At 66.0% G+C, this 82,230-nt stretch carries 70 protein-coding genes and 4 pseudogenes (1 of these 74 only partly in view); 49 read left to right on the forward strand and 25 right to left on the reverse strand.

Features of this window, described 5'->3' with window-relative positions; genetic code table 11:
- The 8 genes from AAHH99_RS04170 to dnaB all read left to right on the forward strand — a co-directional run.
- Window positions 1–1,473 carry the 3' portion of a transglycosylase domain-containing protein gene (locus AAHH99_RS04170; protein ID WP_418767599.1) on the forward strand. 948 nt of this gene lie to the left of the window's left edge, so the window shows 1,473 of its 2,421 coding nt (coding positions 949–2,421); its start codon lies beyond the left edge, outside the window; it ends in the stop codon at window positions 1,471–1,473.
- 53 nt (window positions 1,474–1,526) lie between these two features.
- Window positions 1,527–3,179, forward strand: a complete 1,653-nt coding sequence (locus tag AAHH99_RS04175; protein ID WP_418767600.1) for a glycosyltransferase family 87 protein — start codon at window positions 1,527–1,529, stop codon at window positions 3,177–3,179.
- A 60-nt stretch (window positions 3,180–3,239) separates the two neighbouring features.
- Window positions 3,240–4,151 carry an alpha/beta hydrolase gene (locus tag AAHH99_RS04180; protein WP_418767493.1) on the forward strand — a complete coding sequence of 304 codons (912 nt, stop codon included), beginning with the start codon at window positions 3,240–3,242 and terminating at the stop codon, window positions 4,149–4,151.
- Window positions 4,152–4,270: 119 nt separating this feature from the next.
- Entirely contained in the window at window positions 4,271–4,561 is a 291-nt protein-coding gene (rpsF, locus tag AAHH99_RS04185) for a 30S ribosomal protein S6 (protein WP_064395157.1), read from the forward strand.
- A gap of 91 nt (window positions 4,562–4,652) precedes the next feature.
- Window positions 4,653–5,156, forward strand: a complete 504-nt coding sequence (locus AAHH99_RS04190) for a single-stranded DNA-binding protein (RefSeq protein WP_064346102.1) — start codon at window positions 4,653–4,655, stop codon at window positions 5,154–5,156.
- A gap of 41 nt (window positions 5,157–5,197) precedes the next feature.
- A complete protein-coding gene (rpsR, locus tag AAHH99_RS04195; protein WP_064395138.1) occupies window positions 5,198–5,452 on the forward strand; it encodes a 30S ribosomal protein S18 in 255 nt (84 codons plus the stop codon).
- A 13-nt stretch (window positions 5,453–5,465) separates the two neighbouring features.
- Window positions 5,466–5,924 (forward strand): 50S ribosomal protein L9, encoded by a 459-nt coding sequence (rplI, locus tag AAHH99_RS04200; protein WP_066843307.1) that lies wholly within the window; start codon window positions 5,466–5,468, stop codon window positions 5,922–5,924.
- A gap of 481 nt (window positions 5,925–6,405) precedes the next feature.
- Window positions 6,406–7,788, forward strand: a complete 1,383-nt coding sequence (gene dnaB, locus AAHH99_RS04205) for a replicative DNA helicase (RefSeq protein WP_418767494.1) — start codon at window positions 6,406–6,408, stop codon at window positions 7,786–7,788.
- A 188-nt stretch (window positions 7,789–7,976) separates the two neighbouring features.
- Here dnaB and AAHH99_RS04210 read toward each other — a convergent pair whose 3' ends face one another.
- Complete coding sequence (locus AAHH99_RS04210; RefSeq protein ID WP_418767495.1) at window positions 7,977–8,990, reverse strand: LLM class flavin-dependent oxidoreductase; 1,014 nt, start codon at window positions 8,988–8,990, stop codon at window positions 7,977–7,979.
- A 55-nt stretch (window positions 8,991–9,045) separates the two neighbouring features.
- Window positions 9,046–9,663, reverse strand: a complete 618-nt coding sequence (locus AAHH99_RS04215) for a TetR/AcrR family transcriptional regulator (RefSeq protein ID WP_418767496.1) — start codon at window positions 9,661–9,663, stop codon at window positions 9,046–9,048.
- A 120-nt stretch (window positions 9,664–9,783) separates the two neighbouring features.
- Between AAHH99_RS04215 and AAHH99_RS04220 the strand changes: the two genes are divergently transcribed.
- Window positions 9,784–10,740, forward strand: coding sequence for an MOSC domain-containing protein (locus AAHH99_RS04220; protein ID WP_418767497.1), 957 nt, complete (start codon window positions 9,784–9,786; stop codon window positions 10,738–10,740).
- 50 nt (window positions 10,741–10,790) lie between these two features.
- Window positions 10,791–11,588, forward strand: a complete 798-nt coding sequence (locus AAHH99_RS04225) for an alpha/beta fold hydrolase (RefSeq protein WP_418767498.1) — start codon at window positions 10,791–10,793, stop codon at window positions 11,586–11,588.
- Window positions 11,589–11,754: 166 nt separating this feature from the next.
- On the opposite strand, the gene AAHH99_RS04230 is transcribed toward AAHH99_RS04225, so the two are convergent.
- Entirely contained in the window at window positions 11,755–11,937 is a 183-nt protein-coding gene (locus AAHH99_RS04230) for a hypothetical protein (RefSeq protein WP_418767499.1), read from the reverse strand.
- Between the two features lie 51 nt (window positions 11,938–11,988).
- Between AAHH99_RS04230 and AAHH99_RS04235 the strand changes: the two genes are divergently transcribed.
- Window positions 11,989–12,111 (forward strand): hypothetical protein, encoded by a 123-nt coding sequence (locus tag AAHH99_RS04235; protein ID WP_418767500.1) that lies wholly within the window; start codon window positions 11,989–11,991, stop codon window positions 12,109–12,111.
- Window positions 12,112–12,272: 161 nt separating this feature from the next.
- Here the strand turns inward: AAHH99_RS04235 and AAHH99_RS04240 are convergent.
- From AAHH99_RS04240 to AAHH99_RS04250, 3 genes and pseudogenes are all read right to left on the reverse strand, one after another.
- A pseudogene (locus AAHH99_RS04240) lies at window positions 12,273–12,678 on the reverse strand (cytochrome P450); the annotation flags it as partial.
- Window positions 12,675–13,484, reverse strand: a complete 810-nt coding sequence (locus AAHH99_RS04245) for an SDR family NAD(P)-dependent oxidoreductase (RefSeq protein ID WP_418767501.1) — start codon at window positions 13,482–13,484, stop codon at window positions 12,675–12,677. The pseudogene AAHH99_RS04240 and the gene AAHH99_RS04245, both read right to left, overlap by 4 nt.
- Window positions 13,481–14,167 carry a hypothetical protein gene (locus AAHH99_RS04250; RefSeq protein WP_418767502.1) on the reverse strand — a complete coding sequence of 229 codons (687 nt, stop codon included), beginning with the start codon at window positions 14,165–14,167 and terminating at the stop codon, window positions 13,481–13,483. The genes AAHH99_RS04245 and AAHH99_RS04250 overlap by 4 nt, the downstream gene beginning before the upstream one ends.
- Before the next feature lie 126 nt (window positions 14,168–14,293).
- On the opposite strand from AAHH99_RS04250, the gene AAHH99_RS04255 reads away from it, so the two are divergent.
- The gene (locus AAHH99_RS04255) at window positions 14,294–14,962 is read left to right on the forward strand and encodes a TetR/AcrR family transcriptional regulator (protein ID WP_418767503.1); all 669 of its coding nucleotides are present in this window, start codon (window positions 14,294–14,296) and stop codon (window positions 14,960–14,962) included.
- Window positions 14,963–16,123: 1,161 nt separating this feature from the next.
- Here the strand turns inward: AAHH99_RS04255 and AAHH99_RS04260 are convergent.
- Window positions 16,124–16,729, reverse strand: coding sequence for a dihydrofolate reductase family protein (locus AAHH99_RS04260; protein WP_418767504.1), 606 nt, complete (start codon window positions 16,727–16,729; stop codon window positions 16,124–16,126).
- Window positions 16,730–17,135: 406 nt separating this feature from the next.
- Between AAHH99_RS04260 and AAHH99_RS04265 the strand changes: the two genes are divergently transcribed.
- The 5 genes and pseudogenes from AAHH99_RS04265 to AAHH99_RS04285 all read left to right on the forward strand — a co-directional run bounded on the left by AAHH99_RS04265 (window position 17,136) and on the right by AAHH99_RS04285 (window position 23,255).
- Window positions 17,136–18,602, forward strand: a complete 1,467-nt coding sequence (locus AAHH99_RS04265) for an APC family permease (RefSeq protein WP_418767505.1) — start codon at window positions 17,136–17,138, stop codon at window positions 18,600–18,602.
- A gap of 527 nt (window positions 18,603–19,129) precedes the next feature.
- Window positions 19,130–20,533, forward strand: coding sequence for an alanine/glycine:cation symporter family protein (locus AAHH99_RS04270; protein WP_418767601.1), 1,404 nt, complete (start codon window positions 19,130–19,132; stop codon window positions 20,531–20,533).
- A gap of 7 nt (window positions 20,534–20,540) precedes the next feature.
- Window positions 20,541–20,695: pseudogene (locus tag AAHH99_RS04275) on the forward strand (IS3 family transposase); the annotation flags it as partial.
- Between the two features lie 427 nt (window positions 20,696–21,122).
- Window positions 21,123–21,509 carry a DUF6394 family protein gene (locus AAHH99_RS04280; protein WP_418767506.1) on the forward strand — a complete coding sequence of 129 codons (387 nt, stop codon included), beginning with the start codon at window positions 21,123–21,125 and terminating at the stop codon, window positions 21,507–21,509.
- 3 nt (window positions 21,510–21,512) lie between these two features.
- Window positions 21,513–23,255 (forward strand): NAD-binding protein, encoded by a 1,743-nt coding sequence (locus AAHH99_RS04285; protein WP_418767507.1) that lies wholly within the window; start codon window positions 21,513–21,515, stop codon window positions 23,253–23,255.
- 51 nt (window positions 23,256–23,306) lie between these two features.
- Here AAHH99_RS04285 and AAHH99_RS04290 read toward each other — a convergent pair whose 3' ends face one another.
- Complete coding sequence (locus AAHH99_RS04290) at window positions 23,307–24,395, reverse strand: methyltransferase (protein WP_418767508.1); 1,089 nt, start codon at window positions 24,393–24,395, stop codon at window positions 23,307–23,309.
- A gap of 306 nt (window positions 24,396–24,701) precedes the next feature.
- Here AAHH99_RS04290 and arr point away from each other — a divergent pair, with 306 nt between their 5' ends.
- Complete coding sequence (gene arr / locus AAHH99_RS04295; RefSeq protein WP_418767509.1) at window positions 24,702–25,163, forward strand: NAD(+)--rifampin ADP-ribosyltransferase; 462 nt, start codon at window positions 24,702–24,704, stop codon at window positions 25,161–25,163.
- A gap of 105 nt (window positions 25,164–25,268) precedes the next feature.
- Here arr and AAHH99_RS04300 read toward each other — a convergent pair whose 3' ends face one another.
- Complete coding sequence (locus tag AAHH99_RS04300; protein WP_418767510.1) at window positions 25,269–25,736, reverse strand: DUF4262 domain-containing protein; 468 nt, start codon at window positions 25,734–25,736, stop codon at window positions 25,269–25,271.
- 319 nt (window positions 25,737–26,055) lie between these two features.
- Here AAHH99_RS04300 and AAHH99_RS04305 point away from each other — a divergent pair, with 319 nt between their 5' ends.
- Together AAHH99_RS04305 and AAHH99_RS04310 are read left to right on the forward strand one after the other, a co-directional pair.
- The gene (locus AAHH99_RS04305; RefSeq protein WP_418767602.1) at window positions 26,056–26,979 is read left to right on the forward strand and encodes an alpha/beta fold hydrolase; all 924 of its coding nucleotides are present in this window, start codon (window positions 26,056–26,058) and stop codon (window positions 26,977–26,979) included.
- A gap of 66 nt (window positions 26,980–27,045) precedes the next feature.
- A complete protein-coding gene (locus tag AAHH99_RS04310; protein ID WP_418767511.1) occupies window positions 27,046–27,819 on the forward strand; it encodes a cyclase family protein in 774 nt (257 codons plus the stop codon).
- Window positions 27,820–27,868: 49 nt separating this feature from the next.
- Here AAHH99_RS04310 and AAHH99_RS04315 read toward each other — a convergent pair whose 3' ends face one another.
- A complete protein-coding gene (locus AAHH99_RS04315) occupies window positions 27,869–28,357 on the reverse strand; it encodes a hypothetical protein (protein ID WP_418767512.1) in 489 nt (162 codons plus the stop codon).
- A 523-nt stretch (window positions 28,358–28,880) separates the two neighbouring features.
- Here AAHH99_RS04315 and AAHH99_RS04320 point away from each other — a divergent pair.
- Window positions 28,881–30,005, forward strand: a complete 1,125-nt coding sequence (locus tag AAHH99_RS04320; RefSeq protein WP_418767603.1) for a coiled-coil domain-containing protein — start codon at window positions 28,881–28,883, stop codon at window positions 30,003–30,005.
- Window positions 30,006–30,017: 12 nt separating this feature from the next.
- Here AAHH99_RS04320 and AAHH99_RS04325 read toward each other — a convergent pair whose 3' ends face one another.
- The 3 genes from AAHH99_RS04325 to AAHH99_RS04335 form a co-directional block, all read right to left on the reverse strand.
- Complete coding sequence (locus AAHH99_RS04325) at window positions 30,018–30,788, reverse strand: DUF1906 domain-containing protein (protein ID WP_418767513.1); 771 nt, start codon at window positions 30,786–30,788, stop codon at window positions 30,018–30,020.
- A gap of 189 nt (window positions 30,789–30,977) precedes the next feature.
- Entirely contained in the window at window positions 30,978–33,116 is a 2,139-nt protein-coding gene (locus AAHH99_RS04330) for a DNA gyrase subunit A (RefSeq protein ID WP_418767514.1), read from the reverse strand.
- A 16-nt stretch (window positions 33,117–33,132) separates the two neighbouring features.
- Entirely contained in the window at window positions 33,133–35,166 is a 2,034-nt protein-coding gene (locus tag AAHH99_RS04335; RefSeq protein WP_418767515.1) for a toprim domain-containing protein, read from the reverse strand.
- A gap of 246 nt (window positions 35,167–35,412) precedes the next feature.
- Here AAHH99_RS04335 and AAHH99_RS04340 point away from each other — a divergent pair.
- Window positions 35,413–36,800, forward strand: a pseudogene (locus tag AAHH99_RS04340) (oxygenase MpaB family protein).
- On the opposite strand, the gene AAHH99_RS04345 reads toward AAHH99_RS04340, so the two are convergent.
- Window positions 36,790–37,929: a MalY/PatB family protein gene (locus tag AAHH99_RS04345; RefSeq protein ID WP_418767604.1), complete on the reverse strand. Its 1,140-nt coding sequence runs from the start codon at window positions 37,927–37,929 to the stop codon at window positions 36,790–36,792. The pseudogene AAHH99_RS04340 and the gene AAHH99_RS04345 overlap by 11 nt on opposite strands.
- Window positions 37,930–38,075: 146 nt before the next feature.
- On the opposite strand from AAHH99_RS04345, the gene AAHH99_RS04350 reads away from it, so the two are divergent.
- Together AAHH99_RS04350 and AAHH99_RS04355 are read left to right on the forward strand one after the other, a co-directional pair.
- A complete protein-coding gene (locus tag AAHH99_RS04350; protein ID WP_066843336.1) occupies window positions 38,076–38,405 on the forward strand; it encodes an ArsR/SmtB family transcription factor in 330 nt (109 codons plus the stop codon).
- 2 nt (window positions 38,406–38,407) lie between these two features.
- Window positions 38,408–38,896, forward strand: a complete 489-nt coding sequence (locus AAHH99_RS04355; RefSeq protein ID WP_418767516.1) for an SRPBCC family protein — start codon at window positions 38,408–38,410, stop codon at window positions 38,894–38,896.
- A 77-nt stretch (window positions 38,897–38,973) separates the two neighbouring features.
- Here the strand turns inward: AAHH99_RS04355 and AAHH99_RS04360 are convergent, their stop codons facing one another.
- Window positions 38,974–40,125 carry an MFS transporter gene (locus AAHH99_RS04360; protein WP_418767517.1) on the reverse strand — a complete coding sequence of 384 codons (1,152 nt, stop codon included), beginning with the start codon at window positions 40,123–40,125 and terminating at the stop codon, window positions 38,974–38,976.
- A 163-nt stretch (window positions 40,126–40,288) separates the two neighbouring features.
- Here AAHH99_RS04360 and AAHH99_RS04365 point away from each other — a divergent pair, with 163 nt between their 5' ends.
- Together AAHH99_RS04365 and AAHH99_RS04370 are read left to right on the forward strand one after the other, a co-directional pair.
- A complete protein-coding gene (locus AAHH99_RS04365) occupies window positions 40,289–40,726 on the forward strand; it encodes a hypothetical protein (protein ID WP_418767605.1) in 438 nt (145 codons plus the stop codon).
- 109 nt (window positions 40,727–40,835) lie between these two features.
- Window positions 40,836–41,444 (forward strand): SDR family NAD(P)-dependent oxidoreductase, encoded by a 609-nt coding sequence (locus AAHH99_RS04370; RefSeq protein ID WP_418767518.1) that lies wholly within the window; start codon window positions 40,836–40,838, stop codon window positions 41,442–41,444.
- Between the two features lie 67 nt (window positions 41,445–41,511).
- On the opposite strand, the gene AAHH99_RS04375 is transcribed toward AAHH99_RS04370, so the two are convergent.
- On the reverse strand, window positions 41,512–41,934 hold the full coding sequence (locus AAHH99_RS04375; RefSeq protein ID WP_418767519.1) for a PPOX class F420-dependent oxidoreductase: 423 nt from the start codon (window positions 41,932–41,934) through the stop codon (window positions 41,512–41,514).
- Window positions 41,935–42,117: 183 nt separating this feature from the next.
- Between AAHH99_RS04375 and AAHH99_RS04380 the strand changes: the two genes are divergently transcribed.
- From AAHH99_RS04380 to AAHH99_RS04405, 6 genes are all read left to right on the forward strand, one after another.
- Window positions 42,118–43,173 (forward strand): AI-2E family transporter, encoded by a 1,056-nt coding sequence (locus AAHH99_RS04380; protein ID WP_418767606.1) that lies wholly within the window; start codon window positions 42,118–42,120, stop codon window positions 43,171–43,173.
- 244 nt (window positions 43,174–43,417) lie between these two features.
- Window positions 43,418–44,725, forward strand: coding sequence for a cation:proton antiporter (locus AAHH99_RS04385; protein ID WP_418767520.1), 1,308 nt, complete (start codon window positions 43,418–43,420; stop codon window positions 44,723–44,725).
- Window positions 44,726–44,730: 5 nt separating this feature from the next.
- Window positions 44,731–46,485, forward strand: a complete 1,755-nt coding sequence (locus AAHH99_RS04390; RefSeq protein WP_418767521.1) for an NAD(P)/FAD-dependent oxidoreductase — start codon at window positions 44,731–44,733, stop codon at window positions 46,483–46,485.
- Window positions 46,482–52,001 (forward strand): type I polyketide synthase, encoded by a 5,520-nt coding sequence (locus tag AAHH99_RS04395; protein WP_418767522.1) that lies wholly within the window; start codon window positions 46,482–46,484, stop codon window positions 51,999–52,001. Before AAHH99_RS04390 ends, AAHH99_RS04395 begins: the two co-directional genes overlap by 4 nt.
- Window positions 51,998–52,846 (forward strand): ABC transporter ATP-binding protein, encoded by an 849-nt coding sequence (locus AAHH99_RS04400; RefSeq protein ID WP_418767523.1) that lies wholly within the window; start codon window positions 51,998–52,000, stop codon window positions 52,844–52,846. Before AAHH99_RS04395 ends, AAHH99_RS04400 begins: the two co-directional genes overlap by 4 nt.
- Window positions 52,843–53,700, forward strand: coding sequence for an ABC transporter permease (locus AAHH99_RS04405; protein WP_064395112.1), 858 nt, complete (start codon window positions 52,843–52,845; stop codon window positions 53,698–53,700). The genes AAHH99_RS04400 and AAHH99_RS04405 overlap by 4 nt, the downstream gene beginning before the upstream one ends.
- Before the next feature lie 10 nt (window positions 53,701–53,710).
- On the opposite strand, the gene surE is transcribed toward AAHH99_RS04405, so the two are convergent.
- The gene (gene surE, locus AAHH99_RS04410) at window positions 53,711–54,484 is read right to left on the reverse strand and encodes a 5'/3'-nucleotidase SurE (RefSeq protein ID WP_418767524.1); all 774 of its coding nucleotides are present in this window, start codon (window positions 54,482–54,484) and stop codon (window positions 53,711–53,713) included.
- 28 nt (window positions 54,485–54,512) lie between these two features.
- Window positions 54,513–55,484 carry a PfkB family carbohydrate kinase gene (locus AAHH99_RS04415; protein WP_418767525.1) on the reverse strand — a complete coding sequence of 324 codons (972 nt, stop codon included), beginning with the start codon at window positions 55,482–55,484 and terminating at the stop codon, window positions 54,513–54,515.
- A gap of 100 nt (window positions 55,485–55,584) precedes the next feature.
- On the opposite strand from AAHH99_RS04415, the gene AAHH99_RS04420 reads away from it, so the two are divergent.
- A complete protein-coding gene (locus tag AAHH99_RS04420) occupies window positions 55,585–56,211 on the forward strand; it encodes a TenA family protein (protein ID WP_418767526.1) in 627 nt (208 codons plus the stop codon).
- On the opposite strand, the gene AAHH99_RS04425 is transcribed toward AAHH99_RS04420, so the two are convergent.
- Window positions 56,202–57,407 (reverse strand): CynX/NimT family MFS transporter, encoded by a 1,206-nt coding sequence (locus tag AAHH99_RS04425; protein WP_418767607.1) that lies wholly within the window; start codon window positions 57,405–57,407, stop codon window positions 56,202–56,204. The genes AAHH99_RS04420 and AAHH99_RS04425 overlap by 10 nt on opposite strands.
- Before the next feature lie 101 nt (window positions 57,408–57,508).
- Between AAHH99_RS04425 and AAHH99_RS04430 the strand changes: the two genes are divergently transcribed.
- Entirely contained in the window at window positions 57,509–58,183 is a 675-nt protein-coding gene (locus AAHH99_RS04430) for a FadR/GntR family transcriptional regulator (RefSeq protein WP_418767527.1), read from the forward strand.
- A 10-nt stretch (window positions 58,184–58,193) separates the two neighbouring features.
- On the opposite strand, the gene AAHH99_RS04435 is transcribed toward AAHH99_RS04430, so the two are convergent.
- The gene (locus tag AAHH99_RS04435) at window positions 58,194–59,516 is read right to left on the reverse strand and encodes an MFS transporter (protein WP_418767528.1); all 1,323 of its coding nucleotides are present in this window, start codon (window positions 59,514–59,516) and stop codon (window positions 58,194–58,196) included.
- 264 nt (window positions 59,517–59,780) lie between these two features.
- Here AAHH99_RS04435 and AAHH99_RS04440 point away from each other — a divergent pair, with 264 nt between their 5' ends.
- From AAHH99_RS04440 to AAHH99_RS04450, 3 genes are all read left to right on the forward strand, one after another.
- On the forward strand, window positions 59,781–62,051 hold the full coding sequence (locus AAHH99_RS04440) for a catalase (protein ID WP_418767529.1): 2,271 nt from the start codon (window positions 59,781–59,783) through the stop codon (window positions 62,049–62,051).
- Window positions 62,052–62,177: 126 nt separating this feature from the next.
- A complete protein-coding gene (locus AAHH99_RS04445) occupies window positions 62,178–62,936 on the forward strand; it encodes a response regulator (protein WP_418767530.1) in 759 nt (252 codons plus the stop codon).
- 20 nt (window positions 62,937–62,956) lie between these two features.
- A complete protein-coding gene (locus AAHH99_RS04450; protein WP_418767608.1) occupies window positions 62,957–64,090 on the forward strand; it encodes an ATP-binding protein in 1,134 nt (377 codons plus the stop codon).
- Window positions 64,091–64,147: 57 nt separating this feature from the next.
- Here the strand turns inward: AAHH99_RS04450 and AAHH99_RS04455 are convergent, their stop codons facing one another.
- Window positions 64,148–64,867, reverse strand: a complete 720-nt coding sequence (locus AAHH99_RS04455; RefSeq protein WP_418767609.1) for a DUF305 domain-containing protein — start codon at window positions 64,865–64,867, stop codon at window positions 64,148–64,150.
- A gap of 301 nt (window positions 64,868–65,168) precedes the next feature.
- On the opposite strand from AAHH99_RS04455, the gene AAHH99_RS04460 reads away from it, so the two are divergent.
- From AAHH99_RS04460 to AAHH99_RS04470, 3 genes are all read left to right on the forward strand, one after another.
- The gene (locus AAHH99_RS04460) at window positions 65,169–65,582 is read left to right on the forward strand and encodes a hypothetical protein (RefSeq protein ID WP_418767531.1); all 414 of its coding nucleotides are present in this window, start codon (window positions 65,169–65,171) and stop codon (window positions 65,580–65,582) included.
- Window positions 65,583–65,692: 110 nt separating this feature from the next.
- Entirely contained in the window at window positions 65,693–66,802 is a 1,110-nt protein-coding gene (locus AAHH99_RS04465) for a PLP-dependent cysteine synthase family protein (protein ID WP_418767533.1), read from the forward strand.
- Window positions 66,803–66,852: 50 nt separating this feature from the next.
- Window positions 66,853–68,061 carry an MDR family MFS transporter gene (locus tag AAHH99_RS04470; RefSeq protein ID WP_418767610.1) on the forward strand — a complete coding sequence of 403 codons (1,209 nt, stop codon included), beginning with the start codon at window positions 66,853–66,855 and terminating at the stop codon, window positions 68,059–68,061.
- Window positions 68,062–68,085: 24 nt separating this feature from the next.
- Here AAHH99_RS04470 and AAHH99_RS04475 read toward each other — a convergent pair whose 3' ends face one another.
- On the reverse strand, window positions 68,086–68,547 hold the full coding sequence (locus AAHH99_RS04475) for a rhodanese-like domain-containing protein (RefSeq protein WP_418767534.1): 462 nt from the start codon (window positions 68,545–68,547) through the stop codon (window positions 68,086–68,088).
- A gap of 213 nt (window positions 68,548–68,760) precedes the next feature.
- Here AAHH99_RS04475 and AAHH99_RS04480 point away from each other — a divergent pair, with 213 nt between their 5' ends.
- Window positions 68,761–69,036: a hypothetical protein gene (locus AAHH99_RS04480; RefSeq protein WP_418767535.1), complete on the forward strand. Its 276-nt coding sequence runs from the start codon at window positions 68,761–68,763 to the stop codon at window positions 69,034–69,036.
- A gap of 18 nt (window positions 69,037–69,054) precedes the next feature.
- Here the strand turns inward: AAHH99_RS04480 and AAHH99_RS04485 are convergent, their stop codons facing one another.
- Window positions 69,055–69,909: an SDR family NAD(P)-dependent oxidoreductase gene (locus AAHH99_RS04485; RefSeq protein ID WP_418767536.1), complete on the reverse strand. Its 855-nt coding sequence runs from the start codon at window positions 69,907–69,909 to the stop codon at window positions 69,055–69,057.
- Window positions 69,910–70,034: 125 nt separating this feature from the next.
- Between AAHH99_RS04485 and AAHH99_RS04490 the strand changes: the two genes are divergently transcribed.
- Complete coding sequence (locus tag AAHH99_RS04490) at window positions 70,035–70,607, forward strand: TetR/AcrR family transcriptional regulator (protein WP_418767537.1); 573 nt, start codon at window positions 70,035–70,037, stop codon at window positions 70,605–70,607.
- Between the two features lie 17 nt (window positions 70,608–70,624).
- Here the strand turns inward: AAHH99_RS04490 and AAHH99_RS04495 are convergent, their stop codons facing one another.
- Window positions 70,625–71,653, reverse strand: coding sequence for a fused (3R)-hydroxyacyl-ACP dehydratase subunits HadA/HadB (locus tag AAHH99_RS04495; protein ID WP_418767538.1), 1,029 nt, complete (start codon window positions 71,651–71,653; stop codon window positions 70,625–70,627).
- A 161-nt stretch (window positions 71,654–71,814) separates the two neighbouring features.
- Here AAHH99_RS04495 and AAHH99_RS04500 point away from each other — a divergent pair, with 161 nt between their 5' ends.
- The 7 genes and pseudogenes from AAHH99_RS04500 to AAHH99_RS04530 all read left to right on the forward strand — a co-directional run.
- A complete protein-coding gene (locus AAHH99_RS04500; RefSeq protein ID WP_418767539.1) occupies window positions 71,815–72,813 on the forward strand; it encodes a glycoside hydrolase family 6 protein in 999 nt (332 codons plus the stop codon).
- A gap of 38 nt (window positions 72,814–72,851) precedes the next feature.
- Window positions 72,852–73,424, forward strand: a complete 573-nt coding sequence (locus tag AAHH99_RS04505; protein ID WP_418767540.1) for a hypothetical protein — start codon at window positions 72,852–72,854, stop codon at window positions 73,422–73,424.
- Window positions 73,425–73,481: 57 nt separating this feature from the next.
- On the forward strand, window positions 73,482–74,312 hold the full coding sequence (locus AAHH99_RS04510) for an LLM class F420-dependent oxidoreductase (protein WP_418767611.1): 831 nt from the start codon (window positions 73,482–73,484) through the stop codon (window positions 74,310–74,312).
- A gap of 146 nt (window positions 74,313–74,458) precedes the next feature.
- The gene (locus tag AAHH99_RS04515; protein ID WP_418767541.1) at window positions 74,459–75,652 is read left to right on the forward strand and encodes an acyl-CoA dehydrogenase family protein; all 1,194 of its coding nucleotides are present in this window, start codon (window positions 74,459–74,461) and stop codon (window positions 75,650–75,652) included.
- Complete coding sequence (locus AAHH99_RS04520; protein ID WP_418767542.1) at window positions 75,645–76,820, forward strand: acyl-CoA dehydrogenase family protein; 1,176 nt, start codon at window positions 75,645–75,647, stop codon at window positions 76,818–76,820. Before AAHH99_RS04515 ends, AAHH99_RS04520 begins: the two co-directional genes overlap by 8 nt.
- Window positions 76,821–76,935: 115 nt before the next feature.
- Entirely contained in the window at window positions 76,936–78,075 is a 1,140-nt protein-coding gene (locus AAHH99_RS04525) for a 1,4-beta-xylanase (protein ID WP_418767543.1), read from the forward strand.
- 134 nt (window positions 78,076–78,209) lie between these two features.
- A pseudogene (locus tag AAHH99_RS04530) lies at window positions 78,210–78,974 on the forward strand (DUF222 domain-containing protein); the annotation flags it as partial.
- Here AAHH99_RS04530 and AAHH99_RS04535 read toward each other — a convergent pair.
- A partial coding sequence (locus AAHH99_RS04535) for an amino acid adenylation domain-containing protein (RefSeq protein WP_418767544.1) occupies window positions 78,895–82,230 on the reverse strand: 3,336 nt, incomplete at its 5' end. The pseudogene AAHH99_RS04530 and the gene AAHH99_RS04535 overlap by 80 nt on opposite strands.

Genomic DNA, 82,230 nt, shown 5'->3' on the forward strand with positions numbered 1-82,230 from the left:
CAGGTGTTCCCGGCGACGGTGCCGCCCGACCTGGCGCGCTCGCAGAACCAGACCACGGGGCCGAACGGCCTGATCGAACGGCAGGTGCAGAAGGAACTGCTCGAGCTGTTCGACATCAACGAGCAGACGCTGAACACCGAGGGCCTGCAGATCACCACGACCATCGACCCGAACGCGCAGCGGGCGGCGGAGGAGGCCGCCTCGGAGTACCTCGAGGGTCAGGACCCCGACATGCGCACCGCGATCGTGTCGATCGACCCCCGCACCGGCGGGGTGAAGGCGTACTACGGCGGCACCGACGCCAACGGTTTCGACTTCGCCCAGGCCGGTCTGCCGACGGGGTCGTCGTTCAAGGTGTTCGCGTTGGTCGCGGCGCTGCAGCAGGGCATGGGCCTGGGCACCCAGGTCGACAGTTCGCCGCTGGAAGTCAACGGCATCAAGATCACCAACGTCGAGGGCGGCGGTTGCGGCACGTGCAACATCGCCGAGGCGCTGAAGCGTTCACTGAACACCAGCTATTACCGGCTCATGCTCAAGCTGAAGAACGGTCCGCAGGACGTCGCCGACGCCGCGCACCAGGCCGGCATCGCCGAGAGCTTCCCCGGCGTCGAGCACACGCTGTCCGAGGACGGGCAGGGTGGTCCGCCGAACAACGGAATCGTGTTGGGCCAGTACCAGTCCCGCGTGATTGACATGGCGTCGGCGTACGCCACGCTGGCCGCCTCCGGGGTGTACCACAAACCGCACTTCGTGCAGAAGGTGGTCAACTCCGAGGGCGAGGTGCTGTTCGACGCGTCGCAGCAGGACAACTCGGGTGAGCAGCGGATCGAGAAGAAGGTCGCCGACAACGTGACCTCGGCGATGCAACCGATCGCGGCCTACTCCAACGGTCATGCGCTGGCCGGGGGTCGCCCGTCGGCGGCCAAGACGGGCACCAACCAGCTGGGTGACACCGACAGCAACCGCGACGCGTGGATGGTCGGCTACACGCCGTCGCTGTCCACTGCGGTGTGGGTCGGCACCACCGATGGCACCAAGCCGCTGGAGAACCAGTGGGGCTCACCGATTTACGGGTCCGGTCTGCCATCGGACATCTGGAAGGCGACGATGGACGGCGCGCTGGAGGACACCGAGAGCGAGTCGTTCCCCAAGCCCGAGGAGATCGGCGGTTATGCCGGTGTTCCGCAGGCGCCGCCGCCACCGTCGACGACGGCTCCCCCGACCGAGGTCACTCCACCGTCGCAGACCGTCATCCAGCCGACGATCGAAGTGGCGCCCGGCATCACGATTCCGTGGGGTCCGCCGACGACGGTCCCGGTCGCTCCGCCGCCGGGCGGCACCGTACCCGGCGGCCCGGTACCGGGTGGTCCCGCTCCCGGCGTTCCCGCGCCTGCACCGGCACCCGTCGGAGCACCGCCGCCCGCACCCGTCGGAGCACCCCCGGCGCCAGGCGCGCCGCTACCGCCTCCGTGACCGCGGTGGGGGGCGAGGAAACCGGCGAGCCGTCGACGACCTCGCCGCAGACCGTGTCGCCTGCGCGGTTGGCCGAAGTGGTATCGCCGGCTCCGCCGACGGCCGACACCAGAAGTTTCGACGAGCGCGATCTCCCGAGCCGCACGGACGTCATCGGCGCCGCGCTCTCCGATGTCATCGGCGGTCCGGTCGGCAGGCATGCGCTGATCGGCAGGCAACGGTTCCTGACCCCGCTGCGCGTCATGCTGATCATCGCGCTGGTGTTCCTGGCGCTCGGCTATTCGACGAAGGCGGCGTGCCTGCAGACCACCGGGACGGGAACCGCCGATCAGCGGGTGGCCGACTGGAGTAACCAACGGGCCTACTTCCAACTCTGCTATTCCGACACGGTCCCGCTTTACACCGCCGAACTGCTGAACCTCGGCAAGTTCCCGTACAAGTCGAGCTGGATCGAGAAGGACGCCACCGGCCAGCCGCACATTCAGTACGACGGCCACATCGCGGTGCGCTACATGGAGTATCCGGTGCTGACCGGCATCTACCAGTACGTGGCGATGTCGTTGGCCAAGACCTACACCGCGCTGACGAAGCTGGTGTCGGTGCCGGTGATCGCCGAGGTGGTGATGTTCTTCAACATCGCCGCGCTGGGGCTGGCGTTGGCGTGGCTGGCCACGGTATGGGCGACGTCGCGATTGGCCGGCCCGCGGCGGGTCTGGGACGCGGCGTTGGTGGCGGCGTCACCGCTGGTGATCTTCCAGATCTTCACGAACTTTGACGCGCTGGCAACGGCTTTCGCGACGGGTGCGCTGCTCGCGTGGGCGCGACGAAAACCGGTGCTGGCCGGCGCGCTGATCGGTCTTGGTGTGGCGGCGAAGTTGTATCCGCTCTTGTTGTTGGCGCCGCTGGCGGTGCTGGCGGTGCGAACCGGCAAGCTGCGGGAGGTCGGCAAGACGGCCGCGGCGGCGGTGGCGGCATGGCTGGTGGTGAACCTGCCGATCATGGTGCTCTTCCCGCGGGGGTGGTCGGAGTTCTTCCGCCTCAACACCCGTCGCGGCGACGACATGGATTCGATCTACAACGTCATCAAGTCGTTCACCGGCTGGCGCGGGTTCGACCCCGATCTGGGCTTCTGGCAACCACCGACGGTGACCAACACCGTCTCGGCCCTGCTGTTCGTGTCCTGTTGTATCGCAATTGCTTACATCGCCCTTACGGCGAGGCGACGTCCGCGGGTGGCGCAGATCGCGTTCCTGGTGGTCGCGGCGTTCCTGTTGACCAACAAGGTGTGGAGCCCGCAGTTCTCGTTATGGCTGGTGCCGCTGGCCGTGTTGGCGTTGCCGCACCGACGGATCCTGTTGGCGTGGATGACGATCGACGCGCTGGTGTGGGTGCCGCGGATGTTGTACCTCTACGGTGAGGCGAACAGGGGGTTGCCGGAGCAGCCGTTCACCATCACCGTACTGCTGCGCGATATCGCCGTGGTGGCGTTGTGTGCGTTGGTGATTCGCCAGATCTACCGCCCCGAACTAGACCTGGTCCGTGCCCGCGATGCGGTCGACGACCCGGCGGGCGGGGTGTTCGATCGTGCGCAGGACGCGCCGCCGCGGTGGCTGCCCGACTGGTTGCGGCCCGACGCGGCGCGAACCAAGGTGAACCCGGCGCCGCTGAAGCCGGACGATCGACTTGTGCACAGCGGGGAGCGCTGACCGCTCCGAAAGGTGCACAAGTCGCGCCGCCGGAAGCCTCAGACGCCCTAGCCTGAGTCAATGAAGGTCGGTCTGCCGCCCGCAGCGCTGCGTCCCGGAACCCGCGCCCTGTCGCGCTGGATCTTCTCGCCGACCGCGTCGTGGCCAACGGTCCGCAGACGCATGAACTTCGCACTCGCCTACCCACCGCCCAAGGGAACGACGGTGACGCCGACGACGATCGGCGCCGTTGCGGCAGAGGACGTTCGGCCCGCCCGGATCGATGAATCGCGCGTCCTGTTGTACGCGCACGGCGGCGGCTACGCGGTCGGCAGCGCGCGCGCATGTCGTGCACTTGTCGCGCGGCTCGGTGCCGCCGCAGATGCGCGCGTGATCGCGCTCGACTACCGGATGGGTCCGGAGCATCCGTACCCCGCCGCCGTGGACGACGGGCTCGCCGCCTACCGCGCGCTTGTCGCGCACGGCGTCGACCCGAGCCGCATCGCGTTCGCCGGCGATTCCGCCGGCGGGGGACTCGCGCTCGCAGTCGCACTGCGATTGCGCGAGGCCGGTGAACCGCTGCCCGCCGTGCTCGGGCTCATCTGCCCCTGGCCCGACCTCACTCCCGGCGCCCACGCGCGACGGGGCCCCGCACCGCTGGAGCCGACACTCAGCGCCGACCTGCTGATCCGGTTCGCCGACGCCTACCTGCCGTCCGGCCAGGACCCGACCGAGCCCACGGTCTCACCGCTGTTCGCCGACCTCGCCGGACTTCCGCCGGTGGTCATGCATTCGGGCGCCGACGACATTCTCGCGTCCGACGCCCGGGAGCTCGAGAAGCGGGCGCGCGCCGCAGGCGTGGACATCGAGCACCGCGTCTACGACGGTCTGTGGCACGACTTCCATTTGATGGCGCATTTCCTGGCGGGGCCGGGCGGCGACGCGCCACGGGAGCTCGGGCAGGCGCTCGGCCGCCGGCTCGGTCGCCTCTGAGCCCACGATTTCGCAGATCAGCGCGGTTTCCTGTAGCCTGGGCCGGTTGCCGACGCAGGCGACCCTCCTGCCGCGGATAGTCCGTGGCCGATCAGACCGTAGGAGGTGATGAGGTCTTCATGCGTCCATACGAAATCATGGTCATTCTCGACCCCACCCTTGACGAGCGCACCGTAGCTCCGTCGCTGGAAACGTTCCTCAACGTCATCCGCAAGGACGGCGGCAGTGTCGACAAGGTCGACATCTGGGGTCGGCGCCGGCTGGCATACGAGATCGCCAAGCACGCCGAGGGCATCTACGCCGTCATCGATGTGAAGGCAGAACCCGCCACGGTGACCGAGCTGGACCGTCAGCTCAACCTGAACGAGTCCGTGCTGCGGACCAAGGTCATGCGGACGGACAAGCACTAGTCCCGAAGAACAGGCTGTAAGCGTCGGAGCGCTTCCGTAGGCTCGCCTGCGACCGCTCCCAGACTTACACCGCCAATCCCAGGAGGACATCGTGGCTGGTGACACCATCATCACCGTCGTCGGAAACCTGACCGCCGATCCCGAACTGCGCTTCACGCCGTCGGGCGCGGCCGTCGCCAACTTCACCGTGGCGTCGACACCGCGCATCTACGACCGCCAGAGCGGGGAGTGGAAGGACGGCGAGGCGCTGTTCCTGCGCTGCAACATCTGGCGGGAGGCCGCCGAGAATGTGGCCGAAAGCCTCACTCGCGGTTCGCGGGTGATCGTGCAGGGCCGGCTCAAGCAGCGTTCGTTCGAGACCCGCGAGGGTGAGAAGCGCACCGTGGTCGAACTCGAGGTCGATGAGATCGGCCCGTCGCTGCGGTACGCGACCGCCAAGGTGAACAAAGCTAGCCGCAGCGGCGGCGGTGGCGGCGGCTTCGGCGGCGGAGGCGGCGGAGGTTCGCGCCCAGCCGAGCAGCCGAAGGACGACCCGTGGGGCAGCGCCCCGGCGTCGGGTTCGTTCTCCGGTGCCGACGACGAGCCACCCTTCTGATCCATAACTGATCAACAAAGAAGCAAGAAAGAGATAGACACATGGCCAAGGCCACCAAGCGTCGGCCGGCTCCCGAGAAGCCGGTCAAGACCCGCAAGTGCGTGTTCTGCTCCAAGAAGGGGCAGGACATCGATTACAAGGACACCGCGCTGCTGCGCACGTACATCAGCGAGCGCGGCAAGATCCGCGCCCGCCGCGTCACCGGCAACTGCGTTCAGCATCAGCGTGACATCGCGATCGCCGTGAAGAACGCGCGCGAGGTCGCGCTGCTGCCGTTCACCTCGTCGACGCGATAGGCAGGACAAGAAGATGAAACTGATTCTCACCGCCGACGTCGAACATCTCGGCGTCCAGGGCGACATCGTCGAGGTCAAGGACGGCTACGGCCGCAACTATCTGGTGCCCCGCCGGCTCGCGGTCGTCGCGTCGCGCGGCGCCGAGCGCCAGGCCGAAGAGATTCGTCGGGCCCGCGAGCAGAAGGCCATTCAGGGCCGCGAGCACGCTGTTGAGCTGAAGGCCGCGATCGAGAACCTCGGTCCGGTGCAGCTGCAGGTGAAGGCGGCACCCGACAGTGGCAAGCTGTTCGGCTCGGTGACCACGGCCGACGTGGTCGCCGCGATCAAGAACGCTGGCGGCCCCAATCTGGACAAGCGCACCGTGCAGTTGCCCAAGGCGCACATCAAGACGACCGGCACGCATCCGATCGCGGTTCGGCTCCATCCGGAGATCGCCGCGACGGTTTCGCTGGAAGTCGTCGCCGGGCAGTAACCACAGCGACAGATACGGCCGGGTGGAGACGGGATCGATCTTCACCCGGCCGTTGCTGTGCGCGCTGGCGAACTTCGCGTGGCGGATAGCCGTAGCGAAGATAACCCGCTGTTAACCTGGGCGGTGCCTGGCGGCAATACAACACGCCCGAGTTGGCAACCCGGCACGACACGCCGAGGCATTTCCCATCCACAAGATCGCACTCGGCTTATGGTGCGGCTATCTGCGCAGATGCAGTGAGCGAAGTGGTTGATTAACAGGTTCTCCCCAACGACTCAACATGGTTGTCCAGACCTATCCACACCCCATCCACAGGTCTATGAACAGGGTCGGGTTGCGCCCCCGCCAGCAACGTCTAGCGTAAGCCGTCGGCGGGGCGGAACCGGAGCCGCGAAGGCGGCTTGTCGGATGTCTGGCTTACAGTCGCGATTAGCGGGTATCGAACCTACGTTCGATAGTGAATAAAGGGGGTGACGCGCTTTTGGCCGTCGTGGACGACCTGGGCCATCCGGGCATGGATTCGTCGCCGCCGAGCGAGGATTTCGGGCGTCAGCCTCCTCAGGACCAGGCGGCCGAGCAGGCCGTCCTCGGCGGGATGCTGCTGAGCAAGGACGCCATCGCCGACGTGCTCGAGAAGCTGCGCCCGGGTGACTTCTACCGTCCTGCGCACCAGAACGTCTACGACGCGATCCTCGACCTCTACGGCCGCGGCGAGCCCGCCGACGCGGTGACGGTGGCCGCCGAGCTCGATCGGCGCGGGCTGCTGCGCCGCATCGGCGGGGCGCCGTATCTGCACACGTTGATCTCGACGGTGCCCACGGCGGCGAATGCGGGGTTCTATGCGGGCATCGTCGCGGAGAAGGCGCTGCTGCGGCGTCTGGTCGAGGCGGGCACGCGGGTCGTGCAGTACGGCTACGCGGGCGCAGAAGGCGCCGACGTCAACGAGATCGTGGATCGGGCGCAGTCGGAGATCTACGACGTCACCGAACGGCGCACGGCCGAGGACTTCGTAATCCTGGAGGAGATCCTTCAGCCGACGATGGACGAGATCGACGCGATCGCATCGCAGGGTGGCGTCTCTCGCGGCGTGCCGACGGGGTTCGTGGAGCTCGACGACCTCACCAACGGCTTGCATCCCGGACAGATGATCGTCATCGCGGCGAGACCGGGTATGGGCAAATCGACCCTAGGACTGGATTTCTTGAGGTCGTGCTCGATCAAGCACCACATGTCGAGCGTCATCTTCTCGCTCGAGATGAGCAAGTCCGAGATTGTCATGCGCCTGCTGTCGGCCGAGGCAAAGATCAAGCTCGCCGACATGCGGTCAGGTCGGATGAATGATGACGACTGGACCCGGCTGGCGAGACGCATGAGTGAAATCAGCGAAGCGCCTTTGTATATCGACGACTCGCCCAACCTCACGATGATGGAGATCCGGGCGAAAGCAAGGCGGCTCAAGCAAAAGTCAGACCTCCGTCTGATCGTCCTCGATTACTTGCAGCTGATGACATCAGGTAAGAAGGTCGAGTCAAGGCAGCAAGAAGTATCCGAATTCTCCCGTCAGATCAAGCTTTTAGCCAAAGAGCTTGAAGTCCCAGTAGTCGCGATGAGTCAGTTGAACCGCGGGCCCGAACAACGCACCGACAAGAAGCCAATGTTAGCTGATCTACGTGAATCCGGTGCGATCGAACAGGATAGCGACATGGTGATTTTGCTGCATCGCCCTGATGCCTTCGAACGCGACGACCCTCGAGGCGGTGAAGCCGACCTCATCATCGCGAAACATCGTAACGGCCCAACAAAGACGATTACCGTAGCGCACCAACTACACCTGTCACGCTTCGCGAATATGGCCAAGCAATAGTCACTGGAAGTGTGACCTCTCATACTTCATGACCAAATCCCATCTGAAATGACCACTAAATGGCCAATTCATCACGAATGTGAGGCAATTTCTTGGCAAACCTGAGACTTCGCGCCAACGCTGCTGAACAGGGATCTCCGATTGGACGCGAATTATGAGAAGCCACAGCACGAAATCCAGGCGACGAGTTAGTCGTTGAGGAACGGCACGACCTTGCGCGCCATGAGTTCCAAGTGAGTCATCGCTCGCTCGTGGCCGATGTGGGGGATGCGGTACCAGAACACGATCTGGTGATAAGGCGCCCGCGCGCGAATGTCTTTAAGACGTCGGACGATGTTCGCCGGTGTGTCGACCAGCATGGTTTCGCGTTGCCAGGGTGTGTCGGAGTCGGTGTGCACGCCGACCTGTGAGCGGTCCCCGGCCCAACTCGCATACTGGTTGAACTGGTACTCGATGGCGTCTTTGTAGAAGACGTTCCAATCACGCTCGGGATCCTCAGTCGCCCACAGTGGAACGCAGATGGTGAAGCGGAAGTCATCGAGCGATCGACCGTGGCGCGCCAAGGCGGGCGCAAGCCCGCTATCCCACAGGTTCGCGAATTCGGTGTCGGGGGCGAAGAAGTCGACCGGAATCACCCCGTCGGCGAGCCGAACTGCTCGATCAAGCACCTTGGGGGCACCGCCGCCGAGGTAGATCGGGATGGTGTCCTGAACGGGTCGGGGCGACACCGCGATGTTCGTTCCGCCGGGGCCGTCGGGCAGCGATCCGTCGCGCAGACCCTGCCGGATGAACGCAAGTCCGCGTTCCATCAATTCGCCGCGCTTGTGGAATTCGGCGCCGAACAGGTCGAACTCCCGCGCGTACCCACCGGCGGCGACGCCGAGTTCCAGCCGTCCGCCCGACAGGAGATCGGCCACGATCGCTTGCTCGACGACCTGGCGCCACGGATGCAGCGGCAATAGCAAGGCGTTGGTCATGAACCGGATTCGCTCTGTGGCCACCCCGAGTCCTGCGATCAGCGGAAGCTGCGCGGGCAGGTAGCCGTCGGTGACGCCGTGCTGTTCGGTCGTGGCGAACGCATGAAACGAAAGGGCGTCGGCGAGGCGCGCCTCGTCGAGGAGTTCGCCGTAGCGCCGTTCGGCACGGGCTTCGCCTGGCTCGGGCCGAACGTCGGTCCATACGCTGACCGCGGGTGCTGGCATCGCCGTTGCGTGGTTGTCTTCTGTCACTGGGCTAACGACGATTCGAGGGGGCCGGCTATTCCACATCACTGGCGCCATGCGAGTTGAAGCCCATCAAATCGGCCAGGCCCGCGGCGTACGACGCGGGGGTCAGATCCTCGAAGACCAGTCGCTGCACCATGAAGCCCGGAATCAGTCCGATCAATGTGTGAGCGATCCGCACCGGTTCAGCGCCGCTCGGTAGGTGCCCAACGGCGATCGCGCGCTCGACATAGGTGGCCCACGCCGCCCGGCCGCGGCCGCCCTCACGCCGGTAGATCGCCATGATTTCGGGGGAACGAGCGGCCTCGGCCCAGGCCTGCAGCGCCACTCGGTGGAGTTCGATCCCGCGCTCCTCGCCCAATGCGACGACCCGCTCCAACACCGCCGTGAGCACCCGATGCGGCGGCGGGACTTCGGCGGCGCGGTCCAGCACGACTGACAGGCCCGCGCCGGCGACGGTCTCCGCGATCGCCCGGATTAGGTCGTCCTTGTTCTTGAAGTAGAGATACACCAAGCCCGCGGACAGGCCTGACTCGGCGACTACGGCCGCCATGGTGGTCTTGTGAAAGCCATCGCGAGCGACGCACCGCAGCATGGCGTCGATGATCTGCTCGCGGCGTGCAGCCCGATGCTCTTCGCTGACCTTGGGCACGGCCACAGGATGCCACAAAATGAACGTCCGTTCTTGACACGGCCTGGGCAACGTTGCACCATCGCCATAATGAATGCTTGTTCGTTTTTAGCAGACCTGACGCGTGGATTGGGTGGCTCGATGACACAACGGATAACAGGCGCGCACGTGGGCCGGCTCTGGCATCACCCCGTCAAGTCGATGATGGGCGAGGAAGTCGGGGAAGTCTGGATCGGCCCGGGCGGCGTGATCGGTGACCGCGCCTACGGGTTCCTCGACGTGGAGACCGGCAAGGTTGCCAGCGCCAAGCGACCCAAGCGCTACGGCGCGCTGATGGCGTGTCGCGCGCGATTCCTGTCGCCGCCGGGGCCCGACACGCCAGCTCCTCCGATAGAGGTCACCTTTCCCGACGGCGCGGTGGTGCGCGATGACCCGTCCGAGCTGACTCGCCGCGTGTCGGCGCTGCTGGGGCGCAACGTGCACCTGCTGACCGGCGCGCCGGAGGGCGCCGCCTCGGAGCTGGCCATGCCGGGAATCGACGATGTAGAGCCAGGCCCACTGCGGTCCCTGTTCCGCGACGAGGACGGCGAGCAGGTTAGAGACTTCAACGTCGGAATGGCAGCACCCGGAACCATGGTGGACATCGGTGCACTGCACGTCGTGGCGACGGCCACGCTACGCGGGTTGGCGGTCGAATACCCGGCCGGGGATTGGGATCCGCGGCGGTTGCGGCCCAATATCCTCATCGACGACGGCGGCGAACTGGGCGAGGAAGGCAACTGGCTGGGTTGTGATCTTCACATCGGCGCAGAGGTGATTGTCCGTGTGTTCATGCCCGTGCCGCGGTGCGTGACGACGACGCTCGCACAACCTGGACTGCCCAGGGACCTGGCTGTGCTGAAGACGATTGCTCGAGTCGGCCGCAAGCAAATCGGTTCATTGGGGCAAGTCGCCTGCGCCGGAAGCTATGCGAACGTGATCAGGCCTGGCGTGGTACGCACCGGCGATCCGGTCGTCCTCCAACATGCCGAGCCTCGCGAGGACGCGCTCGCGGCGATGATCGAGAACACATCTGCAGGTAGGGCCGATCAACCGTAGAGCGTTGTGCGCCAGTGGTTCTCACACCAACAGGCCGACCGGGAGCGGAGATGCCGACAATCGATGTCAATCAGACAAAGCTTCACTACGAGATCAGGGGAGCCGGTCCGCCCGTCCTGCTGATCATGGGTGCGACCGGAGACGGCGGACATTTCGACGCGCTCGCCGAGGAGTTGGCCGATGAGTTCATGGTGATCAGTTATGACCGGCGCGGCAATGGACGCAGCCCTGTTCCCGACAATTGGCAGACGACATCGCCGGAGGAACAGGCCGACGACGCCGCAGCGCTGTTGACCGCACTGGGGACCGGTCCTGTGGCGGTGTTCGGTACGAGCGGTGGCGGGACCTTCGCGCTCTGTCTGATGGTCCGTCATCCCGGCTCGGTGCGCGGCGCAATCCTGCATGAGCCGATGTTGTACGCCTTGGTCGACACCGTAGACGCGGTTCCGGCCCCTGTGAGGGCGTCGATCCAGAAGGCGATGGAAGTCGGTGGACCGCCTGCTGCGGTGAAGCGGTTCTGGTGCTACGTCGCCGGGGACGATGGCTGGGCCCGGCTCGCACCTCCGCTCCGAAAGCGGCTGCGCGACACCGCAAGCACCCTGTTCGGGATCGAGCTTGGGACCTACGAGTTGTACATGCCCGACGACGAGACGCTGGCCGCCAGCACCATTCCGGTGCGCCTGCTCGTCAGCGACGACAGTCCTCCTGTCTTTGCGCAGATGGCCGACCGTATCGCCGAGATTCTTGGTGCCGATGTCGACACCGTCCCAGGCACGCATGCGACGTACCACGAGCACCCGCACGAACTCGCGGAAGCCATGCGCCCGCTCCTTCGCCGATCCTTCTGAGATCGAGCGGCTCAGCCCAGCATTGCGGTTCTTCGGCGCGCAGGCGCCGGAGACCGCGCAATTTGCTTGACCCGCCCGATTGATCGCCACGTGGTTCGTGCGGTGTCGCTTTCATCGGCAGTCGGCTGGCCCACAACTCGATCGAGTTGAGCGACTGAGCCAAACCCTAGCGATCGAGCACCGCGGCGGTGGACTCGATCTCGGCGAGCTGATCGTCGTAACCGAGGACGGTCACCCCAACCAATGTGCTTGGCGCGTCATGCTCGCCGAACGCATCACGGACGACCTCCCACGCGGCGACCAGGTCCTGCAGCTCGTTGGAGGCGACGAGCACGCGGGTGTAGATCACGTCGTGTCGGCGGCTCTGGGATAGCTGGGAACAACTGACATTGCTAATCGAATGGGGACGTGTGGACCTGAGCTGCGGATCACCCATCGGCTCCCGCTGACCGAGGCGGATCAGGCCATCGAACTTCTCTCCGGCGAGGCCAACAAGATCCTCTTCCTGTCCTCCATGTCGTGATAACCGCGTCGGGTCACGCCGACTTCAAGACCGCAGACCAGGACGGTTGAGTGTGGTGTCTCAACAGTCGAGTCGGCGCATCGCCACGGGCAGCCCGTCGGCGGGGGTCGGTCCCGGTCCTCATGTCATCCGAGGCCGGTACCCCCTTAGGCCTGAGCGCGGTGCTCCTCGAAGTCCAGCAGCATGATTCCGCGGTGGAAGAACGGACCGATCACCGGCGCCCATCCGCGTGCTGGAGAACGCCTTGTCCTTGTTGATCCAGACCGTCTCCAGTGCCTCGGGCCCCATGAGCTGCACGATGCGGAAACCCACCCCGCCCGCCCAGGACACCGGCCCGTAGCGCTCGTAGCGCCGACGCGCGAACTCCAGCGGCTCGACGATCGAACTCAGTACGTGCCCGATGAGCGGAAAGCCGTAGTTGCCCACGACCGGTTCCAGTCCGGATCCTTTGGGCGGCGAGGCCAACGGCTGTTCGTGGCTCGGGTAGCGAGATGTCGCCGCGGCCGCGGCGGCCTGCAGGCGTAGCTTCGCCGAGGCCAGGGTGTCGGCCGGCAACAGCGTCGTCATTGCCCGATCCGGTCCAGGTAGCGGCGCCGTGCGCCGGGGTCGTAGTCCCCGGGTGGCCGTCGGAAGGTCGCCAACCTTTTGAGCAGCTGCAGCACCGGCTCCGGGGTGGCCTCCTCGATGGTGCCCATCGGTGCCAGCCAACGCGGCACCGTGATCTCGCGGCGGGGACGAGCGGCGCTGTCGGCGATGGCCGTGGCGATGTCTTCGGGTTGCCGGGTGGGCAGCAGTTCCAAGGCCACCCCGGCGGTCAGCTCGGTGTGCACCGCAGTCGGCATGACGGTGCTGAGCGTGACTGCCGTGGAGGCGATCTCTGCGCGGATCGAGCGCGAGAACGCCGCGACCGCGTACTTCGTGGCGCAGTACACCGAGATGCCCGGCGTGGTGACCTTGGCGGCCATCGACGCCACGTTGACGATATGGCCGCGATCGCGCGCCAGCATGCCTGGGAGGAACGCATGCACACCGTTGATCGGACCGATCAAGTTGACCGCCACCTCGCGGTGGTAGAGCTCCAGGCGCGTATCCACGAACGCACCCATGTACTGGATGCCGGCATTGTTCACCAGCATGGCCGGCGGACCGTCGACGCCGGCCGCGTCGCGAAAGGCGATCACACTCGCCGGATCGGTCACATCCAGATGAACTGCGCGCGCGCCGATCTCGGCGGCGGTCTCCTCGGCCTCGGCGACATCCAAATCACCGATCCACACCTTGGCGCCCCGTTGCGCCAGCTCGGTAGCCGTCGCCTTCCCGATGCCCCGCGCCCCGCCGGTGATACAGCAGACCGCCCCGTCGAGGGAGATCATGCCCGGGCAGCCTTCTCGTCACTGAATTCCCGCAGGCCGAAATAGGCGATCAGTCGGACCTCACCGCTGGGCAGGGTGAGCAGCGCACGCCCCAGGTACAGGCCCGGCGTCAGCTCTACCACTTCGTCGCGGGTGCGTTTGATCGGGAAGGTTCGCACGCTCGGGTTGCGGTACTCAGCGACGCCGTAGTCCAGCGCGCGCACCTGGATGTGCGGCGCGATGGCGGCGGTGTCGATGCGGTGCCGAAACTTGAATCCGATCGTCTCGTTACCGACTCGGCGCAGGCCGGTGTACAGCGGCGCGACCGCGCGCAACGAGAACCGCCCGAGTGGGGAGAGCCGGTTGAAGCCGGTGCCCGAGGCGACGTCGAAGGTCTTGCCGCGCCACGTGGGGTCGATCTTCATGAGCGGGTTCGCCAGGTAGGCCTCCGGGATGCCGAACAGCTTGCCGACGATCAGACCCTCCATCGCGCCGTGGGGCCTATCGGGTGCCAGGCCATTTGCGAAGAGCTCGCCCAGCTGGTCTAACCGCCCCGCGCCGCCGAGCTCACGCAGGTAGTCCCAGCCCAGCCGACGCGCCAGCGCCGGGGTGGTCTGGGCGGTAAGCCGCAGTTCATCGAGCACCGACCCGCTGCACTCAACGGTCTTGCTCGTCTGCTTCGCAGCCATGGACGAGGTGGTCATGGATTCTCCTCACAATCAGGAACGAGTTCGTACCACATAAGCTCTGGTACCGAACCGTGCCAGAATGGTCCTGTGGTGTCAACGCTCCCTTACCGAAGGGGTCGCGCAAAGTGGGACGATCTCGGGATGTCCGAGACCCCGCGGCGCAGCTATGGCGGCCAGAGCGCCGACGCCCGCCGTCTGCAACGGCGTGCCCGGCTGCTTGACGCGGCCATGGATGCGATGGTCGATAACGCCTGGCGCACCATCACGGTCGACAAATTGTGCGCCGCCGCCGGACTGAACAAGCGGTACTTCTACGAGAACTTCACCGATCTCGACGATGTCGCCACCTCGGCCGTCGATGACATCGCCGCCGAGCTTCGCGACGCCACGCTGACGGCAGTCGCTGCTGCCCTCGCAGAATCGCTCGAACGGCAGGCACACGTCGCCGTCGACACCGTTGTGCGCACCCTGACCGCTGACCCGCGCCGGGCCCGCGTGTTGTTGGGGTCGGTGTCGAGTACAGCTGCGGTGCAACAACACCGCGACAGCGTGTTGGGCGGGTTGACCGCCGTCCTGGTCGGTCACGCCCGGATGGTGCACGACGTCGAACTCGAATCCGATCCGCTGGCCCGCGTCGCGCCGGCATTCATCGTCGGCGGCACCGCCGATGCGATTCTGGCGTACGTCAACGGCACGACCAAGGTCAGCGTTGAGGACCTAGTCGAGAGCCTGGCCACCCTTTGGCTCGTCACTGGTAACGGTGCGGCCGAGGTCGCCCGTGCGCGTCGCGACCAGGCGTCGCCCTGCTAGTCCGACGTGGCCACCCGACCAGCGACTGACTCAAACAATTGGCTGACGCAGTCGCGCAGGTAGTTCCGCGGCGGTAGCCGGCAGCACGATCCCCACGGCCAGGACCACAACGCATCATCGATCATCGGTTCGCCCAAAGCGTGGGCAAGCGCGCGAACTGGCGTGTGAACCGTCCTGGCCTGGATGGAGACCTCGATTAGGTCACCTCGGGTATGGAAGTGACGGTGTGAGGTAGCGGTTTTCGTTTCGATCGCTTGGAGATATCCGATCGAGGAGTGCAGCTGGGCCGCCCGCGGGTTGGCACACTGTTCGCACGGTTGGTAGAAGTCAACGGTGGCGCCGCGACGGTCGCTGATCGGCTGGGCGTCAACCTGAAACACCCCAACGCGTTGCTCAATTGAAGCCACTTGCGTCTCACATGAGCCGGGCAGGACAAACCATCTGTCACGAGTGTCGCGACTCCGAAGCTTTGGCGAACAATGATCTGCCGCGAGCTGATGAATTCGCTCAGCGATGTGTCGGCTGCGCAGTGTGAGTGTTTCACCGATGCCTACATAGCGCGGCGAAGCAGACCGCCGCTGAGCTGCGCGTTTGCAACGAAGATCAACAAGCCTTCGCGACACCCGAGTCTTGTCCCCGGATGGACCCGCTACAGCACCGACCAGTGAGCGACCCGAGTCTTCGCGACACCCTGCATCACGGCCAGCTATCCCAGGGAAAGTCGCGACGGATCTGGCTCGGCCCCCCGCCGAGCCCGTTCACACTCGTCGAGACCGCTCCCCGAGCAGGTCCGAGTTGTGCTCGAATCGCTGCACGTGACACCTGGAACGCCACCACAAGGCCATGCGGCACGAATGGGGCCGCGATCTTCGTGTACGGAATGTTCAGCTGGGCAACCGATCCCATACAGGGATCCGCTACGCGGCGCCCGCTCTTTGATGAGAAGCCACTCCTCCTAGTGGACCGACGGCGGTGTAGTCGACGTGAGACGGTCTCGGGAATGACAGCTCGGCTGAGCTGGCCGAGGAAGCCGAAGATGAGAACCTCGGGCGTGTCCCTGGGCTATTGCAGGACTTCAGTCAGCGCGTCGATCGCAGGCTGCGGGAGACATTGCCGACCTTGACATTTCGGGATCTGTTTAGACCGGCGGGCGAAGACACATCACGCAGGCGCACCGAGCGGCGGGTGCTCGAGCACGCTGGGCTTGTACTCGACGAGTTGGATGCGGCCGTCGAAGGTGCGGCTCTCGATCATCATCAGGGCGACGTCTGGATATCCGTCGTAGATGCGTTCGGCACCCGTGGCCCCGGTGATCACCGGGAACATCACGACCCGGAAGCGGTCGACGAGTCCGGCTCGTAACAGGGACCGGCACAGGCTGAGGCTGCCGATCGTGCTGAGGAGCCCCGAGTTGCTCGCCTTCATGGCGCGGACCACCTCGACGGCGTTGTCGCGGACGAGCGTGGAGTTGGCCCACGTCAGTGGTTCCTCGAGTGAGGTGGAGAACACCACCTTGGACGCTTGTGTGAGCTCGTCGACGGACGCTTCTTCTTCGGGCCTGAATTCGTCTTGGTTGTTCGGGACCTCGCCCGCGGCGAAGCCCGACATCTGACGGTAGGTGTTGGCCCCCATGAGGTAGGTGGCCTGGGGCTGCTCGCTGAGCCATGCGAGGTACTCGGGGCCCTCGAGGCCCCAGAACCCTGGCCATCCCTCTCCTGATGCGTGACCGTCGAGGGAAGTGATGAAATCGACGAGAAGCTCCGACATCGGGTTGTCCTTTCCGGGGGTGACTGTGGTGTCACGAGCTTCGACCGGCCGCAAGCCGCAAACTAATCGGGTGGGCTGCGGGTAACCATGAACTCGTGACGCGGCAGCCGATCCCATGGGCCGACGAGTGGGAGGCAGATGCGCGGCGCACGTCCTGAGCGTGTGGTCGGCGGACCCACATTCGTCACAAATTTAGAAAGTGCGTCCGAGGACAACACCTCGACACTGCGGTACTGAGCATGGACGCACCATCCGGCGGCGAAACAAACAACCAAGGCGCCGAACCACCGAAGGCGCTCGTCGTCCGGCGCCGTGCGCGGTTCAGCGAACCGACGGCGACCGCAGCGGTTAGCTTGAGACCATCCCTCGCGGTAGCCGGTTCAAGAACCAGGAAGGCGCATCTCGCATGGACAGAAGAACCATCGATAAGCCTGATGAGGCGTCCTTACTGAAGGTCCTCGGCAACTGGGATGTACTGGCCCTCGGTTTCGGGGCGATGATCGGCTTCGGCTGGGTGGTGCTCACAGGGGGCTGGATCGGCTCGGCAGGCACCCTCGGAGCCGTGCTGGCGATGACCGCTGGTGGCGTGATCATGGCGATGGTTGGTCTGACGTACGCCGAACTCACGGCAGCCATGCCCAGGGCAGGCGGAGAGCACAACTTCCTGCTACGCGGCATGGGGCCGCGGTGGTCGTTCATCGGTTCCTGGGGAATTGTCGGCGGTTACGTCACCATCGTGGCCTTCGAGGCCGTGGCCCTGCCCAGGACCGCGTTATACCTATTCCCAGGCCTCAACCAGGTTCGGTTGTGGGAGGTCGCCGGGAGCGAGGTGTATCTCACCTGGGCTTTGGTCGGCGCGATCGCTGCGGTCGTGATCACCACCATCAACATCCTCGGCGTCAAATTGGCCAGTGTGGCACAGACATTCGTCGTCGTGTTGCTGTTGGTCATGGCGCTGATGCTGATCTTGGGCGCCTTCACCGGCGGGTCAATCGACAACATGCAACCGCTCTACGCTGGCGGCGCGGCGGGATTCTTCGCGGTCCTCGTCGTGGTTCCGTTCCTCTTCGTCGGATTCGACGTCATCCCACAGTCCGCGGAAGAGGTGAACATTCCCGCCCGTCAGGTCGGACGTCTGGTTGTCATCGCGGTGATCCTCGCGACCATTTTCTACCTCATCACGATCATGACCACCTCGTCGGCGATGCCCGCTGGCGAACTGGCAGAAGTGGACATCGCCACCGCAGATGCGTTCGGAGTGCTGTTCGGCAGCGACTTCATGGCCAAGGTGTTGATTGCCGGAGGTATCGCGGGAATCCTCACGTCGTGGAACTCCTTACTTCTCGGTGCATCGCGGCTGATGTATTCGATGGCGCGCTCCGGGATGTTGCCGGAATGGTTCGGCAAGCTCCACCCCAGGTTCCGCACTCCGATCAACGCGTTGCTGTTCATTGGCGGATTGTCCTTCCTCGCTTCGTTCCTGGGTGAGGCGATGCTCGTGTGGCTCGTCGACTCCGGGTCACCGAGCATCGTCATCGCTTATCTGCTGGTGTCCATCGTCTTCTTGATTCTGCGCCGACGCGAGCCGCAGATGGACCGGCCCCTTCGGGTCGGTGGAAACGGCAAGGGCGGCTTGGTGATCGGCGGCGCAGCCGTCGTGCTCTGCATGGGATTGTTGAGTCTTTACCTGCCGGGTATGCCGGCGTTCCTCGACGTGCAGCCGTGGATCTTGTTCGGCGCTTGGTGGTTGCTCGGCGCGTTCTTCTTGCTCCGCGTCCCGACCGGGATCGAGCCGGGCGATGATGCCGAACATCGATTGCTGAACGCGTTGAGGCGGCGGCGGGCGTCGGGGGGCGACGACCTGCGCGCCTAACCGGCCGATCACCGATGAGTCAGCGTGCAACCGCACCGGCAATCGCCTCGCGGGGTGCTGTCGAATCGGACCTGCCAACAGGTGTTCTTCAAGTGCGAGAACCTCTAGCCCACAGGGTCGTTCAAAACGCCTGCGAGTAGTAGCCGAATCGCCAATCTATTTGGTGACGAGCGAGCTGACAGGTTTTCACTTCCAGCGCTGGCGATCTCGAGCAGGGAGTCAGGCGGGCTGCGCCAGAGCCGGGAACTCGGGTGTCACCTCTATCTTCGTGCCCACGGAGGCGGATTGCTTCCGGAATGACTTCGGCGTCCTCGGTCTGCGCCCGAGGCTCGGGTGACCGGGGTGCAGGTCGCTAATGCTGCGGCTTGGCCGAGTTCGTTGGCCGCTGAACATCGTGCGTGGTCCGCGCCACTTATCCGCCGAACGATACTGCGCGGTGCGCTCACGTAGGCGGTTCTTCACCCGTGCTGGTGCTGTGGTGCATTACGGTTTCAGGAGTCCCAAGGCGTTTGCGATACGGCGGTATGATGGCGATTCTCGATGATCTCTTGAGCGATGCCAGCGGCTTCATCTGGGGTCCATGGCTTTTGATCCCGCTGCTCCTCCTGTCCGGCCTGTATCTGACGGTGCTGTTGCGCGGGATACAGGTGCGCCGCCTCGCGCTCGCATTCTGGCTGGCGTTCGTCAAGCGCAAGGATCTGGGCGCCGAAGGCGATATCTCGCATTATCAGGCGCTGTCCACGGCGCTCGCGGCTACGGTCGGCGTCGGCAACATCGCCGGCGTCGCCACCGCGATCGCTCTCGGTGGTCCCGGCGCCGTGTTCTGGATGTGGTGCACGGGCCTGGTGGGGATGGCGACCAAGTACTGCGAGGCCTTCCTCGGTGTCCGGTTTCGCCGCACCGACGCGGCCGGTGAGCAATCCGGTGGTCCGATGTACTACCTGCGAAGGGGCATCAAGGGTCCGCTGGGAATCTTCCTCGGCGGGTTCTTCGCCGTTGCGGGAGTGTTCGCGTCGTTCGGTATCGGCAACATGACCCAGGCGAACACCGTTGCAGCCAACGTCAACGAAGAGTGGGGCGTTGCTGAGCCGACTACCGCCATTGCTGTGGTGGTGCTGGCAGCTGCGGTGATCATAGGCGGCATCAAGAGCATCGGCCGAGTGACCAGCCTCCTTGTCCCGATCATGATTGTTGTGTACATCCTTGGCGCTACCGCGGTGCTCGCCCGCAATCTCGACCAAGTGCCGGGGGCGTTTGGCGTCATCTTCACCGACGCCTTCACCGGCACCGCCGCCACCGGGGGCTTCGCAGGAGCAGCCGTGGCGGCCGCGATTCGGTATGGCGTCGCACGCGGAATCTTCTCCAACGAGTCGGGTTTGGGCACCGGAGGCATTGCCGCCGCGGCGGCGAAGACCACGCACCCGGTGCGCCAAGCGTTGGTTTCGATGACCCAGACCTTCATCGACACTCTCGTCGTGGTGAGCTTCACCGCGTTGACCATCGTCGTCACAGGCGTGTGGAAGGACGCCGGACCCGAGGAGGCGGCCAGCTTCACCGCACGCGCGTTCGCAGAGGGCCTCCCCGGCGGATGGGGCAGCGTCATCGTCACGCTTAGCGTGATGTTCTTCGCGTTCTCGACGCTGCTCGGTTGGTCCTATTACGGCGAGCGGTGTATGGAATACCTGTTCGGACGAAAAGCGGTGGTCCCCTACCGGATTGTGTTCATCGTCGTGATCTACGTCGGAGCCACCACGGCCCTCACGACTGTGTGGACCTTCTCTGACGTCATGAACGGCCTAATGGCACTACCTAACCTCATCGGTCTGCTCATCCTGTCGCCACTGATTTATCGAGAAACCCGTGCCTACTTTAGTGAGGAACACCCAGAGGACTTCCGCGCGCGAGAACGTCTAAGACGACGCGCGCGCTGACGTATAGCGACCCGCGCCACCGCCGCGGACCGCCGCGATTTGCGAGTTCATCGCCGCTCATCGGGATCGTTTCGGGGCCGCTCCGATCTGTCGCGGGCTCGGCGAGCACGGGTGCATATCGCTCCGAGAACGTTCTACGCCTGGGCGGGCAGGGCTTTGTCGGCGAACCCCTCCCAGTACCGCGATCATCTCGGTGGCCCACCTTCGGGTAGACGACGGAAGCCGGGTTTCAATGCACGGCCGGCTTTGGTGCAATTCTCGCCGTCCGCCGTTCGGCCGGTAATTGTCATAGGCCTTTCAAAGGGCTGCCGGGTGAATTCATAGTCGCTATTGATCTTGGTGCAGTACTTGGCGTGATCGCGTTGCACCGGCTTGGCCTCCGCCATGCCGGCACCGAGGCCGGCGAGCGCGTGCCTTCGATCTCGGGCTCGAGCTACTCGGACTCGACGTGGCAGAAGCCGCAACCCCAGAATCGCCCACGCTGGTCGCCCGCCGCGGCGCAGCGATGCCGGTCGAAAGGGCAGTGGTTCGGAAACATCCCAGCGCGCTTCGTCCGTAGCCGGCGGAATTCCTCGATAGGCTGCTCAGCGTGAACCTGGAGAAAGTGGTGTTCGGCTTCTTCGTGGTGCTGGCAGCAACTTTGAACTTCGGCTTTTTCGTCGGCGACATCTCCGACCCCCGGGTGCACAACGTCTACGAACTATTCGCGGCCGTGATCGTCAACCTGATCGCCACCGTGCTGAAATTCGGAGACCGGACTCAAATCGGTGCGGTGCACCTAGCGACCAGCCTGGTCGCGGTGCTGCAACTGATAGCCGCGGCTGCGGTGTGGGTTTGGGCCACCCAGGTATCCGCGGACGGCCTGAACGCCGCACACACCGCCAGCATGGTTTCGCTTTCCGGCGGAGCCCTGTTGGCCAACCTGGTGTCTGTAGTCCTGCTGCTTGTCGAGACATCCTCCTTCCGGCGTCGTTGACCCATGGGCCACCCGATCCACCTGCTGAACTTGCGGCCACGGCAGGTCCAGCCGCGCACGCGCAAGCCGGTGAAGGTACCGACCGGTGTGGAGACGACCGGCGCACTGTTCCTCGTGCTGCGCCGAATGCGAGCGCCGTTCATCTTCGTGATCGTGACGTTCAGCTTCAACGTCGCCGGAATGATGTTGATGCCCGGACCCGTAGTCGACGGAGTCCCTCAGCGGCTGACGCTGTTCGATTCGTTCTATCAGATGGCGATCACACTGACGACGGTCGGCTACAGCGAGGTTCCATACCCGTTCAGCTATGCGCAGCGCATGTGGCTCACGTTGTCCATCTTCATGCTGGTGATCGCCTGGGCTTACGCGATCGGTGTGCTTTTGGCGGCATTGCGGGACAGGGCATTTCAAGACGCTCTGTCGAGCGAGCGGTTCCGGCGGCAGGTCCGCAGACTCAAAGAGCCGTTCCTACTGGTCCTGGGGTACGGCCAAACCGGACGTATGGTGGCTTTGGAGTTGGACCAGCAGCGCCGGCGCATCGTGGTAGTCGAAATCCAACAACGCCGGGTGGATTCCATCGTCACGGACGCGTTGACCGCCGATGTGCCTGCGCTGGAGGGGGATTGTCAGAATCCGGCCGTCCTCGGGCTGGCCGGACTCGGCCGGGACAACTGTGCAGGGGTGTTGGCGCTCACCGACGACGAGGACGCGAACTTGGCCGCCGTGATGACGGTCGCCTTATTGCGCCCTGATGTGCCGGTGATCGCCCGTTGCTTCGATCCCGCGGTGCAGCAACGGATGGAGGACTTCGCCCCGGCTGCGGTGATCAACCCGCATGACCGATACGGTGGCTATTTGGCGCTGCTGTTACACCGACCGGTGCTCTACCAATTACTGATGTGGTTGATGGATAACGATCAGCACCAGTTGCCGGGTCTGCGTACCGGTTTGGTCGAGGGGCGCTGGGTGGTGTGCGGTGCCGGCGAATTCGCCGAGCAGGTCATCGCGGACCTGCGTGCCTCGGGACTGGAGGTCGACCAGATCGCCCCCACCGACGACCGACCGGAGTTGGACGATGCGGTGGGCTTCGTCGCCGGTACAGACAATGACATGCTGAACATCGCGCTCGCCGAAGGCGCTCGGTTGGCCAACCCGGACGCCTTCGTCTCGGTCCGCCAGCAAGACAGCATGCATCGGTCGTTGATGATGGCGCTGGACGTTGATTCGGTATTCATCCCAACTGAACTGGTGGCCCGCGAGGTACTGGCGCGGATCGTCCACCCGAACTTCTGGCGGTTCATCGAGGAAGCCGTGCAGCAGGATGAGGCGTGGGCGGTGCGGACGCGCGATCGGCTGGTGGAGCGCTGCGGCACGCAGGTTCCTCAGCGCGACGTCATCACGCTGTCCGTTGACGAGGCACCCGCAGTGACGCAATGGCTGGAGAGCCACGAGCTGACGATAGGCGACCTGTTGCGCGACCCCGATGACCGTTGCCGACCGTTACCGCTGGTGACGCTGCTGATGGTGCGTAATACGGAGCTGATCATGACGCCAGACGACGATACGCAGCTATGCGTCGGGGATCAGTTGTTGCTCGCCGGCAAGAACGACGGATTGGTGGAGCTGTCCGCCGCGCTGTTCTATCCCACGACCCTGGAATACGTTGCGACCGCACGTGTCGCACCGTCGACCTGGGTATGGCGTGTCATGACCCAGCGCAGGCGGGCGGGCACCTCAGTCGGGTGAAATATCCCGCGATCTCGTCCGGACGCGAGCAGTTGTCGATGCGCCCCGCGGTCAGAGCTTCTCGGCTTCGACGAGGTCGTGCGGTACGACCGAGAACATGCGGCCGGTCGGTCGTAGGCCGGCACCGGTGAGTAGCGCCGTGAGTTCGTCGACCGAACGCAGACGCCCGCCGTCTCGTTGGGTCAGCGTGTGGAGGTCGAGTAGCGGTGAGAACGGGTTCGGGCGATTGGGTTCCTGCAGATATTCGACGATGACGAGCTTGCTACCCCTTGGCATACTCGCCGCCACCGCGGCGAGAATCCTTCCGCAGCGTTCGTCGTCCCAGTCGTGCAGCACGTCCTTGAGCACATACACGTCGGCGGTTGCGTTGATGGCCCGAAAGATGTCGCCATCGACACAATCGATGCGATCAGTCAGACCACGGTCGGCGAGGAATCCTTCGGCTTCAGCGATCATCCCCGCACTGTCCACCAGAATCCCACGCAGATCCGCGCGCGCCTCGGCCACGATCACCGACAGCAGCGTGCCAATGCCGCCGGCCACATCGCACACCACAGCACCGTCCGGCCACGGGTAGACCCGAGCAATCGCGCGGGCGGCGATCTCGGTGGCCTGGCGCATTGTCGAGGCGAAGATACGTTGCTCGTCGGGATGCGCGGCGAACCACTCCCACACCGACATCCCGTGCACGAGCTCGAAAGCGCCTCGGCCGCTGCGCACGCTGGCGGCCAGTCCGCCCCAGGCGTCCACGGTCGACCGCATCCCCTTGTAGCGCATCCAGGCCCGAAGCGAAGCGGGATGGTCACTGCGCAACACCGCTCCGGTACGGGTCAGCTTCACCGCACCCGTTCGCCGATTCATTGTGCAGAGACCGCATCCGACCGCGCCGCGCATCAGGCGATGGGTGGTGTCTTCATCGCAGTCGATTCGCGCGGCGATCTGCGGCGCGGTCATCGGCCCGTCGGCGAGCACGTCGGCAATTCCGAGTTCGGCGATGGCCGCGGCGATCTGGACCCCGCCGACACCCTCGCCGAGATCCAGCATTGCGATCTGAGGCGGCACTAAACGGTCTGCCAGCTGCTTGAGGCGCCGTCGAAGGGCGAGCGTGGCCAGCACTACGGGAAGAGGCGTCGACGGCATCTGTGCAGGTTAGCCGCCCAGGCACATTCTCAATCCCGCTTTATGGGGGCGTCACCACGAAGAGGGATTTCGACATCGAGCCCAGCGCCGACGCCGCGCACCGGGTGGTGGCGGCACCAGACTCGTACTCGCACGGTTACGAAACATGTTGCTCTAGAGGGAGATTCAGCAGCCACAGATGGCTGTAAACATTTCGGTGTGGTCATTCGGCGGAATGAGGCCCGGCATACGGAACCCGCGGAAGCTGCTCTCACATCCAGGATAAGACCTGACAGGGGGCTTGCGGCAAGGGCCGGGTAGTGCTGCATGCTGGGGCGTCTCAGCAGTGCGTCCGAAGGATTTAAGGTGTCCGAATCAAGTGATGAAGGCCCGTTCTTTCACGGCACGACCGCGAAGTTGAGTGTGGGCGAGTTCCTCAACGCGGGCCATAGGTCGAACTACCGTCCCGAGATTGTGATGAACCACATCTACTTCACCGCTTTTGTTGATGGCGCTGGCCTTGCGGCGGAGATCGCCGCCGAACTCGCCGGGGGTCAGGCACTTCCGAGGGTGTACAAAGTAGAGCCGACCGGGGAGTACGAGAGTGACCCGAATGTGACGGACAAGAAGTTCCCCGGCAACCCCACTCGGTCGTACCGCAGCACGGCCCCTTTGCGGATCGTCGGCGAGATCACCGAGTGGTCGCGACTGACACCTGAACAGCTGCAGTCGTGGCGAGAGCGATTATCTGCGCTTCTCTCAGATGAAGGTGCGGAGATCCTCAACTGAGAAACTCGACGTCATCACCGGCTATGACTAACTGGTCGCGTAAGCCGATTCGTGGGATATGAGCCGGCCAGAACTCGGCTGCGACGGCCACGATTCCGCACGCCGCTAAGGTTGCGGACCGCGAACGCCGAGCACCGGTTGTCGGCAGCCGCCTTTGTTGAAGTCCGGGCACCAGGCCGAATGTCCGTCTTCGTCTCGCCACACGAGCTGCAGCGCGCGCACCTCGGGGCCGTACAACTCCACAGCTAGCGTCAAATGCGCGTCCGGCTGCGCGACCGCGACGAACTCGGCCTGCCAGCCGTCCGGTAGTTGCATCGTGTCGCCGGGAGCCGGGACCCGCTCGCGGATCAGGTAGTTGGCAACGGTGTTGAGGAGCCTCACCGCCCATTCGGGTGAAACACCGGTCACCAGCAGTTCGGGCAGACCGGCTGGATGCAGTCCTACGGTGTAGGCGAACGGGTTCCGGTTGCTCTCGACAAACTGCACGGCCCAGCCGTGCTCAAGAATCGTCCGCCGGAGTACATCGTGATAGTCGGCCCGGGTGGCCTCGGGGTGGTCGCACTGCCAGCACACGGCAGAACTCCTTTCGCTGATGGCGCTAACTGTTGTTGGTTCAGCGTCCTCCAAGGGTCTGACAGGTCGGTCAGCCGCGAGCCTGAGCCGAGCAATCTGTCTCACCGGGCATCGGTGGTCAAGCTGTCGGGCATCGCCCAACGGGTTTCTCGTCGCCGCGCGACCACGCCGTTGGACAAGGAGATGTCGCCTGGCTGCATCGTCTCGCTAACCTCGACGTGTGCCGGACCCGAACAACCGCCCGCCCGCTCGCCGAGGTCGAGCTACTTCTGACGACTGTGGTAGTGCCACGCACATCGCTGCACCCAAGGCGAACACCATTGCTTCAGGTGGCGGCGGTTCTCCAAGCCCAACCGTTCTCGATGTGAAAGGTTCCGGTGTGCAACCCCCGGTCGCCACCTGGGTGCGCCGGATGTTCTGGCTGCTGGAGCGAGTCGCGCCCGCAGTCGGGGCGCGGTGGGCGACGGAGTTGTGGTGCACGCCGCCGGTCATCGAGTCCAGTCTGCGTATGCCCCCCGGTGTCCCGCCCGGTCAACCATTGGAAGCACACTGGAGCGGACACCGGATCGTGGGCGAGGCCTGGGGCGATGGGCCACCGGTTTATCTTGTGCACGGCTGGGGCGGGCGCCGCCACCATCTCGGCATGTTTGTCAAACCTCTCGTCGAGTCCGGACATCGTGTCATCGCATTCGACCTGCCCAGCCACAACGAGTCCGATGCGGGCGCGCTCGCACCTGGTCGCACCACCGCCATTGAGTGCGCCGAAGCGGTTGCAGCCATGATCCGCACCCACGGACCGGCCCGCGCGGTTGTCGCCCACTCCCTCGGGGCCAACGCGACCGCATTGGCGGCGGCGTGGGGCTCGACGGTCGGGCGGTTGGTGTTTCTCGCGCCGATGGGCGAGTTCCCGATCTATCTGGATCTGTTCGCCGCGCGCCACGGCTTCGGCCGACGGATACGCGCCGGCCTGCATCGACGTCTCGAACGCCGGATCGGGATGCCGCTGGAGGACACCAACATGGTCCGGATTGCCGGCCGAACCGACTATCCGCCGATGCTGCTCATCCACGACCCCGATGACCCCGAGACTCCCTACGTGACAAGCGAAAAGATCGTCGCGGCATGGCCGGGTGCACGCTTGCTGACCACCAAGGGACTCGGCCGGCTGGCGCATTTCCGAATCTTGAGGCACCGTCCTGCGATTCGCGCCGGTGTCGAGTTCATCGGCACCGCACCGGATTGAAAATTATCGCCGAAGCAACGTCGCGTGACAGACAGCGATCGACAGAAGTGATTGGGAGAGAACCAGATGCGTAGATTCGTGGACATCTCGGTGCCACTACAGGCGGGGATCGCATCAGATCCGCCGGGACATCTTCCGGAGATCGACTATTACAGCCACGCCGACACGGCGGCTGAAGTCGTCGCGTTCTTCCCTGGCGCGACGGTCGAAGACCTACCCGATCGCGAGGGCTGGGCGATCGAGCGTGTCCGGATCACCACCCACAACGGCACCCATCTCGATGCTCCCTACCACTACGCGTCAACGATGGACGGTGGCGCGCCGGCAATCACCATTGACCAGGTTCCGCTCGAATGGTGTTTGCAACCAGCGGTAAAGCTTGACTTCCGGCATTTCGAAGCGGGCTACGTGGTCACCGCCGCTGACGTAGCAAACGAACTCGATCGCATCGGCCACCAGCTACAGCCTCTCGACATCGTTGTCGTCAACACGGCGGCCGGAGCCCGCTACGGCGAGGCGGATTACGTCTCGTCCGGCTGCGGCATGGGTCGTGAGGCGACGTTGTGGATGTTGGAGCGAGGTGTGCGACTGACGGGCACCGACGCCTGGAGCTGGGACGCGCCGTTTGTCTATACCGCACAACGGTATTCCCGCGAGCAGGATCCCTCGATCATCTGGGAGGGGCACCGCGCGGGACGCGAGATCGGGTACTGCCATCTGGAGAAGCTCCACAATCTGGAATCGCTCCCGGACAGCGGATTTCAGATCAGCTGTTTTCCGGTGAAGGTGCACGCTGCGTCGGCCGGGTGGACAAGGGCCGTCGCGATACTCGACGATTGAGCGATTCACCGTCCTGATCGCACCGACATCCTGTTCCCAGAAGCCCGGCTTACTCCGGGTAGCCCAGACTCCAGCCCCGGTAGGTCCAGTCGCTTGCCACATTCGGGCTGGGCAGGATTTGGATGTTGTGCCCGTCGCCGTATCCCGGTGAGAGACCCTGAACGCCGCCGGATATGTAGGTCCCGTCCCCGCGCGCGATGTCGATATGGGGGCCGATGGATCCCACGCTGAAGACGAGTGCCCCACGCGGGGGGTTCATGTCGGTGTGGATTTTCCCCTGCTCGAGAAGCGTTTGGTACATGGTCTCAGAAGCGCCGTCCCAACCGTATCGCTCTTGCGGCACCCCGAATGCGTAGGCCACCAGAGCTTCACACCCGTACTGACCGAATTGGTCTGTCCCGAGCAGGCTTTCGGCCTTGGCGATGGCGGCATCGGCTCCGGGGATCATCGGCCGTGGTACTGCTGCGGCACCCGGTGCCAAGAGGAGCGTGGCGGCCAGGCAGGTGGCTACAAGAAGCAGAATCTTTCGGACGTTCATCTCGTGTGCTCCGGTCTTCGGGCCTGCATGGTCGGCTTCTAGCTAGCAGGGTCGGTGACACCCGGTGCCATCGGGCACCGGGTGTCACGGAATCCTGCCCTCGAGCACATCAGGCGTTCTCCAGGTGTCGTTCAGAGAGCCATCGCCGGACGTTGAGTCGAGGCGTGACTCATGGTGAACCCCATGCCCCCTCCCACGCTGAATAAACACGATTAGCAAAGTCGAGGCATCTCCACACCTGCGGCATCCACTCTGCGGTGGAGGTGCGCTCAGCGGGCTGCTCACGACGGCATACCGGGGGACGATCCGGCCGAGGGAGGCATCCCGCTCGGGCGATGGCGCCCCACACCGACGGATCGATGAGACCCCCGGGGAATCCCAGTCGCGAGGCGGAAGCCGGCGGGAGGAAGAGCTCACACTGACGGACGAGTAGACATTGTCGACGCCAGTTCCTAACCTGTCCGAGACACACGTGGCCGGACCAAGTGTTGGTCCCTGCAATAAAAGGATCGTGACAATCCGCGTGACCGGCATGCGCCACTCACTCCGACGAACGGTGTGCGGTGCTGCAACCGCAGTTCTCGTGCTGGTCGCCTCGATCGGCTCTGTCAATGCGGACCCGGCGGACGACGCGCTGGCCAAGCTCAACGAGTTGTCCGCTCAGGCACTGCAGACTCGCGAGGCCGTCACGGCGGCGCAGCGCGATGTCGACACCAAAGAGGCCGCCCAGAAGGCTGCCGACGAGCGCCACCGCGCCGACCTCGATGCCCTTGCCGCCGTCAACGCCGAGCTGGCGCCTTACCAGGCAGCGGTCGACCGCATTGCGGCGATGGACTACATGAGTGGCCGCAACGGTCAGGCGGCGGCGCTGCTGACCGCGTCTTCGCCGCAGCAGTTGCTCGACAAGCTGTCGCTGCAGCGGGTGGTCGGCGCCACGACCGCTGAGCAAATGAAGACGTACCACGCAAAGCGTGACCGCGCGGGGTCGGCCGCGCAGGCGTCCGAGAAGTCGGCCGCCGACGCCCGCGCTGCGACCGAGCAGGCCGCCGCGGTGCGCGCGGATCTGCAGGCCAAATGGAATGATCTGCTGCGCAAGATCGCGGCCGCGGAGGCGCAGTACGCGGCGTTGACACCGCAACAGCAAGCGGTCGTCGACAACGCCGTCCCGCCAGCAGCACCACCGCCTCCGCCGCCCGCCGCGCCCACCCCGCCAGACCCGGCGATCCTCGCGTTGCCCGGCCAGCCGCCCGTGGACCCTGCTCAAGCTCTGGCGGCCGCCCGCGTCGACGTCCCGGAGGCGTTGCCCGCCGGCGTCGCGAACGAGGCGGGCCTACAGGTCAACACCGTGCTCGCCGCCCGCGCCATCAGCGCAAGATTCCCCCAGATCGCCGACATCGACGGCGTTCGGCCCGACTCCAAGCCGTGGCATCCGAGCGGCTTGGCGATCGACATCATGATCCCCAATCCCGAGAGCGCCGAGGGCATCGCGCTCGGCGACGCGATCCGCGACTTCATGCTGAGCAACTCGAGCCGATTCGGATTACAGGACGTCATCTGGCGCGGCACGTATTACACGCCGAGCGGTCCGGCGGGCTCAGGGTACGGCCATTACGACCACGTGCACGTCACCACGACACCACGCCGCTGACCGCAGAGGCGGTCACGGGTGCAGGTTCCATTGGCCGCAGTCCTGGGCCAGCACGTCGTTGACGTCGACGCGGATTCCGCCGACCACCGGTCCGGGGTTCGAGGCCGTGTCGATGATGCGTTGGTAGAGAACCGCGGCGGGGTAAAGCTGTCCGTTGGACCAGGATCGGGTCTGCCAGGCCCAGACGTGACCGGCGGAACCCGATCTTCCGATGACTCCGTCGGCGGCGGCCCACTGGCACGGTCGGATACCGGCGTAGATGCCGGTGCGCTGCACGCCGATGACCGAGTTGATACCGCGGAACCACGGCAGCGCCAGGTCGTTCCAGGTCTGGCGGTCGATGTCGTCGTCGACGCTGAAGAAGATCGGCGCGGTGCGTCCGCCACCGGCGGCGGTGTGCAGGTGCCAACCGGTTTTCGCGTCGGCGACGCCACCGGCGTACCCGCGGGTGAAGTCCGATGGCGCGGTCCCGCCCGGTTTGCCGTACTGGTAGTTGCTGACGATCACCAAACCGGCCGCGGCCAGCGTCTTAGCGTAAGGCAGGGTGATCGGCTTGGCGCCGAACGAGGAGCCGGGCCGTGACGTCGAGACGTAGTTGATGACGCCGGAGTGGCCGGCGGCCCGGATGTCCTGCGCCGGGATCTGACGCATCGCATAGTCGATCAGCGTGGGGCGGGCGGCCTCGGCCCTCGGCGCGTGCGTACCCGCCGATGCCGCACCGAGTCCGGCCAGTGCGGACACCGTCGCGGCGTAGCGCAGTGCGTCACGCCGGGATACCTGCACGGCGCGAAGTTACCAAAGTGACTGGCGTGAACAGCCTTACCACGCCGAGCGGAGCCCGTTTCGTATCCCGTTCGTTGCCCAACTCGAGCGCGGTGTCGCCGCAGCCCACCTCACCGTCGCCGAACGCGAGCATTTTGCGGTATCTCTTGCTCGAATCGCATACAAGCTCACGTTCGACGGCCCTGCCGGCTATCCGGCCGGCGCCACATCCAGGCCCGAGCCCTTGATCGACGCCTTGGCACGGTTCTCCGCGCGTACGGCCCTCTTCCCACGCACGAACCCGGCCGCCGAGATCGACGCCGCAAGCAGCGCGCTCTCGCCCTTGACGAACGGGTGGAACCCGACGCCCGCGCCGCCGCGGCCCTTCACCGGAATATCGGCGACTTCGGTCACCTTCCAACTCTTTTCAGCCAGCGACAGGATGGCCTCGCCGTTGGCGCACGAGACGGGCAGCGCGGCGATGACCTCGTCGTCGTCACCCGCCAACTTCACGCCGGCCACGCCGTTGCCGGCAACGCCCTGAGGATTGACCGCCGCCGGGTCGATGCGCAGAACTTTTCCGCGTCGGGTCACCAACGCCAGGTGGTAGCCGTCCGGCAGCACACCGGAGCGCACCAGCCCGGTGATGTCCGGCGCGACGGGGATGTCGCGAGTCTTGTACGGCAGACCGCCACCGGCGGTGAACTTCACCCGGCCGTCGGTCCACACTGCCCAACCCAGCCCGGTGGTGAGCAACTCGCCGTGGCTGTCGGAGAACACGCCGCGGTCGTCGAGCCGCCACGCGGTATTGACCTTTCGCTCACGGGGCCCGTCGTCACCGCCGTTGGAGGTGACTGGCGCGGCCTCGAAGTCCAAGACGGTGCGACGATCGAACTCCGGACCCTTGAACAACTTCGCCGTCTCCACCAGTTCCTTGTCGATGACCTTCCGACGCGCATCCGGATTCGACACCAGCTCAGTGAGTTCGGCGAACTCCGTGTCCAGCTTCTCGGCCTCGGCCCGCAGCTCGATGACGTCGAGTTTGGTCAGGCGGCGCAACTGCAGTGCCAGCACATAGTCGGCCTGAACGGCATCGATCTTGAACCGGTCCTGCAGCCCTTGGCGGGCTTCGTCGACGGTCTCGGAGCCACGGATCACCGCCACGGCGGCGTCGATGTCAAGGTGAATGGTCATCAGGCCCGCCACCAGATGACGTCGCGCCGTGACCTTCTCCAGCCGGTACTCACTGCGGTGCAACACCACCGAATCACGCAGCGAGAGGAACGCTTTGATCAACTCGCGCACCGACCACCACCGCGGGACGCGGTTCTCATCGAGGGCGACGAGGCTTGCGGCGAAGGTCGACTCCAGCGGTGTCAGGGCCAGCAGCTGATCGCGGATCTGTTCGGCACTGTGGCCGCGTTTGGCGGTGACGACAATGCGCAGCCCGTTGCGGCGGTCGGTCAGATCGGACATGTCCGCCACACCAGCGAGCTCCCCGGACTCGACCAGGGCCCGAATCCGTTCCTGCACCGTGTTGCTCGCCACGCCAGGCGGCAGTTCGGTGATGAGGACGTTCTTCCCGTCGACCGAGAGCGTGCCCCGCACGGTGAACTGGCCCCGCCCGGTGGTGATGTACTCACGCAGGCCCGCGGTCCCGACCACAGACGCTCCGCACCCCCAGTCGGGACCCGGAATCAGCTTGACCAGCCGGTCGTCGGTCATGTTCGGCGTTTTCAGCAGCGCCCGGCAAGCGGCCATGATCTCGCGCGGGTTGTGGGCAGGCACCTTGGTGGCCCACCCCTCGGCGATGCCGACGGCCCCATTGCACATCAGCACCGGCCACTGGGCCGGCAGCACCGTCGGCTCGATCCACTCGCCGTCGAACGTCGACACCATGGGCACTGCGTGGCTGTCGAGTTCAGCGGTCAGCGCGGCGCCTGGTGCCGACAACCGCATCTCGGTGTAGCGGTCGGCGGCGGGGATGTCGCCCTGGATACGGGGGAAAGCACCTTGTCCGTCAATGACTTTCACACGCTGGAATTCGGCGGCCATCAGCGCTGCAGCGCCGTACATCGAAGTGCCGCCATGTGGGTGCAGGTTGCCTGTGACCGCGGAGCAGATCTTCGACGATTTCTGCGGCTTGTTGCCGGGCTGCAGTTTCGACTCGTGCATCTGGTAGAGCAGACGACGCTGACCCGGCTTGAGACCGTCGTAGGCCGATGGGATCGCACGGTCGCTGACGCTGTAGAGCGCGAACGTCAGCTGATAGAGGTTCCAGTAGTCGTCGGCGCTCTGGTCGATGACCAGATCGGGGTTCTGCTCGGGAATGTCCAGGGTGGCGGTCACGGTATCTGCCTAGGTCTTAGTCGAGGTCCAGGGAATTGGTGTCGACGCGCGCGGCGATCTCGGCCATCCACGTGCGCCGGCCCTCGGGCGGCCCACCGAACAACGTGTGGTGCAACTTCTTCTCACCGTCGTCGGGGTGGACGCGAATCACGGTGCGCCGCTGGGGATCCAGGACGGTGTTCCAGAAGTCGTCGGCGTCCATCTCGCCGAGCCCCTTGTTGCGCTGCACCTCGACCCGGCCCTTCGAAGCGGCCTTCAGCTTGGCCACGGCCGCATCGCGCTCGGATTCGTCCTGGCAGTAAATGCGCTCGCTGGCGGTTTTGACCACAAACAACGGCGGCAGCGTCACGTACACCATCCCGGCCTCGACCAGTGGACGGTAGAAGTCGAGGAACATCGAGATCAGGCTGGAGTTGATGTTGCCGCCGTCGGGGTCGGCGTCGGAGGCGAACAGAATCCGGTCGTAGCGGCACAGTTCCGGGTCGCAGTTGTCCCGCACACCGCAGCCCAGGATACGCTCGATGGAGTCGAACTCGTCTTTGGACCGCGCCTTGCTCAGCGCGAACCCATACACGTTGGGCGGCTTGCCTTTCAGCGGGAACGCCGCCTGGAAGGTGGCGTCGCGGGCGGCCTTGATGGTGCCCAACGCCGAATCGCCTTCGCACAGGAACAGCTCGGCGCCCGACCCGCGGCCGGTCTCGCGACTGGGAAGCAGCTTGGGTGGCAGCGACAGGTTGGTGCCCAGCCCCTTGGCCTTCGAAGCCGCGCGTGAGCGTGCCTTCGCGCCTTCCGCGCTGCGCCGCGCTCGCGCGGACTCCAGCGCCAGCTTGGTCCACAGGGTCACCGCATCGCCGTTGGCCGGGTTGGCCGCCCACACCGTGACGCTGCGCGCGACGTCCGGGGCCATCGCCAGGTTCAGCGACCGCGATGACACCGCGGTCTTGGCCTGCGAGTCCCACGCGACATCCGGTGCGCGAGTGTCCACGGCCAGAGCGGTGACAGCGGCGAAATCCTGTGGTTCGGGGCCTTCTTCGCCCTTGGCCAAGCCGAGATCCCGCATCCGCGACGCACGATCGGCGAGCGCTTCGGAGAGCCCCTTCATCGCGGCCGTCAGATGCGACCCGCCGCCGGGGGTCCGCACGGTGTTGCAGAACGCGGCCACCGTCGCCGGCTCGGCCGGGCCCGCGGTCAGCGACCAGCGGAACGGCGTCGGTCCGCGACCGGTGGTGTACTCGCCGCGACCCTCGACCGCGGCGCGGACGTCGGGCGCGGGAGTGCCCGCGGCGGTGCACATGAGATCGAGCAGCGTGTCGGTACCCCAAGGGCCGCTGAACGGTTCGAGAAACGCCTCGGGCACGTCGTCGCCGGGCCAGCCTTCGTCGACCACGACCAGATGCACACCGGGGGACATCCGGGCCGCGGCATGGGCCCGCAGCAGCACTTCGCCGACATCGACGCTGGTGTCGGGGACCACCGCGCGGTCGAACAGGATGCGAACGGTGGTGCCCTGCATGGCGGGCTTGCGGTTTCCGGTGCCGCGCAGTTTCTGGGTGTCGGCTCGGGTGAACGGGGCGTCGGGGTCGAACTCCTTGCCCTCGAACGTCCCCGGGTAACCGCGCCCGAAGCTCTGCACGTAGGTCTTGCCGCCCCGATGCACCGTCACGTCGGTGCGCGCGGAGATGAATACCGCTGCGGCGGCGCCGATTCCGTTCAGACCGGCCCCGGTGCTCGCAGCATCGGTGTGCGCGGAGAACTTCCCGCCGGCCCGCGCGGTGCCGAGCGTCTTGACGATGCCGTTCTTTCCTGTCGCCGGATCGGTGTCGACCGGCAGGCCGCGGCCGTCGTCGGCGACGCTGACCGATCCGTCCGCGTGCAGGGTGATCGTCACGGTGGATCCACCGTTGCCAAGATCGGCGACTTCCTCGATGGCGTTGTCGATCAACTCACGTAACGCGGTGTTGAGCACGTCGAGCCCCAGGTTCACCGCCGGCCGCAGGCGTGTGTGCTGGACATCATCGAGTTCGGTGATGTCGGCGGCGGTGTAACTCACTGCGGGTCCTTTGTGTCGATGCCGAGAAGGGTGCCGCAGGAATCGTAGACGGGGCCACCGACATCTCCGCGGAACCTGAGAGCGTGCGGTGATCACGGTGTCGACACAACGTGATGAACTCCGCCAGACGCACGCCTACCGCTTCGTGTCGGAGGCTGTGAGCGCGGAATCGTGATTCACATATTTCGAGGTCGTGCGATAACGTCGAAGTCAGTGTCCTGTGCTTATGAGATCGGATTCGGCTACATGACTGTGACTGGCGAGCGGCAAGAGATCCGGCTCGACGACGTCGAATTCAACCGGCGGGATCATCCGAGCGGCCACTGCGATCCATCCCGCCGGGCCGTGACCACTTCGCCGCCCAGTGGCGGCAGATGCGCGAGTTCATGTTCGGCCAGTGGATCGACATCGACAAAGAGGTCGAACCCAACGAGCTCACACGGCTACGCGACGACTACTTCTGGCAAGGCGACGAGCACATCATCGGCGTGGTCGACGCGTTCGAGCGGCTGGGCTACGAGAAGGGCCGCGCGCTGTACGAACAGGCGCTGACTCAGGGCATCGACTCACTCGAGGATCCGCCCCGGGAGTTCGTCGAGTTCTTCGAACACATCGATCAGCTGCCGAGCCAGTTCGACCTGGAAGCCGCCGAACGCGGCCGCATGTTGGCAATGTCGGCGACCAAGACGGCGACCATGATCATCCAGGGGTGGGCGTTCTACGAGACGGCGATGACCGGCGACATCTCCGCATCCACCGGCGCCACCGGACGGTTCGCCGACGACGGCCCGCGGCGCTTCATCGAGACCGCCCGGGTGTTCGCGGAGTTCACGCTCCCCGACATCTTCGACCGGCATTCGGAGGCCTTCCAGGATGTGATTCGGGTGCGGTTGATGCACGGGCTGGCCAGTCGCGGCTTGCGCCGCAAGTGGGGCGACGACGTCTACCTCAAGTTCGGTGAGCCCATTCCGGTGACGTCGCTGCTGGGATTCGGCAGCGGCATGTTGCTCGGACGGCTCGTCGACCATGCGTTCGGACGCAAGCTGACCAACCAGGAACTCGAGGACCTCGCCGAGTACTCGTCGTACTCGGGGCGGCTGTGGGGTGCGCCCGAACGGCTCTACTCCCCAACCGGTCTGGAGCTGATCAAGTCGTTGAACTACGTGCTGGCCAGAGGCGGCAACCCGTCGCCGTGGCGCGCTGAACTCGTCGACGCGATCGCGGGTCCCGCGCACCTGACGACCCTGACCGACGCCCTTCCCGGCCTCGTCAAGAAGTTGGTGGCTCGCCACGCCAATCAGCTCACCGCGACCCTCGCGCTCGTCCCGGCGGGCGCGGTGTTCGGGTACCAGCAGATCGAGGCGATGGTGGCCGGCAGCTTCTTCGAGCCGCTGGGCTACAACTACGAGCGCCGAATCCGGATCTTCACCGAGATCGCCAAACTCAACGTCCGCATCGCGATGGTGGCCGACAAGCTGCCGTGGTCTAACCCGATCCGCGAGCAGAGAAACAAGACCGGCGCAGCCGCGCGCGAGCGGATCGCGATGCTGAACAAGATCGCCAAGTCTCGGCAGATCCCGCTGACCTTCACCAGCCACGACCTATCGACCGAGGGCGAAGGGTTTACCGGCTGAGCGCGCCCATCCGCTTGACGGCCTCGGCGAGGACGGCTTGCGAGGTGGCGAAGTTCAACCGGACGTGGCCGGCGCCGCCGGAGCCGAAGACATGCCCGGAACTGAGCGCGACTCGCGCTTGGTCGAGAAACGCCCGCGCCGGGCCGGCGAGGTCGGAGACGATGCCGGGGCCGTCGGCGCTACCGGGCTCCTCAAGGCCGAGTCGGCGGCAATCGAGCCAGGCCAGGTACGTGCCTTGCGGCCGGATGTAGTCGACGAGGGGCAGGTGTTCAGCGATCAATTGGCCTAGCAAGTCGCGGTTCGCCGACAGGCCGGCCAGCAATGCATCGAGCCACGCCTCTCCCTCGTTGAACGCCACCGTGTGTGCCATTACGCCGAGGTGGCTGGGGCCGTGGCTGACTTCCTCGGGCATCCGGTCGAGGTCTGCCGCCGCCTCGGGGCCGGCAACCACCACCGCCGCCTTGAGTCCGGCGAGGTTCCACGCTTTGGAGGCCGACGTGACAGCGAAGGCGTCCTCGGCGCCCGCGACGCTCAGATACGGCGTAAAGTCCGCTCCCCGCAGCACCAATGGCGCATGAATCTCATCGGAAATAACGCGCACGCCATGATCGCAGGAGAGCGTCGCGATGCGTGCGAGCTCATCGGCGGAGTGCACGGCGCCGGTCGGATTGTGGGGACTGCACAACAGGTAGACCACCCGATCGCTCAGCGTGGCGGCCGTGCCGAACGCCGCATCCAACGACTCCAGGTCGATACGACCGTCCATACCCAGCCGCGCCTCGACGACGCGGCGGCCGGCGTGCGTGACGAAGGCGTAGAACGGCGGATAGACGGGCGCGTTGACGACCACGACGTCGCCGGGTTTGGTGATCAACTTGAGGACCTCGACGATGCCCAGCATCACGTCTGGGACGAGCGCGGCGCGCTGCACCGCCAGTCCGTCCCAACCCCAACGACGCGCCGCAAACCCGGACAAGGCCTCGGCATACGCGTCCGCTCCGCTCGGATACCCGGTGTCCCCCAAGGCGATTGCCGTATTCAGCGCGTCGGCGATGGGTTCGGCCAAGGGCACGTCCATCTCCGCGACCCATAGTGGCAACACATCTGCAGGATGCGCCCGCCACTTCATGCTGGTCCGCCGGCGCAGCTGCTCGACGGTCAACTGCTCCAGCGGATTCACCACCCCATCTTGTCGCAACGTCGCCGACCGCGGCGCACGCCGGGCATTGGCGCCGACACGGTTGACAACGTACAACTAATTGGTTGTATATTGTGATGGTGACCGACCAGGACGAGGACAGGGCGGACGCGTTCTTCCACGCCTTGGCCGACCGCACTCGGCGAGACATTCTTCGTCGGGTGCTAGCCGGGGAGCATTCGGTCACGGCGCTCGCGGCGCAGTACGACATGAGCTTCGCCGCGGTGCAGAAGCACGTCGCCGTGCTGGAGAAGGCAGGCCTGATCTCCAAGCGTCGCCAGGGGCGAGAGCAATTGGCGAGTGGCGATGTGGAGGCGGTGCGGTCAGTCGCCTCGATGCTCACTGAGCTCGAGGACGTCTGGCGCGGTCGCATCGCTCGCATTGACGACCTACTCAGCGAGGAATAACCATGCCTGTCACCAACATCAGCAAGAACATCGACGACCGCACCTTGACGATCACCGCGGAGTTCGCGGCGCCCGTCGAGCGGGTCTGGCAGATCTACGCCGACCCTCGGCAACTCGAGAAGGTCTGGGGCCCACCGGGTTACCCCGCCACCGTGGTCGAGCATGCGCTCACGCCAGGCGGCACGGTCACCTACTACATGACCGGACCCGAGGGCGAGAAGTACGGCGGGTACTGGAAGGTCACGGCCGTCGATGAGCCGCACAGCTTCAGTTTCGAGGACGGATTCGCCGATGACGACCTCAAGCCGGCGAGCGATATGCCGGTCGCGCACAGTGTCTACACCTTCGAGGCGATCGGGGACGGCTCAACCAGGGCGACCTACGTCAGCACATACGAGTCGGCTGAAGGCCTGCAGAAGGTGCTCGAGATGGGCGTCGAAGAGGGCACGGCGCAGGCGATCAATCAGATCGACGAACTGCTCGCGAGCTGACGCCGGAAGGGCCACGGTGCCGGAACCTCTTCTGTTACAGGGGTTCCGGCATCGCGGCGTCCGCTGGGATGTCCCGGTCAGCCGCGGTCGGCGATCTCCCGGTCGGCATGGACAGGAACCAGAAGTGGCGCGACGAGCGGGAAGATGGCCGACGCCGCGAAGGCCACCGGATAGCCGACGGCCGCGATCAGCGCGCCGAACACCGGCGGGGTTGCGCCCATCGTCACCATCTGACCGGTGTACTGAGCGCCGAGCGCGCGCCCACTCCAGAACGGTCCCGCGAATTCGGCGATCGCGGTGTAGGCCAACCCGTTGTCGGTCACGGTGATCATCGACGCGATCACGATCACGGCGACGCTCAACGGAGAGCCCAGCTCGTCGGTCACCGCCAACACCAACATGGCGAGCGCGGCGGCGACACTGATGATCTGGATCGGGCGCAGCCGCGCACCGAGGCGGTCCGACCAGTGCCCGGCAGCGACCCGGCCGACCGCACCGAGCAGTTGCGCGACGGTCACCACGACCCCCGCCGACGCGGCCGACCACCCGCGGTCGGCCATCAACCAGACCAGGGTGAATGTCCACACCACGCTCTGCGGCACCGCCAACAGCATCGAGACGGCGTGGATGCGCAACAGCACCGTCGAGCCTCGATAGGGATTGGCCAGATGCTCGGTCGGCGCCTCCGACCGCGGTGGCCTCGGCGGATCCACCACGCCGGTCGCGCTGATCAACGCAGACACCGCGCACAACACCGCGGGAAACAACAGCGCCGCGGCGACACCGTGGTGCTGGGCAAGTTGGGGGATGACCAGCGCCCCCAGTCCTACGCCCAACGGGGAAGCCGTATGCCGAATCCCCATCGCCAAGCCACGCCGGTCCGGCGGAAACCAACCCACCACGAGTCGGCCGCTGGCGGCACTGTTGCTCGCCGCGGCCATCCCGCCCAGAAGTAGAAACGCCCCCGTCGCCACCAGAGAATCGACTGCTGCGGCTGCGAACGCCGCCGCGGCGGTGAGTGCCAAACCTGCTGTGAGCACGATCCGTTCGCCGACCCGGTCCACCACGTGGCCCCACGCGTACATCGTCGTCGCCACTCCGAAGCTGGGCATCGCGGACAGCAGACCGGCCTGTGCAAGATGAAGCTCGCCGTCGAGGTGCAGCTCAGGGATCAGGAATGCGGCCCCGTTGATGAACACGTTGGCGCACAATGTCGCAGTGAGGGCCATGACGAGCATCGACCAGCGCCTCAGCGTGCTGATCGAATCGACGGATAGAACGTTTGGCTTTTCAGGGTTCAATCATGGGCGAATCGGCGCTTCAACTTCTCGAAAACCGGTCACGAATGAGAAAACCGCTAACGCCGTCACCTCGATCGCCGATGACACGATCATGAGCTCGCTTCGTGCCGCCGGCGCAGTGGCCGTCGTGCTGGCTGCATCCTGGTTGGGGCTGGCGACGGCCCATGCTGAGCCATTCGCCCAACTCGATCGTGTTCCCGTGGTGGCCTCGCCGACATGCGCCGGCAGCGTCAGCGCCGAGGCTCAGTTGACCCCGGTTCGGGTCGGCGATCGCGTCGAGAACGGGGTCCGCGTCGCGATCAGCTACGACGCCGGCACCTACGACGGCTCCTGTTCTCTCACCGTCACGGCCGATTGGGTGAACCTCGACACCGGCGCTTCGGGAAGCAGCGACATCACAGCCGTTTCGACCATCGACGGGCACTACGGCTTCATCGGATATGCGAACACCACGTTCGCGACGGGTAGCGGCACGATCATCGTCACGCTCAGCTCGCACCCGGATGCCGAGATGCGGATTACCACCTAACCGACCGAAACGCCGGCACATTCGCGGCTCCCTATAACGGGAATGCAGCACGCCCTCCGGGACTTGACGTCAAACGTACTGCGTTCGTAACTCCCGGAGAGGTGAAGTCATGAGTACCACACCCTTGGCCGGACGGCGAGCGCTTGTCACCGGAGGTTCACGCGGGATCGGCGCGGAAATCGTGCGCCGTTTGGCATCCGACGGCGCCGCGGTCGCTTTCACGTACTCGGCATCGGCGACGGATGCCGAGAAGCTCGTGGCCCACGTCGCCGACCGCGGCGGGCGGGCCGTGGCCATCCAGGCCGACGCCGCCGATCCCGCTCAAGTTGCCGCCGCGGTCGACCAGAGCGTGGCCGATCTCGGCGGTCTGGACGTGCTGGTGAACAACGCCGGCGTCGCCCACCTGGCGTCGATCGACGACTTCCCGGCCGAGCAATTCGACCGTCTGGTCGCGACAAACATCGGCGGAATGTTCTGGGCCGTCCGCACGGCGATGAAGTACCTGGTGGCTACAGCGGTACGAGGAGTTCGTCTGCGAGTTCATCACCACCCAGCCCACCATCGACGTCGGAGATCCCGGACCGCTTGCGCACGCACTGATCTCGATGAACGAGCGGGTCCTCGACCGCCACGTGCGCTCCGACGACGGGCCGGAGCCGCCGGTCCGCTCCTCGCGGCGGTCATTCACGTCTGGCACCAGCGCGTCGTCAACGATTAGATCGACTTCCTCCGGCGGATCCTCGCACTAGCCGAGTCCAACGCGTCGCGTAGTGCGCGACCCTCGGCTACTCCGTGATGTCGAACGCCGCGATGACCTTCCCGGGTCTGACCCGTACGACCAGTTCGCCGGGAACGCCATTGCGGCGGCCGAACTCCTCGGCTCGATCTGCGCCCATGTAGCGTCCGCCGATCCGCGTGGCGACGTCGAGCAACTCCGAAGGATCTTCGCTCAGCTCGGCCACGCCCTGCACCTGGACGAACGAATACGGCGGATGCGGGTCGTCGACCGTCATCGCCGCCCGCGGATCACGTTGCAGCGCCTTTCCTTTGGCGGTGCCTTTTCCGGTGTTGAACACGAGCTGGCCGCCGTCGACGATGAACCAGACCGGAACAACCAGCGGCCGGCCGTCGGAGGCCACATAGCCCAGCATCCCGGTACGGGTGCCGACGGAGAGGAATTCGATGACTTCGGGCGATAATTCCTCCACCTGCGAAGATTAACGAGACCCGTCACGGAGCGGGTGCGGTTTCGATATGACGGGCCGGGGTAGACGACCTCGGTCCTGTCGACAGGGGTGGAGACGCAGAAGGGGAGGGTCGTGAGCGAAAACAGCCCCGACGCAACACCCCGGCGGGATCGTGGAGCCCTGATCGGTAGCGGCGCGTTGTGGATGGCGAAGTGGTCGTTGGTGATCGTGGCGATCGCTGCGGGCGCGGTGGTGCTCGGATGGTTAGTGGCCCAGCTGTGGGTGATCTTCTTGCCCGTCTTGCTCGCCGTCATCCTTTGCACGGTTCTGTGGCCGCCGGCTCGCGTGCTGATGGACCGCGCCGGTCTGCCGCCGGCCGTCGCGGCGCTGACGACGCTGTTGCTGTTTCTGGCCATCGCATGCGGTCTCATCGCGCTGATCATCCCGCCATTGCTGAGCCAGATGCCTGCGCTGATCGACCAGGCGACCGAGGGCATCACTCGGCTGCAGGACTGGACCGCGGGACCCCCACTCAACCTGCGGCAGGAGCAGTTGGACCGCTTCGCCGACTCACTTGTCAGCGCGATGCGGGAAAGGTCTTCGGCGATCGCGACCGGTGTCGTCAGCGGGGTCAGCACGATTGGCAGCGTCCTGGTGACGCTGGTGCTGACGGTGGTGCTGTCGTTCTTCGTCCTCAAGGACGGCCGCAGGTTCCTGCCCTGGCTTGTCGAACTGACCGGGCGGCGCGCAGGCCGGCATCTGGCAGCGGTGCTCAGCCGGATGTGGGACAACCTCGGCGGCTTCATCCGTGCGCAGACGGGAGTGGCTCTGATCGACGCGGTATTCATCGGCGCCGGCCTGGTGGTACTCGGTGTCCCGCTTGCGCCTGCGCTGGCGGTGCTGACGTTCATCGGTGCGTTCGTTCCGTTCATCGGCGCCTTCGTCGCCGGTGCGCTTGCGGTTCTGATCGCCTTGGTGGCCAACGGGTTCGTCAATGCGCTGCTGGTGCTCGCCGTCATCATCGCCGTACAGCAGATCGAGGGAAATGTGCTGCAGCCGTTGCTGCAGAGTCGCGTGATGAAACTACACGCGGCGGTGGTCCTGCTCGCGGTGACCGCGGGCGGCGCGCTGTACGGAATCGTCGGCGCCTTCCTTGCTGTGCCGACGGTCGCGATGCTCACGGTGCTCGTTCGCTACATCAACGAGCAAATTGATGGGCGGGCCGAGGGCGAGTCGAACGGTGCCGAGTCGGGCGCCTGACACCGCAGGTCGGGCGACCGATCAGCGCGCGTCATCGATCGGAAAGAATTCCAACGGTTAGCGGCCGCTCAATCTGTCAATACCCCACCGCATCGAAGATGCATCGTCTCCGGCGAGACGTGCACACATCGGGTCGGAGCGATGAGGTGAGTCATAGACGGACTGGTGGAGCCCGCGCGCGCAGCGCTGCGCTCCGTACCCCACAGGACCTCTACGGTCTGCACTGCGGGCCGTAGGACCTGACATGCCCGCCACAACGGCAGTTCACTTCTTTCTCGCGCTGGCGGTCATCCTCGCGGCGTGCCGCCTCGCCGGCCTGCTGGCGCAACGCGTTGGCCAGCCACCGGTCGTCGGCGAGATGATCGCCGGGGTCGTCCTGGGTCCCTCCCTGCTGGGCAGAATCGCGCCCGATGTACAGGAAGACCTGTTTCCGACAGGCGCGTCCAACGTCGTGCTCTACACCGCCGCGCAGATCGGCCTCGTGCTCTACATGTTCGTCGTGGGGCTGAACTTCGACGTCGACCACGTCAAGCAGCGCGCCCGCACCGCCGCCGCAGTCTCCACGGCAGGGACCCTGGCTCCGCTGGTGTTAGGCGCGGTCATCGCGGTGCCGCTGCTGTCCTCGGGTGGGTTCTTCGGCGAAGACGTCAGTCTCGCCATGGCGATGATGTTCATGGGCGCGGCCATCGCGATCACCGCGTTCCCCATGCTCGCCCGGATCATCTTCGAAAAGCGTCTCACCGGAACATCGCTCGGCACTCTGGCGCTCGCGTGTGGCGCCACCGCCGACGCGATCTCCTGGTGCATCCTGGCGGTCGTCGTCGCCGTGCACCGCGGCACCCCGACAACGGCCATCACGGCGATCGTGGGCGGACTGCTCTACACCGTGGTGGTGCTGACACTCGGACGACGGGCGGCACGGGTGCTCGGCGCGAAGTCCGAGGAGCAGCGAACCATCCCCGGATGGGTGTTGAGCACCGTCCTGATCGTCTTGATGAGCGGCGCCTGGCTCACCGACACCATGGGAATCCACGCGATCTTCGGCGCTTTCATCATCGGTGTCGCCATGCCGTCGGGACTGTTCGCCCGACGCCTCACCGAGACCATTGAGCCACTCACCACGAGGATGCTGCTGCCGCTGTTCTTCGTGTACTCCGGGCTCAACACCGAGATCGGATTGGTGAACACCCCGGGACTCTGGGCGCTGACGCTCGGCGTGCTCATCGTGGCGATCGCGGGGAAGGGTGTCGCGTGTGCCGCCGCAGCCATGTTGAGCAAGGTGCCGCTGCGCGAATCGGTCGCGCTCGGTTCGTTGATGAACGCACGCGGGTTGATCGAACTCATCCTTCTCAACATCGGTCTGGAGGCCGGCATCATCACTCCGACGCTGTTCACCATCCTGGTGCTGGTCGCCATCGTCACCACGTTGATGGCCGCCCCGATCTTCGAATTCGTATACGGCCGGCACCGGCCTCCGGTGGACACCACACCGCCGGAAGCAGCAGACCTCGCCGATGCGACGTCCGCCGTTCCGGGGACCGAGGGAAGGTAACGCACGTGCGATCGCAACTATCCCACCTCGACCCCGAGGCTCGCGCCGCCCTTGCGCGCAAGATCCGGAATCAGCTGTCCTGCAACGGTTCTGTCCCGACTGACTACGACGTGGCCATCGTCGGAGGGGGAGCAGCGGCGCTGACGTTGGCGTTGGAGCTGCGTACCGCGCGGCCCCAGACCCGGATCGTGATCATCGAGCCGACCGCACGTCCGGTCGCCGAGATCACCCACACGGTGGGTGAATCGACGGTCGAGGTGTCTGCGCACTACCTCCGGGACCGCCTCGGTCTGGCCGACCACTTGAGCTCCGAACAGATCCGCAAGATGGGCTTACGAATGTTCTTCTCGCACGACGGCAACACCGACATCGCAAGCCGCGTCGAAGTCGGCAGTTCCGCGTTCGTGCCGCAGGTGACCTATCAGATCGACCGGGGCAGGCTCGAGAACGAACTCGCCAGCCGATGCCAAGCCGCCGGGATACGCATCGCCCGCGGCCGCGTCAGAACCGTGGACTTCGGCGGCGACGCGCACACCGTGGCATACCAGGGCGGCGACGCGACCACCCGCACGACGGCACGCTGGGTGGTCGACGCCTCCGGCCGCAACCGGGCGCTGTCGCGCCAGCTGAACCTGAAGCGGGCCACCGAACACCATTGCAACGCCGCATGGTTTCGCGTCAAGGCCGAACTCGACATCGGACAGTGGACCGACGACCAGGGCTGGCACGCGCGACTGGTAGAAGGCGACCGCGCGCTGTCCACCAATCATCTGATGGGCGAGGGCTATTGGGTCTGGCTCATCCGGCTTGCCTCCGGCGCCACCAGCGTCGGAATCGTCGCCGACCCCGAGTTCCACGCGTTCGACGAGTTCAACACGCTGGACAAGGCCAAGGCGTGGATCCGCCGACACGAACCACAGTGCGCCGACGAGATCGCCCGACACGAAGACCTGATCATGGACTTCCGCGTCATGAAGCACTACAGCCACGCCGCCACGAAGGTCTTCGACGGCGCCGCGCGCTGGTGTCTGACCGGCGACGCGGGTGTCTTTCTGGACCCGCTGTACTCCTCGGGGCTGGACCTGGTGGCGATCGGCAACGGCCTCATCACCGACATGATCACGCGCGAACTCGACGGTGAAGACGTGGTGGCCCGCGCGGGGATCAGCGACTCCCTGTTCCGGTCACTGGCCGACATGTGGCTCGCGGTGTACGAGAAGCAGTACCCACTCATGGGCACACCGACGGTGATGTCGGCGAAGGTCGTCTGGGACATCGCGTTCTACTGGGGCTTCATCGGATTGCTCTACCGCAACGGCCGCTTCGTCAGCGTCCCCGACGATCCCGCGGTCGTCCCGCACCTGGAAGGCCTGATCGCACTGAGCAACCGGGTGCAGCGGTTCTTCCGCGAATGGGCCGCCGTGGAAGGCCGCGAATCGCCGGTACGGTTCGTCGACCTGTACGTGCCGCTGAACTTCATGGCGACGCTGCACGTGGCGATGATGGAACCGGCGACCGACTTCGCCGACGTGTTCGAGGCCAACGGCCGGTTGTTGCGCCAGCTGGCGGGCCAGCTGGCCGAAACCGTGCTCGCCGACAAGTCCGCGCTGTTCGACGACGACGCCGCCGTCGCCCAGGTGCAGGCGTGGCAGCGCGACCCCTTGCTCAGGGAACTCCGCTCCGTGTATCGCCATGAACAACAGGACAATCCGGTCAGCCCCGACTGGATCCACACCGCTATCCGTGAGTTGCAGGTATGAACACGCACGACACCCACGACCGGCCCGCACCACTGGCGATCGTCGGGATCGGATGCCGCCTACCGGGCGGCGTCAACTCCGCCGAGGACTACTGGCGACTGCTGATCGACGGTGTCGACGCAACCCGCGAGGTCCCCGAATCGCGCTGGAACGCGGGCCGATTCCACGACGCCAACCCGAAGAAGGTCGGCAAGATGGTCACCCGTCGTGGCGGATTCCTCGACGACATCGACCAGTTCGATCCGCAGTTCTTCGGCATCTCGCCGCGGGAGGCGCATTCGATCGACCCGCAGCAACGCCTGATGCTGCAGGCCACATGGGAGGCGCTGGAGGACGGGGGGATACGGCCCGACCACCTCGCCGGAACCGATGTCGGGGTGTTCATCGGCGGCTTCACGCTGGACTACCAGTTGCTGCAGAATCAGGGCCGCGGCAGCCGGTACCAGTTCAAGACGCATTCGGCTGCCGGGATGATGATGACGATGCTGGCGAACCGGATCTCGTTCGCCTTCGACTTCCGCGGGCCGAGCATGACGATCGACACGGCGTGTTCGAGTTCGCTCGTCGCGGTTCACCTTGCAGCGCAGAGCATCTGGAACGGCGAGAGCGAACTCGCGCTGGCCGGCGGCGTCAACATCATGATCGGGCCCAACACCGCGATCGCCGAGTCCAAGAGCGGATTTCTTAGCCCCGACGGGCGCTGCAAGGCCTTCGACGAGTCGGCCGACGGTTACGCGCGTGGCGAGGGCGGTGCCGTCGTCGTCATCAAACCCCTCGAGCAGGCGTTGCGCGACGGCGACGAGATCTACGCCCAGATCCTCGGGACCGCGGTGTCCCAGGATGGCCGCACCGACGGCATCACCGTGCCACGCGCCCAAGCTCAGGCCGCGGCGATCACCTCGGCTCTGCGTCGGGCCGGTGTGCGGGCGACCGATGTCGGCTACGTCGAAGCGCACGGCACCGGAACACCCGTCGGTGACCCGGTCGAGATGCGCGCGCTGGCCGCGACGCTCACGTCGGACCGGACCGATCCGCTGCCGATCGGATCGGTCAAGACCAACATCGGTCACCTCGAAGCGGGCGCGGGGGTCGCCGGACTGATCAAGACGGCGTTGGTGCTCAAGCACGGCTATATCCCCGCGCACCTGCATCTTCAAAACCCCACCAGCCAAGTCTCTCTGACCGAGCTCAAGCTCGACGTGCCGCGCGCCGGCCGCCCCTTCCCCGCCGGACGGCGGATCGCTGGGGTCAACTCGTTCGGGTTCGGCGGCACCAACGCCCACGCGGTGCTCGCCGAACCGCCGGCTGCGGCCGACACCACCTCGAGCACGGCCGCTCACCTCCCTGTCACGCTGCTGCCGATCTCGGCGCGCAGCGAGGAGGCCCTGGTGGCCACGGCGCGCCAGTTGGCCGACCACCTGGAGGCCGAGCCGAACACCGACATCTCAGACCTGAGATTCACCCTGTCCCAACGGCGCTCGCACCTCAGCCACCGCCACACCCTGGTCACCGACGACGTCTCCGATGCACGTGAGCAGCTGCGTGCCCTCGCTGACGGGGGACAGGTCGCCTCGGCGCGTACCTCCTCAACCGCTCCCAAGCTCGTGTTCGTCTGCACCGGAATGGGCCCGCAATGGTGGAGGATGTGCCGAGGACTGCTCGACGTCCTGCCCGCGTTCACCGAGATCATCGCGCGAAGCGATCGCGAGCTGGCGCGTCACACCGACTGGTCACTGATCGAGGAACTCCGGCGCGACGAAGCGGATTCCCGGATGGGTGAGACCGAGTTCGCCCAGCCGGCCAATTTCGCGATCCAGATCGCCCTGGCCGCACAACTCGAACAGTTCGGAATCCGGCCTGATGCCGTGATCGGCCACAGCGCAGGCGAAGTCGCCGCCCACCATCTCGCCGGGCTCCTCACCTTCGAGCAGGCGATCGAGGTCATCTACCACCGCAGCAGGCTCCAACAGCGGACGAGCGGACAGGGCCGCATGCTGGCCGTCGGCCTGGACACCGACTCGCTGATGGCCGCACTCGACGAAGGGATGCGCGACGAATTCGGACACCGGGTTTCGGTGGCGGCGGTCAACAGCCCGTCCGCGGTGACCATCGCCGGGGACGGTGAAGCCCTCGACGCCATCGCCCGCCGGTTGGACGAGGCCGAGGTCTTCACCCGGTACCTGACCGGCAAGGTGCCCTATCACACCCATTACATGGATGCGATCAGGAGCGAGCTCCACGAGGCTCTTCACGGTCTGTCGTCACAGCCGGCGACGCTCCCGCTCTACTCGACGGTCACCGGCGACGTGTTGGATGGGTACCACTCCGGAGCCGCCTACTGGTGGCAGAACAGCCGCGCCACAGTTCTTTTCGAGCCGGCCATCCGCCGCATGCTCGACGACGGCTACACGCACTTCGTCGAACTGGGACCGCATCCGGTGCTGGCCTCGTCGATCTTCGAAATCGCCGGCGCGCAGAAGACCCTCGTTCAGGCCACCCAGCGACGCAACGACGACGACGTGCGCACGTTCATGACCGGCCTCGGCGCGCTTCACGACCACGGCCACGACATCGACTGGGAGGCGATGTATCCGCGCGGGGAAGCGCGCTTGCTCAAGCTGCCCCGCTACCCCTGGCAGACCCGGCGCTACTGGAACGAGACCCAGGAGGCCACCGAATCGCTGCACTATCACCCGGTGCACCCGTTGCTGGGCCAGCCGGTCAGTGCCGTGCATCCCACGTGGGAAATCGAATTGAGCACCGCGCTCGTCCCGTTCCTCGACGACCACCGGGTCCAGGGCAGCGTCGTCGTACCCGGCGCGGTCTACATCGAGCTGTCGCTGGCAGCGGCGAAGGAGACCTACGGCGTGGACCTCGCTGTCGAGGATTTGGTGCTGCACCGCGCGCTCATCCTCGACGACACCTGCGACCCCCTCCTGCGGACCACCCTCAACCACGACACCGGCGCCCTGGAGTTCGCCGCTCACACAGCCACGCCCGACGGTGAACTCAAGTGGACGATCACCGCCACGGCCGAACTCACGAGGCTGCCGAAATCGGCCTGCGTCCCGCCTCCGATGGCCGAGACGGCGCCGGCCAACGCTCTCAGCGGCGACGAGTTCTACGCCCTCACCGAAGCCATCGGATTTGATTACGGGGCGGCGTTCCGGGCCGTCACCGGCCTCACCGCAGGCGACGGCTGGGTGGTCGCCGAGATGGAGATCCCGGCGCCGATCGCCGCCGAGCTCGACGACTACCGGTTCCACCCGGTGCTGATCGACGGCGCCTTCCAGACGCTGTTCGGCGCACCGCTCCCCGGCGGGTACGCCGCCGAGAGCCCCTACCTGCCCACCCGCATCCGGCGCAGCGCCGTGTACGGCACACCCAAAGGGGACATGACCGTACGACTGGCCGTCAGGTCGGCGACCGCTGAGGAGATCGAAAGCGACATCACGATCTGCGACCATCGCGGTGAGCGGCTCGCCGTCTTCGAGGGCTTCACGGTGCGATCCCTGAGCGCCTCGACCCGCATGTCGCCGGAACGAATCGACAAGGGCCTCTACGAACTCCAGTGGGTTCCCGCGGCCGATCCGAGCGGTGACGACAGTGCGGAGCCGGCCGGCCCCGGGTCATGGCTGGTGTTCGTCGACGAAACCGGGTTCGGCTCGGCGGTCGCCGATCGACTGCGGCACGGCGGCCATCGCGTGCGCACCGTCGCACACCGCCCCGTCGACACCGTCACCGCGGTCGACGGCGGATACGCGATCGACGAACGGCGCCCCGAGCACGTGGACCAGCTGTTCGACAAACACCTCACCGAACACAGCGAACTCACCGGCGTCATCGACTGCTGGTCAATGGATCTCGTCGTCGAGCCGCAGGCGTCGGACGGGCAAAGCGCCGGCCACCTCGGCGTCCTCACGCTGCTTCGCATCGCCAAGGCGCTGGCCGCACACGACAGCGTGAGGCCGCGCATGTACGTCGTCACCGCGAACGCTCAACCGGCGTTGGGCACCGAACCGCTGGCCGTCGACCAGTCCACGGTCTGGGGGCTCGGCAGGGTCGTCGGTCATCAGGAGTTCGTTGAACGTTGGGGCGGTCTCATCGACATCGACGACACCGACGACGTGGGCGACACCGCCGCGCGGGTCTGTCGGCACATCCTCGATTCCACGTCCGAGGATCAGGTGGCCCTCCGCGGCGAGGTGACGCTGGTCCCGCGGCTGCGACACAGCGCGAGCCTCACGAGACCGTTTCCCACCAAGCTTTCTCCCACCGCTACCTACGTCGTCACCGGCGGCACCGGCGCACTCGGCCGAACCGTCGCTACCTATCTGGCCGAGCACGGTGCGCGACACATCGCGCTGCTGAGCAGAAGCGGGCTGCCACCGCGCGACCGGTGGCCGAACATCACTCCCGACGACCCGCAGTTCACCGCCGTCGACACGGTCCGGGCCGTCGAACGCCTCGGGGCACTGGTCAGTGCGGCGAGCGTCGACATCACCGACGCCGATGCGGTGGCGGCCTGGTTGGCCGGCCACCGCCGCACCGGAGACCGGCCGGTCCGCGGAGTCATCCACGCCGCAGGCGCAGTCCACGACCAACTACTCGTCAACGTCAGCGAAGACGATTTCCTCAAAGTGCTGGGTCCCAAGGTCACCGGGACCCGGGCGCTGCACACCGCCTTCGCCGACGAAGAACTCGACTTCTTCGTGATGTTCGGCTCCGCCGGGTCGGTGATCGCCTCACCCGGGCAGGGAAACTACGCCGCCGCCAACGCGTTCCTCGACGCGTTCGCACATCAGAGGCAGGCGCAGGGACTGCCGGCCCTGACCGTGGCCTGGGGGCCCTGGTCGGTGGGGATGGTCGAGGATCTCAACCTCGAAAACGTCTACGCAATGCGGGGAATCGAGCTGATCACCCCGGCGACAGGGGCGTTGATCCTCGACCGCCTGATCAACCAGACCGCTCCGAACGTCATCGCAATCAGCGCCGACTGGAACCGCGCCCGCCAGCTTCTCGGCGGACACCTTCCGAAGATGTTCGCCGACCTCGACGCCGCCACCGCCTCGCCGACGGAGGCCGGAGCGGACGGGTCGTTGCTCGACGTGCTGTCGAAGACCCCGGAGGCGGAGCGCCTCAACGTGATCACCGATCAGGTCGAGCGCCTCGTAGCGGCGGTGTTCGACTGTGCGGTGACCGATTTCGCCAATGACGACATGCTCGACGACATCGGGCTGGACTCGATGATGGCGATGGACTTCAGGGTCAGGATCAACACCACGTTTTCGATCGAGCTTCCGGTGCTGGAGATTCTCAAGGGAGTCTGCGTCGACTCGCTGGCCGCCCGGGTGCTCGATGAATTGCAGACGATCCACGGTGAGGCGCCCGCCGCGGAAGCCGTCCCCCCGACCGAGCCGGCCATGGACGACGACGTCGATGAGCTGATCGACGAGATGTCGGAGGCCGAACTGCGTGAACTGCTTGCCGAACTCGAAGGCGACGCTGCGCCGTGACCGAGGCGGCTTCGACGGCGGTGCACGTGCGCGGACTCTGCAAGGCCTACGGACCGACCCAGGCCGTGGCGGACCTCGACCTCGACGTCGCCTCCGGCGAGGTCTTCGCCATCCTCGGCCCCAACGGCGCAGGCAAATCCACCACCATAGAAATCCTGGAGGGCAACAGAACTCGCGACGCCGGGCTTGTGCAAGTACTGGGTGAGGACCCCGGGACAGCGGGACGGAGCTGGCGGGCCAGGATCGGCATCGTGCTGCAGGAGGTCAGCGACGCCGGGATGCTGTCGGTGCGCGAGACCGTGCAGATGTTCGCGAGCTGTTACGGCGCCGCTCGAGAACCCGCCGACGTGCTCGAGCTCGTCGGTCTGGACACCGTCGCGAACTCTCGGGTGCGGGCGCTGTCCGGCGGTCAACGCCGCCGTCTCGACGTCGCGCTTGGCATCATCGGCAAGCCCGAACTGCTGTTCCTGGACGAACCGACAACGGGTTTCGACCCCGAAGCGCGGCGGCAGTTCTGGCAGCTGATCAAGTTGCTGGCCGCCGACGGCACCACCATCGTGCTGACCACCCACTACCTCGAAGAGGCCGCCGCTCTGGCCGACCGCGTCGCGGTGATCGCGAGCGGCAGGGTGGTGGCCGTCGACTCGCCGGCCCGGCTGACCGAGCACGTCAGCTCGGCGGCCACGGTGCGATGGATGGAGGGCGGCCAAATCCGGGTCGAGACAACGGATTTTCCCACCGAGTTCGTCCGTCGGCACAGCAGAGACGGTGCGGAACTGGCGCAGCTGACGATCAGTCGTCCGACACTCGAGGACGCGTACCTCCACCTGATCGGCCAGCCATGACCGATATCGAACACGTCACCGCCCCATCGCCGCCGCGACACCGCGCCACCGCACGACCGGCACTTCCGTCGCCACTGCGGATCGGACTGTCGCGGGTCGTTCCCGAACTGAAGATGTTCTACCGACGGCCCGAACAGGTGGTGCTGACGTTCTCCATGCCCGCGGTGATCTGCCTGCTGCTGGGCTCGATCTTCTCCGCGGAGTTGCCCGGCAGTCAGACCAGCACCGGTGCGGTGATCGCGGCGAGCATGCTCGCCTACGGCATCCTGTCGACGTCGTTCGTCAACCTCGGCACCAGCATCGCCGCCGACCGCGACACCGGCGCGTTGCGGCGGCTTCGGGGCACGCCGACAACAGCGTCGTCGTACTTCGTCGGCAAGATCGTGCTCGTCGCGGTGGTCAGCCTCGCCGAGGCCGTCCTGCTGCTGGGGGTGGGGGTGCTGGTCTTCGGACTGCGCCTGCCGACCGACGCCTACGGGTGGTTCACCCTCGCGTGGGTGTCGGTCCTGGGCATCGTCAGCTGTTCACTGCTGGGCATCTTCATCAGCAACCTGGCGAGCAACGCCGTGTCCGCGGCAGTCATCACCAACGGCCCATCGGTTGCACTGCAGTTCGTTTCGGGCACCTACGTGCCGCTGATGATCCTGCCGACGTGGATGCTGGTGATCGGCTCCCTTTTCCCGGTCAAGTGGATGGCCCAAGGTTTCCGGTCGGTGCTGCTACCCGCCGAGATGGTCGCGTTCGAACCGGCAGGCAGCTGGGAGCACTGGCGCATCTTCCTGGTGTTGGCGGCGTGGAGCATCGCCGGGCTGATCGGCTGCCTTGCGTTGTTCCGGTGGTCGGACCGGACCTGATGCTGTCGGCCTAGGGTCCGTCGGCCAACCACTTGCGCACGAGTTCACCGTCGTGTGCCTCGACCGATCGCAGCTCGGTCAGCGTCGGATGCCCGGCGTCCAGCAGCGCGCTGTCGGTGTCTTCCTCGGGATCGTCCGGCACCTCCACCTCGCTCAGGCGCACACCGCCGTCGCGGACCTCTTCGACGCGCGTCTGCACCGCCCCGCCCCGCGCCAGCCGCGCGTGGCGGAGCGGACCGACCTCGTTGGCGGGCCGGTCAGGGACGTTGAGGGACAGGACGGTGCCGTCGGGTGCGTCGAGCAGCAGTTCCAGCACCGGCGCCAGCAGACCTGCGGCGGTCTCCCAGTACCGTTCGCCCGTCGGATGCAGCGCGACGTCCAGCGATACCGCCAGGGCGCGGGTGTCGCTGATTTTCGCGGTGAGCGCCGCGCCGATCGTGCCGGAGTGCAGGATGGCCCGGCCGACGTTGGCGCCGTGGTTGATTCCCGACAGCACGAGGTCCGGTCGAGGATCGAACCAGCCGTTGAGCGCGGCGGCGACGATGTGTCCGGGCTGGGCCTGCACCGCCCACGCCTCGACACCGTCGAGGGCGGGTATTTCTCGGGGCTCTACCACGGTTCGGCCGTCGCGGCGGACCGCGCTCAGCGCGGCGCTCGCCCCGCTGGCCTGCTCGGCGGGGGCGGCGACGATCACCTCCAGCCCGGCCTCGAGCGCCGCATTCACCAGCGCATGCAGGCCGGGCGAGTCGATCCCGTCGTCGTTGGTCACCAATGCGCGCGGCACGCGTCAACCTCCTCCAGTGCGATGCCCGCTACTTCAACGGGCGCAACTCCACCCGTTCGGCGAGCGTCTCCACGGCGCGCGCACCGCCGGTGCCCAGCCCGTGCCGCACGACGTTGAGCGCACCGCACGCCGCCCCGATCTGCAGAGCCGCGCGCAGCGGGCGGCCGCTGGTCAGCGCGGCGACGATGCCCGCGGTCATCGAGTCCCCGGCACCCGCCGAATCGGCCGGTTCCAGCGTGGGCATCGTGACCTCCACGACGTCGTCATCGTCGTCCTCATCGAGCAGGGCCAGAGCCGGAGCGTCACCGGAGCGGGACACCACGACGATGTTCGCACCCTCGTCACGCATCTTGTGCATGGCGGCGACCAGATCCTTGGCGTCCTCCGATTTCGCCCGGCCGTCGTCGAGCAGCTCTTCGTGGCTGACCTTGATGAGGTCCGGTCCGCCGGCGAGCACCGCCTCGAGCCGCTCGCCGGACAGGTCCGCCGCCACCTTGCAGCCGTTGGCGCCGAGATCGGTGGACAGGCGGCGGTACAGGTCGGCGGGCAGTACATCGTCTTCCTGCGGGCCGGAGAGCAGCACCCGGCCATGCGTCAAACCCTCGGTGAGGGTGAGCTCGTAGAGGGAGTCCAGTTCGTGGCGGTCGAGCGGGCTGCCTTCAGCCTCCGCGATCACCTCGCGGCCGCCGGAGCGGCGGTCGTGCACGTACGCTCCGTTGCGCGCGCTGACGGGCACGGTCTGCACGGTGATGTTCGGTGCGGGCAGAAGGTGGCCGAGGACGTCGCCGGTTTCGCCGCCGAGCGCCGAGCACAACACGACCGGCACGCCGAGCGAGGACATCATGCGTGACTGCCAGACACCCTGGCCGCCGGCGTGGACGTGGATGTCGGCCTCACCGGAGCGGTTCTCGACCGTCACGGTGAGCACGGGCAGCGGGGCGAAGATGACGACGGCGGAGCCGCCGTCGCGTTTGTCGTCGCGAGATTCCCTGTCTGTCATGGGTTGCGGAGTACCCATCCGCGCCGCGGACTACCCGACGGCCTAGCCGAAGGCTTGGTGCCGACCAACGTCGAGCGCCCCGCGACTAGAGTCCGTTGGCATGTCACTGGCAGCGCAGTTGTGGACGGAGAACGCCGATGTGGTGGCCGAGGTGCTGGCCAACCCGTTCGTCCGGGGCATCGGAGACGGTTCGCTGGACCGCGATCTGTTTGCCGGCTACATCGCTCAGGACGCGTTCTTCCTCGAATCCTTCGCGCGCGCATATGGTCTCGCGCTGGCCAGGAGCTCGGATACGGCCACCCTTCTGACCTTCGCCGATCTGCTCGCCGGGGTGCGCGAAGAGCTCGGGTTGCACGCGTCCTATGCCGCGTCGTGGGGGATCGACATGGCAGGCGTCGAACCCGTCGCAGCGACGCTGGCCTACACCGAGTTCCTGCTGGCCACCGCAGCCACTGCCGACGTCGGCGTGGTGTGCGCGGCGATGACGCCGTGCATGCGGCTGTACGCGCACGTCGGGGTCACGCTCGACGCCGACACCGCGGGCCCGTATGCGCAGTGGGTGCAGACGTACGCCGATCCGGGTTTCGACGAGGTGGCCTCACTGTTGGAGCGGCTGCTCGATCGGCAGGCTGTCGATGTATCCGCCGCACGGGTGGCCTATCGGCGCGCGATGCGGCTGGAGTTGGCGTTCTTCGACGCGGCCTTGAAGCGCGGGGATCAGACGTAGCGCGGGCGACCGGCCAGCGCACCGAGCGCGATCTGCACCACGTAGACACCGAGGAACATCATCCACGGCACCGTCCATCCGTGCGTGAGGTCGTGCAGCAATCCGAACAAGAACGGGCCCACGCCCGCGATCAGATAGCCGAATCCCTGTGCCATACCAGACAATTGCGCGGTGTCCTCGGCGTTTCGGGCCCGCAGTGCGATGACGGCGAGCGCCAGGGCGAACACCCCCATACCGACTCCGATCAGCACGCTCCACAGCAACGGCTGCGCGCCGGGGGCGAGCATCAGGCCGACCGTGCCGACCAAGCCCACGGCGCCCAGACCGACGATCCATCCGCTCTGTCCGCGGCTGCGCGCGGCCAGCGGCGCGATCACCAACGCGATGGGCACACCGACCAGCGACGTGAGGCCGACGAGCAGACCGGCCTGGGTCTTGTCGACCCCGTTGTCGATGAATACCTCTGGCAGCCAACCCATCACGATGTACGCCATCAGCGACTGGCAGCCGAAGAACAGTGTCACCGTCCACGCCAACCGGTTTCGCAGCAGTGAGCGTCTGCCCCCGGCGGGGGCGGTGTTCGCCGCCCACGTGCCCGCGTGTCGTCGCGACGTGGGCAGCCACGCCACGAGCGCGACGAAGGAAACCGCCGCCCACGCCGCCAGCGCGGCGCGCCACCCTCCCAGCGGGTCCTCGAGCCCGGGAGTCACAGCCGACCCCAACGCACCACCGCCTTGCAGTGCGGCGGTGTAGATCCCCGTCATCAGCCCGACCCGCGCGGGGAACGACCCCTTGATCACCACGGGGATCAAGACGTTGGCCAACGCGATTCCCGCGCATGCGATCAACGTCGCGACGATCACGGTGTGGGGACCGCCCACGGTGCGGGCGAGCAGACCGACGGTGAGCGCAACCAACGCGGCGGAGATGGTGCGACCGAGCCCGATGCGCGCGGCGAGCCGGGGCGCGGTCAGCCCCGCGACAGCGAAACACAATGCGGGGACTGTGGTGAGGAGACCGGCCCACGTCGCTGAGACGCCGAGTTCTGCGCGCATCTCCCCGAGCAGGGGGGCCACACTGGTCACGGCCGGGCGCAGGTTGAGCGCGGTCAAAACCACGGCAAGCGCGAGCAACGCACCGCCAGCGACCACCGAAATGGGGGCGCGGTCAGCCTCGGCGGAGTCCTCGACGCCCATGTTGAGCTGCGTCGGCGACAGGTCTACTTCGTCATCCCGCCGCCTGACACGCATCCTGCTAATCTGCCATACATCCCATGATTGGTTGAAAGGATGTCCCTGTGCCGTTGGTCACCGCGCGCCGGTCGGGCCTCGTCGACCAGGTCATCGAGCAGTTGCGGGACTCTGTCGCGCGCGGCGAATGGCAGGTTGGGGAGCGCATACCCAATGAGACGGTCCTGGTCGCGTCGCTGGGCGTCGGCCGCAACACCGTGCGCGAGGCCGTCAGGGCGTTGGCCCACGCCGGCATCCTCGAGGTGCGGCAGGGTGACGGCACCTATGTCCGGGCCACCAGCGAGGTGTCCGGTGCGCTGCGCCGGCTCTGCGGCGCCGAGTGGCGCGAGGTACTTCAGGTCCGGCGCGCGCTGGAAGTCGAGGGCGCCAGGGCCGCGGCGGTCCGCCGAACCGACGTCGATCTGGGCGAGCTGCGCGCATTGTTGGCGCGCCGAGACGCCTGTCTGTCCGGCGGCGACACCGACGAATTCGCCCGCGCCGATGCCGAATTTCACCTCGCGGTGGTCCGCAGTTCACACAACGCGACGCTGACGGAGCTATACCGGGGATTGATGGAAGCCATCGCGGCCAGCGTCGCCAGCGGCCAGGACGCCGCTGTGGAGGTCACCGATCATGGTGTGCTGCTTGATTACATCGCCGCGGGTGACGCCGACTGGGCCGCAAGGACCGCGGCGGAGATCATCGACGGGGTGCTCGCCGGCCTTCCTGCATCCGACTGCTGATCTCCGGGCCTCATTCCGCAGCAGCGGCTCGTGGCCTGGCGCCGAGGGCGACGACCAGAGCGGCCGCGGCCAACGACAGCGTGCCGACCACCCACAGCGCGATCTTGCTGTTCCCGGTCAGGTCGGTGAGCCAGCCGGTGATGTACGGCCCACTGAACCCGCTCAGGTTTCCCAGGGAGTTGATCAGCGCGATGCCACCGGCGGCGGCCGCTCCGGTGAGGAAAGATGATGGCAGGGACCAGAACACGGGAAGCGCGCACATGACGGCGCAGGTGCACAACGTGACGGCCACCATCGCAAGGTAGACGTCGGTCATGTACAGAGCCGCGGGAATGGCGACACCGCCCACGATCGCCGGGATGGCAACGTGCCAGACTCGTTCACCGGTCCGATCCGAGTGCCAGGCCCAGGGAACCATGACGAGCGCGGCCACGGCATACGGAATCGACGTGACCAGTCCGCGCTGGATGACGCCCAGATGTACGCCGTACTCCTCCTGGAAGCCGGCGACGATGGTGGGCAGGAAGAAACCCACCGCGTACAGCCCGTAGGTGATCCCGAAGTAGATGAACGCCAGGGCCAGAATGCGCGGATGGGTCAGCGCCTTCTTCAGCGGCCAGTGACCACTGCGCTCGGCAACGGCCCGCTCCTGGTTCAATGTCGTTTGCAGCCAGTCCTTTTCGTCGTGATGCAGCCAGCCCGCGGTACCGGGCCGATCAGTGAGATAGAACCAGCAGATCACGCCCAGTATGACGGCGGGAAGCCCCTCGACCAGGAACATGAAACGCCAGCCGGCCAACCCCAAGAAGCCGTGTCCCCAGTCGATGATCAACGACGAGATTGTCGATCCGACCGCGGTCGAGACGGGTACGGCGACCATGAACAGCGAAACCGCCCTCGACCGCTGCTTCTCGGGAAACCAGAACGTGAGGTACAAGATGATGCCGGGAAAAAAGCCGGCCTCGGCCACGCCGAGAAGGAAGCGTAGGACGATCAACGTCTGCGCGTTCGGTACGAAAGCGATTGCCGCGCTGATGATTCCCCAACTCACCATGATCCGCGCCAGCCAACGCCGGCCCCCGAACCTGTTCAGGGCGATGTTGCTGGGCACTTCGAGCAGCAGGTAGCCGAGGAAGAAGATTCCCGAGGCGAAGCCGAACGCCTTGGCGCTCATCGCGAGGTCGTCGTTCATGCCGTTGGGTCCGGCGAACGCGATGTTGACCCGGTCGAGATAGTTAACGACGTAGAGCAGGAAGAGGAACGGGATGAGGCGCCAGGTGACCTTTGTCAGCGTCCTGTCTTCGACGGCGCGATCCGGCAGGTGAGTGCTCACAGTGTCCCTTCGGGGTCCCCCGGCGCCGCGGTCTTGTCGTGCGTTCACCCGGAGGCTAAACGAGGCAGGCTCGGTGACAGCGGAAACTGCGATACGAGCCGGGTCGCTCGGGCGTGGTAGCAGGCCGCTGATCACCCGTCTCGGCCGTCTATACCTCAGACAACGTTTCAAGTGGCCCTGCATGGGAAACCCGCCGCCGCGAGGAGGCCTGCCGTCGTCGATGACGGTTATCGGCACCGAGACAGTCGCGATAGGGAGAGATCGATGGCGGATGACCGCGCACCCAAGGAAGCCGTTAAGGGCATGGTCGAGGAGGCCAAGGGCAAGGCCAAGGAAGCGGCCGGAACGCTGCTCGGCAACGAAGAGCTCAAGCGCGAAGGCCAGGCTGAACAGCACAATCCGTCTTACATTCCCGGCGCGCCCGGTCCGGAGGCGCCGTCGGTCGACGAGCCGACGGCACCGCGCGACCCGCTGCCGCCGAAGCCCGATCAGACGGCGCCCAAACTGCGCACCGCGACGGGCACTGTCGCCGAAGGACCGCTGACCGCCCGCGGACAGCAGGGCGCGTACCTCACCACCGCACAAGGCGCGAGGCTGTACGACACCGACCACTCCCTGAAGGCCGGTGAGCGCGGGCCGACCCTGTTGCAGGACCATCACCTTCGCGAGAAGATCACCCACTTCGACCACGAACGCATCCCGGAGCGGGTGGTGCACGCCCGCGGCGCCGGCGCGCACGGTGTGTTTCGCGGCAATGGCGCCGCCGAGAAGATCTGCAAGGCCCAGTTTTTGAAGTCCGGCGAGGAAACCGAGGTCTTCGTCCGCTTCTCGACGGTGCTCGGCAATCGCGGCTCGGCCGACACCGTGCGTGACACCCGCGGGTTCGCCACCAAGTTCTACACGCAGGAAGGCACCTTCGACCTCGTCGGTAACAACATCCCGGTGTTCTTCATCCAGGACGGCATCAAGTTCCCCGACGTCGTGCACGCCGCCAAGCCGCATCCGGACCGCGAGATCCCGCAGGCCCAAAGCGCGCACGACACCTTCTGGGATTTCGTCTCGCTGCACACCGAAGCCCAGGCGCACACCATGTGGAACATGTCCGATCGCGGGATTCCGCGGTCGTACCGGATGATGGAGGGGTTCGGCGTCCACACGTTCCGGTTACTTGGACATGACGGATCGACGTCACTGGTGAAGTTCCACTGGAAGCCGCGGCTCGGCGTCCACTCGCAGGTCTGGGAAGAAGCGCAGATCACCGGCGGGGTCGATCCCGACTTCCATCGCCGGGACCTCGCCGACGCGATCGAGAAGGGCGTCTACCCCGAGTGGGACCTTGGTGTGCAGGTGTTCCCGGACACTCCGGAGCAGATGTTCGAGGGCATCGACCTGCTCGACCCGACGAAGATCGTGCCGGAGGAACTGGCGCCTGTGCAGGTAATCGGAACGATGCAGCTCAACCGCAACGTGACGAACTTCTTCGCCGAGACCGAGCAGGTCGCCTTCCATCCCGGCCATCTGGTGCCCGGTATCGACATCACCGACGACCCGCTGCTTCAGGCACGGCTGTTCTCGTACCTCGACACGCAGATCACCCGGCTGGCGGGCCCGAACTTCAGCCACATCCCGATCAACCGGCCGCACGCTGAAGTCAACGACATGTTCCGCGACGGGTTCCACCAGTCCGGTGTGCACCCCGGCGTGGCTCCGTACAAGCCGAACTCCCTCGACGGCGGTTGCCCGTTCCTCGCTGGGGCGGATACCGGCGCGTTCATCGAGGTGCCCACCGTCGTTCCCGAATCGACGAAACGGCGCGACGCACCGGCCACCTACGACGACCACTTCAGCCAGGTGACCTTGTTCTACCGCAGCCTGAGTGCGGCCGAACAGGAGCACGTCGCCGAGGCGTACACGTTCGAACTCGGCAAGTGCTACGAGCAGGCGATCAAGGAGCGCCAACTGGTGGCGCTGGCGAACATCGACCCAGACCTGTGCGCGAAGGTGGCCGAGGGTCTGGGCCTCGCGGCGCCTGCTCCCACCGTCGTCCCCGCGGACCCTGAGGTGCTCAGTCCCGCGTTGTCGCAAGTCGGGCAGGAATGGCCCGTCGAGGGCCGCCAGATCGGCATTCTCACGGGTCCGGAGTCCGACCTCGCCGGCGTGGCGGCCGCTGTCATGGCGATCGCGAACGCCAAGAACGTGCCGTTCGTGGTCGCCACGCACGGCGGCACCCTCGAGCACGACGGCGGCGCCATCCCGGTATCACGCACCTATGCGACCGCCCGCTCGGTGGAGTTCGACGCGATTCTCATCGCGGGATCGCCGGCGAACGCCAAGGCGAAGACGATCGTCGACGAAATGTACCGGCACCATAAGGCGATCGCGATGCTGCCGGAAGGAACTGAGCTTGCTGGCACCGTAGCGGTTCCGACCGACGGGCCCGGGCTGTTCTCCGGTTCCGACACGGCGACGCTGGTTCAGTCACTGCTCAACGCGCTCGGCCAACACCGGGTGTGGGACCGGGTGGTCGTCGCCTGACGGCGATCCCGCATGGCGACCGCCGTCTTCGCCTGCGGTCGGCTAGCGCCAGGACGGTTTGATGATTGTTTTGTGAAGATTTCGCCAACGGCTCAGAAGCGGACCGTTGACCGGCACGATGGGGTGATGGACAGCGCCGCACAATCGTCTGCCTGCACTGCGGATTCCGGCTACCGCGCCCTGGTGGTCGATGATGAGGCGCCGCTGGCGGAGGTGGTGGCCAGCTATCTCGCGCGGGAGCATTTCGACGTCACGGTGCGGCACACGGGGGGTGAAGCGCTCGAGGTTGCGCGTGAGGTCGATCCGGATGTGGTGGTGTTGGATCTTGGCCTGCCCGGGATCGACGGGGTCGAGGTTTGTCGGCAGCTACGGACGTTCTCCGACGCCTATGTCGTGATGCTGACTGCCCGCGATACCGAGGTCGACACGATCGTCGGCCTCTCGGTCGGCGCCGACGACTACATGACCAAACCCTTCAGTCCGCGCGAGTTAGTCGCGCGGATCCGTGCCATGCTACGTCGACCTCGCACAGTCGGCGCGCCGGAGTCGGGCCTCGACGCGATGAGCGCCGAGGTGCCGGCACCGCGGGTGTTCGGTCCACTGTCGGTCGATGTCGCCGGAAGGCAGGTGTATCTCGGCAAGAAGTTGATTGCGTTGACGCGCACCGAGTTCGACATTCTCGCTGCCCTGTCGTCACGCCCCGGTGTCGTGTGGAGCCGCCGGCAGCTCATCGAAGCGGTTTGGGGCGAAACATGGGTCGGCAACCGCCACCTGGTCGATGTTCACGTCGGACATCTTCGGCGCAAACTCGGCGACGACCCTGCCGCGCCCAACTTCGTGTTCACTGTCCGCGGGGTGGGATACCGGATGGGGACCGGGCGGTGAGGACGCCCACGGGTACCGGGATGCTCCGCCGGTTGCTGTTGGCGCAGGGACTGGTGTTGCTCGCCGTCGGCGTCACGACGTGGGTGGTGGCGTCACTGGTCGGCCCGCCGCTGTTTCGCGAGCACCTCCATCAGGCGGGCGTGCCACATGACTCCAGCGAGCAGTTCCACGCCGAACAGGCCTACCGCCACGCCACGGCTATCTCGGTGGGGGCCGCGATCGCGGTGGCGGCCTTGACCGCGTTAGTGGTCACCCTCTATCTGAGCCGGCGCGTACAGCACTCGGTCGCCGAGATATCTACGGCGGCGGCGACCGTCGCCGAGGGCCGCTACGACGTCCGGGTGACACCACCGCAACTGGGCGATGAATTCGATGGGCTGGCAGCCGCTTTCAACCAGATGGCGCAACGGCTGCAGGCGGTGGAATCGACCCGCCGCCGGTTGTTCGGAGACCTGGCCCACGAGATCCGTACACCGGTGGCGGTGCTCGAGGCTTACCTCGAGGCCGTCGAGGACGGTGTGAAAACCCTCGACGCGCCGACCGTCGCGATGCTGCGTGAGCAGACCGGCCGACTTGTGCGGTTATCGGCGGACGCCGCCGCGCTCGCGCAAGCCGAGGAGGCTCACACCACCATCACGCCCGAATGGGTTGACCCCCGCCAACTGATCGGCACCGTGCGTGCCGCGGTCGCCGATCGTTACGCCGCAAATGGTGTGGCGCTGAGGGTTCGGTTAGATGATGCGCCCCGACTGTGGGGTGATAGCCAGCGCCTGGCCCAGGTGATCGGGAATCTGCTCGACAACGCGCTCCGGCACACTCCCACCGGAGGACAGGTCACCCTCGCTGTCGAGACTGTCGGCACCGATGTGGTTTTCACGGTCTCCGACGACGGGGAGGGCGTCGCCGCCGAACATCTGCCACACTTGTTTGAGCGCTTCTACCGGGCAGACAACGCCCGAGACCGCGACCGGGGTGGTGCGGGGATCGGGCTGGCAATCGCCAAGGCGCTGACGGAGGCCCATGGTGGCCACATCAGCGCAACCAGCCGCGGGCCCGGCGAAGGGACCACCTTCACCGTGACGGTGCCCCTGCATCCAACGATCGGCGCGCACGCCTTCGACAAGCATAAGGCCACGCCGACGGTCAGCTCGTGACTGGACGCGCACCACGCCACGGGGTACATGTAGCGTCATCCGCGACGGTGCGGGCCATTACAGCGACTTGAGTATCTCGTTCATCGTGTCGATCTCCTTTTGCTGACTGCTCACCATCGATTTGACCAGCGCGATCGCCTCGGGGAATTGACCGTTGTCGATCTCGTTCTGCGCCATGGTGATTGCACCTCGGTGGTGCTGAATCATCTGGGTGAGAAACAGCTTGCTGGCCTCGACGCCCTGAGCCTTCTGCAGCGCCTGCATATCAGCCGGCGACATCATCCCTCCCATGCCCGGCATGTTTCCCATCTCCGGCATGCCCGGCATCATCGACCCGCTCGGTGCGGGTGATGCCGGGGGAGAGGCGGTTTCGGTTCCAGAGCCATGCATCCCACCATGACCGGGGTGCATGTTGCCACCAGTGCCTTTCGGCCCGGGCATCCCGCCCGGTCCGGGCATACCCCACTGGTCGAGCCAACCCTGCATCTGTTCGATCTCGGGGCCTTGCGCATCCTTGATCTGCCTCGCCATGTCGGCCACTCGTGAGTCGATGCCCTGCTTCTCCAAGATCATGTCGCTCATCTCGACCGCCTGTTGGTGATGCGGGATCATGTGGTGGGCGAACATCACGTCGGCATGATTGTGGTTCGCAGCCGGCGCTGCACTCACGGATTGAGTGGGAGCGGGGGATGCCGTCTCTTGGGTGGTCCCAGAGTTACCACACGCTGCGACAACTGACGCTGCGGCCAGCACCGCCGCTGTGATCGCGCTGGGCATGTTCACCTTCGCCACACATCCTCCACGTCCACCACGAACCGATTCGCTGTAATTCTTCTCGAAGGGCTGTAGGGCTGCTGTAGTCGTTCCCTGAAGATTTGGTGAAGAAGCCCGGCTCTCAACAGCGGATGGACCGGATTCTGACGCTCAGTCCGCAGGAGGTCGCAGACCTCCTGCACACGCTCTCATCAGGGCTTCTTACGCGCGCAAAAGCACTGATATCGCGGCCCGATAACGAGATGGCGTCAAGTCTTTCGGCGAGAAAGGCGATCGCCATGGCGCTGCTACCCTCGGGAACATTGTGAGATACCAGTTGGCCGTCCCGGCGTCGCGGATTCGCGCGGCCCTCGCGCTGGGTATGGCGTTGTGGCTCGTCGCCGTCACCGCCCAATGGGCGCTGCCGGTCAACGAGGTCACCCCGGCGCACGGGCCACACACGCTTTCGTCGGCCCTCGTCAGTGATCACCCGGTCGTCGTTGATCATCAGCACATCGATGATGCGTCACCCACGTTGCCCCCGGATGCGCTCGCCGAGGCGGTTCTTCCGCGGGCGTCCACCTCACTCATCCTGTTGGGGCTGATCGCCGCGCTCGCGGTTATCGCGGTGTGCTGGCATCAACCGGCATTGGTTGCCATCCGTGGTCCCCCCAAATCACGGCCGTCCGTTCTTTCTGGCCGGGTGCTGCTCACCCGGCTCTGCATCGCGCGACACTGATCCGGCGGCGTCAGACCACGCCGCCTGGCTGCGGCACGGTCGGTGACCGTCGCCCCTATCAGCTGCCGCGTACCGATTTCCGCGGCTCGATGCAGAAGCGATGCACTTAAATGAATCACGTTCTGTCCCTGCATAGTTTGGAACTACATAGGCCTGGTCAGAGATGCCTGGGGCGCAATGACCGGCCGGGCACCATGGTCGGCCACACCCCGGTGCTGCGCATCGCCGAACCCTTTGCGCCGGCTCATGGAGGGTTCTGGGCCAAGCTCGAGGGCTTCAGCCCCGGTGGCATGAAGGACCGTCCGGCCATGTACATGGTGGAGCGGGCGCGGGCAAGCGGTGCGCTCCGCCCAGGTGGCCGAATAGTCGAATCAACAAGCGGAACACTGGGTTTGGGCTTGGCGCTGGCTGGCACCGTCTATCGGCATCCGGTCACACTGGTGACCGATCCCGGCATGGAGCCGATCATCCAGCGGATGCTGCGGGCGTATGGCGCCGATGTCGACCTGGTGACCGAACCGCATCCCGACGGCGGCTGGCAGCAGGCGCGCCGTGACCGGGTGCTGCAGGTTCTGGCCGCCGACGAGAGCGCGTGGTATCCGGATCAGTACAACAACCCCGATAACGTCGACGCGTACCGCGGGCTGGCATTGGAATTGCACGCGCAACTCGGCACCGTCGACGTCCTGGTGTGCTCGGTCGGTACCGGCGGCCACTCGGCCGGGGTGGCGCGGGTTTTGCGAGAATTCAACCCCGACATGCAATTGATCGGCGTCGACACGGTGGGCTCCACCATCTTCGGCCAGCCGGCCGCGACCCGACTGATGCGCGGCCTGGGGTCGAGCATCTATCCGGGGAATGTCGACTATGAGGCTTTCAACGAGGTTCATTGGGTCGCCCCCGCCGAAGCCGTATGGGCATGCCGCACGATGGCAGCCACCCATTACGCCAGCGGCGGTTGGAGTGTGGGGGCAGTGGCTCTGGTCGCCGGCTGGGCGGCGCGCACTTACCCAGCTGATACGACGATCGCGGCGATCTTCCCCGACGGCCCACAGCGCTACTTCGACACCATCTACAACGACGACTTCTGCCGCCAGCACGGTCTCCTGGGCGAAGCACCTCCCGCCGAACCCGTGGTCATCGATGACCCCACACAACATGTGGCGTCCTCATGGACGCGGTGCACCGCTGTGGTGGACCCGGCGAGGGCGGCGCGGTGAAAAGTCTCGTCGCCGAATTCCGCAGTTTCGGGTGGCCGAGCAGGCTGCTGATGATCAACCAGTTCGGCATCAATCTCGGCTTCTACATGCTGATGCCGTATCTGGCCGGTTACCTCGCCGGGCCGCTCGGACTGGCCGCCTGGGCCGTCGGCCTGGTCCTGGGCGTGCGCAACTTCTCCCAGCAGGGCATGTTCATCGTCGGTGGAACGTTGGCCGACCGCATCGGATACAAGCCGCTCATCGTCGCCGGTTGCCTGCTGCGCACTGTCGGCTTTGGCATGCTGATCATCGCCGACTCGTTACCCGCCGTCCTGATCGCCTCGGCGGCAACAGGATTCGCCGGGGCGCTGTTCAACCCGGCAGTGCGCGCGTACCTCGCCGCCGATGCCGGCCCCCGTCGTGTCGAAGCCTTCGCCCTGTTCAACGTCTTCTATCAGGGGGGCATCCTCGCCGGTCCGCTGGTCGGCCTGGCGCTGATGGTCCTCGATTTCCGCGTTGCCGCGGCTGCGGCGGCCGCGATTTTCGCGGCTTTGACAATCGCGCAACTCTTCGCGCTCCCGCAGAACAACACCACCCAGCCCCGTGAAGAGTCCTCGATATTGGACGACTGGCGAACGGTCGTGGCCAACCGGTCCTTCCTGCTCTTCGCGGCGGCGATGATCGGCTCGTACGTGCTCTCCTTCCAGGTCTATCTGGCGCTACCGCTACAGGCCAAGGATCTGATGCCGGATTCCGAGGCGCTCGTGGTCGCGGCTGTTTTCGTCATCTCCGGACTGGTCGCGGTCGCGGGCCAGCTGAAGATCACACAGTGGTTCGCCAACCGGTGGGGGCCCGGGCACTCACTGGTGATCGGCATGCTGATTCTCGCGTCGTCGTTCATCCCGATGGCCGTGCTGCCCGACGGTAGTCGTGCCGGTGAGATCGCCGCGGTGGTAGCTCTTCTCGTCGGTGCCGCAGTGCTGGCAATCGGCTCGGCCGCGGTGTTCCCCTTCGAAATGGACACGGTGGTATCGCTGGCCGGCGGCCGGTTGGTCGGCACGCACTACGGGTTCTACAACACCATCGTCGGAATCGGAATTCTTGTCGGCAATCTCGCCACGGGAACGCTTATGCAGATGAGCGCCGACGCCGGAGCGCCAGAGCTGACGTGGCTCGTATTGGGTGCCATAGGGATGGTGGCGGCGTTCGCGCTCTACCGACTGGACCGCACCGGCCGACTTCAGCCACAGGCGGTCGGCACTTCATCCGCAAGTCCGTAACGTACTGCGCCTCAGCACGATACGTCAGATGCCTGTCACCTGACGGCCGTCGGCCTGCCACGCGCGCATGCCCCCGCGGAGTTCGACGACGTCGGTGTAGCCGAGATCGCGAAGTGCCTGGGCCGCAACTGTACTCATCGGCCCGGAGCGGCAGTAGATGGCAAGGGCAGTGCGGCGGTCAGTCGGGAGGAGCTCAGCTTGCGCGGCGATCTGATCGAAGGGGATCGACAGGTCGGTTCCTGGGATGTCGCCCTCGAAGGGCACGTGAACGTTCACCGTCACGCGATTGGGTTCGGCGATCGCTGCGGCGAACTCTCCCGGGTCCACCATCCGCGCGGCGCTCGCCGGCTCGAGTTGGGAGGTGGGGGCCGGGAGAAGATCTTCCGACGAGCATGCGCTCAACCCCAGCACGCCGATTGCCGTCAGTACCGCGGTGAGCGATCGTGACGGCCGGCTGACCGCCGTTGATCGGGCAGATTTAGACATGTCACGACGATACTCAAGGGGTACCGACCCATTAGGGCGCTGATCACCGATGGCGGCAGCCACCGTCTGGTCGGTCAGGTCGACGACCGGTAGCACGGGCGACGACCGTGTTTGCTGAATCGCCTCGAGTGCGTGCGTGCGGACCTAACATCGAACCTGCAGGCGACCAGATGTCGTCCGTGAGCGTCGGACGACTGACCCCAGGGAGTTCGAATGCGTCACCTCGTTGTTGCGGCTGTGACGGCAGGTCTCATGGTTGCGTTGGCAGCGCCGGCCGCTGCTACCGAAGAGGAGTACCTGCGTGAACTGCAACCCCGGTACGCGTTTCTGACCGCGCAGGAGTTGCTCATCGAGGGACAGCGGGCTTGCGCGGCCCTCTCCGCTGGTGTGCTGGCACCGGACGCCGTCAAGATGGTCAGCGCGGACCTCGGCATCTCGACCGGCGCGGCGATGGACATCGTCAGCCGCGCCAACCTCCGGCTCTGCTGACGCGACGATCCGGGTGGATCACCGCACCAAGGTGGCCCCGCCGTCGAGCCGGATCTGCTGGCCGGTCATGAACCGCGATTCGTCGGCGAGCAGGTAAAGGGCGGCATACGCCGACTCCCACACGCTGGCGCGGCCCATTTTGAGCTTCACGACCTCGTTGTGCCTCTCGGCCGCCTCGTCGGCGTCCAACCCGAACAGCGACTGCGAATCACGGTTCGCTAGAACGGAATTGATCGGACCAAGCATCAGCGTATTGACGCGGATGCCGGCCTCGGCGAATTGCACGGCCGCCAGCTCGGTGATCTGGTTCAGGCCGCACTTACCCAGCGCGTAGGGCATGATGCCGACGTTCAGGCCGAGCTCGTTCTTCACGCTCGCGATCGACGAGATGTTGACGATGCTTCCCGTGGTGTCGCCGGGGTTGCGCTCCATGCACTGTGCTGCAAAGAGATTGCAGTGGTAGCAGCCGAGCATGTTCACGTTGATGCCGTAGTTGAAGTTCTCGACGGTCATCGAGTTCGTGTCGAAGTCGAACGGCGGGTTGGTGGCCACGCTGTAGACCATGCCGTCGACGCGTCCGCTGGTCGCCATGGCTGCGTCGAAGATGCGTTGGCAGTCATCCTTCTTGGCGACGTCGGCCTCGACAGAGTAAGCGTCGCCGCCTTCGGCGAGGATCATCTCGACCGTCTCTTTGACCGCCGCCGGGTTCAGGTCGACGGCCACGACCTGCGCGCCGTGCCGAGCGGCGAGGAGCGAGATGGCCCGCCCGTTGCCCATCCCGGGACCCGGGCTCTGACCCGCCCCGACCACGACGACGACCTTGCCGGACAGGTCGAAGGCCGTGCGATCCCTGCGGTCGAAGTCAAATGACATGGCACTCCTCATTGACCGGAATGGCGCCTCCAAGCGGTGCGCGGCTGCAGGCGCCGATATCGTCGAACGGCGCCTGACCAATCGTACAGGACGTACCTGTACGGTTGGTCAGTTAAGCTGGCCGGGTGAGCGACTACGCGAATCGCGGTGCGACGCGCCGGCGCCTCATCGACGTCGCGATCGAGCTGTTCAAACAGCACAGCGTCGCCGGGACGTCACTTCAGATGATCTCCGACGAACTGGGGCTGACGAAGTCCGCCATATACCACCACTTCCGCACCCGTGACGAGCTGCTGAGCGCGGTGATGGAACCGCTGATCACCGAGGTGACGGCGATCGTCGACGCGGCAGAAGCCCGTCGCGGCGTCCGTGCCCGCGCGGACCACCTGCTCGGCGGTTATGCGGCGCTGGCCGTGTCGAACCGCGAGCTGGTCGCACTCCTGACCGGCGACCCCGGCGTCGTCGCACTGCTGCGCACCCGGCCGGATTGGTCCGCCGTCATCGAACGGCAAATGGCCTTGCTGGCCGACGTCGACCCCGGGGTGGGCGGCAAGGTGAAGGCCGCGCTCGTGATGTCGGGGATTGCTTCGGCGGCGGGCGTCGAGTACGGCGATGTCGACGACGCGACTCTGCAACACCATCTGGTCACGGCCGGTCGTCGCGCGCTCGGTCTGCGCGTCCCGCACGGCGGCGGGTAGTCACTGCAGGGCGTGCGTCAGCGGAAGCGGATGTTCATCGTCGCCAGGCCGAAGATCTTCTTACCCGCGGATCGCGCCGCCACCACGATCACGCCCGATCGGGTCGCGGGATCCAGCGACTTGATCCTGCCGCTGAACTCGATGTCGGCGCCTTCCTCGGCGGAGACGATCGCGGGTGCTGAAAGCCGAACCGCGTAGCGGGTCACCGCGCCCGGGTCACCGGACCAGGCCGAGACGAATCCGGCGCCGAGGCCCATGGTGAGCATGCCGTGGGCGATGACGTCGGGAAGTCCGGCCAGCTTGGCGATGTCCTCGTCCCAGTGGATCGGGTTGGCGTCCCCGGCGACACCGGCATAGTTGACCAGATCGCCGCGGGACAACCGGGTGTGGCGCACGGGGAGCTCGTCGCCGACCTTCACCTCGTCGAACGACGGCGTGCCCGGAGGGCGGTCCGAACCGTCGGCGATCCGGGCCTCAGCCTCGGGCCGCACGGTCTTGTGATACTCACCATCCAAGGTGCTGATGCCGGAGAAGTCGACGTCATGCATCATCGCCCTTTGTACTGCCGTCTTCACTTCCGGGTCGAGGTCCTCGGCAGTGACGCCGACCACGGTGGTGTGCAGCGTGTGGACCCGCTCGCCTGCGGTGTCGGTGAAGGTGTTGGTGACGGTGATCATGTCCCGGCCTGCGATCCTGCGCACCGACGTCAGCTCGACGTCAACATCTAGTTCGTCACCGGCAACGATCGGGCGGTGCTGCTCGAAGACCTCCTCGGTCTGCAGGTAGGTGTCATAACCGACCACGACCTGCTCGAACATTTGGCGATTGCAGGACATACCCGGGGCAGACGTGAACGTCAGCGGCGCGACCAGGCCCGAATACCCCAGTTCAGCGGCGGCTGCGACGTCCCAGTGCGCGGGGTGGTAGTCCTGCACCGCGCGGGCGTATTCGCGCACCTTCTCGCGGCCGACGAGGTAGGGGTCGGCCATCCGGTACCAATGGCCGACCCGCGCTTCGATAGCCGACGTCTCAGGTGCTGCGGTCATAGATCTGCTCATCATTTCTGCCGGTTTGTCGGTAAGGCCGACCCCAGCACACTAACGCGCGCAAACGTCGGACCCTCGCCGAGCATGGCCGCAGGCTGCACAGTCGGTTACCAGGGCCGGATTGGCGGGGCCGATCGTGAGCCATTAATTTCCCTGGGGTGATGTCCTCAGCTGTTCGCGCCGTCGCGCGATTGACCGCACCCGTCCTCACCCTGGCGGTCGTCGCTTCCGCAGGGCTCCTCGCCGGTCCGGTGTCGCAGAGCCCGGCGCCGACGGTGCGCCTGGCCAGCGAGGGCAACCCGTTGGCGGGAAAGCCCTTCTACGTCAACCCGACGTCGAAGGCGATGCGCGCCGCACAGGCCGCGGACCCGCCCAGCCCCGAACTGTCCGCGGTCGCCAACACCCCGCAGGCCTATTGGCTGGTGCCGGGCTCGTCGGCGTCGATGGTGGCAAAGTATGCGGGCGACGCGCAGGCCGCCGGGGCCCTACCGGTGTTCGCCATCTACGGGATTCCCCACCGCGACTGCGGAAGTTTTGCCGCGGGTGGCCATGGATCCGGCGAGGCCTATCGCCAGTGGATCGACGGCATCGCCGCCGACATCGGCCCGGTGCCCGCGGCGGTCATCGTCGAACCCGACGCGCTCGCCATGGCCGACTGCCTGTCCGGGGATCAGCGTCAGGAACGCTTCGACCTGATCCGCTACGCCGTGGACACGCTGACCCGTAATCCGTCGACGGCGGTGTACGTCGACGCAGGCCACTTGCGCTGGCACAGCCCGGAGGAGATGGCGTCTCGGCTCAACCAGGCCGGTGTCGCCGGCGCGCGGGGGTTCAGCCTCAATGTCGCGAACTTCTTCACCACCGAGGACGAAATCGGTTACGGCGAGGCGATCTCTGGCCTGACGAACGGCAAGCACTACGTGATCGACACCTCTCGCAACGGGAACGGTCCGGCCGAGGGCGAGCTCTATTGGTGCAACCCCAGCGGACGGGCCCTCGGTGTCGCGCCCACCACGGCCACCGCGGGTCCGCACGCCGACGCCTATCTGTGGGTCAAGCGGCCCGGCGAATCCGACGGGACATGCGGCAAGGGCGACCCGCCCGCCGGTGATTTCGTCAACCAGTACGTGATCGAGTTGGCGCGCAACGCGGGCCACTGACACGTTTGAGCGCTGACACCGAAGGAAATGGATTGATCATGCCCACGCCACGAACGTCGCCGACGTGCGCGTCGATCCTGATGGTCAGCCTGATGGCGCTTTCCGGTTGCGCCGCGCTCGAGAACAAGGAGACCCACAGTACGGCGACGGCAGAGTCCGGCACCCAGGCACCGTTGGCCGCACCGCGCACCGAGCCGCGTACCCCGGCACCGAATCCACCCCCGTCGGTCGAGCGGAAGCTGCCGATCGGGGACGTCTCGCTCGGGATCGACGACCGCGGCGACCTCGGGGAGATCATCGTCGACAGCACCGGCCGCACGCTGTACGTCTTCTCGGAGGACGCTCCGAACGAACCCACGTGCTACGGCAAATGCGCAGACACCTGGCTGCCACTGCTGGCGGACGCCGATCCGGCCGGCGGTATCGGTATCGACGTGGCGTCGGCCAGGACGGTGCCGCGTCGCGACGGCCGCGAGCAGGTGACGTACCGCGACCATCCCCTCTACCGGTATGCGGGCGATCAGACCGACAGGGACGCCAACGGGCAGGGTCTCGACATGTTCGGCGGGGAATGGCATGTGCTGACCAAGTTCGGTGAACCGCTGGCCTGAGGAATAGCCGCGTCGTGCGACGGCGTTGGCATGCGCATCGACGGAAGCGAGGGCGGCATGGACTTCGGGATTTCGACCTTCGTCAATGACGACACGATTGACACCGCGTCCTTGGCCCGCGCCATCGAGGAGCGCGGCTTTGACGCACTCGTGGTCGCCGAGCACACCCATATCCCGGCGAGTAGGCAGTCGCCGTATCCGATGGGCGGGGAGCTGCCGAAGGTCTACTACCGGACCCTGGATCCGTTCGTGACGCTGGCCGCGGCGGCGGCGGTGACCACGAAGATCCAGCTGGTCACGGGCATTGCGCTGCTGATCCAGCGCGATCCGATCATCACCGCCAAGGAAGCGGCCAGCATCGACGTGATCTCCGACGGCAGGTTCGTGTTCGGTGTGGGCGCGGGGTGGAACATCGAGGAGTTGCGCCACCACGGCACCGACCCCAAGACCCGCGGTGCGCTGCTGGACGAACGCGTCGAGGCGATCAAAGCGCTGTGGACCGATGAACCCGCCGAGTATCACGGACGCTTCGTCGACTTCGACTCCTCGTTCCTGCGTCCGAAGCCGGTGCAGAAACCCCATCCGCCCATCGTGATCGGCGGCGACTCCGACGCCACGGTCAAGCGGGTGATCCGCCATGGAGCCGGCTGGATCTCCAACCCGCTGCCGGTCGAGAGGCTGGCCAAGCGCATCGACCAGATGCGCGAGGGTGCGGGCCATGACGTCCCGTTGACGACGTTCGGAACGCCTGCGAATCCGGATTACTGGCGCGCGCTCGAGGACCTCGGCTACCGGCAGGCGAACCTGCTGCTGCCCACCAAACCGCGCGACGAGTCGCTGCGACTGCTCGACGACTACGCCGACAAGGTCGCCAAGTACCGCGGCTAAGTCAGCGCGAGCGACCGCGTCTGCACGGCGACACGCCGTAACAAGACGTGCAAAGGCGGTCGCTCGCACACGTCAAGCGCGCAAGCAGAGCCCGAATTGAGGAGCCCGCCGATTCTCGACGCGCGTCGAGTTTCTATCGTGACTGCATGAGCAATGACGCTGATGCCGGTCGGGTCGCCGAACTGGCGCGCGGGGTCGTCGCCGACCACGACCCGAAGAGCGTGCCGATTCCCGAATTTCTCGGCGCCTGCTATGACGCCGGTCTGACCTGGGTGCACTTTCCCGAAGGCCTCGGTGGGCTCGGGGTGTCCCGCGGTCTGCAGGCCGTCGCCGACCGCATCCTGCAGGGCGCGGGCGGCCCGGTGCCCCTCGGGCTCAACCCGATGGGCTACGGCATGGCCGCGCCGACGATCCGCGAACACGCCCAGACCGAGGATGTCAAGCGAAATTGGTTGCGCCCGTTGGCAACCACCGACGATCTGTGGTGCCAGTTGTTCTCCGAGCCGGGCGCCGGCTCCGACTTGGCCGGGCTTGCGACATCGGCCGTGCGCGACGGAGACGACTGGGTCATCAACGGCCAGAAGGTGTGGACCAGCCTCGCGCACCGAGCGCGTTGGGGACTGCTGCTCGCGCGCACCAATCCCGATGTGCCCAAGCACAAGGGCCTGACGTACTTCGTCATCGACATGCACGGGGCCGGCGTCGAGACGCGACCGCTACGCCAGATGACGGGCCAGGCCGAGTTCAACGAGGTCTACTTCAGCGACGCCCGCATCCCGGACAAGCACCGCCTCGGCGAGGTCGACAACGGCTGGGCCGTCGCGATGACGACGCTGATGAACGAACGCACCGCACTCGGCGGCAGCGGCAGCAGGCGCGGCGCAGGCACCATCGCCGATGCGACCGGACTGTGGGCGTCGCGACCCGAGCGCCACACACCGGTGCTGCGGGACCGGCTCACACAGCTGTGGCTGCGCTCGGAGGCGCAACGGCTCACCTCCGAACGCTCACGCGCAGCCGCGACGGTCGGCGGACCCGGCCCGGAAGGGTCGGTCGGCAAGTTGGTCGGCGCCGAGCTCAACCAGGACATCTACCAGTGGTGTATGGATTTCCTTGGACCAGAAGGGATCCTGTACCACGGCTATCAGCAGGGTGCAGGCACCGGTGAACGGGACTGGCAGGGGCCTATCCAGCAGCGGTACCTGCGAAGCAGGGCCAACACCATCGAAGGCGGCACGTCTGAGGTGATGCGGAACATTCTCGGCGAACGCATCCTCGGGCTGCCCGGCGACCTGCGTGCCGACGCCGGCATGCCGTGGAAGGAGATTCCCCGTGGTTGACAGCCCAGCCTCGCAGGCCGAGTACAAATTCACCGAGGAACAGGGCCAATTGCGTGATGCGGTGCGCAAGTTCAGCGCCGAACACTTCTCCGAGGAGACCGTCCGCGGGTTGATGGAGTCCGACCCGCCGTTCGATCCCAAGGTCTGGGCTCGACTCGGCGGCGAGCTCGGCGTGCTGGGTCTGTCGGTGCCCGAGGCCGACGGCGGAGTCGGCGGAACGCTCATCGATCAGGCTGTGGCCATCGAGGAGCTCGGGGCACGGTTGGCGTGTGGGCCGCTGTTCGGCACGGTGTACTTGGCGATCCCGGCCCTGGTGGCCGCCTCGCCAGGGCCGGTGCGCGACGAACTGCTCGCCGACCTCGTCGAGGGTCGGCGCACCGCGGCGTTCGCCGTGGTAGACCGCGCCGGTGCATTCGATCCGGACGCCGTTTCGGTGACTGCTGCAGGAAATACGTTGTCGGGCACCGTGACTCAGGTTGTCGACGGCGGCATCGCCGATGTTCTGTTGGTCGCCGCGCGTGACGGTGACGGCGTCGCCCTGTATGCCGTCGACGGCACCGCCGACGGAGTGCAGCGCACACCGCTGGCCACGCTCGACCTCACCCGCTCCGAGGCGAACGTGACGTTCACCGATGCGCCTGCGCGCGTGATCGCCGGGGTTGAGGAAGCCGCCCGGGTCATCGACCATGCGCTGCAGGTCGGTGCGGCGCTGCTCGCGGTGGAGCAGGTGGGCGCCGCCCAGCATCTGCTCGACCTGTCGGTGGACTATGCGAAGTCGCGGTTGCAGTTCGGCAGGCCGATCGGGTCGTTCCAGGCGGTCAAGCACCGGCTCGCGAACCTGCTCGTCGACGTCGAGCACGCGCGGTCGGCTGCCTATCACGCGATCTGGGCGCTGGCGGACGGATCCGATGATCCGGCACTGGCCACCAGCATTGCCCAGGCGGTCTGCTCGGGCGCCCTGACCCACGTCGCCAACGACACCATTCAGGTGCACGGTGGCATCGGGTTCACCTGGGAGCACCAGGCACATCTCTATTACAAGCGCGCCGCGACGAACGCGGTTCTGCTGGGCAGCACCGAGGAGCACAGGGACCGCGTCGCGGCGATGGTGCTCGACGGCGTGGAGGCCGAGCGGGTGCCGCGGGTCGCCGACGGCCACACGGTCTGAGCCAGTCTCGCCAGGGTGACTTGCGTCACCTGGTTGATAACGATTCGAAACCTGTTGCGTTGCAAGATGAGACACGAGGACCGAACAGGTCGGCGGTGAACACTATGTTCACAAGGTGCGCCGGCGAACCGCCCTCAAACTCCCGCTGTACCTTGCAGCCGCCGCGGCGCTGACCAAGCTGCCGTCCGCCGCTGCGGCCGAGACGGGGCGGTGGTCGGCTGACCGCGCCAACGCCTGGTATGGGGAGCAGGGCTGGCTGCTGGGCGCCAACTATGTCACCTCAAACGCGGTCAATCAGCTCGAGATGTTCCAAGCGGGCACCTACGATCCGCGCCGCATCTCCGGTGAGCTCAGCGTGGCCAGGCGGATCGGGATGAACACCATGCGGGTGTTCCTGCACGACCAGCTGTGGGCGACGGACCGAGCCGGATTCAGCCAGCGGCTTTCCCAGTTCGTCTCCATCGCGGCGAGCCACAACATCAAGCCGCTGTTCGTGCTGTTCGATTCGTGCTGGGATCCGTTGCCCAAGGCCGGCCCTCAACGCGCGCCGAACAAGGGAGTGCACAACTCGGGCTGGGTGCAAAGCCCCGGCGCTCACCGCCTGGAGGATCCGGCCTACACCCGCGTGCTGCAGAGCTATGTCACCGGGGTGGTCGGTCTGTTCCGCAACGATCCGCGGGTTCTGGGGTGGGACGTGTGGAACGAGCCGGACAACCCCGCGAAGGACTACCGCAAGGTCGAGCACGCGGACAAGCTGAAGCTGGTCACGGCGTTCCTGCCGCACGTGTTCCAGTGGGTGCGAGCGGTCAAGCCCATCCAGCCGTTGACCAGTGGCGTGTGGCAGGGTCATTGGCGCGACCCCGGCAGCCGCAGTGAGATCGCCAGCCTGCAGCTCGAGCTCTCCGACATCATCAGCTTCCACAGCTACGCCGAACCGTCAGAGTTCGAGGACCGTATCGACGAGCTCGCCCCGCTGGGCCGGCCGATCCTGTGCACCGAGTACCTCGCCCGCAACCTCGGCAGCACGGTCGAGGGCATTCTGCCGATTGCCAAGCGGCGCAACGTCGGTGCCTACAACTGGGGCTTCGTTGCCGGGCGGACGCAGACGTACCTTCCGTGGGACTCCTGGAACGATCCGTACACGACGCTTCCGGAGACGTGGTTCAGCGATCTGATCCACCCCGACGGTCGGGCGCACGACGACAACGAGATCCGCTTCATCCAGAAGCTCGCGGGTTTGAGCACCGCGAGCTAGGGTCCACGCCTCGACTGACCATCTCTTGTCGGGAATTGACTCGACTGCAGCCGTTTTCGGCATTTGAGGCAAGAGTTCGATTGGGTGGGCGTTGGGGGGCCGGATTTGTCGGTGGCTGGTGTCATGATGCGGTTATGACATTGAGCGCCGCGCCTTGTGATGCCGAGGAGCTCTCGCCCGATGAGCGGCTGGGGGCGCAGTTCGCTGCGCTGGAGGAGCTGGCCGGTCAACGCAACGCCATCGATGGGCGCATCGTGGACATCGTCGCTGCGATCGAGCGGGAGCGGTCGTGGGGGGCCACCGGGGCGCGCTCGGTCAAAGCGCTGGTGGCCTGGAAACTGGGCCTGTCCGATACCACCGCCAAAACGATCACCGCCATCGCCCATCGCATCGAGGAGTTCCCCCGCTGCACCGAACAACTACGCCAGGGACAGTTGTCGGCCGATCAGGTCGGGGTGATCGCCCAACACGCCGGCGCGGGCTCTGATGAGCACTACGCGCAGCTGGCGTCGGTAGCCACGGTCAGCCAACTGCGCTTTGCGGCCAAACTCGAACCGCGCCCCGAGCCCGAACGCCCCGCACCCGCCCCCGAACCGTCGCTGAGCAAAACCGTCGGCGAGCAGTTCACCACCTACCGCATCACCTTGCCCGCGTTGGAGGCCGCCAAGTTCGACGCCGCCCTGCAGTCACACCGCGACGCGCTGATCAACGAGCACCAGCGCGACCACGGCCCCGACACCGACGCCGACACCCACGAACGCCGCCAGCGACTGGGCGATCTGCGGCGCCAACCGCCGTTTCCCACCCTGGGTGATGCGTTCATGCGCCTGGTGCACACCGGCTGGGACACCGAGGCCACCCGCCGCCCCCACGGCCAAGACACCACGGTGATCGTGCACCGTCCCCGCCGAGTTCGAAGAAGGATTCGTCGACGCCGACGCGTTCGATGCCCAGTACTTGGGCGTAGATGCCGGCCAGGATTTCTTCTACGGCGTTGGCCGGGGCGCGGTAGCGCTCGGTGGTTTGGTATTCGGGCGCGGGCAGGGCGCGGGTGTCGAGTTTGCCGTTGACGGTCAATGGCAGCGTTTCGAGGACCACGACCGCTGCAGGCACCATGTAGGTGGGCAGGCGTTCGGCCAGGACGGCGCGGGCCTTGGTGGAATCCACGGTGCCGGTGACATAACCGACCAGCCGCTTATCTCCTGGCTGGTCCTCGCGGGCGATCACGACGGCTTGGGCGACTCCGTCGAGGGCGGCCAGGGCTGCTTGGACCTCACCGAGCTCGATGCGATACCCGCGAATCTTGACCTGCTCATCGGCACGGCCCACATACTGCAACTGCCCATCAGCACCCCAGCGCACCAGATCCCCAGTGCGATACATCCGCGCTGCGGCACCGGCGAACGGGCAGGCCACAAACCGCGTCGCACTCAACCCCGCACGCCCGGTGTATCCGTGACTGAGCCCGCCACCGGCGACATACAACTCACCGACCACACCAGCCGGCACCGGCCGCAACCACCCATCGAGGACGAAAAAGCCCAGATGCGCCAACGGCACCCCGATCGGGCTGACCGTGTTGTCGATGTCGGCCTCGACGATCTCCCTAAACGACGCGTGCACCGTCGTCTCGGTGATCCCGTACATGTTGATCAACCGCGGGGAACCGGGATGATTATGCAACCACGACCGAAGACGATGCGGCTCTAGGGCTTCCCCACCAAAGACCACCGTCTGCAACTTCAGCTGCTGACCCAACTCCGGCTGCAGCCCATCAGCGCTCTGCAATGCATAAAACGCCGAGGGGGTCTGACTCAACACCCCGACCTGCTCGCTGACCAGCAACGCATGAAGTTCCTCAGGAGAACGCACCACCGCATCGGGCACGATCACCAACCGCCCGCCATGCAGCAGCGCCCCCCAGATCTCCCACACCGAGAAATCGAAGGCCAGCGAATGGCACTGCGTCCACACCTGACCGGCCAACTCCACATCGGCATCCAAGGTGTCCAACAACTGCGCCACGTTGCGGTGCGCTACCGCCACCCCCTTGGGCACACCGGTGGTGCCCGAGGTGTAAATCACATAGGCCTCATCATCGGGTGAGGGCGCTGACCAACCCGCACCCCCAGCGGGCAGCGAATCGAGCACCACATCATCGATATCGACAACCCGCACACCGAGCCCATCGACGCGCGAGCGCAAACCCGCCGTGGTCACCACCGCCGCCGGCCCCGCATCACCGAGCACAAACTCGGTGCGCGCTTCAGGATGAGCCGGATCCAACGGCACATACACCGCCGCGCACTTGAGCACCGCCAGCATCGCCACCACCGCCTCAACCGAGCGCGGCAACAACAACCCCACCCGATCACCAGCAGCCACCCCGGCAGCGGACAACACCTGCGCCAGGCCAGACGACGCCACATCCAACTCGCCATAGGTCAACGAGCGGCCCTCACAGGACAGCGCCACCGCCTCCGGCGATCGGCCCACCTGCACACCAAACAACGCCGGAATCGACATCAACGGCGCAGCCGGCTCACTCAACGCCGCCTGATTACCCCACCCGAACAACTCGACATGCTCACCGGGATCGGCAACATCGACCGCCGACAACCGCTGAGCCGGATCAGCGACCATCGCCGACAACACCCGCCGCAACCGCTCCACGAGCATCTCAATACTGGCGGCATCAAACACATCGGTGCGGAACTCCACCTCCCCACCGATGCCCGCAGCCGCACCGGCCTCATCCCAACGCTCACCCAACCCAAACGTCAGATCCATGCGCGCAGTACGCGTACTCACCGACTCCGGGGTGACCTGCACATCACCCAAACCAAGCCCGACCGACTCAGCGCCCTGCCAGTTCTGCCAACCCAACATCACCTGAACCAACGGCGAATGAGTCAAGCTACGAGCCGGATTGAGCCGCTCGACAAGAACCTCAAAAGGCACATCCTGATGCTCATAGGCAGCCAAACTGCGCGCCCGCACCTGCGCCAACAACTCCGCAACAGTGGGATTTTCACCAACATCAACACGCAGCACCAACGTGTTGACGAAAAAACCCACCAACTCATCCAAAGCCGGATCACGCCGCCCCGCGACCGGGAAACCAACCGCCACATCAGAACTCGCGCTGATCTTGGACAACAACACCGCAAGAGCAGCCTGAACCACCATGAAACTGGTCGCGTTGTGCTCACGAGCCACCCGCACAACCTGCTCATGCAACTGCGCCGGCCAATCCACCCCCACCCGGGCACCACGATGATCAGCTACCGCCGGATACGGCCGATCAGTGGGCAAATCAAGACGCTCAGGCATCCCAGCCAACGCCTGCTCCCAATACCCCACCTGCGCCGCAATCGGACTACCCGGATCATCGAGATCACCCAACTGCTCACGCTGCCACAACGTGTAATCGACATACTGCACCGGCAACGGAGCCCAATCCGGCACCCGCCCCGCACACCGATTGGCGTAAGCAACCCCCAAATCACGCACCAACGGCGTGATCGACCAACCATCAGCGGCAATATGATGCACCACCGCCACCAAAACATGCTCATCCTCACGAACCCGGAAAACCCTGGCCCGCAACGGAATCTCAACCGCCACATCAAACGGACGCCACGCCACCTCATCAATGGCCTCACGCAGCCGACCCACCGACCAACCACTGGCATCCACAACGTCGCAGCCAAAACCACCACGCTCGACCGACACAACCACCTGCTGCGGCACCCCATCCGGGGCAGCAAACAACGTCCGCAAACTCTCATGGCGAGCCACCACATCACCCAACGCCAGCCCCAACGCCTCGGTGTCGAGATTTCCTCTGATGCGCAAGGCGGTCGCCATGTTGTACATCGGCGAGGGGCCCTGCAACTGCTCGATGAACCACAACCGCTGCTGGGCAAACGACAACGGAACCACCGCCGGCCGCTCCACCGCAACCACCGGCGCCCGCCGAACTCCCCCCACACCCACACACAACGCCAACTCAGCCACCGTCGGCGCCTCGAACACCGCCCGCACACCCAGACCCGCATCCAGCCCCGTGTTGATCGCAGCCACCAACCGCATCGCCGACAGCGAATCCCCACCCAACTCGAAGAACGAATCATCAACCCCGACCCGCTCCAC

It is taken from the genome of Mycobacterium neumannii, assembly GCF_048452905.1.
Classification (GTDB): Bacteria; Actinomycetota; Actinomycetes; order Mycobacteriales; family Mycobacteriaceae; genus Mycobacterium; species Mycobacterium neumannii_B.

Excerpts from the sequence above, each read along its gene's own strand:
- AAHH99_RS04180 (WP_418767493.1), top strand. The coding sequence starts at position 3,240 with ATGAAGGTCGGTCTGCCGCCCGCAGCGCTGCGTCCCGGAACCCGCGCC.
- rpsF (WP_064395157.1), top strand. The coding sequence starts at position 4,271 with ATGCGTCCATACGAAATCATGGTCATTCTCGACCCCACCCTTGACGAG.
- rpsR (WP_064395138.1), top strand. The coding sequence starts at position 5,198 with ATGGCCAAGGCCACCAAGCGTCGGCCGGCTCCCGAGAAGCCGGTCAAG.
- rplI (WP_066843307.1), top strand. The coding sequence starts at position 5,466 with ATGAAACTGATTCTCACCGCCGACGTCGAACATCTCGGCGTCCAGGGC.
- AAHH99_RS04210 (WP_418767495.1), bottom strand. The coding sequence starts at position 8,990 with ATGCCAGCACCCGCGGTCAGCGTATGGACCGACGTTCGGCCCGAGCCA.
- AAHH99_RS04220 (WP_418767497.1), top strand. The coding sequence starts at position 9,784 with ATGACACAACGGATAACAGGCGCGCACGTGGGCCGGCTCTGGCATCAC.
- AAHH99_RS04225 (WP_418767498.1), top strand. The coding sequence starts at position 10,791 with ATGCCGACAATCGATGTCAATCAGACAAAGCTTCACTACGAGATCAGG.
- AAHH99_RS04235 (WP_418767500.1), top strand. The coding sequence starts at position 11,989 with ATGGGGACGTGTGGACCTGAGCTGCGGATCACCCATCGGCTCCCGCTG.
- AAHH99_RS04245 (WP_418767501.1), bottom strand. The coding sequence starts at position 13,484 with ATGATCTCCCTCGACGGGGCGGTCTGCTGTATCACCGGCGGGGCGCGG.
- AAHH99_RS04250 (WP_418767502.1), bottom strand. The coding sequence starts at position 14,167 with ATGACCACCTCGTCCATGGCTGCGAAGCAGACGAGCAAGACCGTTGAG.
- AAHH99_RS04255 (WP_418767503.1), top strand. The coding sequence starts at position 14,294 with ATGTCCGAGACCCCGCGGCGCAGCTATGGCGGCCAGAGCGCCGACGCC.
- AAHH99_RS04260 (WP_418767504.1), bottom strand. The coding sequence starts at position 16,729 with ATGTCGGAGCTTCTCGTCGATTTCATCACTTCCCTCGACGGTCACGCA.
- AAHH99_RS04265 (WP_418767505.1), top strand. The coding sequence starts at position 17,136 with ATGGACAGAAGAACCATCGATAAGCCTGATGAGGCGTCCTTACTGAAG.
- AAHH99_RS04270 (WP_418767601.1), top strand. The coding sequence starts at position 19,130 with ATGGCGATTCTCGATGATCTCTTGAGCGATGCCAGCGGCTTCATCTGG.
- AAHH99_RS04285 (WP_418767507.1), top strand. The coding sequence starts at position 21,513 with ATGGGCCACCCGATCCACCTGCTGAACTTGCGGCCACGGCAGGTCCAG.
- AAHH99_RS04290 (WP_418767508.1), bottom strand. The coding sequence starts at position 24,395 with ATGCCGTCGACGCCTCTTCCCGTAGTGCTGGCCACGCTCGCCCTTCGA.
- arr (WP_418767509.1), top strand. The coding sequence starts at position 24,702 with ATGCTGGGGCGTCTCAGCAGTGCGTCCGAAGGATTTAAGGTGTCCGAA.
- AAHH99_RS04310 (WP_418767511.1), top strand. The coding sequence starts at position 27,046 with ATGCGTAGATTCGTGGACATCTCGGTGCCACTACAGGCGGGGATCGCA.
- AAHH99_RS04315 (WP_418767512.1), bottom strand. The coding sequence starts at position 28,357 with ATGAACGTCCGAAAGATTCTGCTTCTTGTAGCCACCTGCCTGGCCGCC.
- AAHH99_RS04345 (WP_418767604.1), bottom strand. The coding sequence starts at position 37,929 with ATGAAGTGGCGGGCGCATCCTGCAGATGTGTTGCCACTATGGGTCGCG.
- AAHH99_RS04350 (WP_066843336.1), top strand. The coding sequence starts at position 38,076 with ATGGTGACCGACCAGGACGAGGACAGGGCGGACGCGTTCTTCCACGCC.
- AAHH99_RS04355 (WP_418767516.1), top strand. The coding sequence starts at position 38,408 with ATGCCTGTCACCAACATCAGCAAGAACATCGACGACCGCACCTTGACG.
- AAHH99_RS04360 (WP_418767517.1), bottom strand. The coding sequence starts at position 40,125 with ATGGCCCTCACTGCGACATTGTGCGCCAACGTGTTCATCAACGGGGCC.
- AAHH99_RS04365 (WP_418767605.1), top strand. The coding sequence starts at position 40,289 with ATGAGCTCGCTTCGTGCCGCCGGCGCAGTGGCCGTCGTGCTGGCTGCA.
- AAHH99_RS04370 (WP_418767518.1), top strand. The coding sequence starts at position 40,836 with ATGAGTACCACACCCTTGGCCGGACGGCGAGCGCTTGTCACCGGAGGT.
- AAHH99_RS04380 (WP_418767606.1), top strand. The coding sequence starts at position 42,118 with ATGGCGAAGTGGTCGTTGGTGATCGTGGCGATCGCTGCGGGCGCGGTG.
- AAHH99_RS04385 (WP_418767520.1), top strand. The coding sequence starts at position 43,418 with ATGCCCGCCACAACGGCAGTTCACTTCTTTCTCGCGCTGGCGGTCATC.
- AAHH99_RS04395 (WP_418767522.1), top strand. The coding sequence starts at position 46,482 with ATGAACACGCACGACACCCACGACCGGCCCGCACCACTGGCGATCGTC.
- AAHH99_RS04405 (WP_064395112.1), top strand. The coding sequence starts at position 52,843 with ATGACCGATATCGAACACGTCACCGCCCCATCGCCGCCGCGACACCGC.
- AAHH99_RS04415 (WP_418767525.1), bottom strand. The coding sequence starts at position 55,484 with ATGACAGACAGGGAATCTCGCGACGACAAACGCGACGGCGGCTCCGCC.
- AAHH99_RS04420 (WP_418767526.1), top strand. The coding sequence starts at position 55,585 with ATGTCACTGGCAGCGCAGTTGTGGACGGAGAACGCCGATGTGGTGGCC.
- AAHH99_RS04425 (WP_418767607.1), bottom strand. The coding sequence starts at position 57,407 with ATGGGCGTCGAGGACTCCGCCGAGGCTGACCGCGCCCCCATTTCGGTG.
- AAHH99_RS04440 (WP_418767529.1), top strand. The coding sequence starts at position 59,781 with ATGGCGGATGACCGCGCACCCAAGGAAGCCGTTAAGGGCATGGTCGAG.
- AAHH99_RS04445 (WP_418767530.1), top strand. The coding sequence starts at position 62,178 with ATGGACAGCGCCGCACAATCGTCTGCCTGCACTGCGGATTCCGGCTAC.
- AAHH99_RS04450 (WP_418767608.1), top strand. The coding sequence starts at position 62,957 with ATGCTCCGCCGGTTGCTGTTGGCGCAGGGACTGGTGTTGCTCGCCGTC.
- AAHH99_RS04455 (WP_418767609.1), bottom strand. The coding sequence starts at position 64,867 with ATGCCCAGCGCGATCACAGCGGCGGTGCTGGCCGCAGCGTCAGTTGTC.
- AAHH99_RS04465 (WP_418767533.1), top strand. The coding sequence starts at position 65,693 with ATGAATCACGTTCTGTCCCTGCATAGTTTGGAACTACATAGGCCTGGT.
- AAHH99_RS04470 (WP_418767610.1), top strand. The coding sequence starts at position 66,853 with ATGATCAACCAGTTCGGCATCAATCTCGGCTTCTACATGCTGATGCCG.
- AAHH99_RS04475 (WP_418767534.1), bottom strand. The coding sequence starts at position 68,547 with ATGTCTAAATCTGCCCGATCAACGGCGGTCAGCCGGCCGTCACGATCG.
- AAHH99_RS04480 (WP_418767535.1), top strand. The coding sequence starts at position 68,761 with ATGCGTCACCTCGTTGTTGCGGCTGTGACGGCAGGTCTCATGGTTGCG.
- AAHH99_RS04485 (WP_418767536.1), bottom strand. The coding sequence starts at position 69,909 with ATGTCATTTGACTTCGACCGCAGGGATCGCACGGCCTTCGACCTGTCC.
- AAHH99_RS04495 (WP_418767538.1), bottom strand. The coding sequence starts at position 71,653 with ATGACCGCAGCACCTGAGACGTCGGCTATCGAAGCGCGGGTCGGCCAT.
- AAHH99_RS04500 (WP_418767539.1), top strand. The coding sequence starts at position 71,815 with ATGTCCTCAGCTGTTCGCGCCGTCGCGCGATTGACCGCACCCGTCCTC.
- AAHH99_RS04505 (WP_418767540.1), top strand. The coding sequence starts at position 72,852 with ATGCCCACGCCACGAACGTCGCCGACGTGCGCGTCGATCCTGATGGTC.
- AAHH99_RS04510 (WP_418767611.1), top strand. The coding sequence starts at position 73,482 with ATGGACTTCGGGATTTCGACCTTCGTCAATGACGACACGATTGACACC.
- AAHH99_RS04515 (WP_418767541.1), top strand. The coding sequence starts at position 74,459 with ATGAGCAATGACGCTGATGCCGGTCGGGTCGCCGAACTGGCGCGCGGG.